108 protein-coding genes, 5 riboswitches and 1 other annotated feature (1 of these 114 running past the window's edge) are annotated in these 115343 nt (G+C 29.6%); of the genes, 87 read left to right on the top strand and 21 right to left on the bottom strand.

Going from position 1 to position 115343, the window contains the following annotated elements; genetic code table 11:
• From B3630_RS13775 to B3630_RS13785, 3 genes are all read right to left on the bottom strand, one after another.
• Positions 1 to 782: 3'-5' exonuclease (locus B3630_RS13775; RefSeq protein ID WP_346899108.1), on the bottom strand; the 782-nt coding region annotated here is incomplete at its 3' end.
• 211 nt (positions 783 to 993) lie between these two features.
• Positions 994 to 1203: a cold shock domain-containing protein gene (locus B3630_RS13780; protein ID WP_346899110.1), complete on the bottom strand. Its 210-nt coding sequence runs from the start codon at positions 1201 to 1203 to the stop codon at positions 994 to 996.
• A 127-nt stretch (positions 1204 to 1330) separates the two neighbouring features.
• Positions 1331 to 2845 (bottom strand): bifunctional UDP-sugar hydrolase/5'-nucleotidase, encoded by a 1515-nt coding sequence (locus B3630_RS13785; RefSeq protein WP_346899112.1) that lies wholly within the window; start codon positions 2843 to 2845, stop codon positions 1331 to 1333.
• Positions 2846 to 3056: 211 nt separating this feature from the next.
• Positions 3057 to 3256, top strand: a binding site (T-box leader).
• Positions 3257 to 3334: 78 nt separating this feature from the next.
• On the opposite strand from B3630_RS13785, the gene serS reads away from it, so the two are divergent.
• The 14 genes from serS (at position 3335) to B3630_RS13855 (ending at position 17540) form a co-directional block, all read left to right on the top strand.
• Entirely contained in the window at positions 3335 to 4609 is a 1275-nt protein-coding gene (gene serS / locus B3630_RS13790) for a serine--tRNA ligase (RefSeq protein WP_346899114.1), read from the top strand.
• Positions 4610 to 4812: 203 nt separating this feature from the next.
• Positions 4813 to 5043, top strand: a complete 231-nt coding sequence (locus tag B3630_RS13795; protein WP_346870876.1) for a hypothetical protein — start codon at positions 4813 to 4815, stop codon at positions 5041 to 5043.
• 191 nt (positions 5044 to 5234) lie between these two features.
• Positions 5235 to 5350: riboswitch (FMN riboswitch) on the top strand.
• A 331-nt stretch (positions 5351 to 5681) separates the two neighbouring features.
• On the top strand, positions 5682 to 6791 hold the full coding sequence (ribD, locus tag B3630_RS13800; RefSeq protein ID WP_346899116.1) for a bifunctional diaminohydroxyphosphoribosylaminopyrimidine deaminase/5-amino-6-(5-phosphoribosylamino)uracil reductase RibD: 1110 nt from the start codon (positions 5682 to 5684) through the stop codon (positions 6789 to 6791).
• Entirely contained in the window at positions 6776 to 7432 is a 657-nt protein-coding gene (locus B3630_RS13805; protein ID WP_346899449.1) for a riboflavin synthase, read from the top strand. Before ribD ends, B3630_RS13805 begins: the two co-directional genes overlap by 16 nt.
• Positions 7433 to 7459: 27 nt before the next feature.
• Positions 7460 to 8662 (top strand): bifunctional 3,4-dihydroxy-2-butanone-4-phosphate synthase/GTP cyclohydrolase II, encoded by a 1203-nt coding sequence (locus B3630_RS13810; RefSeq protein WP_346899118.1) that lies wholly within the window; start codon positions 7460 to 7462, stop codon positions 8660 to 8662.
• Between the two features lie 54 nt (positions 8663 to 8716).
• Positions 8717 to 9178, top strand: coding sequence for a 6,7-dimethyl-8-ribityllumazine synthase (gene ribE / locus B3630_RS13815; RefSeq protein ID WP_346870879.1), 462 nt, complete (start codon positions 8717 to 8719; stop codon positions 9176 to 9178).
• A gap of 246 nt (positions 9179 to 9424) precedes the next feature.
• Positions 9425 to 9533, top strand: a riboswitch (TPP riboswitch).
• A 72-nt stretch (positions 9534 to 9605) separates the two neighbouring features.
• Complete coding sequence (gene thiE / locus B3630_RS13820; protein ID WP_346899120.1) at positions 9606 to 10265, top strand: thiamine phosphate synthase; 660 nt, start codon at positions 9606 to 9608, stop codon at positions 10263 to 10265.
• A gap of 53 nt (positions 10266 to 10318) precedes the next feature.
• On the top strand, positions 10319 to 11098 hold the full coding sequence (thiD, locus tag B3630_RS13825; RefSeq protein WP_346899122.1) for a bifunctional hydroxymethylpyrimidine kinase/phosphomethylpyrimidine kinase: 780 nt from the start codon (positions 10319 to 10321) through the stop codon (positions 11096 to 11098).
• A 502-nt stretch (positions 11099 to 11600) separates the two neighbouring features.
• Positions 11601 to 13328 (top strand): ABC transporter substrate-binding protein, encoded by a 1728-nt coding sequence (locus tag B3630_RS13830; protein ID WP_346899124.1) that lies wholly within the window; start codon positions 11601 to 11603, stop codon positions 13326 to 13328.
• Positions 13329 to 13405: 77 nt separating this feature from the next.
• The gene (locus B3630_RS13835) at positions 13406 to 14389 is read left to right on the top strand and encodes an ABC transporter permease (RefSeq protein WP_346899126.1); all 984 of its coding nucleotides are present in this window, start codon (positions 13406 to 13408) and stop codon (positions 14387 to 14389) included.
• 14 nt (positions 14390 to 14403) lie between these two features.
• Complete coding sequence (gene opp4C, locus B3630_RS13840; RefSeq protein WP_346869805.1) at positions 14404 to 15321, top strand: oligopeptide ABC transporter permease; 918 nt, start codon at positions 14404 to 14406, stop codon at positions 15319 to 15321.
• Between the two features lie 9 nt (positions 15322 to 15330).
• On the top strand, positions 15331 to 16353 hold the full coding sequence (locus tag B3630_RS13845; RefSeq protein ID WP_346899128.1) for an ABC transporter ATP-binding protein: 1023 nt from the start codon (positions 15331 to 15333) through the stop codon (positions 16351 to 16353).
• Positions 16331 to 17320, top strand: coding sequence for a dipeptide ABC transporter ATP-binding protein (locus tag B3630_RS13850; protein WP_346899130.1), 990 nt, complete (start codon positions 16331 to 16333; stop codon positions 17318 to 17320). The genes B3630_RS13845 and B3630_RS13850 overlap by 23 nt, the downstream gene beginning before the upstream one ends.
• Before the next feature lie 28 nt (positions 17321 to 17348).
• Complete coding sequence (locus tag B3630_RS13855; RefSeq protein ID WP_346899132.1) at positions 17349 to 17540, top strand: hypothetical protein; 192 nt, start codon at positions 17349 to 17351, stop codon at positions 17538 to 17540.
• Between the two features lie 136 nt (positions 17541 to 17676).
• Here B3630_RS13855 and B3630_RS13860 read toward each other — a convergent pair whose 3' ends face one another.
• A complete protein-coding gene (locus tag B3630_RS13860) occupies positions 17677 to 18450 on the bottom strand; it encodes an ECF transporter S component (RefSeq protein ID WP_346899134.1) in 774 nt (257 codons plus the stop codon).
• A gap of 204 nt (positions 18451 to 18654) precedes the next feature.
• Between B3630_RS13860 and B3630_RS13865 the strand changes: the two genes are divergently transcribed.
• Both B3630_RS13865 and B3630_RS13870 read left to right on the top strand, forming a co-directional pair.
• A complete protein-coding gene (locus tag B3630_RS13865) occupies positions 18655 to 20043 on the top strand; it encodes a PLP-dependent aminotransferase family protein (protein ID WP_346899136.1) in 1389 nt (462 codons plus the stop codon).
• Positions 20044 to 20162: 119 nt separating this feature from the next.
• Entirely contained in the window at positions 20163 to 21017 is an 855-nt protein-coding gene (locus tag B3630_RS13870; RefSeq protein WP_346899138.1) for a DegV family protein, read from the top strand.
• Positions 21018 to 21201: 184 nt separating this feature from the next.
• Here B3630_RS13870 and B3630_RS13875 read toward each other — a convergent pair whose 3' ends face one another.
• Positions 21202 to 22128, bottom strand: coding sequence for a hypothetical protein (locus B3630_RS13875; protein ID WP_346899140.1), 927 nt, complete (start codon positions 22126 to 22128; stop codon positions 21202 to 21204).
• Between the two features lie 237 nt (positions 22129 to 22365).
• Here B3630_RS13875 and B3630_RS13880 point away from each other — a divergent pair, with 237 nt between their 5' ends.
• From B3630_RS13880 to B3630_RS13890, 3 genes are all read left to right on the top strand, one after another.
• Positions 22366 to 23682 (top strand): nucleobase:cation symporter-2 family protein, encoded by a 1317-nt coding sequence (locus B3630_RS13880; RefSeq protein ID WP_346899142.1) that lies wholly within the window; start codon positions 22366 to 22368, stop codon positions 23680 to 23682.
• A 96-nt stretch (positions 23683 to 23778) separates the two neighbouring features.
• Positions 23779 to 23922 (top strand): hypothetical protein, encoded by a 144-nt coding sequence (locus B3630_RS13885; RefSeq protein WP_346899144.1) that lies wholly within the window; start codon positions 23779 to 23781, stop codon positions 23920 to 23922.
• 132 nt (positions 23923 to 24054) lie between these two features.
• Positions 24055 to 24150, top strand: a riboswitch (THF riboswitch).
• A 56-nt stretch (positions 24151 to 24206) separates the two neighbouring features.
• On the top strand, positions 24207 to 24773 hold the full coding sequence (locus B3630_RS13890) for a folate family ECF transporter S component (protein WP_346899146.1): 567 nt from the start codon (positions 24207 to 24209) through the stop codon (positions 24771 to 24773).
• A gap of 150 nt (positions 24774 to 24923) precedes the next feature.
• On the opposite strand, the gene B3630_RS13895 is transcribed toward B3630_RS13890, so the two are convergent.
• On the bottom strand, positions 24924 to 26351 hold the full coding sequence (locus tag B3630_RS13895) for an alanine/glycine:cation symporter family protein (protein WP_346899451.1): 1428 nt from the start codon (positions 26349 to 26351) through the stop codon (positions 24924 to 24926).
• Between the two features lie 305 nt (positions 26352 to 26656).
• Positions 26657 to 27079, bottom strand: coding sequence for a hypothetical protein (locus B3630_RS13900; RefSeq protein ID WP_346869815.1), 423 nt, complete (start codon positions 27077 to 27079; stop codon positions 26657 to 26659).
• 452 nt (positions 27080 to 27531) lie between these two features.
• Here B3630_RS13900 and B3630_RS13905 point away from each other — a divergent pair, with 452 nt between their 5' ends.
• The 10 genes from B3630_RS13905 (at position 27532) to B3630_RS13950 (ending at position 39277) form a co-directional block, all read left to right on the top strand.
• Complete coding sequence (locus B3630_RS13905; protein WP_346899148.1) at positions 27532 to 28476, top strand: ABC transporter ATP-binding protein; 945 nt, start codon at positions 27532 to 27534, stop codon at positions 28474 to 28476.
• A 25-nt stretch (positions 28477 to 28501) separates the two neighbouring features.
• Positions 28502 to 30169, top strand: a complete 1668-nt coding sequence (locus tag B3630_RS13910) for an ABC transporter permease (RefSeq protein ID WP_346899150.1) — start codon at positions 28502 to 28504, stop codon at positions 30167 to 30169.
• A 168-nt stretch (positions 30170 to 30337) separates the two neighbouring features.
• Positions 30338 to 30514: riboswitch (cobalamin riboswitch) on the top strand.
• 676 nt (positions 30515 to 31190) lie between these two features.
• The gene (locus B3630_RS13915; protein WP_346899152.1) at positions 31191 to 32246 is read left to right on the top strand and encodes an HD-GYP domain-containing protein; all 1056 of its coding nucleotides are present in this window, start codon (positions 31191 to 31193) and stop codon (positions 32244 to 32246) included.
• Between the two features lie 38 nt (positions 32247 to 32284).
• A complete protein-coding gene (locus B3630_RS13920) occupies positions 32285 to 33559 on the top strand; it encodes a hypothetical protein (RefSeq protein WP_346899154.1) in 1275 nt (424 codons plus the stop codon).
• Between the two features lie 272 nt (positions 33560 to 33831).
• Positions 33832 to 34812: a cation transporter gene (locus tag B3630_RS13925; RefSeq protein WP_346899156.1), complete on the top strand. Its 981-nt coding sequence runs from the start codon at positions 33832 to 33834 to the stop codon at positions 34810 to 34812.
• Between the two features lie 240 nt (positions 34813 to 35052).
• Positions 35053 to 35760, top strand: coding sequence for an ABC transporter ATP-binding protein (locus B3630_RS13930; protein ID WP_346899158.1), 708 nt, complete (start codon positions 35053 to 35055; stop codon positions 35758 to 35760).
• On the top strand, positions 35760 to 37331 hold the full coding sequence (locus tag B3630_RS13935) for a putative ABC exporter domain-containing protein (protein WP_346899160.1): 1572 nt from the start codon (positions 35760 to 35762) through the stop codon (positions 37329 to 37331). The genes B3630_RS13930 and B3630_RS13935 overlap by 1 nt, the downstream gene beginning before the upstream one ends.
• A 258-nt stretch (positions 37332 to 37589) precedes the next feature.
• Positions 37590 to 37991, top strand: a complete 402-nt coding sequence (locus B3630_RS13940; RefSeq protein WP_346899162.1) for a DUF4430 domain-containing protein — start codon at positions 37590 to 37592, stop codon at positions 37989 to 37991.
• Between the two features lies 1 nt (position 37992).
• Positions 37993 to 38508: a hypothetical protein gene (locus B3630_RS13945; RefSeq protein ID WP_346899164.1), complete on the top strand. Its 516-nt coding sequence runs from the start codon at positions 37993 to 37995 to the stop codon at positions 38506 to 38508.
• A 217-nt stretch (positions 38509 to 38725) separates the two neighbouring features.
• Complete coding sequence (locus tag B3630_RS13950; protein ID WP_346899166.1) at positions 38726 to 39277, top strand: GNAT family protein; 552 nt, start codon at positions 38726 to 38728, stop codon at positions 39275 to 39277.
• A gap of 82 nt (positions 39278 to 39359) precedes the next feature.
• Here B3630_RS13950 and B3630_RS13955 read toward each other — a convergent pair whose 3' ends face one another.
• Positions 39360 to 40286 (bottom strand): DMT family transporter, encoded by a 927-nt coding sequence (locus B3630_RS13955; RefSeq protein WP_346899168.1) that lies wholly within the window; start codon positions 40284 to 40286, stop codon positions 39360 to 39362.
• Between the two features lie 473 nt (positions 40287 to 40759).
• Here B3630_RS13955 and B3630_RS13960 point away from each other — a divergent pair, with 473 nt between their 5' ends.
• The 5 genes from B3630_RS13960 to B3630_RS13980 all read left to right on the top strand — a co-directional run bounded on the left by B3630_RS13960 (position 40760) and on the right by B3630_RS13980 (position 45989).
• Positions 40760 to 41713 carry an ABC transporter permease gene (locus tag B3630_RS13960; protein ID WP_346899170.1) on the top strand — a complete coding sequence of 318 codons (954 nt, stop codon included), beginning with the start codon at positions 40760 to 40762 and terminating at the stop codon, positions 41711 to 41713.
• On the top strand, positions 41703 to 42662 hold the full coding sequence (locus B3630_RS13965) for an iron chelate uptake ABC transporter family permease subunit (RefSeq protein WP_346899172.1): 960 nt from the start codon (positions 41703 to 41705) through the stop codon (positions 42660 to 42662). Before B3630_RS13960 ends, B3630_RS13965 begins: the two co-directional genes overlap by 11 nt.
• A complete protein-coding gene (locus B3630_RS13970; RefSeq protein ID WP_346899174.1) occupies positions 42663 to 43418 on the top strand; it encodes an ABC transporter ATP-binding protein in 756 nt (251 codons plus the stop codon).
• Positions 43419 to 43707: 289 nt separating this feature from the next.
• Positions 43708 to 44664 (top strand): siderophore ABC transporter substrate-binding protein, encoded by a 957-nt coding sequence (locus B3630_RS13975; RefSeq protein WP_346899176.1) that lies wholly within the window; start codon positions 43708 to 43710, stop codon positions 44662 to 44664.
• Positions 44665 to 44843: 179 nt separating this feature from the next.
• The gene (locus B3630_RS13980) at positions 44844 to 45989 is read left to right on the top strand and encodes a GH25 family lysozyme (RefSeq protein ID WP_346899178.1); all 1146 of its coding nucleotides are present in this window, start codon (positions 44844 to 44846) and stop codon (positions 45987 to 45989) included.
• Between the two features lie 117 nt (positions 45990 to 46106).
• On the opposite strand, the gene B3630_RS13985 is transcribed toward B3630_RS13980, so the two are convergent.
• The 3 genes from B3630_RS13985 to B3630_RS13995 form a co-directional block, all read right to left on the bottom strand.
• On the bottom strand, positions 46107 to 47678 hold the full coding sequence (locus B3630_RS13985; protein WP_346899180.1) for a glycine betaine ABC transporter substrate-binding protein: 1572 nt from the start codon (positions 47676 to 47678) through the stop codon (positions 46107 to 46109).
• A 4-nt stretch (positions 47679 to 47682) separates the two neighbouring features.
• Entirely contained in the window at positions 47683 to 48807 is a 1125-nt protein-coding gene (locus B3630_RS13990) for an ABC transporter ATP-binding protein (protein ID WP_346899182.1), read from the bottom strand.
• A gap of 186 nt (positions 48808 to 48993) precedes the next feature.
• Entirely contained in the window at positions 48994 to 49620 is a 627-nt protein-coding gene (locus B3630_RS13995) for a TrkA C-terminal domain-containing protein (RefSeq protein WP_346899184.1), read from the bottom strand.
• Between the two features lie 654 nt (positions 49621 to 50274).
• Here B3630_RS13995 and B3630_RS14000 point away from each other — a divergent pair.
• The 4 genes from B3630_RS14000 (at position 50275) to B3630_RS14015 (ending at position 53913) form a co-directional block, all read left to right on the top strand.
• A complete protein-coding gene (locus tag B3630_RS14000) occupies positions 50275 to 50649 on the top strand; it encodes a YbaN family protein (protein WP_346899186.1) in 375 nt (124 codons plus the stop codon).
• Positions 50650 to 51124: 475 nt separating this feature from the next.
• Positions 51125 to 52771: a methionine--tRNA ligase gene (gene metG / locus B3630_RS14005; RefSeq protein WP_346899188.1), complete on the top strand. Its 1647-nt coding sequence runs from the start codon at positions 51125 to 51127 to the stop codon at positions 52769 to 52771.
• Positions 52772 to 52915: 144 nt separating this feature from the next.
• Positions 52916 to 53242, top strand: a complete 327-nt coding sequence (locus tag B3630_RS14010) for a hypothetical protein (protein WP_346899190.1) — start codon at positions 52916 to 52918, stop codon at positions 53240 to 53242.
• Positions 53243 to 53277: 35 nt separating this feature from the next.
• Positions 53278 to 53913 (top strand): HAD family hydrolase, encoded by a 636-nt coding sequence (locus B3630_RS14015; protein WP_346899192.1) that lies wholly within the window; start codon positions 53278 to 53280, stop codon positions 53911 to 53913.
• A 71-nt stretch (positions 53914 to 53984) separates the two neighbouring features.
• Here B3630_RS14015 and B3630_RS14020 read toward each other — a convergent pair whose 3' ends face one another.
• A complete protein-coding gene (locus B3630_RS14020) occupies positions 53985 to 54239 on the bottom strand; it encodes a hypothetical protein (RefSeq protein WP_346899194.1) in 255 nt (84 codons plus the stop codon).
• A gap of 141 nt (positions 54240 to 54380) precedes the next feature.
• Here B3630_RS14020 and B3630_RS14025 point away from each other — a divergent pair, with 141 nt between their 5' ends.
• The 5 genes from B3630_RS14025 to B3630_RS14045 all read left to right on the top strand — a co-directional run bounded on the left by B3630_RS14025 (position 54381) and on the right by B3630_RS14045 (position 58220).
• On the top strand, positions 54381 to 54971 hold the full coding sequence (locus tag B3630_RS14025) for an MgtC/SapB family protein (protein WP_346899196.1): 591 nt from the start codon (positions 54381 to 54383) through the stop codon (positions 54969 to 54971).
• A gap of 745 nt (positions 54972 to 55716) precedes the next feature.
• Positions 55717 to 56220 (top strand): MogA/MoaB family molybdenum cofactor biosynthesis protein, encoded by a 504-nt coding sequence (locus B3630_RS14030; protein WP_346899198.1) that lies wholly within the window; start codon positions 55717 to 55719, stop codon positions 56218 to 56220.
• Between the two features lie 23 nt (positions 56221 to 56243).
• Positions 56244 to 57254 carry a GTP 3',8-cyclase MoaA gene (gene moaA, locus B3630_RS14035; RefSeq protein WP_346899200.1) on the top strand — a complete coding sequence of 337 codons (1011 nt, stop codon included), beginning with the start codon at positions 56244 to 56246 and terminating at the stop codon, positions 57252 to 57254.
• A 21-nt stretch (positions 57255 to 57275) separates the two neighbouring features.
• Positions 57276 to 57755: a cyclic pyranopterin monophosphate synthase MoaC gene (gene moaC / locus B3630_RS14040; RefSeq protein ID WP_346899453.1), complete on the top strand. Its 480-nt coding sequence runs from the start codon at positions 57276 to 57278 to the stop codon at positions 57753 to 57755.
• A gap of 18 nt (positions 57756 to 57773) precedes the next feature.
• On the top strand, positions 57774 to 58220 hold the full coding sequence (locus B3630_RS14045) for an MOSC domain-containing protein (RefSeq protein WP_346899202.1): 447 nt from the start codon (positions 57774 to 57776) through the stop codon (positions 58218 to 58220).
• Positions 58221 to 58935: 715 nt separating this feature from the next.
• Here the strand turns inward: B3630_RS14045 and B3630_RS14050 are convergent.
• Positions 58936 to 59382 (bottom strand): Lrp/AsnC family transcriptional regulator, encoded by a 447-nt coding sequence (locus B3630_RS14050; protein WP_346899204.1) that lies wholly within the window; start codon positions 59380 to 59382, stop codon positions 58936 to 58938.
• Positions 59383 to 59519: 137 nt separating this feature from the next.
• Here B3630_RS14050 and B3630_RS14055 point away from each other — a divergent pair, with 137 nt between their 5' ends.
• The 3 genes from B3630_RS14055 to B3630_RS14065 all read left to right on the top strand — a co-directional run bounded on the left by B3630_RS14055 (position 59520) and on the right by B3630_RS14065 (position 63543).
• Positions 59520 to 59942 (top strand): carboxymuconolactone decarboxylase family protein, encoded by a 423-nt coding sequence (locus B3630_RS14055; protein ID WP_346899206.1) that lies wholly within the window; start codon positions 59520 to 59522, stop codon positions 59940 to 59942.
• A gap of 293 nt (positions 59943 to 60235) precedes the next feature.
• A complete protein-coding gene (locus B3630_RS14060; protein WP_346899208.1) occupies positions 60236 to 62437 on the top strand; it encodes a type IA DNA topoisomerase in 2202 nt (733 codons plus the stop codon).
• Between the two features lie 236 nt (positions 62438 to 62673).
• On the top strand, positions 62674 to 63543 hold the full coding sequence (locus tag B3630_RS14065; protein ID WP_346899210.1) for a cation diffusion facilitator family transporter: 870 nt from the start codon (positions 62674 to 62676) through the stop codon (positions 63541 to 63543).
• 134 nt (positions 63544 to 63677) lie between these two features.
• Here B3630_RS14065 and B3630_RS14070 read toward each other — a convergent pair whose 3' ends face one another.
• Both B3630_RS14070 and rbr read right to left on the bottom strand, forming a co-directional pair.
• A complete protein-coding gene (locus B3630_RS14070; RefSeq protein ID WP_346899212.1) occupies positions 63678 to 63836 on the bottom strand; it encodes a DUF1540 domain-containing protein in 159 nt (52 codons plus the stop codon).
• A 100-nt stretch (positions 63837 to 63936) separates the two neighbouring features.
• A complete protein-coding gene (rbr, locus tag B3630_RS14075) occupies positions 63937 to 64545 on the bottom strand; it encodes a rubrerythrin (RefSeq protein ID WP_346899214.1) in 609 nt (202 codons plus the stop codon).
• 372 nt (positions 64546 to 64917) lie between these two features.
• Between rbr and nrdD the strand changes: the two genes are divergently transcribed.
• From nrdD to B3630_RS14125, 10 genes are all read left to right on the top strand, one after another.
• Entirely contained in the window at positions 64918 to 67161 is a 2244-nt protein-coding gene (nrdD, locus tag B3630_RS14080; RefSeq protein ID WP_346899216.1) for an anaerobic ribonucleoside-triphosphate reductase, read from the top strand.
• Positions 67162 to 67176: 15 nt separating this feature from the next.
• Positions 67177 to 67671, top strand: coding sequence for an anaerobic ribonucleoside-triphosphate reductase activating protein (nrdG, locus tag B3630_RS14085; protein ID WP_346899218.1), 495 nt, complete (start codon positions 67177 to 67179; stop codon positions 67669 to 67671).
• Between the two features lie 37 nt (positions 67672 to 67708).
• Complete coding sequence (locus B3630_RS14090; protein ID WP_346899220.1) at positions 67709 to 68164, top strand: dUTP diphosphatase; 456 nt, start codon at positions 67709 to 67711, stop codon at positions 68162 to 68164.
• A gap of 89 nt (positions 68165 to 68253) precedes the next feature.
• Positions 68254 to 68778 (top strand): hypothetical protein, encoded by a 525-nt coding sequence (locus B3630_RS14095; RefSeq protein ID WP_346899222.1) that lies wholly within the window; start codon positions 68254 to 68256, stop codon positions 68776 to 68778.
• Positions 68779 to 69194: 416 nt separating this feature from the next.
• Positions 69195 to 70379, top strand: a complete 1185-nt coding sequence (locus B3630_RS14100; RefSeq protein ID WP_346899224.1) for an AI-2E family transporter — start codon at positions 69195 to 69197, stop codon at positions 70377 to 70379.
• Between the two features lie 222 nt (positions 70380 to 70601).
• The gene (locus tag B3630_RS14105) at positions 70602 to 71210 is read left to right on the top strand and encodes a hypothetical protein (protein WP_346899226.1); all 609 of its coding nucleotides are present in this window, start codon (positions 70602 to 70604) and stop codon (positions 71208 to 71210) included.
• 258 nt (positions 71211 to 71468) lie between these two features.
• A complete protein-coding gene (locus B3630_RS14110; RefSeq protein WP_346899228.1) occupies positions 71469 to 72749 on the top strand; it encodes an HD-GYP domain-containing protein in 1281 nt (426 codons plus the stop codon).
• Between the two features lie 53 nt (positions 72750 to 72802).
• Positions 72803 to 73336, top strand: coding sequence for a DUF5317 family protein (locus B3630_RS14115; RefSeq protein WP_346899230.1), 534 nt, complete (start codon positions 72803 to 72805; stop codon positions 73334 to 73336).
• 258 nt (positions 73337 to 73594) lie between these two features.
• Positions 73595 to 74485 (top strand): ABC transporter ATP-binding protein, encoded by an 891-nt coding sequence (locus B3630_RS14120; RefSeq protein ID WP_346899232.1) that lies wholly within the window; start codon positions 73595 to 73597, stop codon positions 74483 to 74485.
• 8 nt (positions 74486 to 74493) lie between these two features.
• Positions 74494 to 75804 carry an ABC transporter permease gene (locus tag B3630_RS14125; RefSeq protein ID WP_346899234.1) on the top strand — a complete coding sequence of 437 codons (1311 nt, stop codon included), beginning with the start codon at positions 74494 to 74496 and terminating at the stop codon, positions 75802 to 75804.
• Between the two features lie 70 nt (positions 75805 to 75874).
• Here B3630_RS14125 and B3630_RS14130 read toward each other — a convergent pair whose 3' ends face one another.
• Both B3630_RS14130 and B3630_RS14135 read right to left on the bottom strand, forming a co-directional pair.
• Positions 75875 to 76030: a hypothetical protein gene (locus tag B3630_RS14130; RefSeq protein ID WP_346869858.1), complete on the bottom strand. Its 156-nt coding sequence runs from the start codon at positions 76028 to 76030 to the stop codon at positions 75875 to 75877.
• Positions 76031 to 76144: 114 nt separating this feature from the next.
• Positions 76145 to 76879 carry a DUF3784 domain-containing protein gene (locus B3630_RS14135; protein ID WP_346899236.1) on the bottom strand — a complete coding sequence of 245 codons (735 nt, stop codon included), beginning with the start codon at positions 76877 to 76879 and terminating at the stop codon, positions 76145 to 76147.
• 243 nt (positions 76880 to 77122) lie between these two features.
• Positions 77123 to 77294: riboswitch (Lysine riboswitch) on the top strand.
• 140 nt (positions 77295 to 77434) lie between these two features.
• On the opposite strand from B3630_RS14135, the gene lysA reads away from it, so the two are divergent.
• Positions 77435 to 78742: a diaminopimelate decarboxylase gene (gene lysA, locus B3630_RS14140; RefSeq protein WP_346899238.1), complete on the top strand. Its 1308-nt coding sequence runs from the start codon at positions 77435 to 77437 to the stop codon at positions 78740 to 78742.
• A gap of 114 nt (positions 78743 to 78856) precedes the next feature.
• On the opposite strand, the gene B3630_RS14145 is transcribed toward lysA, so the two are convergent.
• Positions 78857 to 79078: a DUF2922 domain-containing protein gene (locus B3630_RS14145; RefSeq protein ID WP_346899240.1), complete on the bottom strand. Its 222-nt coding sequence runs from the start codon at positions 79076 to 79078 to the stop codon at positions 78857 to 78859.
• A gap of 58 nt (positions 79079 to 79136) precedes the next feature.
• Positions 79137 to 79361, bottom strand: a complete 225-nt coding sequence (locus B3630_RS14150; RefSeq protein WP_346899242.1) for a DUF1659 domain-containing protein — start codon at positions 79359 to 79361, stop codon at positions 79137 to 79139.
• A 188-nt stretch (positions 79362 to 79549) separates the two neighbouring features.
• Here B3630_RS14150 and B3630_RS14155 point away from each other — a divergent pair, with 188 nt between their 5' ends.
• Both B3630_RS14155 and hisS read left to right on the top strand, forming a co-directional pair.
• Complete coding sequence (locus B3630_RS14155; RefSeq protein WP_346899244.1) at positions 79550 to 80611, top strand: P1 family peptidase; 1062 nt, start codon at positions 79550 to 79552, stop codon at positions 80609 to 80611.
• Positions 80612 to 80960: 349 nt separating this feature from the next.
• A complete protein-coding gene (hisS, locus tag B3630_RS14160; RefSeq protein ID WP_346899246.1) occupies positions 80961 to 82277 on the top strand; it encodes a histidine--tRNA ligase in 1317 nt (438 codons plus the stop codon).
• A 95-nt stretch (positions 82278 to 82372) separates the two neighbouring features.
• Here hisS and B3630_RS14165 read toward each other — a convergent pair whose 3' ends face one another.
• Positions 82373 to 82573 (bottom strand): hypothetical protein, encoded by a 201-nt coding sequence (locus tag B3630_RS14165; protein WP_346899248.1) that lies wholly within the window; start codon positions 82571 to 82573, stop codon positions 82373 to 82375.
• A 54-nt stretch (positions 82574 to 82627) separates the two neighbouring features.
• A complete protein-coding gene (locus B3630_RS14170; RefSeq protein ID WP_346899250.1) occupies positions 82628 to 82765 on the bottom strand; it encodes a hypothetical protein in 138 nt (45 codons plus the stop codon).
• A 516-nt stretch (positions 82766 to 83281) separates the two neighbouring features.
• On the opposite strand from B3630_RS14170, the gene B3630_RS14175 reads away from it, so the two are divergent.
• From B3630_RS14175 to B3630_RS14310, 28 genes are all read left to right on the top strand, one after another.
• A complete protein-coding gene (locus tag B3630_RS14175) occupies positions 83282 to 87934 on the top strand; it encodes a cell wall-binding repeat-containing protein (protein ID WP_346899252.1) in 4653 nt (1550 codons plus the stop codon).
• 268 nt (positions 87935 to 88202) lie between these two features.
• The gene (locus B3630_RS14180) at positions 88203 to 94340 is read left to right on the top strand and encodes a S8 family serine peptidase (RefSeq protein ID WP_346899254.1); all 6138 of its coding nucleotides are present in this window, start codon (positions 88203 to 88205) and stop codon (positions 94338 to 94340) included.
• Between the two features lie 188 nt (positions 94341 to 94528).
• Positions 94529 to 94942, top strand: a complete 414-nt coding sequence (locus B3630_RS14185) for a hypothetical protein (RefSeq protein WP_346899256.1) — start codon at positions 94529 to 94531, stop codon at positions 94940 to 94942.
• 97 nt (positions 94943 to 95039) lie between these two features.
• On the top strand, positions 95040 to 95546 hold the full coding sequence (locus B3630_RS14190; RefSeq protein WP_346847472.1) for a GNAT family N-acetyltransferase: 507 nt from the start codon (positions 95040 to 95042) through the stop codon (positions 95544 to 95546).
• 260 nt (positions 95547 to 95806) lie between these two features.
• Positions 95807 to 95965, top strand: coding sequence for a hypothetical protein (locus B3630_RS14195; protein ID WP_346868595.1), 159 nt, complete (start codon positions 95807 to 95809; stop codon positions 95963 to 95965).
• A gap of 392 nt (positions 95966 to 96357) precedes the next feature.
• Positions 96358 to 98103 carry an ABC transporter ATP-binding protein gene (locus tag B3630_RS14200; protein WP_346899258.1) on the top strand — a complete coding sequence of 582 codons (1746 nt, stop codon included), beginning with the start codon at positions 96358 to 96360 and terminating at the stop codon, positions 98101 to 98103.
• Between the two features lie 20 nt (positions 98104 to 98123).
• Positions 98124 to 99911, top strand: coding sequence for an ABC transporter ATP-binding protein (locus B3630_RS14205; protein ID WP_346885619.1), 1788 nt, complete (start codon positions 98124 to 98126; stop codon positions 99909 to 99911).
• 377 nt (positions 99912 to 100288) lie between these two features.
• Entirely contained in the window at positions 100289 to 100720 is a 432-nt protein-coding gene (locus B3630_RS14210; protein ID WP_346899260.1) for a GNAT family N-acetyltransferase, read from the top strand.
• A gap of 11 nt (positions 100721 to 100731) precedes the next feature.
• Entirely contained in the window at positions 100732 to 101574 is an 843-nt protein-coding gene (locus B3630_RS14215; RefSeq protein WP_346899262.1) for an MBL fold metallo-hydrolase, read from the top strand.
• A gap of 98 nt (positions 101575 to 101672) precedes the next feature.
• Entirely contained in the window at positions 101673 to 101846 is a 174-nt protein-coding gene (locus B3630_RS14220) for a hypothetical protein (protein WP_346899264.1), read from the top strand.
• 44 nt (positions 101847 to 101890) lie between these two features.
• Complete coding sequence (locus B3630_RS14225; RefSeq protein WP_346899266.1) at positions 101891 to 102538, top strand: hypothetical protein; 648 nt, start codon at positions 101891 to 101893, stop codon at positions 102536 to 102538.
• 24 nt (positions 102539 to 102562) lie between these two features.
• Positions 102563 to 103114, top strand: coding sequence for a GNAT family N-acetyltransferase (locus tag B3630_RS14230; protein ID WP_414633016.1), 552 nt, complete (start codon positions 102563 to 102565; stop codon positions 103112 to 103114).
• Between the two features lie 48 nt (positions 103115 to 103162).
• Positions 103163 to 103990, top strand: a complete 828-nt coding sequence (locus B3630_RS14235; RefSeq protein WP_346899270.1) for a DUF2785 domain-containing protein — start codon at positions 103163 to 103165, stop codon at positions 103988 to 103990.
• 11 nt (positions 103991 to 104001) lie between these two features.
• Entirely contained in the window at positions 104002 to 104475 is a 474-nt protein-coding gene (locus B3630_RS14240) for a GNAT family N-acetyltransferase (protein ID WP_346899272.1), read from the top strand.
• 81 nt (positions 104476 to 104556) lie between these two features.
• A complete protein-coding gene (locus tag B3630_RS14245) occupies positions 104557 to 105180 on the top strand; it encodes a GNAT family N-acetyltransferase (RefSeq protein WP_346899274.1) in 624 nt (207 codons plus the stop codon).
• 11 nt (positions 105181 to 105191) lie between these two features.
• Positions 105192 to 105881: a 5'-methylthioadenosine/adenosylhomocysteine nucleosidase gene (locus B3630_RS14250; protein WP_346899276.1), complete on the top strand. Its 690-nt coding sequence runs from the start codon at positions 105192 to 105194 to the stop codon at positions 105879 to 105881.
• Between the two features lies 1 nt (position 105882).
• Positions 105883 to 106764: an aminoglycoside 6-adenylyltransferase gene (locus B3630_RS14255; RefSeq protein ID WP_346899278.1), complete on the top strand. Its 882-nt coding sequence runs from the start codon at positions 105883 to 105885 to the stop codon at positions 106762 to 106764.
• Between the two features lie 79 nt (positions 106765 to 106843).
• Positions 106844 to 107365: a GNAT family N-acetyltransferase gene (locus B3630_RS14260; RefSeq protein WP_346899280.1), complete on the top strand. Its 522-nt coding sequence runs from the start codon at positions 106844 to 106846 to the stop codon at positions 107363 to 107365.
• A 102-nt stretch (positions 107366 to 107467) separates the two neighbouring features.
• Entirely contained in the window at positions 107468 to 108211 is a 744-nt protein-coding gene (locus tag B3630_RS14265) for a S66 peptidase family protein (RefSeq protein WP_346899282.1), read from the top strand.
• 10 nt (positions 108212 to 108221) lie between these two features.
• Complete coding sequence (locus tag B3630_RS14270; RefSeq protein ID WP_346899284.1) at positions 108222 to 108770, top strand: GNAT family N-acetyltransferase; 549 nt, start codon at positions 108222 to 108224, stop codon at positions 108768 to 108770.
• 79 nt (positions 108771 to 108849) lie between these two features.
• Positions 108850 to 109410 carry a GNAT family N-acetyltransferase gene (locus B3630_RS14275; protein ID WP_346899286.1) on the top strand — a complete coding sequence of 187 codons (561 nt, stop codon included), beginning with the start codon at positions 108850 to 108852 and terminating at the stop codon, positions 109408 to 109410.
• A gap of 21 nt (positions 109411 to 109431) precedes the next feature.
• Positions 109432 to 110193, top strand: coding sequence for a GNAT family N-acetyltransferase (locus tag B3630_RS14280; RefSeq protein WP_346899288.1), 762 nt, complete (start codon positions 109432 to 109434; stop codon positions 110191 to 110193).
• Between the two features lie 141 nt (positions 110194 to 110334).
• Positions 110335 to 110898 carry a GNAT family protein gene (locus tag B3630_RS14285; protein WP_346899290.1) on the top strand — a complete coding sequence of 188 codons (564 nt, stop codon included), beginning with the start codon at positions 110335 to 110337 and terminating at the stop codon, positions 110896 to 110898.
• Positions 110899 to 110922: 24 nt separating this feature from the next.
• Positions 110923 to 111444, top strand: coding sequence for a GNAT family protein (locus B3630_RS14290; protein WP_346899292.1), 522 nt, complete (start codon positions 110923 to 110925; stop codon positions 111442 to 111444).
• A 56-nt stretch (positions 111445 to 111500) separates the two neighbouring features.
• Positions 111501 to 112010: a DNA topology modulation protein gene (locus tag B3630_RS14295; protein WP_346899294.1), complete on the top strand. Its 510-nt coding sequence runs from the start codon at positions 111501 to 111503 to the stop codon at positions 112008 to 112010.
• A gap of 40 nt (positions 112011 to 112050) precedes the next feature.
• Positions 112051 to 112806 (top strand): nucleoside phosphorylase, encoded by a 756-nt coding sequence (locus B3630_RS14300; protein WP_346899296.1) that lies wholly within the window; start codon positions 112051 to 112053, stop codon positions 112804 to 112806.
• Between the two features lie 76 nt (positions 112807 to 112882).
• Positions 112883 to 114265 (top strand): TldD/PmbA family protein, encoded by a 1383-nt coding sequence (locus B3630_RS14305; protein ID WP_346899298.1) that lies wholly within the window; start codon positions 112883 to 112885, stop codon positions 114263 to 114265.
• Between the two features lies 1 nt (position 114266).
• Positions 114267 to 115343, top strand: partial view of a metallopeptidase TldD-related protein gene (locus B3630_RS14310; RefSeq protein WP_346899300.1) — the 5' portion only. Its footprint extends 219 nt past the window's final position; 1077 of the gene's 1296 nt are visible here — the first part of the coding sequence; the start codon lies at positions 114267 to 114269; its stop codon lies beyond the right edge, outside the window.

The raw sequence follows: 115343 nt of genomic DNA on the forward strand, positions 1-115343 counted from the left end.
TATTCAGCTCCTACTCGATTAATTACAAATTGTTTTGTCCTACCCATATTATAAGCGAGGCTTATCATAGACTTTTCTTCTTTAGTTAGACTTCTCTTGTACATTTTTTTAAATTGATCAAATACTCTATTCATATCAACTTTTTCTTTAACAGAAGAGGTACTTCTAGAAGGGTTAGTATATAATAAAGGCTTTATATTTTTATTGAAAATCATCTTTAATACTTCTGCTGTATAATAAGCATCATTACTAGCATCATGAAAATCACCATGAAGGGGTATACCCAAAAGTTCAATTGTATTTTTAAGTCCAATTTTTATACCTTTTTTACTATTAAAATATTTTGATGCATGGCTTTGCACGTCGATATATTTAAGGGGAAGAGAGTTAGTAGATATATTATGAAATTTTATATTTCGTAAAAGTTCTTTTATATCTACTATTCCCCATACACAGAGAACAGCTTCTTCTTCACCAATAAATTTAGTAAATTTATCGTAAATATTAGGAAAGGTTTCTGAAGAATTTATATCATTATTACTTATTTTAGTAAGGTTTTCCACATAAGGATGTAGAGTTGTGTGAATAGTTGGCTTAATTAAAAAATTAAATGTGGATATATTTTCGAAATTTTCATTCAATTTTAAAGCTCCTATCTGAATAATTTCAAAGGGAAGACTTAAATTATTGTTCTTTTCTACACATTGATTTTTTTCTAAACAATGTTCTTTTTTATCTTCATATTTTTGATTAAATTCTAAGTCAAATATTATATAGTTCATTATATCACCACTTTTAACATATAAAATCAATTATCTTAGTATTGGTTATGTATTGATTAATTATTAAAAAACATAGAGTAACAAATACCGTACAACTATCTATAATAACAGAATTTGTAGCAATTATATAGCTTTTATTATCTAAAAAGCATAAAAATAGGCTACCTTAAAGTTAAATAATTTAACCCTAATATAACCTTTTAAATTCAAGTTATAGCTTTTGAACATTCACAGCCATGGGTCCTTTAGACCCATCAGTAATATCAAAAGTTACACTTTCACCTTCATGTAAATCTTTATTAGTTCCTTTTTCTTTTATTTGAGAATGATGTACAAATACATCATTGCCCTCATTACAAGAAATAAATCCATAACCCTTTCCTTCATCATACCATTTAACAATACCAGTTATACTAGACAATATTTATTCCTCCTTAAACAGTAAATTAACTTATAGTGTAGTATTTGAAAAAATTATGATTTTTAAACATAATAATAATTAATCTTAATAAAAAGAGATGAATAAATTTATTATTAACAATTGTATGCTATTTAATAACAGTTAGATATTGATTTTTATCTACTACAACTTTCTTATGAGCTCTAAAATAATCAATGATAATGTCGGGCATTTCATTTAAGACTTCACCTACTACTCTACAATTTCTATAGAAATCATAACCACCTGCACCTGTTGCTCTATAGTTGTTCATCGCAAGGGTAAGGGTATCATTATCAAAAATGTCTTTACCCTTAAATTTCATTGAAACAACACGATTTCCTACTTCTTTGTTTATATCAAAGATATAACTCAAATTTGAGAAATAGTCATAGTTATAATGTTCTACCTTAGGTTTTAAGAAGCGGGTAGATACTTGTAATTCACCATCAATATTATCAAAGTAACTAGCGCATTTTTCAAGGGCAAGCTTTAAAGTTTTCCCATCTATTTCAATGATAGTTAGGGTATTAGGAAACATATATGTAGAAGTTATATCTCTTACTGTTACATTTTTATTAAAACCTTTTATTGAATTAGCAAAGGATGTAACTGAAATATCAGCACCACTTGCATCCAACTGTACTTGATTTATGAAATTAGCTAAATAAGAGCCATTCGTAGCCATGTTTATGTGAGTACTAGGTTGAAGTTCTATATCTAAAAATCCTACAGGTGTATCCAACCACTTTTGAACTTGTTTTTCTAAATTTAAGAATTTATAATACATAGCATTATTAGGATTAAGCTCTACTTTTTTTAATGAAGAACTTATATTTTTACTTAAATCATCATGAAACTCTAAGTTTAGTTCTAAAAATTTTGTCCCGTTGGGAGGGGTTTGAGTTATGTAGGTATTATGTAGATATTGTCCTGGAATTTCCATGTGTTGATGTCCAGTTAAAAGAATATGAAAATCAAATTCTTGACACAGTTTATATGCTATGTTTTCATTAGTGTTACTTAGTTTTTCATGGGATTCTAAATCATTTTCAAATCCACCATGATAAATCCCTATTACTAAATCACATTGTTTTTTTAGTTCTGCATAATACTTTTTTACTGACTTAAAGGTATCTGTGATAGTGAAATTTTTTATATTTAAAGGCCTTTCCCATCTGTTTATAAAATCAGTGGTAAATCCCATTATGCCTACTTTTAACCCATTTTCCATGGTTTTAATATCATAAGGCAAAATACATATTTCTTTTGTTTTATTATCTATATTAGTGCATAGACATTTTCCATTTAAATTGTTAAGATATTTTTTCAAATAGTCATAGCCATAATTGAAATCATGATTTCCAAGAGTTACATAATCGTATTGACCTTCATTCATTATAGTTGCAAGTGGATGTATATCAAATTCATTATTACTTAGATAATTAGTTAAAGGAGAACCTTGAATTGTATCTCCACCATCTATGATTAGGGTATTCCCATCTTTTTCAAACTGATTAATTATATTTAATATACCCATATTCTTTTCAGTATCATCTCTATAATTTGTAGGATATATGTATCCGTGAATATCAGACGTAAAGTATATTTTTAATTTTTTCATTTTGTCACCTCATTATATTAAAAAACTGTATTTTATAAATTTTCATCAATATTACTATAACATATATATTATTTACATATAAAATCATCTTCGTAGATAAAATATCTAGTAAAAGTAAAATTTAAAGGTAATTTTATTAAGTTATATTATATAGAAATATTTACATTGAAAGAATAAGGTGCTAGAATAATGTTTAATATATATTAAATATCATATAGCAATGATGAAGCTACGACTATTTAAATATTTTAGAGAGCTGATGATAGGTGAAAATCAGTATATTATATAGTCTTTCCACTTCGGAGCTACTGATGAAGAATCAGAGGGGAGTGCTCCTTAAAGCACAGTAAAGAGGTCACTAATGTGACAACTGGAGTGGTACCACGGGATATAATAGCTCTCGTCTCTATATTTATAGAGGCGGGAGTTTTTAATTTACAGCAAAATAAAAAGATTTAATATTAAAAAATTCATTTAGGAGGAATAAAAATGATAGATATTTATTTAATTAGAAAAAATCCTGAGAAGGTTAAAGCTGCACTTTTAAAGAGAATGGATAGTGTAGATTTTTCAGAGCTTTTACAATGGGATGAAGAAAGAAGAAAAATATTAATCCACGTAGAAGAGCTTAAGAGTAAGAAAAATAAGGCATCTAAAGAGATTTCTATTCTTAAGAAAAATGGAGAAAATGTAGAAGAATTATATGAAAAAATGAAAGTAGTTAGTAAAGAAATAAAAGAATATGATGAGAAACTTCAAGAGCTAGAAGAAAAGATGAATACCTTTATGGAAAGTCTTCCTAATATACCTGATGAAGATGTAGTAGCAGGTGGAAAAGAAAATAATAAGGTAGTTAGAGAATTTGGAGAAAAGCCTAATTTTGATTTCCAAATTAAAGATCATGTAGAACTTGCTAGAGTTTATGATCTTATTGATTATGAAAGAGGAGTTAAGCTTGGAGGTAATGGATTTTGGATATATAAAGGTGTAGGAGCTATGTTAGAATGGGCTTTACTTAATTACTTTATAGAAGAGCATATAAAAGATGGATATGAATTTATCCTGCCTCCACATATATTAAACTATCAATGTGGTCTTTCAGCAGGTCAGTTTCCTAAATTTGTTGATGAAGTATTTACAGTTGGGGACAAAAAAGATAAAGAAAGTATGCAATTTATGCTTCCTACAGCAGAGACTGCTTTAATAAATCTTTATAGAGGAGAAATTTTAAAAGAAGGAGAGTTACCTAAGAAATTGTTTGCTTATACTCCTTGTTATCGTGTTGAAGCTGGAAGCTATAGAAAATCTGAAAGAGGTATGATAAGAGGACATCAGTTTAATAAAATTGAAATGTTTCAATATACAAAACCTGAGGATTCAGATGAAGCTCTAGAGGAATTAATTAAAAAAGCTGAAGCTCTGGTAAAAGGCTTAGGGCTACATTATAGACTAGTAAAGCTAGCAGCTAAAGATTGTAGTGCGTCTATGGCGAAGACCTATGATATAGAAGTTTGGATACCGAGCATGAATGAATATAAAGAGATAAGTTCAGCTTCTAATGCAAGAGATTATCAAGCAAGAAGAGGTATGATAAGATTTAGAAGAGAAGAGGGTAATAAGGTAGAATATCTAAATACCTTAAATGCATCAGGTTTAGCTACAAGCAGGTTATTACCTGCAATACTAGAACAATATCAACAAGAGGACGGAAGTGTTATAGTACCACAAGTATTGAGAAAGTGGATAGGAAAAGATAAATTATAGCTAGACTTTTTAAAATCTATGAAATTTAATATGTAAGATATAAATTATTAAGCTTTAAAGGATATAGAGCTTTATAAAGATAAGGTTGTAGTTATTATAAGTGTTGGAACTATATCTAAAAAAATATATGCTAAGAACTTTTAAGCAACTATTGAATATTATGTAATTATAATGAATTATTTCGATGGTGGGAGGAAAGTTTAATGAATCCTTATGAATTAATAACGAAGATTAAGGGAAAAATGAAGGACCCTAATTTTGCAGCTAGATTTAATAATGCAGCCAATGTAGTAAATAATATACCAGGACTGCAACAAGAGATAATTAGGATAGCCCAGATAAATGACCAAAAGGCTCAAGATGCAGCAATAGAAAAATTGCCTAGAGAAGCTAAGCAAGCTGTTCAAGAAATATTAAGTTTATTGAATATGTAATAGTTTAAATTAAATAAGAAAATATTTAATGAAATAAACCGGGGATATTACAATGTCTCTGGTTTATTTTCTGAGAAATGTTATTTTGTAAATAACAATAAATATGGTTTATAAAATGTTAATTAAGAATATTTGTATGAATATATTGAAATTATTTATGTAAAATGATATTATGGGTTTGACAAGTTAATATCAATTTTCGGGGCAGGGTGAAATTCCCTACCGGCGGTATAGCCCGCGAGCCAATTTGGCATGACTTGGTGAGATTCCAAGGCCGACAGTAAAGTCTGGATGTGAGAAAATTATTTATAAGTATAGTAATTACTATAGTTGTTTTATCCGATGACTACTAGCTCTAATACTCATATCTTCTTAAAGTGGGAGTTAAGAGCATTATGTCCATGGATAACGGTTTCTAAAGCTTCAGAGAAGCTAAGAACTCTGTGTATATAACTATAATTGTTAGTTTATGTGCTCTGAAATATATGTATATATTTCAGAGATTTTTTATTTTATGATTAATATTAAATTTTTAATATTAAAGAATAAACTAAATTTTACTAGAAATATGAATAAAAATTCAGCCCCAGGGTATTATACTTGGGGCTTTTATTTTATTTAAATAAGGATGTGATTTTATGGATGAAAATTATATGAGATTGGCTTTGACATTAGCAGAGAAGGGACGTGGAAGAGTTAATCCTAATCCAATGGTAGGTGCTGTAATTGTTAAGAATGAAACTGTTATTGGTGAAGGATATCATCAGGTCTATGGACAGAACCATGCAGAGGTTAATGCATTTAAAGATGCTAAAGAAAATACTTTTGGAGCGACTCTTTATGTGACCTTAGAGCCCTGTTCTCATCATGGAAAGACACCACCTTGTGTAGATAAAATCATAGAGAAAAAGATAAAGAGAGTGGTAATTGGCTCTTTAGATCCAAACCCTTTAGTTGCGGGTAGAGGAGTTAAAAAGCTTAGAGATTCTGGAATAATTGTAGATGTAGGAATTTTAGAAAAGGAATGTATTGCTTTAAATGAAATATTTATAAAGTATATTTCTACAAAGAAACCCTTTGTAATCATGAAAACTGCCATGTCACTTGATGGTAAAATAGCTACTCAATATGGGGAATCAAAGTGGATAACTGGAGAAGCTTCAAGAAAAAATGTCCATAATTTGAGAAATAATCTTATGGGAATAATGGTTGGAGTCAATACGGTTATTAAGGATAATCCTGAGTTAACCTGTAGGGTACTAAGAGGGAAAAACCCTATAAGAATAATTTTAGATAGTTCCCTTAAAATTCCTTTAAATTCTAAAGTTATAAAGGATAAGAAGGCAAGAACCATTATAGTAACTACGGAAAAAGCTACGAAGGAAAATATATCAATTTATACTGAGAGTGGTGTGGAAGTAGTGGTTATTCCTTCTAAAGAGGAGAAAGTTAATTTAGAGAAATTAATGGAGACTTTAGGTGAAATGAATATTGATAGTATTCTTCTTGAAGGAGGGGGAACCTTAAACTCCGAAGCTCTAAAAGCTGGAATAGTAGATAAAATTCAAATTTACATTGCGCCAAAATTTATTGGAGGAGGAAAGTCTAAAACTCCAGTAGAGGGAATAGGAATAAAAGTTCTAGAAGAAGCCTATGGAGTAGAGAGTATAAGGGTAAGCACTATAGGAGAAGATATTTTAATAGAAGGATACATGAAGGAGAGATGGAAGCCTTGTTTACAGGAATAGTTGAAGAGGTAGGAGAAATTATAGGAATAAAAAAGGGAGAAAAATCCTCCATTCTTTCAATTAAAGCTAATAAAGTTATTGAGGATGTAAAGTTAGGACATAGCATTTGTACCAATGGAGTATGCTTAACAGTAACAAATATATATGGAAATTTATTTGATGCTGATGTTATGGCTGAAACTCTAAGAAGAAGTAATTTAGGGGAATTAAAGGTTGGAAGCAAAGTAAATTTAGAAAGAGCTTTAAGTGCTAAAGGAAGATTTGGAGGACATATAGTAAGTGGACATATAGATGGTGTTGGGAAAATTATTTCCATGAAAAAGGAAGATAATGCAATATGGGTTACCGTAGAGGTTAAGAAAAATATTTTACAGTATGTAGTTGAAAAAGGTTCTATAGCCATTGATGGAATAAGTCTTACTGTTGCTTATGTAGATGATAGGGTATTTAAAGTTTCTATAATTCCACATACAGGAAAAGAAACTATATTATTATCTAAAACCAGTGAAGATACCGTAAATCTTGAATGTGATGTTATAGGGAAATATGTAGAAAAACTTTTAACATTTCAAAGTGATAAGAAAATAGAAAAAAAAGATTCTATTAATGAAGATTTTCTTAAAGAAAATGGATTCATATAAGATTAAATATAATAGGGAGGGTTAAATATGTCAGAGTTTTATACAATTGAAGAAGCAATTAAGGATATTAAAGAAGGGAAGATGGTTATAGTAATTGATGATCCAGACAGAGAAAATGAAGGTGATTTATTAATGGCTGCTGAAAAGGTTACTCCAGAATCTATAAACTTTATGGCTAAGTTCGGGAGAGGTCTTATATGTATGCCGTTGGAGGGAGAAAGACTTAGAGACTTAAAAATTGAGCCTATGGTTGAAAAAAATACAGATAATCATGAAACTGCATTTACAGTATCTGTAGATCATATAAGCACAACCACAGGAATATCTGCCTACGAGAGGGCTTTAACTATTCAGAAGATTTTAGATGAAGATAGCATAGGAAAAGACTTTAGAAGGCCAGGTCATATATTTCCGCTACAAGCTAGAGATGGAGGTGTATTAAAAAGAGTAGGACATACTGAGGCAGCAGTGGATTTAGCCAAAATAGCAGGGTTAAAGCCAGCAGGAGTAATTTGTGAAATTATGAGTGAAGATGGAACTATGGCTAGAACTGAGGAACTTTTAGAATTCGGTAAACTACATAATATTAAAGTAATAACCATAGCAGATTTAGTAAGATATAGAAGAAAGACAGAAGTACTAGTGGAAAGAGCAGCAGCGGTAGATATGCCTACAAAATACGGTAATTTTAAAATGTACGGCTTTATTAATAAATTGAATGGAGAACATCATGTGGCATTAGTTAAAGGAGAAATTGATGAGAATAAACCAATTTTAACAAGACTTCATTCTGAATGCTTAACTGGAGACGTCCTTGGATCTAATAGATGTGATTGTGGAGAGCAATTGGCAGAAGCTTTAAGGAGAATTGAAGAAGAAGGCTGCGGGATACTTTTATATATGCGACAAGAGGGAAGAGGCATAGGACTTATAAATAAATTAAAGGCTTACGATTTACAAGACCATGGATATGATACTGTAGAGGCAAATATTAAACTTGGATTTCCAGCAGACCTTAGAGATTATGGAATAGGAGCCCAAATTCTTAGAGAGTTAGGAGCTAAAAAGCTTAGACTTATGACTAATAATCCAAAGAAAATTAAAGGGCTAGATGGATATGATATTGAGGTAGTAGAGAGAGTACCAATCCAAATCAACTACAATAAGGATAATGAATTTTATTTAAAAACTAAACAAACTAAAATGGACCACATACTTAGTTACCAGTAATACTCTAAATCTATGATTTAGTATAAATTAAAATATAATCTAGGAGGAATAATGATGAAAATATTTGAAGGAAATTTAGTTGCGCAAGGATTAAGAATTGGGATAGTAGTAGGAAGATTTAATGAGTTTATTGTATCTAAACTTTTAGGTGGAGCCATTGATGGACTTAAAAGACATGGAGTAGAAGAAGATAACATTGAAGTGGCATGGGTGCCAGGAGCTTTTGAATTACCGCTGGTAGCAAAAAAAATGGCTCAAAATGAAAATTATGATGCAATTATATGCCTTGGAGCAGTTATTAAAGGCTCTACACCACATTTCGATTACGTTTGTGCTGAAGCTTCAAAAGGAATAGCATCAGTATCTCTTAGTACAGAGAAACCAGTTGTTTTTGGAGTTTTAACAACGGATACTATAGAGCAGGCTATAGAAAGAGCTGGAACTAAAGCAGGAAATAAGGGCTATGATGCAGCAGTAACAGCTATAGAGATGGCAAATTTATTAAAATGTTTCTAATTAAAAGTTTAATTATGAAAATATAATAAAATCATTTAATTTAGTAGTAAATATATAATAAAATCACCTATAAAAATATATAAATAGCTATATACTTTTACAGTTAAATAGCTAACTATTTAACTATTTAACTAGTTGTTTTATTCATGCGGGGTTCAGATGATTTCTCATCTATAGGGTGTAATTAAATTACATACAAAGTAGAGGAAATTGACAAAAGATGTAATCAATGCTATGCTTTAAGAAATTAAATATTTAGGGAGCTTGTATAACAGGCTGAGAGGAAGCAAAAGGTGGCTTCGACCTATAACCTGATTTGGATAATGCCAACGTAGGGAATTACATTAAAAATATTAATGGGACATACTATTTGGTATGTCCCATATTTTTTTAGATTCTACAAAATTCTGTTAAGGAAGTGTATGAAATGAGTATAAGTAAAAGTGAAATGAAGTTATATGTAGTAACAGATAGAAGTTGGGTAGATGGAAAATTATTTACTGAAGAAATCGAAAAAACTTTACAAGGAGGAGCTACATTAATTCAGCTAAGAGAAAAAAAATTATCCTATGATGAATTTCTAAAGGAAGGAAAAGAGATAAAGAAGATTACAGATAAATATAATATTCCTTTAATTATTAATGATAATGTGGAAATAGCTATAAATATTGATGCATCTGGGGTTCATATAGGTCAAAATGATATGGACGCAGCAGAAGTGAAAAAGATGATAGGTAAAGATAAAATTTTAGGAGTTACAGTAAAAACTGTGGAACAAGCTATTAAAGCAGAAAAAGATGGGGCAAGTTATATTGGAGTTGGAGCAGCTTTTTCAACTTCAACTAAATTAGATACTAGAATAATAACCTTTGAAACCATTAAAAATATATGCAAATCTGTAACTATACCAGTGGTGGCTATTGGAGGTATAAATGAGAATAATATCATGAAACTAAAAGGCTTAGGAATACATGGAGTTGCTTTAGTGTCTTCAATATTTTCTAGAGAAGATGTGTTGGTAGCAACAAAACAAATGTTAGAGTTAACTGAATGTATGCTAACTCAATATAATATACATGGAAAATAGGGGTGTATTTTAGATGGGAAATACTATACATTGATAGAGGGGATTGATTTATAATGAAAAAGATACTTACAATAGCAGGATCAGATTGCAGTGGAGGAGCTGGAATACAAGCAGATATAAAAACTATCGTAGCTCATAAAATGTATGCAATGAGTGCTATAACAGCTTTGACAGCACAAAATACCACTGGAGTTTATGATGTTTTAAATGTATCAAGAGAGTTCTTAAGTAAAGAAATCCATTGCATTATGAAAGATATTTTCCCTGATGCCATTAAGATAGGAATGGTATCCTCTAAGCAGATTATTCAAGAGATTGTTGAAAGATTATTAGAATATAAGGCTAAAAATATTGTAATTGATCCAGTTATGATATCTACCAGTGGAAGTAGACTTCTTTCAGAGGATGCCATGGAAGCTTTGATTACAAAACTTTTGCCTATAGCTGATGTGATTACTCCTAATATTCCAGAAGCAGAATGCATTTGTGGATTTAAAATTTTAAATAAAGAAAATATGGTAGAAGCAGCAAAAAAGATTTCAAGGGAATATAAAGGGGAAATTCTTATTAAAGGAGGTCACTTGGAAAATAGTGCTGACGATTTATTATACAAAGATGGAAAAATAACTTGGTATCATGAAGAAAAAATAGATAATTTCAATACCCATGGAACAGGTTGCACCCTATCATCTTCCATAGCTTGTAATTTAGCAGCAGGTTATAGTATAGATGAAAGTATTTTAAGGGGAAAAAAATATATAACAGGTGCTCTAAGGGATAATTTAAATATTGGGAAAGGTAATGGACCTTTAAATCACTGTTGGAATTTATAATGGTAACAACTATATACTTATTAAGTGATTCATATAATTTGCATTAAGTATATGTTTTCAATATATGAATAATATGTAAAGAGGGAGATTGTTTGAAAAAACAGCCTCCTATTTTTTATGAACATGAAATAATGTATATAAATTTCATATATATAATATAATAAAGCAATATAGTTAACGAAACATTAGAATACCGAATATTTTTAAATTCTAAACAATATAAAGAAAATTCTGAAAATTTCCAAAAAAGTATTTACAAAAGTAAAAAAAATATGTATTATTATGATAATGAATTTACAAAACTGTAATATATATATTTAAAAGCAATAAATATACAATATATGAAATTAATTACATCATATAAAAATAAAATAATCAGTTTAATTAAAAGCTAAATTTAAAATTGTATTAACCATGGGGATAGGAATTTATACAAGTATATATTTTTTAAATATATCTTTGTATTTATTTATAACTTAATTATTTTAAGGGGGAATAGATTTTGAAGAAAAGAAAATTAATGGCCTTAATGTTGTCAAGTATTTTAGCTTTTTCATTAGTTGGATGTGGTGACAAAGAGAAAAAAGAAGACACATCAAAGGATAAACCAAAAACTGAAGAAGCAGAGAAGAAAATTGGGGGTACTTTAGTTGCTGGAATAACAGAAGTGTCTGGTAACTTTAATCCAGGTTATTATTCATCTGCGTATGATGCTAATGTAGTTGAGATGGTATTTGACCAACTTATTGTAATGGATGTTAATGGAGAATATCAACCATCAGCAGCTGAAAGTTGGGAATTTTCAGACGATGCCAAGGAAATAACCTTCAAATTGAAGAAGGATATGACTTTCTCTGATGGTGAAAAGGTAACAGCAGATGATGTTGTTTTCAGTTATCAATTTTTATCAGATAAATCTTATACTGGTAGATATGGATCTGTTGTTAAGGATTTAGTTGGATATAAGGAATATTCAAAGGGTAAGACTGAAGAGTTCAAAGGTGTAGTTGCTGTAGATGAGTATACAGTTAAATTTAGTTTTACTGAGCCACTAAGAACAAATCTTGCCAACTGTACTATGTCAATCATGCCAGAACATTATTATGGTGCAAATTGGAAGGTTGGAGATACATCATCCATAGAATCTATAACAACAAAACCAATTGGTTCAGGACCGTATACTTTAGAGAAATTTCAGGAAAAGGAATTTGTATCTCTAAAGAGAAATCCAAACTATTATGGTGAAGGATATTATATTGAAAATATAGTATGTAAATTTGTTGATCAAACTACTGATATAGTTGAATTGACGTCTCAAGAGGTAGATTTACTTCCAGGAGTTATTGAGCCAGAGAAAATAAATGAAGCTAAGTCTAAGGATTTCATGACTTTCAATAGTTATGATAGAAGTGGATATGGTTACACTAAATTTAACTGTGAATCAGGTCCAACAGCAGATAAAAAAGTACGTCAAGCATTATATTATGGCTTTAACATTAAAGAATTTGTAGATAGTTATTATAAAGATGAGGCAACTGGAGATGTACTTGCATCAGTTCAATACCATCCATTCTCTCAAGTTTCTTGGGGTATTGATGATAAATTAGTTAGCGAAATGACTGAGTATAATTTTGATTTAGATAAAGCTAAGTCTTTATTAGATGAAGCAGGCTGGAAGGTTGGTTCAAGTGGATATCGTGAAAAGGATGGAAAGGTTATGGAGCTTAATGTAGCGGCTATGCCAGATCATGATATTTTAAATACTCTTATTCCAATGTGGCAAAGAGACTGGGGCGAAGGTTTAAAAATTAAACTTAATATAGCATATCTTGAGTTTAATACATTATTAGATTACGTTATCTATAACTCTGATGAAAACGTAGATAAATGGAGTATATACTTCATGGCAACATCTATAAATACCCCAGACCCAGATAGTTTATATTCTGAAGTTCACTCAGATTATATTGGTACTGGTAAAGATAATACAGCTAGATATAGTAATCCAGAAGTTGATAAATTGTTAGATGAAGCTAAGAGTATTATAGATAAGGAAGAAGCAAAACCTTATTATAATAAAATAGCTAAAATCCTTAATGAGGATGCACCTATAGTTCCTGTATATGCAAATACTTATTTTGACATGTATAATAAGAAAATAAAAGGCCTAGAAACAAGCCCATTCTGTGATTGGGTAAAAGCATTAAGACATGCTTATATAGAAGAATAATTTTAAATTTCATATAGGCTATTGGCGCCCTGTATAAAATTGCAGGGCGTTATTAAAATAAGTTTAGGAGTGATGAAATGTTAAAGTTTTTAGGCAAAAGATTACTTAATTTAATCCCAGTTATGCTAATAATAACAGTAATACTATTTATATTATTACAACTAATGCCTGGAGATCCAGTTAGCGCATACTTAGGACAAGGTTCTAAGACTACTCCGGAGCAGCAACAAATGATTAGAGAGCAATTAGGATTAGATAAAAGTCCAGTTGTTCAGTATTTTAATTGGTTGGGAAGAACTTTAAAAGGAGATTTTGGCTCTTCATTAAAATTTAGAAAACCTGTAAGTGATGTTATAGGAGATTATATTTGGAATACATTTATACTAAATATAGTATCTATGGTATTGGCCTTTGCAATTGCAATTCCAGTAGGAATAAAATCTGCAGTAAAGAAATATGGAGCATTTGATAATTTTTGGACTGTATTTTCTTTAGTTGGAGTAGGAATGCCTTCATTTTTCTTTGCATTACTTATGATTTTCTTTATAGCAGTACCGAGTAATGGAGCAATACCGCTTAATGGTATGAGAACTCCAGTAATGGCAGCTGTTGGCTATGATAGCTTCATGGCTGAAGTAATAGACATAGCTAAACATATGAGTTTACCAGTAATAATTTTAACTATTTTAAGTCTAGCTGGGCTTATAAGATATGTTAGAAATAGTGTTATTGAAGTAATTAATCAAGATTATATTAGAACAGCACGTTCTAAAGGTTTAAAGGAGAAGGTAGTTATTTATCGTCATGCCTTTAGAAATGCATTAATACCAATAGTAACTCTTGTAGGAATGTATATTCCATCTCTCTTTGGAGGAGCAATATTATTAGAAACAGTACTTCTTTGGCCAGGAATTGGAAATATATTATATACATCAGTTATGGGTAGAGATATTTGGGTTGTAATGGCAGCTAATACATTCTATGCAGTCCTAATGGTTATTGGAAATCTGGTATCAGATATGTCCTATGCATTGGTAGATCCTAGAGTAAAAGTAGAATAGGAGGTTAGTTTATTATGTTAGAAGTAAAAAAGGCTAAGGCTGAAAAAAAGAAACAAGACCTTCAAGCTATGGGACCATGGAGGGTTGCATGGGAGCGATTTAGAAAGAATAAAATAGCTCTTACAGGTGGTATAGTATTTGGGATTATAGTTTTGTTAGTAATATTAGTTCCTATAATATCACCTTATAATTTAAATGAGTTTGAACTTGTTAATAAAGTTAAACCACCATCAGCAAAGCATTGGCTTGGAACTGATGAACAGGGTAGAGATGTACTTATGAGAGTATTTTATGGTGGAAGGATATCTATGTTTATCGGAGTTGTCACTGCAGGTATAACCGTACTCATTGGTGCTACTATAGGTGGAATTGCAGGATATTATGGTGGATGGGTGGATAACATTCTTATGCGTTTTACAGAAGTAGTTAGCTCGCTTCCATTTATGCCATTAATGATATCGTTGTCCTTTGCATTGATGTGGAGGGTAAGTAGTACCCAGAAGATGTATGTAGTTATGTTTATTCTTGCCATAATATCTTGGCCAGGTCTTGCTAGAATGGTTAGGGGACAAATTTTATCCCTTAGAGAACAAGATTTTATAGTAGCTACAAAGGCATTGGGTATATCTAATAAATCTAAGATAGTAAGACATCTTTTACCTAATACCCTTGCATATATCATAGTTAATGCTACCCTTGGAATGGCAGGTGCAATTTTAACAGAGGCAGGACTTTCTTTCCTAGGATTAGGAGTAATTCCACCAACACCAACTTGGGGAAATATGATTGAAAGAGCTAGAGACTCATTTATATTTACGAATAATCCATGGCTTTGGATACCGCCTGGAATTTTAATCATATTAACCGTTGTTAGTATAAATCTTCTTGGTGAGGGCTTAAGAGATGCCTTTGATCCAAAAGAGATAAGGTAGGTGTGATATATGGAAAATTTATTAGAAGTAAGAGATTTAAAAACATATTTTTATACAGATAATGGTATTGTAAAGGCTGTAGATGGAGTTTCCTTTGATGTAGAACCAGGAAAAACTCTTGGTATAGTTGGAGAATCTGGTTGTGGTAAAAGTATAACATCAATGTCTATTTTAAAGCTTATAGATAAACCAGGTAAGATTGTAGATGGTACTATTAAATTTGATAGTAAAGATATAGTACCCATGGAGGATAAGGATATAAGAAAAGTTAGAGGAAATGATATATCTATGATATTCCAGGAGCCTATGACTTCTTTAAATCCTGTATTTAGAATAGAAGATCAGATAATGGAAGCAGTAATGCTTCACCAAGGGTTAGATAAAAAGGAAGCAAGGAAAATTGCTATTGATATGCTTGCTTTTGTTGGAATACCAAGGCCAGAGCAAGTGGCAAGAGATTATCCACATCAATTAAGTGGTGGAATGCGTCAAAGAGTTATGATAGCTATGGCTCTTGCATGTAGGCCCAAATTACTAATTGCTGATGAACCTACTACTGCTCTTGATGTAACAATACAAGCTCAGATACTAACATTAATGAATGATTTAAAGGAAAAAACCAATACAGCTATAATGTTAATTACCCATGATTTGGGAGTAATAGCTCAAATGGCAGATCATGTAATTGTTATGTATTCTGGAAAAGTGGTTGAATCAGCTCCGATTAAAGAACTTTTTGATAATCCAAAGCATCCTTATACTAAGGGACTTTTAGCATCAATACCAAGTTTAGATCAAGATAAGGAAAGATTATACTCTATAGATGGAGTAGTTCCAAATCCATTTCACCTTCCTGAGGGATGTTATTTTGAACCAAGATGTGAATTTGCCAAGGCAGAATGTAAATGCAAGATGCCTGCTATAATTAATACTTCAGATGAACATGAGGTAAGATGCTTCCTATATAATGAAGCAATAGATGAGAAACATCATAATGAGGAGGGAATCCATGATGGAAAAGGAAAGAAATAAGATTATTGAAATAAGAAATCTTAAAAAATATTTCCCGGTTAAGGGTAAATCTTCCACTGGAGAGAAACTCTGTGTAAAAGCTGTGGACAATGTTTCCTTCGAAATATATGAAGGGGAGACTTTAGGATTAGTTGGAGAATCAGGATGTGGAAAATCTACATTAGGTAGAACTTTAATAAAGCTCTATGAACCAACTGGAGGAGAAATTCTATATAGAGATCAAAACATTGTAAAATATAATGAAAAAAAGATGAAACCTTTAAGACAGGATATGCAAATTATATTTCAGGATCCATATAGCTCTTTAAATCCAAGATTGAATGTACATTCAATTGTTAGTGAAGCTTTAGTAGAACATAAGCTATATAAGAAAGGTGAAGAACTTAATAAAAGAGTATTAGAAATAGTTGAACAGTGTGGACTTTCTCCATACCATATATATAGATACCCTCATCAGTTTTCTGGTGGACAAAGACAACGTATAGGAATAGCAAGAGCATTAGCACTTAAACCAAAGTTTGTGGTATGTGATGAACCAGTATCAGCTCTTGACGTTTCTATTCAATCACAAATACTTAATCTTATGATGGATTTACAAGAAAGGATGGGATTGGCATATTTATTTATATCCCACGACCTAAGTGTAGTAAAGCATATTAGCGATAGAGTTGGAGTAATGTATCTAGGTTCTATAGTAGAGCTAGCAGATAAGGAGGATTTATATAATAATCCAATACATCCATATACAAGGGCATTACTAGCAGCTATACCTGTAGCAAATCCAGATTATAAAAGTGATATGAGTATAATAAAAGGTGAAATTCCAAGTAATGTTAATCTACCCAATGGTTGTAAATTTAATACTAGATGTCCTTTTGCTAAGGAGATATGTAAGGAACAGGCACCAGAAACTAGAGAATTAGAAAAGGGACACTTCTGTGCTTGTCATTTTGCAGGAGAGATATAGTAAAGGACATAAAAGGAGATGATATGCTATGAAGATGAAAGAGGCATATAAAGCAGTATTTAAGAAAAGGGAAGTAAATCCAGAGATGATTGGTAAAGTAGAGTTAGAGAAAAATGATTTACTAGCCCTAATTTTAGCCACAGCATCGGTGATTGTCCCAGTTTTATTGATTGTATTTGCAGTAATTGCGCTTATAATATTTATCATGTTTTATAGGTAGTATGAATAATCCCCATCTACTCTATGATATAGTCAAGGCTTAGTATAGGCCTTGACTTTTTTGTTATTTATATAACAAAAAAAGAACCCTGATAATCAAATACCAGAGTCCATATGTGAAATTATTGGTTAACAAATTATAAATTAACTTTTTTATTTGATAGTGATTTAGATAATGGAACATATAGGGCAACAGCTACAAAAATTGAGAAGGAGCCATTTATAAGTGTTGCAGGTAAACTCACAGCAGAACTTAATATTGCCGGTAGGAATCCACTTCCAACAAGAAGTAATTTGAATACTCCAAATAAAAATTCACCAACTAAATTAAAGGCTATTCCAGCTACAGCACCTAATACTGCATATTGAATTTCAATAGATAATTTTTTTGCAAAAATACATACCAAAGCTAAGCCTAACCCAAGAATAAGAGAAAAAACATATAATACTGGATTAATTACTAGTTTTTTCTCGATACCTGCTACCACAATTTCATTGCCTAAAGAATTAGCAGTAAAGAAAAGTACTATACCAATTAGGATTAAAATTCCAGAAGCAATGCTTATCCACTTTATGGGTGACTTTGCATTTTTATTTTTCCCTCTTGCAGAAACACATCCTACAATTGCTCCAATACCAAATTTCAAAATCACAGTTTTAGGAACGCTTGATGCATAACCATTCATTAAGTCAAATAAGCCCATACCTATAGAGCCAGAAAGACCACCAATGGTACCAGTGAACAATAATGCTGATAATATAACAAACATATTTCCCATATGTAAGAATGGATTTCCTACAGGAGAGGGAATAGGGATCTTAAAAAATAATGCCACGTAGCATAAAGCAGCAAAAAGTCCAATTAGAACCATGGTACGAGTAGAAAATTTAGAGTGTGTTTTAGTTTCCATTAATATACCTCCATACTATTCATTTAAATTATTATAAATAATTTGTATAATAACAAATTTAGAAAATAAGTAATGTGAAGTTATTATCTTCTTTTAGAATTAATTGAATATTTTGGTGTCTTTATATATAATATACATTGACTTTGTCATTGTTGAAATGCACAAAATGCATAATTTTAATAGGGACAGTTGAAGGAGAATTTTATGAGTGAAGTTAAAAGAGATATAATTAATCCAAAGGATTCACCAAATACACCATTATATATTCAGCTATATAATCATTATAGAAACCTGATTTCCTCAGGAACCCTAAAGGCTGAAAGTAAGCTTCCATCTATACGTAGATGTGCAAAAGAGCGAATGATAAGTAGGACAACAGTTGAAGCGGCTTATTTGCAGTTAGTAGCTGAAGGTTATGTTACATCTCGGCCTGGCAGTGGCTTTTATGTAAGTGAATTAAATTATAAAGATATCCAAAAGGTGAAAAAATTACAACATAATAAATCCATAATACAGAACCATCTATTATATGACTTTGCAACCTATGCAGTAGATTATAAGAGTTTTGATTTCGATTTGTGGAGTAGATACATAAAGAGTGCACTTCGTAATGAAGAAAGGCTTTTATCCTATGGAGATCCCCAAGGAGAATATGATTTAAGAGTAGCATTATCAAAATATGTAGCTGATAGAAGGGCAGTGATTTGTACTCCAGAGCAGATAGTGGTTGGAGCAGGTGTACAAAGTTTATTACAAATATTGTGTTCATTAACAGGAGTTAGATCGCCTATATCTTTTATAGGAGCTGGTTTTGAACAGGGACAGGCTGTATTTGAAGATAGAGGATTTAAAACTTTGACCTATAAGAATATTAATAGAGATTTATCTAAATTTAAGGAGGATAAAATTAAAATGATTTATACATCACCTTCTCATATAACGCCCTGGGGTGATGTAATGCCAATACAAGTTAGATTATCACTATTAGCCTTTGCACAAGGGGAAGATTGTTTAATAATTGAAGATGATTATGATAGTGAGTTCAGATATTATACTCGTCCAGTACCGTCGCTACAAGGATTAGATGGAGGAGATAAGGTAGTATATATGGGAACATTTTCACGATTATTAATGCCGTCATTAAGAATTAGTTTTATGGTACTATCTAAAGAATTAACAGAAGTATATGAAAAAAGAGGGCGAGTCTACAATCAAACGGCATCAAAAACTGAACAAATTGCTTTAGGTAAATTTATTAGTGATGGTCATCTTGGAAGACAAATTAGAAAAGCTAGAAAGTTGTATATGGCGAAAAGTCAGCGACTCTGTATAGCAATAAATAATATATTTGAAGATAAAGCAACAGCTATACCAGGTTTAGGGGGATTTTTAGTACAACTAGAAGTAAAAAGCAGTTTGTCTTCAGAAGAATTAGCAAAACGAGGTGCAGATGTAGGTGTTTTACTACGTACCTTTGAAGCAGAAGAAGAGAATAATTATCCTAGATTATTGCTATCTTGCTCGGGAGTTACTGAAGAAAATTTCGAAGACGCTTTAAGGCTATTAAAAAAAGAATTCTTCAAGAAAAAATAGCCATAATTTACATGATAATTATACTCATAATTTTTTTGAGTTTTTGTTGTATTGATAAGTAATAGATGATATAATCCGAATACACTTTTATTATTAAAGTGCATTCAGGAGGGTATATCATGAAAAATAATATAACAATAGTATGTGATAGTTCTGTAGATTTAACTGCAGAATTTATGAGAGAGAAAAATATAGAATTTCTATCACTGTTAGTTGATTTAAATGGACATGTATATAAGGATAAGGTAGATTTATCAAATAAGAAATTTTATGAAGCTATAAAGCATAAAGAAACTACAGTTAAAACTTCACAAGTTACTCCTTATGAGTTTCAAGAATTTTTTAAGAAAGAATTAGAATGTGGAAATAAGGTTATTTGTCTTACTTGTTCTGGTAAATTATCTGGAACAAATAGCTCAGCCAATATAGCAAAGATGCATTTAGAAGATGGTAGTGAAAATATTTTTGTTGTAGATACACTTGTAGCATCTGGGGGCTTTGGATATTTAGTTACTGTAGCAGCAGACATGAGAGATAAAGGATATACGGTAGATAAAATTTTAGATGAAATAAATGACTTAGTAGGAAGATTAGAAACTTTAATTGTAATGGAAACTGTAGACATGTTAAAACGGGGAGGAAGAATATCTACAGGAAAAGCTATTATAAGTCATGTCCTTGGAATTAAGCCAATTATAACAGTAATAGATGGGGCTCTTGAACCTTGTGGAAAGGCAAGAGGTAGAAATAAAGCTTTAAAGTATGCAATAGATATAATGAAAACTAGAGAGATAGATCATAAATATGATATGATTGTTTCTCATGCAAATGATTTAGAAGCTGCCAATCAAACAGTTAATTTAATAGAAGCTGAACTAGGTATAAATAAAATACTTATCAATGAAATTGGTACAGCAGTTGGTACACATTCAGGGGAAGGTGCCATAGCTATATTTTATATAAAGAATAAGTAATAAAAAAATCTCATGGGTATAAACTCATGAGATTTTTTTAGTAAATTTATACAATTATTGCCTAAAATATGAAATACTATTATATTTATCATAAATAATAATAATTTGTAAGGATTAAAAGTCTAAGAAATTTAATAATGTCATCAAAATATTAAGAATTCTATTTATAAGTAATATGACGCTTTTATATGCAAATACTTAATGGAATGATTTGGAGGGCAGGACCATTTATACTAGTTATAAATTCTCCGGGAATTAAAAAACCATTATTGTTTAAGAAGTGAAAATATGGAATAAAAGAATTAAGAAGTTTTGTATAGTAGGAATCTAAGCCTGTTTTTCTAAGCATTTCGATACTTTCAGAAGGAGTATAAGCTACCTTGGATACTTTGCCAAGTATACAACAATCACAAGAGGCATCATCATATATATAAGAATGTTTCAATGTATATGTGGAATTTATAGGTAAAATACAATTAACTCCTAAGCAGTTAATTATTATATCAAAGGTAGCTCCTTTATTTAATGCTTTCTGTATGGTCTTTAGTAATTCACATATCATTGTATAGGTTAATGGGCCGATATGTTTAGTATCAAATAGATTATCCAAGTTTGAAGTTCCATAATTATTTAATATAAATATACAGTTATCTATGCAGTTAGAAATAGTATTAACTTCTAAGCATCCTGTTAAATCTACGTAATCTCCAGAATAAATATTATTAATTAAAGGGCTTGATTTATTAATATATTTTATAATCCCCAAGGCGTTCATTTTATTTCTTAAATTATTGTAATAGCTAAAAGAAGCATATACTCTTTTTAGAGTTACATCATTTCTATCAAAATTTCTACCTTCTAAATATCTAAAAATATCACCATAATTGTAGCAGCTATTGCCTATGACAGTATTATCATCCTTATCACCTTTTGTATTTTTATAGTCATTGGAGCATTGGCTTTTATTATTATGTTGATATCTTCCTGTAACAGTGTTATCACTAATTTGCTTGATGGTTATACTTTCAAAATATCCATCGATTAGTATTGAGGATAGATTTTGAATTTCATCTTGATTTAAATATATTGGTGTAAATAAGTCAGCTGGCATTTTATATCTATCCTATTATTGATATATAGTTAATATATTATAAATTCATATTAGTGTGAATATTAGAGAGGAAAATGTATGTTAAATAAATTGCATTAGAATTATCTATAGAGCTTAGTTTAATAACAAAATTTATAAAAACATAAGGAATTTTTTTTATAAACTTTTAATATATATTAAGTAAATAAATTCATGTATTAATTAACTAATTAGTTAGCTAATATATTAGGGGGAATTATGAAAAAGGAAGTTATTAACAATAAAGGTAGTGTTTACGAGTTAGATGGTAGGCCATCATTGACAGAAGCAATTCCACTTGGAATTCAACATGTACTAGCTATGTTTGCGGGGAATATAACTCCAATTATTATAATAGCTGGAGTGGTAAATTTACCTATAGAAGATAAAACATTTTTAATTCAGTGTGCTATGTTTGTGGCAGGAGTAGTAACTTTAGTTCAGCTTTATCCAATATGGAAGGTTGGAGGTAAATTACCAATAGTAATGGGAACAAGCTCTGGATTTATCTCAACTTGTGTGTCCATTGGAGGTAAATATGGATTAACTGGAATTTTAGGAGCGTCTTTAATAGGTGGGTTATTTGAAGCCATACTTGGATTATTTATTAAACCTTTAAAAAAAATATTTACTCCAGTAGTCACAGGAACAGTGGTTTTAGCAATAGGCCTTTCGTTGATACCTATCGGTGTTAAGTATTTTGCAGGTGGAGTGGGAGCAAAAGATTTTGGATCACCATCTAACTTACTATTAGGAACGATAGTTTTAGTCGTAATAATAATATTGAAAGAATTTACTAAAGGAATGACTAGCGCATCTTCAATAATAATAGGAATTATAGTAGGTTATTTAGTGGCGATTCCTATGAGAAAAGTAGATTTTTCGGTAGTTGGAAATGCACCGTGGATTACTTTACCAATGCCATTTAAATATGGTCTCTCATTTCATTGGGATGCTATTGTAGCCATGTTAATAATGTATATTGTAACAGCTGTAGAAACAGTAGGGGATATTTCAGGAATAACTATGGGGGGATTAAATAGACCAGCTACAGATAATGAGTTATCAGGTGGAGTTATGGCTGATGGATTAGGAAGTGCATTTGCGTCATTATTTGGTGTTCTTCCAAATACTTCCTTTAGTCAAAATGTTGGGCTTGTCGGAATAACAAAGGTAGTTAACAGATTTTCTATAGCCACTGGAGCTATATTCTTAATAATAGCAGGAATTTTTCCTAAGGTAGGAGCTGTAGTTGCTGTAATGCCTCAAAGTGTCCTTGGAGGAGCCGCACTTATGATGTTTGCTATGATAGTTATTAGTGGTATAAAGCTTATAACTAGTGAACCTTTAGATGGAAGAAATGGGATGATAGTTGCAATTGCCTTAGGGTTAGGTTTTGGGTTAGGATCAGTACCAGAGGCATTACAACATATGCCACAATGGGTTATTCTTGTATTTGGAGGTTCTGGAATTGTCGTTTCAGGAATTATTGCTGTTATTTTAAATTTAGTTTTGCCAAAGGATAAATCAGCTTAATGTAGAATTAAAAGTNNACTTTTAATTCTACATTAAGCACTTCTTATACATATTTCTTATATGAATGCTAATACTATTTGTACAGGAGGTGATATTATGCAATCATTCAATGAATATAAATTTGCAAATGTAACAGATGAAGAAAGAAGAATGCTAACTGATCTTGAACAAAGTATGTCAAAAGATGAAAATAGTAAAATAGTTTTAATAGCTTATGAGAATAAAAGTGCCGAGAGTTAATCTCGGCTTTATTTAGTTTAAGTAGTTAAACCTAGGTTTATATATTTAGATGGATAATATTTGTATATATGTATATATAATTTAAAAAATATATGTGAAAAAATTTTTAAATATGATATACTATGACTATGAGGCAGATTAGAAGTTTGTGCGTTAAGTGCTGGGTGAACAGGGAATTGTCACCAGACGAAAAGGAAACTTGCGGTACTTACTTCGATTCCCACTGCTACATATTAATAGGAATTCTCCTTTTTTATGTAGCTGTTATAAAAAGGAGGTTTTTTATGATTTTTTTAGAAAAAAAAGATAATATGCTGAGTTTATTAAAGGAGTCTTCAGCACATTTAAAAAAGACTTCATCACTAACTGGACTAGCATTAATTGCGGCCATTAACATTATTCTTGGATCATTGTCTATTCAATTAAGCCCTATTCTTAAGATTGGATTTTCATTTATTGCCGTAGGTATAAGTGCTTTGTTTTATGGACCTATTGCCACTGGATTTGTAGGAATAGTTACAGATGTAATTAAGTATATGATACGTCCTAATGGTCCGTTTTTCATTGGATTTACTTTCAATGAATTCCTAGGTGGTTTTATAACGGGTTTAATATTATATAAAAAGCCTGTAAGTATAAAGCGAATTTTTATTACTAGATTAGTAATAATGATTGTAATAAACCTAGTACTTACACCAATATGGTTATACATTATGTATGGAAAAGGAATATTTGTAGCTTACTCAGTACGTATAGTTAAAAGTCTTATTCTGTTACCTATAGAAACTATAGTTTTATATAGTGTATTAAAAACAGCTGAAAAGACAAGAAGAGTTCCAAGTTTTAAATAACATATAGAAATGTACCTTGATATTCTTTTAAATTCCCTTAAAAGAATATCAAGGTTTTAATTTTTTATAATTAAAGTACATATTGATTGTTAGATTTAAACAAAGAGACCCAATTAACTATTAAACAGTTAATTGAGTCTTAAATTTATATTAACCTATTTCTTCGTAAGTTTTATCATCGTTATCCTTCCAAGCATCAGTATTTTCAAGCCCTGGAATTGTTGATGACTTAAAAATAGGGTCTTTGCCAGCCTTTTTCTGACGAGAATAGTCATCAAGAGCAGCAAATGCATATTTTCCAAGGAATAGTATAGCTATTAGATTTATAACTGCCATGAAAGCCATGAATAAATCTGCTAGATTCCATACCAAGTCTATAGAAGCTTGGGAACCAATAAATACAGTAAGAACGACAAAGGATCTGAATATATTAAGTATCACTTTATTATTACTTATGAACTCAATGTTAGTTTGTCCGTAGTAATAGTTACCTACTATAGAGCTAAAAGCAAACAAGAAAGTACATATAGCTAAGAAATAAGTCCCAATAACTACTCCAATTTGCGAACTAAGTGCACTTTGAGTAAGTTCAATACCCGTTAAAGTAGTTCCTGCATAATTATCGGAAATTAACACAATGAAGGCTGTACATGTACAGATTACTATTGTATCAGTAAAAACACCTAGGGTTTGAGTAAGTCCTTGCTTTACAGGATGAGAAACTGTAGCCGTAGCTGCTGCATTAGGAGCACTACCCATACCGGCTTCATTAGAGAACAGTCCTCTTTTAATACCTTGCATTATTGTGAATCCAAGGCCACCAGCTGCAAATTGTTTTATACCAAAAGCATTTTCAAATATTAATGCAAATATACTAGGAATAGTTTTGAAGTTAATTACTATAACTATAATTGCAACTAAAATATAAGCAGTTGCAAAGATTGGAACGATAACCTCTGAAACCTTTGCAATTCTCTTAACTCCACCAAAGATTACTAAGGCAGTTAAAACTGATAAAAGTACACCTATTATCACAGGGTTAATATCAAAGGCATTTGTAAATGCTAAAGTTGTTGTATTAGATTGAGCTGCATTAAATACTAGTCCAAAACATAAAGTAGTTAAGATAGCAAAAATTGCACCAAGCCAACGCTTACCTAGCCCTCTTTCAATGTAGTAGGCAGGTCCCCCTAAAAAGTTTCCATCCTTGTCTTTTGTTTTATAAATTTGAGCAAGAGTACTTTCTACAAAGCTTGAAGCTCCTCCAATTAAGGCAATAAGCCACATCCAAAATACTGCACCAGGACCACCAGCTGCTACAGCCATGGCAACACCAGCAATATTACCAGTACCAACTCTAGAAGCTGTGCTTATACAAAAGGCTTGAAAGGATGAAACTCCATCTTTATTTTCTTGATCATTAGGCATTAAAAGTCTAAACATTTCTTTGAAAAATCTAAATTGAACAAACTTTGTTCTAAAAGAGAAGTAGATTCCTACTCCAATAAGTAAAACAATAAGTACGTAAGACCACATAAAGGTGTTAATAGTGTTAACCTTGTCAGTTAAAAAATTCATAAAATTAATTAATACATCTTTTGTAGAAATTAAAAAATCCATAACTCATCTCCTTATCTAATTTTTTTATTTAATTATAAAGGTTTATAAAAAATTACAATAATTCTTAGAATACAAGAATTATTGGAAATAAAATTTCCGAATAATTTATCGTATTATTTATATATTATATGGAATCACAAAGAAAATCAATAATATTTGTTGAATATTAAATTTAATTAAAGATAAGTGTAAAAAAGTTAAATATTAAGAAAAAACTACCAGTACATAATTTATACTGATAGTCCGTGGAATTGTATTAGGTTTTAGCTTTTCATTTTAAACTCATAGAAACATCGCTTACAAGTAACAGTAATTTTCCCTTTGCCTCTAGGTAATCTAAGCCGTTGTCCACACTTTGGACATTTAACTATTTTATAATTTTTCTTTTCGTTAAACCATCTTTTGAAGTTACTAAAAATAGGAGCACAATCACCAAAATGGAACACAGGTAGGTTGCTAGGAATTGCTTTATTAAATTTACTTAAAAATCTATTGGCATACATACAAAATTTTCTATGTTCTTGCTCACGCTTTTCAACATTTCTTGAGAAAACTCTATATAATGCATAAAATAAAATAACTCCCGCTAAAAGACGAGTAATAGAAAATAAATTTAATATAGATGATACTAGAATAAGAAATAATGAAAATAAGTCAATTCCATAGGATTCGCTGAAAAAATTCATTTGATCACCTCTTAATATATTATAACTAATTGTTATTGAAACATTAGAATATCAAAATATGTTTTTAATATATAATTTCTACATACCTCTTGTACTATATTATAGTACAAGAGGACAACTTATTTAAAGTGATTTATGAGGAAAGAATTTTAATATTTTATGAAATAGAATTTTAAAAATGTTAAATATTTATTATATAGATCTAAAAATTAGTCAATTAAAGTATGAACCTTGTTTAAAATATCATGACTACAAGAGTAAAGCTTTTAAAATAATTATTTAGAAGTTATTTATAAATGTTACTTATATCAGAATTTAATTCTTAAGAAATTATTACTTTTCATATAAAAATTAAAGTGATTATTACATCTTTCTTACAATTAGAGGAAACTTATTTTCAAAGTATTAAAGGTATTGTATGCTAACATCATCAAAGATTATGAGGTGAGGAAATGTCTAAAGTTCTAGAATTAAAAAATGTTACTAAGATTATAGGTAATCGTAAAATAGTTGACAATGTCAGTTTTGAAATAAACTCAGGAGAAATATTTGGATTTTTAGGACCAAATGGTGCAGGTAAAACTACTACTATTAAGATGATTACAGGACTTTTAAAAATTGATGAAGGAGATATTTTAATTAGTAATAATGATGTAAAGAAAAATTTTGAAAAAGCTCTTTCTCAAGTAGGAGGGATTATTGAAAATCCAGAAATGTATGGATATCTTACAGGACGTACAAATTTAGAGATATATGGCAGAATGCATGGTAATATTTCTAAAGAACGTATTAATGAAGTTATAAAATTAGTGAAACTTGAAAATCGTATTAATGATAAAGTAAAAAAATATTCTCTTGGAATGCGTCAAAGACTTGGGGTTGCTCAAGCATTATTACACAATCCTAAGCTTTTAATTTTAGATGAACCTACTAATGGATTAGACCCAATGGGAATTAAAGAGTTACGTGATACCTTAAGACATTTGGCAGAAAAAGAGGGACTAGCAGTTTTAGTGTCAAGTCACTTACTTAGTGAAATGGAGCTTATGTGTGATCGAGTTGGAATAATAGATAATGGAAAAATTATAGATATTAAAACATTAAAAGATATTAAAAAGCAAAATATCGAAAGCTTGATAACCTATGAATTAGAAGTAAGTAATTATATTTTAGCGAGAAAAATTATAGAGAATGATTATAACAAAATATCTGAAGAGATTACTGTAGACTTCAAAGAAAATAAAATAATAATTTCTTGTTCTCGTGATGAAATTGCCAATGTTAATAAAGCTTTAATTATGGAGAATATATTAGTTTACACTATTAAGCCTATTAATAACACTCTTGAAGATGAATTTATGAAGGTAACAACAGGATCTAAAATGCAAATAGTGTAATATAGTAGAAAAGGAGCAGAGTTTAATGAGTAAAGTATGTGGACTAATAAAAAATGAATTGATAAAGCAATATAAAAAAACTAGTGTTAAAGTAATAGTGATTTTAATACTATTAGCTAGTATAATGTTACCAGCAGCTTTAAAATTTTTAGATAATAGAGAAGGAGCAAAATGGTATATAGATAGTTATAATCAAGACATTCAATGGCAACAAACAGAAATAACTAATATTGATTCAAGTAAGAAAAATAAAGACATTCAGAAGAAAATTTATGAAGAAAACATTAAAAAGTCACAAATTTTAATAGAGAGTAATGTTTCTTGGGATGATTGGAGAAATGAAGTAGCTGGAGAGGCTTCTAATAAATCAAAAGAGGCAATTATTCTATCAGGAATTTCAGAAGGGTTAGTAGGTGAAGAATTATTTTTTAATATAGATGAATTTGATATAAATATGTTTAATGAATATTTAGGAATGAGTAAGGATGAACTTCAAAAGATAATAGATTCTAAAGATAAAGAAAGTAAGGAATTATATGATTCTGTCATTAAAAATGATTACTTAGTTTACTTAGGGAAGAATATTAATTCTTCTAAGGAAGAAATTAAAAATTTAAAGTCAACTATTAAAATATCAGAAGATGAAGTGAAGAAAAATCCTAATAATAAAAACTATGTTACATCTCTAGAGAATTCTAAAATTCAGCTTGATGCTTTGGAGAAAAGACTTAAGGCAACCGAATATAGATATAATAATAAAATTCCTTATGACAATAAGAATTGGAAAAACAACACTATAAGGGATATTGCCAATAAGATTGATGAAAATGGTGAGAAACTACTTAGTGAAACTGAATTTACACAATACAATAGTGCGGAAATAGCAAAAGGATATACTTATGAGGAGTACAAAAAAGACTATGAGAAGAAAACAAAATCTATAGAACAGGCTATAGCTCTTGATTGGTATAGTCTTGAAAATAATATTCCACAAGTTAAATTTGATAATGATATTAGAAATTCTCTAGATAGAACTTATTTAATGTATGTTAGTGTTGCCATTATATTATGCATAATCATTGGAGGGGGTATAGTTTCTTCAGAGTATTCTACAGGTACAGTTAGATTACTTATGATTAGACCAGTATCTAGATGGAAAATTTTATTTTCTAAATTAATATCAGTATTTATTATAGGATATGGGGTACTGTTAACTACAGTCATATTAAACAGTATATCAAGTGGAATTGTAAATGGATTTGGAGGACTTGCTACAAAAGTAATATCCTTCAGCGGAGAAACTATAGTCAAACAAAATTTTGTAATTTCCATTATACCTAAGCTTTTATTCTCAAGCATTAGTTTAATATTTATAATAGCATTAGTATTTGCTATATCAACTATTATAAAAAATACAGCTTTAGCAGTTGGTCTTACTACTGTAGCATACTTAGGTAGCTCAGTTGCTACAATGATTATGGCAAGCTTAGGTATGAGATGGGTAGGGAAAACTATATTACCATATATGAATTTATCAACTTTCATTACAAATTCTCAATATACTGAAATGTTTAAAAGCCAATATAATATAGTTTTAAATTCAACTATGGGGGCAATTCAATTGAGTGTATTTGCTACAATATTAATTATAGCTTCATTTTTAGTATTCCAAAAGAGAGATGTAATGAATTAATTTATATAATGAAATTCTAAGTAAAAATATTTCTATATTTATTTAAAAAAGTGGGGTTGACAATATTAATCTAGTTCAGTAGAATAATAATTGTAAGGGGAATGGAAAGTTAATTTTATAAAATAACTACAACTTACATTTTAAACTTATTAGATTAAAAATAAAATTTAATATATAGAGTCCGATAGGTGTACTAAGTGCTTAATAGGGAATTTGGTGAAAATCCAAAGCTATCCCAGTAACTGTAAGTGAGGACGACTTAGCAAAAGCCACTAATTTATTTTGGGAAGGCGCTAAGAAGTATGATTCACAAGCCAGGAGACCTGCCATAGGATTATGAAATTTGATACTTTCTGAGGAAGAGTTAAAAAATTTATCCAGTGATGGTTTAGGTAAAATATAGTATTTATATTTATAGGTTTAAACTATAAATTAAATTGCAAAAGCTTTCACTTATTTAAATTTAGTATATTCCAAGATAGATATCAATAATATCTATCTTTTTTTATATTGCTAGGAGAATTTACAAGGGTGTGGATTGTAGAATATATAAGCTATTTTACAGTTTTAATAAACTATGAAGCTACAAAGGAGTAGCTTTCTCCTATATAAAATATACAAATAAAGTAACTATATTTTAATTGTTACTTTAGTTATTAACTTAAAGTTTTCAACCCAAAACTTTAGTCAATATAAATGTAAATTTTCTACTTATGTCCCTCTTAGTGGTTTTGATGAAACCAACTAATTTCACACAGGGATGTAACCACTATAATTTGTAGTGGTTACATCCTATAACCCTATAATTGAATAAATATATGATTAAATATAAAAGCAATTAAGACTATATCAAAAATTTATGATATAGCCTTAATTTTTTTCTACAAAGATTGGTTTATCAAGTTATTTTTATAATATACAGTATGTGTATAAACAATCAAGTTAAAGTATCATATAATTTATAGATATGATATTATAAAATAAGAAAATACTGATGATTATGTTTATGGAGAGGGATTATATGAAATTAACATTGCTTAAGGATTTGCAGGGAAATGAAATACTTGCTAAGGACATTATTACAGGTTCGGGTAAGACTTTGTTAAAAAAGGGTATTATAATTACTGATCAAGTAAAAAATAGTATTGAACAGCAAGGGATATTTTTTCTGTATGTACAAGACGATGACTTAAAAGATATAAAAGATGATAGTGAACTTATAAATTTAAAAAAAAATATACTTCAAACCATACCTAATATGTTTAGTGATTTAATAAATTATAATAATAAATCTTTAAGTAAATCTCTAACTATGGTTGATGATTTAGTTGAATATATACAGAGTGAAAACTACATAAATCTAAATTTATATGAAGTAAAATTATATGATGATTATACATACATACACTCTGTGGATACTAGTATTATGGCAATTTTTCTAGGAGTAAATATGAATCTTTCAAAATCAAGATTGCGTGATTTAGCTATAGCATCTCTATTTCATGATATAGGAAAAACGAAAATATCTAGTAGAATCATAAATAAACCAGATAAATTAACTGAAGATGAGTTCAAGAAAATTAAGATGCATCCATTATACGGTAGAGATATACTACTTGGTAATCCTATAATAAATGAAGAGATAATAGATGGAGTAATAGAACATCATGAAAAGTACAATGGTACAGGTTATCCTTATGGATTAAAAGATAATGAAATATCACAATTTGCAAAAATCATTTCTATATGTGATGTGTTTACGGCCATAACATCAGATAGATGCTATAGAAAAAAATTTGACCCTAGAGAAGCTTATGAATTAATTTTAGCAGAGACATATACAAGTTTTGATCCTGAAATAATTAAGTTGTTTAAAGATACATTTGCAGTTTATCCATTAGGATGTCCTGTATATCTATCAAATAATTTATTTGGGTATGTGGTAAGTCAAAATAATGGGTTGCCAGATAGACCAGTAGTAAGAATTGTGAAGGATGAATATAATAATAAAATTAGTACTTATGAGATTGATTTAAAAAATATTATAAATTTAACAATCATAAGTACTATAGTGTAGTATTCGTAAAGTAAATGGTATCTAAGGAGATGATTAGCATGAATAACAATGTAGGTGAAAGCTATATGAAAAATATTAAGGTTTTAAAAAATTTATATAGAGAAATATGGTGGAGTATGCCTACATGTGTAGATATTCCATTAGAAGCTAATGGATATATCAGAAAGAAAAAGTATGAGAAAAAGTTTGAGAAATTTATTGATGAATTTATAAAAATTATTGAGATGTTTCCATTGGAAGAAGAGAATAGAGAATTATGGAAGAAAAATAGTAACTTTTATCTTGAAAATATGATAATGGGAGAAGAATTATTCAAGCTAGGAACCATAGATAAAAAAATGAAGGATCAGTTTTTTGCAACCACTAAAATATTTATAAATCAGTGCAAGGTCTTTGATAAAGAAATGAATTATGAAGATATTGGGCAAGCTATGAGAAATGTGTGGATTGTTAGTCTTCTTCAAAAGATGATGGATATAGATATTTCATTTACCATGGCTATTTTTGGATATAGTATGTTGTATCCCTATACTGATAATTATTTAGATAATTTAGATATATCAATAGAAGAAAAGAAAGAATTTAATAACAGGTTGTATAAAAGACTATGTGGTGAAGAGATAGGTGGGAGAAATTCTCATGAAAAGCAAGTGTTTAAGTTAGTTGAATATATAGAATCTGTTTTTAATAGAAATGATTATCCCAAAGTTTTTCAAGGCTTATTATTAATTCATGAAGGACAAGTAAAAAGCCTTATTCAGCAAGAAGGAATAAGTAACCCCTATGAAAGAGATATGCTAGATATATCTATTGAAAAGGGAGGAACATCTGTTATTGTGGATGGTTATCTTATAAATGGAAACTTAAACAAAGACGAGGAGATTTTTACCTATGGGTATGGATTTCTGCTTCAATTATGCGATGATTTGCAAGATGTAAAGATAGATTATGCGAATAAACACATGACTATAATGTCTCAACTAGCAGGAAAATACCATCTGGATAATATTGTTAATAAGCTTATTAATCTAACTATCCATATATTAGATGATGCAACTTGTTTTAGGGGGGAAAACATTGAAAATTTGAAAAAATTAATAAAAGATAATTGTATTTTAATGATAATTTTTGCTGTTGTTATGAATAAAAATTATTTTTCAAAGGAATATGTAAAAGAAATTTCTAAATACTTACCTTTTACCATATCATATATTGAAAATATTAAGGGGCATTTAAGAAAAAAGTTTGAAAATATTAAAAAATCTTATCATGGTATTTCATTAGAAGAAATAGTTTACTTCTTAATGCAATAAAAGATTATATTTAATTTAATTCACAAAAGCTATATAATTTTTTAGTTGATATAACTTTTAAAAAATGGTATGATTAGTACAATGTACAGGCTATAATATAATAATTTATATATTAAGGGAGTAGTTAGCAGGAAGTATTAAATGACTTCGTGGGATTAGGTCAACATCTTGGATATTTAATATTCTGGTTTAATCTTAAAATACGAGACTTATATTCTTATATCAGAATATGAGTCTCTTTTATTTTGTTAAAATACATAGGAGGAATAAAAATGATATACGCTTTATATGGAATTTTTGCTGCATTTGTAATTGGTTTTTCGATTAAGTTGTCTTATTATGTAGATGAGCTTGATAAAAAAACAAATTTATCAGGAGCTTTTATTGGAGGTGTTATGTTAGCAGCAGTAACTTCACTTCCAGAGTTATTTACAAGTATTTCGTCTACTATATTTTTGAATGAGGTACAATTAGTTTCCGGTAATATTCTTGGTAGTAATGTGTTTAACTTAACTATTTTAGGAGTGTTAGTTTTAGTAGGAGTTAAGAGATTCCAAAGCTCTGTAGTAACATCAAGCCATAGGAATACATTGAAGCTTTTAATAGTGATATATGGAATAGTATTCATAGCTAATTATATTGGAAGAGATTTTTTGTTTTTTAGTGTAAGCATATTTTCAATAGTAATTATGATATTATATATTTTTGGTGTTAAGACTATGTCAGGGGATGAATCTTCTGAAGATAGTGGAGAAAGTACTTGTAATCTTACAGTAAAGCAGATATATGTGAGATTTACACTTTTAAGTATAGGATTAATTGTGTTTAGTATAGGTATTACTATAGTAACAGATATGATTGCAAAGGAGTTAAATTTAGGGGTTACCTTGGCAGGAGCGTTGTTCCTTGGAGTTGCAACTTCTCTTCCAGAATTAACATCTTCTATATCTTTAGCTAAAAAGGGTAATTTTAATGCTATGATTGGAAACATTGTAGGAAGTAATTTATTTAATTTTTGCATACTGTTTTTAGCTGATATACTATATATAAAAGGATCTATTTATCAACCATCAAACCAAGTATACTTATTAATAATGTTTGGATTTATATGTACTGTGGTTGCTTATGGTATGTTAAAGATAAAAAAAGAACAAGCCAAAGAGATACATAAGATATCAAGTTCTTTACCGTATGTATTAGCTAGCATGGCAATAGTGGCTAGTTATGTAACATATTTAACAATGTCAATATAAATAATAGGTTTTAAAAGCAGAGCTTTTAAAACCTATTATTTTTATTACTGAAATTTTCAACAAAGCCACTTTATTAGTTGAATTAGAATGAATTGATAACATTTTATCATCCATACTTGTAATTACAATGATTATTATATAAAATGTTAATATTGGTAATTAAACTCAAGTATGAATGTGAATAACTATATTTAGTAAGAAATCTAGTATCAAGTTAAACTTTAAGGGATGGTGATTTTTATGTTAGTTGTAAATAATGTAACAAAAAAATATGGAAAATTTGTTGCTAATGATAATATAAGTTTTCAAGTGGAGGATGGGGAGATAGCAGTACTTTTAGGGCCTAATGGTGCTGGAAAATCTACTATTATTAAATGTATATGCGGACTATTAAGATTTCAAGGAAATATATCCATAGAAAGTTTTGATAATAAATCTATAGAAGCTAAAAGAATAATTGGATATATACCAGAAGTACCTGTACTATATGATATGTTAACAGTGGTAGAGCATTTAGAATTTATTGCAAGAGGTTATAATCTTACTGACTGGAGAGAATATGCTGAAAAACTGTTAAGGATATTTGAACTAGATGATAAAAAACAAAAGTTTGGGAAAGAGCTTTCTAAAGGAATGCAGCAGAAGGTAAGTATTTGTTGTGCATTACTTCCAAAACCTAAGGTTATAATTTTTGATGAACCTTTAGTAGGTCTTGATCCTCATGGAATTAAAGCATTAAAAGAATTAATAATAGAATTAAAAAATCAAGGTGTAGCAATGATAATAAGTACTCATATGATTGATAGTGTGAAGGAATTCTGGGATGTAGCACATATCATGATGAATGGAAAAATTGCTGCTACAAGGGTAAAAGAAGATGCTGAAAAATCTAATGAAGGATTAGAAGAATTATTCTTTCACATCACTGAAGGAAAGGGTGATCAGTAGTGAAGGGAATTATTTATCTATGGAGAACAACCTTAAAAAATCGAATAAAGGATTTAAAGAATCATCCTGGTAAATTAATAGCATATATAATTTTGATAGCTTTAATGGCTTTTGTTTTTATAACCTCAGCTAAAACTTCTAATAATATTGATGTAAATAGCTTAAGTCCAATAGCGGAGCTAGGAGCAATAATATATGCACTATTTATGTTTTTATTTACAACTCAAATCATCCAAGGATTATCATCAGGAGCTACATTTTTTAAAATGTCTGATGTAAACTTGCTCTTTGCTTCTCCTATATCATCTAAAAAAGTACTTATATATGGACTTATAAGACAGTTAGGTACATCTTTACTTATATCCATCTTTATACTCTTTCAAGCTGGTGTACTTAAACAGAGGTATGGAGTAAATCCTCTAGGTGTAATAGTAATATTCCTAGGATATTTTATGTTAGTTTTCATAAGTAGTATCATATCTATGGCTATTTATTCAATTACTAGCGGAGATGAAGGTAAAAAGAAAGCAGTAAAGATTTTAATTTATCTCCTAGTATTACCTTTAATAATTTCTATTCTATTTAATATAAAAGAAGGTGGAAGAGGTATAGGAGCTATAGTTAATGCAATAAATGTAAGTTATCTAGAATTTATTCCTTTTGTAGGGTGGATAAAAGGAGTAATTTATGGTATTTTGATAGGCGAAACCTCTAATGCGTTAATGTACATTATAGCAACACTTATAGGCATAGTATTAACTATAGTTATTCTTATGAAAAGTAAAAATGAATATTATGAAGACGTACTTCAAGCTACAGAAACTATGCATAAACGCGTGGAAGATGCAAAAGAAGGCAGAATAGTAGAAGTTAAAGATACTAAGAAGATAAAATTAAAAAATGTTGGAATAAATAAAGGAAGAGGAGCTTCTGTATTCTTTTTTAAGCATATGTTAGAAAATAGGAGAGCAGGAAAATTCTTTTTAGACAATACTACTTTAGTTCAAATAGTAGTTGTGGTCATATTTACATTAACAATGAAGGACATAGGAAGTATAATAGCTACCTTTGCTATGGCCACATATATTCAATTATTTATGACTTTTGCAGGGCGATGGGTTAGAGAACTAAAAATGCATTATGTATATTTAATTCCTGAAAGTCCACTTAAAAAATTGATGTATATAGTTTCTGAAAACTTAATAAAGTGTTTTATAGATGGAATTATACTATTTGTTATTGCGGGAATCATATTAGGTTCTTCACCTATAGAAATATTAGTATGCATAATAGCAAGATTGGGATTTGGAATGTTATTTATAGCAGGAGATGTATTGTCTCAAAAAATATTCAAACAGGTTACAGGGAAAGGATTATTAATGTTTTTAACAATACTTGCATTGATAATAATTGCACTACCAGGAATTATAGGTTCTGTAATTGTAGCAATTATCTTTGATATAGGAACAATTTCAATAATAATTACATTTGTATGGAATGTGTTCATATCTTTTATAATTATATGGCTATGTAAGAATATATTAAATAACATAGAGCAGAATTTAGTATAACTAAATTAAGAATAACTAGGATTATAAATTACTATTTATATATAGATTGTATAAATAAAAGAGACTAACTAAATTATAACCAAAATATAAAATCTTAATGTATGCATAAATTTATTTCATCTATAATACGTTGATTTTATAAAATATATATGATAGCATGTAAATGGAGTTGCTACATAAAATATATTATTAGTAGTAAATAAATTCTCTCTTTCTATACTGAAGGAGAGTTTATTTTGTTTCTTAGGAGGTAAAGATATGAAAAAAAATATGAAGTCAATAATAATTTCTTTAATAGTTATAATTATTGCAATTGGTGGATTTTTTATCTACAAAAATTTCAATGCAAAGCAAAGAGTTGAAGGAGATAAAACTATAGAAGTTACAGTTATAAGTAAAAAGGATAATTATGAAAAAACTTATACACATCCAACTAATGCAGAAACTCTAGGAAAAGCATTAGATGAAATGAAGATAATAGTAACTGATACATCTCAAGCTACTAGATTTATAACTGGAGTAGATGGACTAGATGCAGATGCTAGCAAGCAAGAGTGGTGGAATCTAAAAATAAATGGAGAAAATTCTCAAACTGGTATAGATGATACTACTGTAAAAGATGGTGATAAGATAGAACTTATACTTACAATAGGTTGGTAATATGTATAAAACTAAAGATTTGATAATATTGGCATTACTTGGAGCTCTAATGCTTGTGTTACAAGTTATGATGAGTGGAATACCTAATATAGAACCAGTATCCTTTTTACTAGTAATATATACTTTAGTATTAGGTAGAAGAGCATTGGTAGTTGTAGTGGTATTTAACTTTTTACTAGGTCTTGTCAGTGGAATGGGAACTTGGTGGTTTGGATACTGGATTGTTTGGCCTATGTTAGTACTAGTAGTGCTGTTATTTAAAAAAATAATTAAAGAAAATTTTTTAGGTTGGAGTATAATATCCGGTGTATTTGGAATGTTATTTGGAGCACTGTATTCAATACCATATATATTTACAGTATCTAAAACATTTGCTTTAACTTATTGGATAAATGGAATACCATATGATTTAATTCATATGGTAGGCAATTATTTTATTATGTTAATGCTTGGAAAAAGGGTATATAATTTATTGAAGAATTTAGTAGCAAAATATAATTTAGATACTAAATTTTGAAGATAGATAGGTTTTAAAATATAAAAAGAACTTTGAAATTTCAAAGTTCTTTTTATATTTTTTTAGGATTAGATTGGGGAATTAAGCTAATAAATAAAGTAATTAAAATGTATTTATGTTATATTTATCATATAATATCATTGCCTAAACATATAATTTATATAAAATATAAACTAAAAGGTTAAGGAATAAATTGTAAAAGTTAAGAGGTGGGAATATGAAGTCACTAGAAACAAAAAGATTGATTTTGAGAAGTTGGAAAATAACGGATTTGGATGATTTTTATGAGTATTCTAAAAATCCTAATGTTGGTCCTATGGCAGGATGGAAACCCCATAAGAATAAAGAAATATCTAAAGGGATACTTCAGTCATTTATAAAGAATGATGAGGTATGGGCAATTGTATATAAGAAAAATAATAGAGTAATTGGTTCCATTGGTAATCATAGAGATGTGAAAAGAAATTTATTAAAGGCAAGAATGATAGGATATGTACTTTCAGAAGAATATTGGGGAAAAGGAATTATGACTGAAGCAGTAAATAGGGTAATAAAATATTTGTTCGAAGAAATAAAATGTGAAGTAGTATCTTGTTATCATTATCACGGAAATCATAAATCTAAAAGGGTTATAGAAAAGTGTGGATTTAAGTATGATGGAACATTAAGAATGGCTAGCGAAACTTATGATGGAAGAATATATGATGATCTATGCTACTCCATAACTAAAATGGAGTATTGTGATGAATATAAAATTAAATATTTATAGGTAAAGTATAATAATTATAGATTGAATAGATTTAAAATATAGACTCTATGAATAATTAGTTCGTAGAGTCTATTAATTTTAGTTAACTATTTTTAACTTTAGGTTTATTTACTATATATATTCCAATACATACAAATACAAGTGCCAACAGATTTTTCCAATGCCAAATAGATTCTTTTAAAAATATAGCAGAAAGAAAAACACCAAACACAGGTGTTAAAAAATTGTATATAGAAATTTTACCAACATTATTATGTTTTAATAAGATAGTCCATATTGTAAAAGCCACTGAAGAAAGAAGGGAGAGATATAAAAGTAATAGCATAGCTTCAGTAGAAGGTATAGAGGTTCGTGCACCTCCAAGTGCGCCTACAGTTATAAGTAAAGCCCCCCCAAAGAGTAGTTGCCATCCTGTGACTATCATGCTATCTTCTCTTTTAGCAACTTCTTTACTTATAAGAGATCCAATTGCAAAGGAAGCAGCAGCAAGAATAATAAATCCTTCACCAGTAAAGGTAAAACCACTTCCAACTTTACCACCTAAGTTAATTATAACTATTCCCATAAATCCAACAATACATCCTAAAATCTTTTGGAAATTTAATTTATCATCTGAATATATAAAATGAGCAAGAATTACAGCCATAAAGGTTGCAGTACTGTTTAATATGGACCCCTTAACACCGGTAGTGTGAGAAAGTCCTATGTAGAAAAATAAATATTCTAAAGTAGTTTGAATAAACCCAAGTAGTACAATATGACTTAAGGCCTTCTTTTTAGGAATAGAAAATTTCTTTTGGATTATCCAAGTTAATAAAATTACTAGAAAACCTGCTAAAGCAAATCGATAGCCTGCAAATATAAGCTTACTAAAAATATCATTTTCACCTATAGAAAATAAATAGTAGCCAATCTTTATAGATGGATAGGCACTTCCCCAAAGTAAGGTACATAGTAAAGATAGTAATAAAATTACACTACTTTTTTGAAAAACATCTTTTTTACTCATAATTTTAATAATCCCCTCTGTACATTTAAAACTTAAATAATTACAAATTAACTTATGTTTATTGTGAATATAGTTTTAAATATCTAATTATCTCAATTAGAATTTTACTATTATATGCAACCAATGTAAATGAGCATTATTATTTGTTATTTTTAACAATAAAATTCATCTTATCTAAAATTTAAAAACGAAATTTCAATATAAAAGTTTAATACAAATATATAAGAGAAATACAGAAAAATGGAGAATGGAGAATTTTGAGTAATTTAATCAAGTGTATTTAAGTTTTAATAAGTTGAAAATGATTATCAATTAAGCTATTATGAAGTGGCAATAAGTATTATCAATTAAAATTATGTTTCAATTAATAATGTAGTTTTATTGTTACATCAAGTATATATAAGTGTTTAAGAATATCACATAATTTAATACATAAAGATATTTAGGATACATAATAAAGTTTTGGAGGAAATATGAAAAAGAAATATTTAATTCCTTTATTTATAATACTGTGTATGTCTTCAATATTTATAGGGGCTCAGAATATAAGTATTACAGATATAATGCAATGGAACCACGGTAAGATGAATATAATAATTTTAACTAGATTGCCGCGGCTTATTAGTATAGTGGTAGCTGGAGTAGGAATGAGCGTTGGTGGAGTTATAATGCAGCAAATTAGTAATAATAAATTTGTTTCTCCAAGTACAGCAGCTACCGTAGACTCAGCAAAACTTGGCGTACTAGTTTCTATGTTACTATTTTCATCAGCAACTTTGATGCAAAAGATGATAACAGCATTTATATTTGCCCTTTTGGGAACCTTTGTATTTATGAAAATACTTAAAACCATAAAAATGAAAAATGTTGTATTCATACCTCTAGTGGGAATAATGGTAGGAAATGTTATAGGGTCTATGACAGATTTCTTTGCTTATAAAAACAATTTAGTTCAAAGTATGGGAACTTTTCTCCAAGGAGATTTTTCTATGATTATAAAGGGAAATTATGAGCTTCTCTATTTGACTATACCATTATTAATATTAGCACTTCTGTATGCTAATAAATTTACTATTATAGGAATGGGGGAAGATATCTCATCAAATTTAGGGATTAACTATAATAAGGTTGCCAATATTGGAGTTATAATTGTTGCATTGATTTCAGCTTTAGTAGTAATAACTGTTGGTAATATACCTTTTATAGGATTAATAGTTCCCAATATAGTATCTATATTTAAAGGGGACAATCTTGGTAAGAATATTTGGGATACAGCTTTGTTTGGGGCAATATTTGTACTAGCATGTGACATTATAGGTAGACTTGTAATTCATCCCTATGAAGTACCTATAAGTCTTACTGTAGGAGTTACAGGAAGTATTATATTCCTTTACCTGATATTTAGGAGGAATAGAAATGAAGGATAATATAGATAAAAAGAAGTTATATATACTTGGAATAGTTGCATTATTTGTTATTGGCTTATTTTTGTTTGAAGGATTAAATAGTAGAAACTGGGATTACAACCTATCAAAGAGAATACCTAAGGTTATAGCTATAGTAATTACTGGAGGGTCAATAGCCTTTTCTTCTATGATATTTCAGACAGTAACAAATAATAGAATCCTAACGCCAAGCATACTTGGACTTGATTCCTTATATATGTTTGTACAAACCATATCCGTGTTTTTATTCGGAGCATCAAGTATATTTATGATAAACAGAAATGTGAATTTTATGACTTCAGTTACCATAATGTTAGTTGGAACTTTAGTTCTTTATAAAATATTATTTAAGAAAGACGGAAATAGAAATATATTCTTTTTGCTATTGGTGGGAACAGTATTGGGAACCTTGTTTAAAAGTATGACGTCTTTTATGCAAGTAATAATTGATCCAAATGAATTTGAAACATTGCAAAGTAAAATATTTGCTAGCTTTGCTAATGTTAATACAGATATATTATTAATATCAGTAATAGCCTTACTAATCATTTTTGTATTATTTTATGACGATGTAAAAAAATTAGATGTTATGCTTTTGGGAAGAGATCAAGCTATAAACTTAGGAATAGATTTTGATAGATTTTCTAAAAAAATATTGATAGTTGTAGCAGTATTAGTATCCATATCTACAGCTTTAGTTGGACAAATAACTTTTCTTGGATTATTGGTGGTTAATCTATCTTATCAGTTTCTTAATACATATAAACATAGTTATCAAATAACGGGAAGTATATTGATAAGTATAATTGCTTTAATAGCTGGACAGTTCATAGTGGAAAGAATATTAAATTTTGGAAGTACAGTAAGTATAATAATTAATTTTATTGGTGGAATTTACTTTATATATCTTTTAATGAAGGAGGGAAAATAAATGATAGAGGTTAGAGATATAGTTAAAAAGTATGGAGATAATCTGGTAGTAGACAATGTATCTTTAAACATTGAAAAAGGTAATATTACTTCTTTTATAGGACCAAATGGAGCAGGGAAGAGTACTTTGTTATCAATGATATCTCGTATTATGAAGAAAGATGAAGGCGAAGTTATTATAGATGGTAGAGAGTTAGAAAAATGGGACACTAAAGAACTAGCTAAAAAGATAGCTATACTTAAGCAGTCTAACAATATAAATGTAAGATTAACTATAAAGGAAATAGTTAACTTTGGACGTTACCCTCACTGCGAAGGTAGACTGACAAAAGAAGACACAAAGTATGTAGATGAAGCCATAGAATATATGCAACTTAAGGATATTGAAGATAGATATTTAGATGAGCTTAGCGGTGGACAAAGACAAAGAGCATATATTGCTATGATAATAGCTCAAAATACAGAGTATGTACTATTAGATGAACCGTTAAATAACTTAGATATGAAGCATTCAGTACAGATGATGAAAGTATTAAGAGGACTAGTAGATGATCTTGGAAAAACTGTAGTAATAGTTATGCACGACATAAACTTTGCATCAGTTTACTCAGATAAAATAGTTATTCTTAAAGATGGAAAGATAGTCAAAGATGATATAACTGATGCCATAATATCAAAGGATGTTTTAGAAGACGTATATGAAATAGATTTTCACATAAAAAATATAAACGGAAACAACATCTGCGTATATTTCTAAGTGAGACCCAAAATCTATGATTTGGTTGGTCGAACTTAAGTGACTATTTAAATCTATGATTTAATTATGGGAACTTACTCATTTGAGTGTAACGAAAATGAATAAGTTAAAATAGTAAGGTGACAAAGAGTATCCTTACGAGTAAAGCTAGAAAAAGAAATCTATGATTTCCATAACAATAAAGTATAATTTTTTTTAAAATTTAAAATTAAAGAAATTTATTATAAATAAATATTAAGATATAAGGGAAATATTAATTGGATATAAATGAAAGGAATAGGTGAAACAAATGAATAAGAAAAAAATTAATATAATAGTAGGAGTTGCAATAGTTGCTTTAATTGGTGTATTTGTAGCTACAAAACTTGGTAGCAAAGATAATGAAGGGGAAAAAGGTGAAACTGTAAAAATAATTCATACTGCTGGAGAAACTGAGGTACCTAAGAATCCAGAAAAAGTAGTAGTATTAGACTATGCTTCTTTAGATATTATGGATTCATTAGATATAAAAGGATTAGTAGGATTACCAAAGAAAAATCTGCCAACTTATCTTTCAGAATATAAGGAAGAAAAATATGCAGATTTAGGTGGATTAAAAGAATTTAGTCTAGAAGTAATCAATGAAATCAAACCGAATTTAATAATAATTGAAGGTAGACAAGCTGATTATTATGATGAACTTTCTGCTATAGCTCCAACAATACAATTAGGAACAGATACTACAAAGTATTTGGAGTCATTAGAGTCAAATGTAAACATAATAGGACAAATATTTGGTAAAGAAGATGCAGCAACATCTAAATTAAAAGAACTTAATAAAAGGGTTGAAAATGTAGGCCAAAAAGTAAAAGAGCAAGGGTTTAATGCTTTAGCTACTATAATAACAGATAGTTCTATGAGTGTATACGGAGCCGGTTCAAGATTTTCAATTATATTTGAAAAATTCGGCTTTGTTCCAACAGATGATAACATAGAAGTATCAAAGCATGGACAAAATATAACTTATGAGTACTTGTTAGCTAAAAATCCAAACTATCTTTTTATAGTTGATAAGTCAGCAGGAACAAGTGGATCAGAAGATTATTCAGCAGCTAAAGAAGTAATAGAGAATGAGTTAGTTAAAACTACAGACACATATAAAAATGGAAATATAGTTTATCTAAATGCTCAAGCTTGGTATGTGGGTGGAGCTGGGCTTCAAGCAGCAGATTTAATGATAACTGATATGGAAGTTATAACAAAATAGTAGTTAGTAAAATAAAAATAGCTATTTGACATTTTAAAAGTCAAATAGCTATTTTTATAGTATGTTTAGTTGTTGTAATACTTTTATCATATTAAAGTTAGTTATACAATATAAAAACTGTAATTTAAGAGTAGAATAAATTCATAAACTACATATTTATATAGAGAGGAGGTGTTTCTATGGAAAGTAGAAATAGTAGTAATTATAAGGGGATTGATATAAGTAGTTGGCAAGGAAATGTAAATTTTAAAAAAGTAAAAGACAGTGGGATAGAAATAGTTTATATTAAAGCAACGGAAGGTATAAGCTATGTTAATAATTATTTTTCTTCATCCTATAAAAATGCTAAAGAGCAGGGTTTGAAGGTTGGATTTTATCACTTCTTTCTAGGAGGAATAGATCCTAAAGCTCAAGCTAGACATTTTGTAAATACCATTGGGAATAGAGAATTTGATTGTAGACTAGCTATAGATATAGAACAGACTAATGGTTTAAATAAGGCATCTTTAACAAGTGCAGCAATAACATTTTTAGAAGAGGTTAAGAAACTAACTAGTAAAGGTATAGTAGTTTACACCTATACTAATTTTGCAAGAACTAGTTTAGATAGTAGGTTAGGAATATATCCTTTATGGATTGCTGAATATGGGGTAAGCAGACCTGCTAGTAATCCAATATGGAATCAATGGGTTGGGTTTCAATTTTCAAGTACTGGACAAGTTTCTGGTGTAAGTGGAAATTGTGACCTAAATGAGTTCAATGAGGGAATATTATTAAATGGACAAAGTGTACCAGAAAGTCCAAGTACAGATGGAAATAGTAAAAATGATAAATACTATATAGTACAATCAGGGGATACTTTAAGTGGAATAGCAGAAAAATATAATACAACCTATCAAATATTGGCATCTATTAATGGTATATCAAATCCAAATTTAATATATCCAGGACAAAAAATAATATTGCCAGCAGGTAGTTCTTCAACAGGAGGTAATACTGGCAATTCATCCTATTATATTGTAAAATCAGGAGATACTTTGAGCGGTATAGCACAAGAATATGGAACTACAACTAAAGTTCTAGTTAGTATTAATAATATATCAAATCCAAATTTAATATATCCAGGACAAAGAATAGTATTACCATCAGGTAGTTCTTCATCTAAAGGTAATACTAGTAGTTCATCCTATTATACTGTAAAGTCGGGGGATACTTTAAGTGAAATAGCACAACGATTTGGTACTACTACGTTAACTCTTGTTAAGCTTAATAATATATCAAATCCAAATTTAATATATCCAGGACAAGTGATAAAAATAAAGTAAAACAACCTCAATGAAAAAAAGAGACTGTTGCAGAGTGATTTTTAATCTATTCTGCACAGTCTCTTGTATTTGAAATCTAATCTATAACTTATTAGGTGTAATAAAAAGTTATTATATTTATATTAAACCTTGTTTTTCTAAAAATTCTCGAGATACATCATTAGGTTCCATCTGTAGTTCATCAACTTTATAATTAAGTTCCATCATGATATCATCATTAAGGATAGTTGATAATTGTTCCAATAGAGGAATTATTTCTGGATACTCTTTAAGAGTTTCTCCTCTAACTATAGGCATGGCATAATAGGGTGGGAAAAAGTTTTTATCATCTTTTAATGTCTTTAGTTTAAATTTCTTCAGCAATCCGTCTGTTGCAAAGGCATCTACCACATCTACCTCTTTGCTGATTAAAGCAGTATATCTAGGAGAACCATCAAGGCCTATGGAATCTTTGAATGAAAAATTGTATTTTTTATTTAGTCCAGGAAGACCATCTTCCCTATTTAAGAATTCTAAGGTAGTTCCAGACTTTAGATTACTAGCAATGGGTGAGAGATCACTGATGCTTTCTAAATTATACTTTTCAGCTGTTTCTTGTTCAACAGCTAGAGTATAAGTATTATTAAAGTTCATTTGTTTTAAAACTTCAATATCAAATTTTTCTTTGAAATCTTTTTTTACAGTATCATATACTTTTTTCATATCACTTATAGGAGGGTTACCTAAGGTATCTCCATAAGCTGTCCCACTATATTCAATATATAAATCTATGTCATCAGATTTTAAAGCAGAAAAACATACTTGAGTACCACCAAGATTTATTTTACGATTTACTGAAATATCCGTATTTTCTTCAATTAAATCTGAAACCATGTGGCCTAATATCATTTGTTCACTGAAATCTTTACTCCCTATAGTAATTACTTTTGAGTTAGTATTAACATTAGTAATTGCAGAAAATATAAATATTAGAATAATAAAAATACTTGAGATTGCTAATATTCCTTTTTGTATTTTACGAGTTTTCATGAAATCTTTTTTTGTATTAGATTTAACTTTTTGTAAACTGATTGGAGTTGTTAGTTTTTCAACAATACTAGCTAGAAAATCTACAGCTAAAGCTAGTATACATGCTGGGATTGCACCAGCTAGTATTTGATTATTATTTACAGTTCTTATTCCGGAGAATACAAGGTAACCTAATCCACCGGCACCTATAAAGGCAGCAATGGTCATTAAGCCAACAGCAGTAACAGAAGAAATTCGAACTCCAGCCATTATAACAGGGAGAGCTAATGGAATTTGAATTTTTGTTAGAATTTGAAATTTTGTCAATCCTATTCCTTTTGCGGCTTCAATTGTCTGTGGGTTAATATTAGAAATCCCAGTATAAGTATTTTTGATTATAGGCAACAAGGAATATAGAATTACTGTTGTAACTGCAGGGAGAGTTCCTATACCTAGAAATGGTATGGAAAATCCTAATAAAGCCATGCTAGGGATAGCTTGAATAATATTTGCTGCTCCAAGAATTGGTTTATTTAACTTCTTGACATAGGAAATTAGAATTCCTAGGGGAACACCTATTAAAATTGCTAGGCCAACTGAAATTGCAGTAAGTCTGATATGCTCAATCAATAATGATATGATTTGTGTTTTATTTTGTAAAATGTATTCTAAAATATTCATATTACTACGCCTCCTCTTCTATATATTGTTGACTTAGCGTTGTAACAAGACTACTTTCAGTAATCAATCCAATAAGACTGCTACTATCATTTAAAACAGGAACTGTGGAAATATTATTCTCATTTACAATTTTTAAAATATCAATTATAGTATCGTTTGGAGAAACATAAATATAATTATTGTTAAGAATAGAACTGACTTGAATTGATTTATCATCAATTGATCGCATTTGTTTTGCCTTTACTATTCCTTGCAGTTTTTTTGATTTGTTATCAACAACCATTAAGCTATCAACTTTGTATGAACGCATCTTTTCTATACATTTAAATATTGATAGATCCTTAGAACAAGTTATAGGATTTTCTATCATAATATCTTCAGCTTTAATAAATTCAGGAGAGGTCCATATTCTTTTTTTACCAACAAATTGTGATACAAAATCATTAACAGGATTTTTCAATATATTTTCAGGTGTATCGTATTGAATAATTTTACCTTTATCCATGATGCACATCTTATCTGATATTTTTATAGCTTCATCCATATCGTGAGTTACAAATATAATAGTTTTCTTTAGTTTTGATTGTAAATTCACAAGTTCATCTTGCAAACTTGAACGAGTAATTGGATCAAGAGCTGAAAATGGCTCGTCCATTAATATTATATCTGGATTAGTGGCAAAGGCTCTTGCCACACCTACTCTTTGTTGTTGTCCTCCACTAAGTTCTACAGGATATCTATTAAGAAATTTATCACAATCAAGACCAACCATGTCCATTAAATCATATGTTTGTTGTGTGATATCTTCAGGATTTTTATTTTGAACTTTTGGTATTAGTTCAATATTTTCTCTTATGGTCATATGAGGAAATAAACCTGTTTGCTGAATAACATAACCCATATTTCTTCTAAGATCTATTACATTTTTAGTGGCAATATCTTCATTGTTAATATAGATTTTACCAGAAGTTGGTGTTATGAGACCATTAATCATTTTCAGTGTAGTTGTCTTTCCACAACCACTTTCACCTATAATAGCTACTAGTTTACCTTTTTCAATCTCAAAAGAGACATCAGAAAGAACAGTAGTATTTTTAAATTTTTTTGAAATATTCTCGAATTTTATCAATGTAAATCCTCCTTTGTAAAGTAACAACCTAATTATAAATGCAAGTTGTTACTTTGTCAAATTCAAAAAATAAAAATAAGCTATTCCAAAATAATATTAATCTTAGTTCATATACTAGCAAAGATTAATAAATTATTTTGAGATAGCCTTATTAATTTATATCAAGTTTATTACAAATAATTTAAATTACGGATATAAAAATTTTTTTACACGCTCAATAGAATTTTCATCTCCAACAAAATAAAATATATCATTTTCTTGAAAAACTGCGTATGGTCCTGGCGATATAAGTAAAGAGTCATTTCTTCTAATTGCAATTATTGTTGCTGAAGTATTATGCCAAAAGTTTATATCAGATACAGATTTATTAATATATGGTGTAGCAGATGTTATTTCTACTTGAAATGGTGTAAATGGATTTACAGAGCGTAATCTATCAGTTTTATCTATTAGATCAGAAAGACATCCATACAAGAATTTTATTTCTTTTTTTTGTCTTTCAACACTATCAATAATATCCTGCTTTAGATTACTTATAGTATTAATATTATCATATTGTTTAATAAATTTTATAGCATTTTCGTAGGACTTTATAGTAACTCCACTACCTTTGGAAGTATCCACAATATTTAAGTCTGATAATACACAAATAGCACGCCTTGCGGTTTCAGATGAGACACCATATTGACTTGCAAGAGAAGATCTTGCATAAATCTTATCACCAACTTTATAATGACCATCAACGATTTTGGCTGCAACATCGGCAGCTATTTGTTGATATCTAGGGCTTGTTATTTTAAATTTATTTTCCATAATAATTCTCCTATAACTATATTAATAACAAAATTAAATATATCATATTTAATTTTAAATTAGTATATATTAGTACAAATAAAATCAGCATTCCACTTTATTATAATGAATTGACATAGAATATAATAGTGATATACTTTAATTAACATCTTCCATAAACGTTTACACTTTGTAGGAAGTAAGTTTACTTTTTGAACGTAACAACATTTTAAAGAAGATATTAAAATTAATTTTAGTATTTCTATAGACGATATTAATAGTATATATTCTATTATATTGTAATAAAAGACTAAATAAAAAAAATTAAAGTTTTGTAGAAAAATATATTTTGAAATTTTAGTATTTTGTATTATAATAACATTATAGAACAAATTTTTTATGCTATATATTAACAATTTAATATATATAATTAGTTTCATTTAAAATTTCCCTATAATTTTAAAAGAACTAGACATTAAACAAGACACAGACAGAAAAAGTCTACCATATAGATGGTAGGCTTTTTCTGATTTTATATTGCTTATTAAAGATAAGGATTTAAATGATTAAAATAGAAAAAATAATTGATAAAATATATTGAAATTAATTGTTGGTTATTATAATGTATACATATTAAAATGATTATCTCTATAAGGATTTAGGAAGGGAGTTACTATGAATAAGTGTAAAAAGTTTATATGCGTATCTATAGGGTTGATATGTTTTACACTTGGAGCTATAGGAATTGTATTGCCTATACTCCCTACAACACCATTTTTGCTGTTAGCCTCTTTTTTCTTTGTAAAAGGGTCTGAGAGATTTGATCTTTGGTTCAAGAATACAAAGATATATAAAAAACACCTAGATAGTTTTGTAAAGGAAAAAGCAATGACTTTAAAACAAAAGATGACTATATTGTTATTTGCTGATTTTATGATGGCATTTCCACTGATAATTTTAGATAGTTTAGTTATAAAATCCATGATTGTTTTGATGATAATAATTAAATATTACTATTTTTTATTTGTAATAAAAACTATTAATAATTAATAGTTTTAAACTTCAATTGACAAGTTGCTAAATATATATATATAATTATAAGTATAATAGCTAAATGCAAAGAAAAGGAAAGTAACTTTAGGAATACTTATACAGAGAGCTTTTATTGGTGAGAAGAAGCAAAGGATATTAAAGTGAAAATGGCCTTGGAGCAGTGCACCGAGATTTAATATTAAGGCTGCAACGGGTTCACCCGTAATAGTGATAGAGTATAACTATAAACAGGATTTTTATGAGAAATTTTATCTATGTACTAGTCATGGAGTAAGTTTCAAGTAAGCAATTTTAATTATAGCGTACTTGAAGAGATTTATATTGTGAAATGTAAATGAAGTAGGATGGTAACACGAAGTTTTAACTCTCGTTCCTAAGATTAATTTCTTAGGAGCGGGAGTTTTTTAGTTTTACTCCAAATTTATGATTTGGAGAAGTAAAAAATTAAATAGTATAAGAGGAGGAGAGTATAATGAATATTTTAATTGGAGGAGCATGGCCATATGCCAATGGTTCATTGCACATAGGTCATATTGCAGCATTATTGCCTGGAGATGTTATAGCTAGGTATTATAGAGCAAAAGGGGATGATGTATTATATATTTCAGGAAGTGATTGTCACGGAACACCTATTTCTATTAGAGCAAAAAAAGAGGGTGTACTATCTGAAATTATAGCTAATAGATATCATGACGAATTTAAGTATTGTTTTGATAAGTTGAATTTTAGCTATGATTGTTATTCAAGAACTGATGATAATCAGCATAAAGAAGAAGTAAGAAGGATAATTACAAGTCTATATCAAAAAGGATTAATATATGAAAAAAAAGTTAGTCAAGTTTATTGTGAGGATTGCAAGCAATTTCTACCAGATAGATATGTAGAGGGAGTATGTCCGCATTGCAATAGTATTGCAAGAGGTGATCAATGTGAAAATTGTTCAACCCTTCTAGATCCTTTAGAGTTAAAGGATAGGCAGTGTAAATTATGTGGTAGTAAGCCAGTAGTAAAATCTACTAAACAATTATACTTTGCATTATCTACTTTTGAAAAAGGACTTAGAAAGCATTTAGAAAGGTCTAGAAAAAACTGGAGAATAAACGCAGTAAATAGTACACAAAGATATTTAAATGAAGGCTTGAAAGATAGAGCTATTTCTAGGGATTTAGATATAGGAATAGATATACCAATTAAAGGGTTCGAAGATAAGAAAGTATATGTATGGATTGATGCCGTATTAGGGTATTTAACTGTAAGTGAGAAGTGGGAAAAAGAGAATAATAAAAATTGTAGTGCTTATTGGAATAGTAGCAGTATTTCATATTATATTCATGGGAAAGATAATATACCATTTCATACAATCATACTTCCAGCATTATTAAGAGGAACAGGACCAGAGAGAAATCCAGATAAGGTTATTTCTAGTGAATATGTGACTTTAGAAGGAAAGAAAATATCAACAAGTAATAACTGGGCAATTTGGGTACCAGATATAGTAGATAGATATAATAGTGACTTAATAAGATATTTCTTTATTGCAAATGGACCAGAAAGAAGAGATATTGATTTTACTTGGAGGGAGTTCATAAATAAAAATAATGGTGAATTATTGGGAGTTTACGGAAACCTAGTTAATAGAACTTTGGTATTTACTAAGAAGAATTTTAATAGCAAGGTACCAAAAGGAAAAGTTGAAGAGTCAATTAAAAGTACTATAGAAGAATTATATAAAAATATTGGGGAAAATATAGAAGAAGGAAATTTAAAATCTGCCATAGGAAGAATATTTACATTTATACGAAGTATAAATAAATATTTTGATGAAGAAATGCCGTGGATTACAATAAAACAGGATAATAAACAGTGTGAAAATACTATTTATAATTGTTTATATGCTATTGTAAACCTAGCAAATCTTCTAAATCCATTTTTGCCAGAGTCCTCAGAAAAGATTAAAAGTTGGTTTTATTGCGAAGAAAATAGGTGGAAAGAGATTCAATTAAATTCAGGAGTAAATATAAGTGATTTTCATGTTTTATTTGAAAGACTAGAAAAGAGTATTGTTGATGAAGAATTAAGTAAATTAGAACAATATAGCAAAGATGTTAAATCTACTTAATATCCATTAACAAAATATTTTAGAATATTATGATATAATTTATATGTTAGTTTATTATTAAAATTTTTGATAACTTCTTTTGTAAGAATGGTAACTTATAATTTACTATAGTTTTACATTTAAGAGTTGGGAAGTGAGTATAAAATGGTGGATAAATATAAAGTAGTAACTTTATGTGGAAGTACGAAGTTTAAAGAGGATTTTATAAAAATTCAAAAGGAGTTAACTCTTCAGGAAATAATTGTAATATCAGTAGGATTGTTTGGTCATGCAGATGGTGAATTTGACACTATAATTACAGATGAAGTTAAAATCATGCTAGATGATATTCATAAAAGAAAAATTGATATGGCTGATGAAATCTTTGTTATAAATAAGAATGGGTATATAGGCTACAGCACTAGAAGTGAAATTGAATATGCAAAGGAACATGGCAAAAAAATAGTTTACTTGGAGCGAAATTATGAATAATTACTAATGAAAATAAGATATTTAGGAGTGAGTTTATGTTATTAGAGAAAGTAGATAGCATTATATTTGATTTAGATGGAACTATGTGGGATTCATTAGATGCTATTGTAGAAATATGGAATGAAGCTATAAAGGATTTTAATGATATAGATGAAATAATTACAAAGGAAAAATTAAAGTCAGTAGTAGGTGTACCAGTTATAGATATAGTAAAGGCTCTTCTTCCAAATTTACAAGAGGAGCGAGCAATTGAATTCATGAATTGTTGTTGTAAGAAAGAAAATGAATATTTACCGCTTCATGGAGGAATCCTTTTTCAAGGACTAGAAGAAACCTTAAAGAAACTTTCACGAAAATATAAGCTATTTATAGTTAGTAACTGTCATCATGGATATATAGAAGCTTTTTTTCATGCCCATAACATGAAAAAATATTTTATAGATTTTGAACACCCGGGGAGAACAGGACTTACAAAAGGTGAAAATATAAATATTATAATTAATAGAAATAATTTAAGGAATCCTATATATGTTGGGGATACACAAGGGGATAGAAATGCAGCTAGGTTAGCAGGAATACCTTTTGTGTATGCATCTTATGGATTTGGGGATGTGGAAGATTATGATTATAAAATAGATAGGTTTCCAGAACTAGTAGATATATATCTTTAGACAATAAAAATATATAATCCCAATGAAAATATATAATTTTTTCATTGGGATTAGTTTTTAATATTACTATTCTAATTAGTTGAATTTTTATTTATATTTAAGCAAACAATAACTCCAATGGACATACAAATAAGTATGAGTAAAGATGATATTTCAGTAGATATAATATCAGATGTGCTTATTAAAGTTAATAATTTTGATTGAATATTAACGTCAAGTCCTAAAAGCATAGAAATAGATGAGACAATAGTAACTATTAAAGATAATACAGATAATCCACAGATTATTCCAGTAATTATACGAATTAATTTTTCTTTTTTTTTCATATAACTGTTATTTAGATAAGTTTAAAGTGTTATCTAAAATCCTCCTTGCCTTTAAGTTGTAAAGTAATTATAACATTTTTTTAAACAATATTAAACCTATGAATATAATATAAGTAATTATACTATGATGGGGAGGGAATTATGGATTATATAGTAGTGTTAGAAAGGCTTATAGTAGGCGTTATAGTGGGGGGGCTTGTTGGATATGAAAGGGAATTTAAAAATAGTCCAGCAGGGTTTAGAACTCATATGTTAGTATGCTTAGGTGCTACAATTATTTCTTTAATAGCAGAGTATGATCTACAAAAAATCATGATTATGGCTGAAAATCCTATGTATGCTGAAGTTTTAAAAGTTGATACGGCTAGATTAGGAGCTCAGGTAATAAGCGGTGTTGGTTTTTTAGGAGCGGGTACAATTTTAAGAGAGAAGGGGTCTGTAAGGGGATTAACTACTGCTGCAACTCTTTGGACTGTAGCATGCTTAGGTTTAGCAGTAGGAAGAGGACTTTATGCACTATCATTAACAGCAGCCTTAATCATATTTATAATACTAAGCTTATTTAAAAAGGCTGATAGAGTTATACAAAAAGATACAAGGTGGAAAATATGGTTTATGAAAAAAGAAAAGGAAGGTGAGGTTGATGAAGATTATAATATTGCTGAAGGAAAAAATAGTGAGGATGTTATAACTTTATACGAGAAAGTAAATGAGCCAATAAGTAGAGAGTAGTCTCTACTTATTGGCTTTATAATATTAGTATTAACCACCATAAATAGTATTCTATCAGCTTTCATCTGGTTTACCACCAGACATAAGTCCCTCTGCAACCCAACTATTACTTTTTTACTATAAAAAATATATAGCCACCTGACGGTTATATCTTTATCGAAGGCAGAATTTCCTGGTTCTTTAACGTTTATTTTTAGTTCGTAATAACCTTTATTATTTCTTACTTTAGCATTACGGATTTTTACATAGTCAATATCTATTTCATCCCATATTTTTTGACCTTCTTCTAAAGTAGTACTATTAGAAGAATTAACAGGAGATACCACTAAGTTTTTTGCTTATCAAAAATATTTTTAAATTTTTTTTCATGTTATCTACACCTCCATTAAAATTGATTGAAAAAGCATTAATCATTATTGTTACCTTTTACAAGTGTAATATATAATTATATTTTACATTTGTAGAAGGTTTATATCAGGAAATTAATTTAAATAAATATAAAATTTATAATTAAATTTATGTATTAAAAGTTATGTTGTAGAAAATAAAAGTTGGGAATCTAATTATTTTTACAATATACAATTTGAAAAAAATAATTGAATATATTTACATAAAATATAATAAATGTGATATAATTGATATTAATAAAAACTGAGGAGATAGTCAGCATATAATTTTGCGTTTAATATAAAAATTATATTTATCTAAATATTTGAATTAACAATAACTTTATGGAGGTTATAGTATGAAAAAAACTGCAATTTTAACTATAAGTGATAAAGGTTCTGAAGGACAGCGTATAGATGAAACAGGGCAAGTGTTAAGGGAGTATTTAGAAAAAAATAAATATATAGTCTATTATTATAAAATTATACCTGATGAAGTTGAAGATATAAAAAAAGAACTTATATATATATGTGATAAATTAAATATACCCTTGGTAATTACTAATGGAGGCACTGGATTTTCGAAGAGGGATGTAACTCCAGAGGCAACTTTACAAATTATAGAAAAGTATGTACCTGGTATTGGAGAATTTATGAGAATGAAGTCTATGGAAATAACACCAAGAGCTATGCTGTCTAGGGGAATTGCAGGTATTAGAAAGAAATCTTTAATTATAAATCTACCAGGAAGTCCTAGAGGTGCTAAAGAAAATATAGAATTTATTTTACCATCTTTAGATCATGGACTAAAGATTTTATCTGGAGAAGCTTCAGAATGTGCTAGGAATAAAGTTGATTTATAGCGAGTATAAAGGGAGGAGTATTTATGAAAGATTCCCATGGACGTAACATAAATTATTTAAGAGTGTCTCTTACGGATATGTGCAATTTAAGGTGTATGTATTGCATGCCAGAAGGAAAGTGTAATAAAAATTATGTTAGTTCAAAAATGTCTATAGAAGAAATAGATTTAATTATTAGAATATTTGCTGAATATGGCATTGAGAAAGTTAGATTTACTGGTGGAGAACCGTTGATTGTAAAGGATATTTCTAAGATTATATATAATGCATCCAAAGTTAAAGGAATTAAAGATATATCTTTAACTACTAATGGCATATTTTTGAAGGATAAAATAGAGGAATTAAAGAAGGCCGGGTTAAATAGAGTTAATGTTAGTATGGATACATTAAAGGAAGATAAGTATGAAAAAATAACAGGACGATCATATCTTAAAAAAGTTAAAGAAGGTATAGAAGTATGTTTAGATAAGGGCATTAACCCGGTGAAAATTAATGTGGTGCTTATGAAAGGTATAAACTTAGACGAGGTTGATGAGTTTATTAAAATTGCAGAGAAAATGCCTATAGATGTGAGGTTTATAGAATTAATGCCTATAGGAGCAGGTACAGAGTTATTTAAAAATCATTTTATACCCTATAAGAATATAGTAGAGTCACATCCTAATCTTATACCTGAAGATCATAGAGTATCTTCAACGGCAGAACTTTATAAAAGTAGTAAGGGAAAAGGGAGAATAGGGTTTATTAGTCCTATAAGTTGTAATTTTTGTAGTGAGTGTAATAGAGTTAGATTAACTGCTGAAGGTGGAATTAAGTCTTGTTTGCATGGTGAAGAGGAAGTTAATATTATATCAGATGTACGAGATTTATTAAAAAAATATAATTTATCATACTGTGATTTACGAGAAAGTAGAGAATATAGTATTCTTAAGAAAAAGATTTTAGGAGTTATGTATAATAAGCCATTAGGACATAGACTATCTATGGAAGGAAAAAGTAGAAGCAATAAGCAAATGTTTCAAATAGGAGGATAACTTATGATTAAAGATGTTCAAATAGATGAAGGATTCACTCATATAAATAAGCAAGGAAGAGCTAGAATGGTAGATGTTAGTGAAAAGAAAAAGACAGATAGAGAGGCAATAGCTTGTGGTTCTATTTATCTCAAGAAATCTACTTTAGAAAAAATAGACAAAGGGGAAATTATAAAGGGAGATGTACTTTCCGTAGCTCAAGTGGGTGGGATAATGGGAGCAAAGAAAACTTCAGATATAATTCCCATGTGTCATTCTATCATGATGTCAGGGTGTAATATTACCTTTCAACTAGATTATGAGAAAAGTAAGGTAGATATAATAGCTACAACTAAAACAATAGGGGAAACCGGAATAGAAATGGAAGCCTTAACAGCGGTATCCATAGCAGCATTAACTATATATGATATGTGTAAGTCAGTAGATAAATCAATGGTTATAAGTGATATTAGGCTGCTTCGAAAGATTGGTGGAAAATCTGGAGAGATTAATTATTTTTAAAGTTAGGAGAAGATGACTATGGCAAAGGTTATTAGTATAAATATAAGTACTGAGAAAGGGGTTATAAAAAAACCTATAAAAAGAGGTTTCTTTAAGATAGACTTCGGATTAGAAGGAGATGCTCATGGTGGTAATTGGCATAGACAAGTTAGTTTATTAGGAGATGAAAGCATAGATAAGCTTAGAGGAAAAATAAGTAAAGAATTAGTCCCAGGAATATTTGCAGAAAATATAACAACACAAGGAATAACGTTATATGAACTGCCCATAGGAACAAAGCTTTCTATTGGAGAAGTTATTATGGAGGTGACACATATTGGGAAAGAATGTCATAAGGGCTGTGAAATAATGAAGACCACAGGGGAATGTGTTATGCCTAGAGAGGGAATTTTTGCTCAAGTATTAGAAGAAGGATGGATAGAACCTGGTGATGAGATTTCTGTAATTAAGTATTGGAAAGCTTGAGTTAAACTATAATTGAAATTTGTAATAACATTAATTATAAAATTGATGGTTTGGGAGCTATGAGTTTAAAATCCGAATTCTTTAGAAAGATATAAGCTATAATTAACTCTACAAAAGGAAACTTCCATGAATTATATGTAGTTCATGGAAGTTTCCTTTTCTTATTTTAATCTAAACACTACGGTAACAGGATTATTATCAGAGTATTTAAAATCTTGATCAGTACCTTTAGTAGAAATAATTTCAATATTATCAGATACTAGAAAACCATAAATTGTTGAAGTTAGATTTTCACCCTTAATATAAGGAGTAGCTACAGTTCTAGAAGTAGCAATGGTCTTGTCATAAGTCCAAGAGTAACCGCTGGGAACAAAATCCTCAGGAATATCTTGTAACCACTCAGGCCATTTTTCAGTAGTAGTAAAATCGAAGGCATTAGTACCTGGAATTTATTGATTCCAATCGCTACCTATAATTACATAGCTTCCTTTCGAATATTCTTCTTCTAAAATAGATTTAATATATCCAAGTTGTACTTTACGTATAGCACCACCTTTGTCATATGCAGAAGGATGAGCGTTTATAGCAACTCACTCTTTGCCATTATCTACAGTGAATCTGTTTATTACCTTAATATCTTTTTCCCTATATAATCCTCCTAAAAATAAATAATGTAATACTATTTTAACATTGAAACTATGGACAGAGTAAAAACTTATATTAAAAACTCATTTATAGAATTGTCTATGGCTACTTCTGAGAATATGATATTAGTGCTAGTTATTGCATAAGGAGATACTTCATTAATAAATTCCTCAATTTCACCTAAGTCTTTAACTGAAAGTTTAACAAGAAAACAACCATCTCCAGCAATTCTATAGCACCATTCACTATAATTGTAGTCTTTAATAAAATTTTTGAACCGTTCATACTCGCCATTTCTCATGGTAACTTTAATTATACAATTAATAGATAGTCCAAGATTTTTTTTATTTATGCTAATAGTATAGCCTTCTATGATTCTGTTATCTTCAAGTCTTTTTAATCTCTCTGTAACAGAAGATGGAGATAAATTAATTCGTTTTGACAATTCTCTTATGGATAATCTACTATTTTTCTCTAGTTCAGATAGAATCATTGCATCAATTTCATCAAATTTCATTTGAAATATTTTCTCCTTTTTATTGTTATATATAATACATATACTAATTTTATTATATGTCATATGAAGTACAAAATTCAATTTTAGTTGTATATAATATTTATAAAATAAGAGTTAACTAATAAAGGAGAAGATTTATGGCAAAAATAAATTTTTCAAATGAAGGGATAACACCTTTTGAACAATTACTTGGATATAATAATGATATAATGAAAGAGTGGACTAATCTAGAAATGAGCTTTTTAAAATCTACAACTTTTAGTTATGAATTAAAAGAAGAAGTAAGACGTACTCTTGCGTTTAATAATGGATGTAAATATTGTATGGCAAAGGGAAAGCCTTCTAAAGATATAGAAGATGTTAGAATATTAATGGCAACAAAGATTGCAGATATGATTTCGAGCAATATACCTTTGCCAGGGGAGGTTTTTAAAGATTTAAGGGAATTGTTTAATGAGAAGGAGATCTCAGAACTTTTTGCTTTAATTTGCTTTTTTACAGCATCGCAAAGGTTCGGAGCTTTACTTGATTTGGAGCCTAGCTGTCCAATATATTTTTAGAAGATTTATTTCAAGATAAGTTAGTGCTTAAGTATTGACAAAGGAGCTGTTTAATATTTAAAGCAGTTCCATATTTATATACTTTTATAGATAAAATACTGATATTATAGCTTCACATAAATCATAATCTACTACCCTAGGGTCTAGTCAAAAAAAGTTTATATTGTAAAATAAATGTCTAGTTTTAATAAAGTTTTATTGTATAATTAAGTGGAAAGTTATAAGAATTAAAAATAACTATAAATATAAGTAAATTTATTTAAGCAAGAGAAAATAAGTAAGGTGTGAGAGAAGTGGCTAAGGTTATTATTGCGGAAAAACCATCCGTGGCAAAGAATATTGCAGAAGCTTTAAATATAAAAACTAGAAAAGATGGATACTTTGAGGGTGAGAATTATTTAGTTACATGGGCATTTGGTCACTTATTACAACTATATGATGCTAAAGATTATGATGAAAGCATGAAAGGATGGGAGTTTTCTAAATTTCCATTTATACCTAAGGAGTTTAAATATAAGATAAAAAGTGATTCACTTAATAGAAATATTACTGATAAGGGAGCTGAGAAACAGCTTAGCATTATCAAATCACTTATAGATAGAGAGAATGTAGATGGAATAATATCTGCCACCGACTTTGATAGGGAAGGTCAGGTTATAGCAGATGAATTATTTATATATTTCGATGAAGAAAAGCCTGTATATAGACTTCTTTTAAATGAATGGACTCCAGATGAAGTAAAAAAGGGTATGGAAGCCTTAAAGCCTAATGGAGAAATGAAGTTTTTACAAGATGCTGGAATAGGAAGACAATGGGCAGATTGGGTTATTGGTATAAATCTTACATCTGTGGCAACTTTGAGGTATAAATTTGAAGATGTTAAGATCCTAAACATAGGAAGAGTGTTATTACCAACTCTAAAGATAATCTATGATAGGGACATGGAAATTGAAAACTTTGTGGCTACTACTTATTATAAGTTATCAGCTACCTTTAAGACTAAGTCTAATGAAGAGTACGAAGGTCTATATTATGAGAATAATTCAGAAAAATTCGAAGAGAAATCTTACTTAAGTAATATAGGTAAATTATTACAAGGACAAAGAGCAGAGATAGTTGATAAGCAAACAGAAAAGAAAAGAGAATATCCACCTTATCTATTTAACTTATCAAATCTTCAAGGTCATGTTACTAGTAAATTTAAAGGATGGACTTCAGATAAGGTTTTAAAGGTTGCCCAGTCTCTTTATGAAAAAAAGTTTATTACTTATCCTAGAACTGCCAGTGTTGTTCTTGAAGAAAGCTTAGAGGATAGAACAAGGAAGGTTTTGGAGAGTCTTAAAAAGGGTCTACCATACGAGAATCAAATAAAATTTGTAAAAACTAAAAGAGTTTTTGATAATTCTAAGGTGGAGAGTCATAGTGCTATAGTTCCAACTTATATAAAACCAAGCAACCTTAGTGCTGATGAAGCTATTGTTTATAATGCAGTGAAAAATAGATTTATAATGCAATTTATGCCTATTGCTGAATTTGAGGAAACAAAAATTACTACTAAGGTTTATGATGAAAATATTAAAGGTGTATTTGTTTCCAAGGGTAAAGTTCAAATTGTTGAAGGTTGGCGAATAGTAGAAAAGATAGAAACTAAGGACACTATACTTCCTTTAGTTATGCAAAAGGAAGTAGTGGATATTGTAGGAAATAAAGTTAACACCGTAACAAAGAAGCCACCTAAAAATCATACAGAAAAGACTTTGTTAAGGGTTATGGAAACTTGTGGTAAGAGTTTAGGAAAAGAAGAAAATAATGATGAGGATGAAAATTCAACAGAAGAAAATTCAGAGGAAACTTCAGAAGAATTAATGAAGTCTATATTGAGTGGTTTTAGTATTGGAACACCAGCTACTAGAGCTGAAACTATTAAAAAACTTAAAGATATAGGATATATTACTACGAAGGGAAAAAACTTAACTTGTACAGAGTTAGGTAGGACAATGGTAGAGATGTTTCCTGTCAGGGATTTATTTGACTTAGAATACACCGGTAAGCTAGAAAAAACTCTCTCGGATATAGAAAAAGGAACTGTAGAAAAGGGCACTTTTATAAAACATATTTGTGATTTTACTAGTACATCTGTAGAGATTATAAAAAAAGATACATCAATGTTATCTAAAATAAAGATAGAGCTTTCTCCTGGGACGGTTAGTGTAGGTAATTGTCCTATATGCGGAAATCCAGTAGTGGAAGGAGAAAAAAGCTTTGGATGTAGCAACTGGAAAAATGGTTGTAAATTCACTATTTGGAAGAATGATAAATACATTGAATCCTATGGTAAGAAGGTTACAAAAGAGATGGTAGAAATACTTCTTAAAAATGGTAAAGTAGGATTTAGAAATTTGAGAAGCAAAAAAGGAAATACCTTTGCTGCATATTTTAGGTATGAAAAGAATGAAGAAACAGGTTATCTAAGTTGGAAGATGGAATTCATTTAAAAAAATAAACAAGAATTTATATTTAAACTACAGATAATTAAAGTAGATTCATTATCAATTGATAATACATTGTATAAGAAAATTGTTGAGAAAGCTCACAAAGTAAGCATAACTGAGTATTATAATAATATATTTTATCTTATGTATAGCCATTATATTGTTGATTTTCGGTATTAAGAAAAAATATAATAGTGGTTCAACATTAGACTAAAGTCAATTGATAATGGAGGGAGTTTATGGATGAAAGAACAAGTATAGGTGTAGGAGTTAGTAAAAATACAATCTTAGTTAATGCTATTTTAGGAGCAATCAAATTATTGGCAGGTATTATATCTAGTAGTAATGCTATGATTGCAGATGGTATCCATTCTTTTTCTGATGTAATTAGTACAATGGGAGTAATAATAGGACTAAAGCTTTCTAATAAACCTGATGATAAATGCCATCCTTATGGACATGAAAGAATTGAAAGTATTTCTTCTTTATTTTTATCTATAATGCTCTTTGTGGTTGCTATATCTATAGGATATTCGGGGATTAAGAGTATTGTTTTAGGAGAAATAAAGAATCCAGGAATCCTTGCTGTGTGGGCTGCTATATTGTCTATTATGGTTAAAGAGTGGATGTATTTTTATACTATAAAATATGCTAATAAAATAAATAGTTCAGCCCTTAGAGCAGATGCTTGGCATCATAGATCTGATTCATTTTCTTCAATGGGAGCTTTAATTGGAATAATTGGAGCTAGATTGGGATGGCCCATTTTAGATTCAGTAGTTGCCATAGTTATTTGTGTTGTAATTATAAAAGTAGCCTGTGATGTATTAAAGCAAAGTATAAATCAATTAATAGATACTTCTGCAGATGAAGAAATTATAAGTGATATCAATGAAAAATTACAGACTATTGAGGGTGTAAGACATATTGATAGTATAAAAACGAGACAACATGCTAATAGAGTATATGTAGATGTAGAAGTGTCTGTAGATTCAAAACTTACAGTAGAAGAAGGACATGACATAGCAATAAACATACACCATGGTGTCGAAAAGAATCTTAATATTAAGCATTGTATGGTTCATATTAATCCTTATAAGTATAATTAATATGAATAATAAACTAAAACCATGAATTATATAGCCTAAATAAATCTTTGCTTAAAAAAGAGTAAAAATACTATATTCAATATANNTATATTGAATATAGTATTTTTTAGTAAGGGGTTACGTTTAATTATATTCTATTTAAGCTCAAAAGATTGGCAGTCTGTACATTCAACTACTGTAGGATTTTGTTCATGAGTTCCTACTCTAATTTGATTTAGTGTACAGTAATTTTCGTTACAGTTATTATACTTGCAGTTGTCAATTGTACATTTAATAGATTCATTTTTTTCCATTTAAATTCACTCCTTAAAAAGTTTTTGTATTGACTACAAAATTAGTATGGCTTTTATATTTGTAATTATTCCTTGTAAAGTTTCTTAAAAATATAAAAATTTATTTTGTAGTGTAATTAGAGCCAAATTGAGAACGACAGAATTCTATGAAATAGCCTTGAGGGTGCAGACAAACAGGACAGGATTTTGGAGCTTCCTTCCCTTCATATATATATCCACAATTAGTACAAAACCATTGAATTGATTCATCACGTTTAAACAAAGTCTCTTCTTCTAATTGCTTAGCAAAATAATTAAATCTATCTCCATGAATCTTTTCTACAGAAGCTATGTTACTAAACAATGTAGAAATAGCATTAAAACCTTCTTCTTTAGCAATTTTAGAAAAATTACTATAAACATCATCGTATTCTTCATATTCATTGTGATGAGCAGCTTTTAGCAGTTTAAGAGTTGAATCATATAAGTCTACAGGATATGCCCCATTTCCTATTTCAATATTATTTCCAGCCTCTTCTTTTAGTCTTTGATAGAATTGATTAGCGTGAGCCATCTCTTGGTTTGCAGTGTAATTAAATACTTGCTCAACTATGTAAAGTCCCTCTTTTCTTGCAAAGCTTGCAGCAATAGTATATCTATTTCTTGCTTGACTTTCACCAGCAAATGATCTCATTAAGTTAATACGAGTTTCACTATCTTTAAAATTCATTTTTATTACCTCCAAATTTTTAAATCTTATTACTAAGTTTCCAAAAATAGAGTAGTTTTATTCATAACTTTTAAAAGTAAGTTAAAGAAAGAGTTAAATTGATACGAGAAAATTATCAGAATTAGATTATATAAGTTGAAATAATATGTACTTAGAGTCTGATAAAGATAAAAAGAGCATGAGGCTGAATTAAATGTTAATACAGTAGGTATATGTACATTACTTCAATTTATAGACATTGATTTAAAATAGAGTGGAAGATATAATAAATCTATCTGTGGTTTTATATTTTCATTACCCATGAAAATATGAAAAATTTACTACTGAGGGACAAAAGTGGTAATTAAAAATTTCAGGGAAGGTAGGAATAATATGAAATTAAGTATTATTAAAAGGGATTCAAGAGTTAAAGACTTTGATATGGAGAGAATACATATAGCCATTAAAAAGGCTTATGAAGAAGTTCATGGAAATGATTTTGTGTTTAGAGATCATTGGAGTGACTTAGAAATTAATATAGAAAAAACTATTTTAAAGTTAGGAAAAGAAGAACTGTTTATTGAAGAAATTCAAGACATAGTAGTTACGGCTTTAAATAATAAAGACAAGACTGTATCAAAGGCTTATGAAGATTATCGTGAAAAACGTAGAATTGCAAGAGATACTAATGGAGATACATATAAAAAATTAGATAAGGTGCTTCAATGCTCTGATATAATGAACTCCAATGCAAATGTGGACGAGCATAGTTTTGGTGGTCGTAAATTTGAAAGTGCAAATGTAATATTAAAAAGGTATACCCTAGATAAGGTAATAAAGCCTGAAATAGCAAAGGCACATATTGAAAATAGATTATACATACATGACTTAGATAGCTATGCTACAGGAATGCATAATTGTAGTTTCCCAGATATAAAGAAACTAGTTAACAATGGATTTATCACTAGAAATGGGGATGTAAGAGGAGCTAATGGGTTATCTACAGCATTTCAATTAGTAGCAGTAATTTTCCAAATACAAAGTCAAGAACAATTTGGAGGTACAGGAAGTAGTCATATAGATTATGATTTAGAAGAGCAGGTGGATATATCTTTCAAAAAGCATTTTTCTGATGCACTTTTTTACTTTGAAGATAAAGAAGTAAGCTGGAAAGAGTTAGATTTTGAAATATGTGTAGAAAATAAAGAAGAGCTAAAAAAGAAATATCCTAAGCTAACAGCTTTTGCATTAAGAGAATTAGATAGAGAGGGTATGCAATCAGCTCAAGGGTTATACCATAATCTGAATACACTAGAATCAAGACCAGGTTCTCAAGTCCCATTTACATCTATAAATTTAGGAAGAAGAACTACAGTTGCTGGTAGAATGCTTACTAGATGGCTTATGCTTGCTAGTATAGATGGAATAGGGAAGCATCATAAAACAAGTATATTCCCAATATCAATCTTCCAATATAAAAAAGGGGTTAATGATACAGAAGAAACTCCAAACTATGATTTAAAGAAGTTAGCTATAGAATCTATGTCTAAAAGAATATATCCTAACTGGGTAAACTGTGATTGGAGTAAGAATGTAGAAGATTTAAGTAATCCGGATACAGCTATGGCAACTATGGGATGTAGAACTTTAGTTGGATTTGATAGACATGGTATGGGATATTCAAAGGTAGGAAGAGGAAATGTTACTCCAGTAACAATTAACTTGGTGAAAATAGGTATAAAACATGGGATATGTTTAGGTGAAAGACAAGAAGCTAATCTTGAAGGTTTTTGGAATGAATTAAATGAGCTTTTAGAACTTTCAGCTACAGCCTTAGTAGATAGATTTAAATATATATGTTCACAAAGTGCTAAATCAGCTCCTTTCATGTATAGAAATAAAAGTATGTTAGGTGGAGAATATGACTCAGACACTTGTATTTATGATGTAATGAAACATGGAAGCCAAGCTATAGGATATGCAGGTATTGCAGAAATGTGTCAAGCTCTCTTTGGAAAAGACCATAGTGATGATAAGGATGTTCATAAGTTTGCATTATCAGTTGTAGAAAGAATTTCAAAGTTTGCAGATGAAGCTTCAGAAAGGTATGATTTAAACTTTGGTTGTTATGCAGCGCCAATTGAGTCTACTTGTGGGACTATAATAACAGGAAATAGAGAAATTAAAGGTTTAAGAGATGAATTTGGAATTATAAAAAATGTAACGGACAGGGAGTGGATAACTAATTCACATCATATACCAGTTTGGAAAAATGTAGATGTGTTTACAAAGTTACAACTTGAGGCTCCATTTACTAAATATCCTACTTCAGGATGTATAACTTATGTAGAATTAGATAGTTCTGTAGTAGAAAATCCAAAAGCAATAGAACAAATAATAGATTATGCCTTTAGCTTAGATATTCCTTATTTAGCATTTAACTTCCCTATAGATACTTGCTTAAAGTGTGGCTATCAAGGAGAATTTAATGATAGATGTCCAATTTGTCATAGTGAAGAAATAGAACAACTTAGAAGAGTTACTGGATATTTAACTACAGATTATCGAAACTTTAATAAAGCTAAGCAAGCTGAAGTTAAAGAAAGATTTAAGCATAGCACTATAACTAAGCTATAGGAAGGATAGTAAAAAGTGATTGATACTATAAGGTTAATAGGATATAATCCCTGTTCTTTAAATGAAGGAATAGGTCTTAGGGAAGTGTGCTATATAGCAGAGTGTACACATAAATGCCATGGATGTCACAATGAAAAGTATTGGTATGAAAAAGGGGATTTATATAAAATAGATGAGGTTGTAGATAAGCTTACTAAAAATCCAATTACGGGTATAACTATAAGCGGTGGAGATGGACTAACTGTTCAATATAAAAGTACCTTAGAATTACTTAAGAGATTAAAAGAAAAATCTAATAAGAATATATGGTTATATACGGGGTATACTTGGGAGCAGTTATTTAAATTAAATAAAGAAGAAGTTTTAAATTATGTAGATGTAATTGTAGATGGAAGATTTGAAATAGGCGAAAGGGATGTAACCCTAAAATTTCGAGGAAGTAGCTCACAAAGAATTATAGATGTTAAAGAAAGCCTTAGGGGAAATAAGGTTAAAGAGTTTAAATTATAAAAATTATTATAAGAGCATTAGAAAGAGGAGAGACGCAATGAGAACAAGAGGATTTGAAATAGTTACAGATGGGAAAAGAATGCATCCACAGGAATACATACATTTACCAACAAGGGGAAGCAAGCATGCTATAGCGTATGATATATATTCACCTATAGATGTAGTTATAGAACCTATGGGGAAGCAATTAATATGGACAGATGTAAAGTCATATTTTCAACCAGGGGAAGCTTTGATTATTAATGTTAGAAGTTCTATGGGAAGTCACCCAGTTTTAATGGCTAATGCTCAAGGCTGGGTAGAGTGTGACTACTATAACAATCCTAAGAATGATGGGAACTTGGGAATAAATCTTTTAAATCTAGGAAAAGAGCCTTATATAATTAAAAAAGGTGATAGAATAGCTCAAGCTATGTTTATACCTTTCTTAGTAAGTGATAACTGTAATACAGAAGAGAAAAGAGTTGGAGGCTTTGGTAGTACAGGTAAATAATTAGTTTTAACAGGTGTATTTATTTCTTAGAACATGGGCACTATATTCTTAATCTTTGATTAATACTCATAAAGGTAGGGATATAGTAAATGAAAAGAACTATGATAACAGTAGTAAGTTGGAGTTTAATTATTTCAGCTATTTCTATGGTATATTTTTTTAATATTATTGAAAGAAAAGAAAATGAACCCTTTGTAGAAGCTATGGTAAGTGATAATTTATTAATTAATAATAAGATTATTGAGCATATAGGCTTAGCAGAAGAAGCTTTAAAGGAGTTCGGAGCTATGAGTAGTGAAGAAGCTGCAAAGCTTTGGGCAAAGGGAATGATGACTAGAAATGGAGTACTTCAATACGCTGTTATGAATAAGGAACTTCAGCAAGAATTTAAAAATCATCTTTCTAATAAAAATAATACATCGTGGGTAACAGGGACCTCAAGTCCGTGGATTACTAGCTATGAAATCATAGACCAAGTTGATGTGAGTGGCAAGGTTAAATTGCATAAGATAAAATTTAATTTAGCTACAGCTGAGGGCCAGGAGAAACCAATCTATAGTACATTAACTATAATGTACTATGATAATAAATGGGCTATTTCAAGTATAAGGTAGGTTAATTTGTAGATAAACAGAGTTCTTTGCTTCAGAGGGAGTTTTCAATCCCACTGAAGCTTACTAACAGAATTCTAAGTATCAGTATTTTCGATACTTAGAATTCGTTGTCCTTTAGGAGAAATCGTTATCCAGGGACATAACTGCTCTTTATTCCCACTTTGAAGAAGACGGGAGTATTTAGAGCTGGTAGTCATCGGATAAATATATTATAAAGAAGTTCTTATTTATGGTGATATATAAGAACTTTTTTTGTTTTCAGGTTTATTATAGTAAATATGTTAAAAAAATAGTATAATTGTGTAGCTTAAGTTAATAATGTGGAAATAAACAATAAACTTAAGCATTAAATAAGTGATGTTGATATATAATTTGGAACATAGAAAAATTTAAAATGTAAAATAAGGGAGACAATTATGAAAATAAAACTAAACTCCAATATTGCTAAAAGAACTATATCTAATATTATTGTAGTTTCAGTAGGGATTATACTGTTTTTTATAATAAAAAATCTAGGAGGTATTTTTAATAAAGTAGGAGAAATAATTAAACTATTAATGCCATTTATATATGGTTTTGCTATGGCATATTTATTAGCTATACCATTAAAGTTTTTAGAAGAAAAAGTTCTTAAATTTATGGACAAGAAAAATCAGTACAAAGCAAAAAGATTTATTTCAATAACTATTACATATATATCTGCAGCTATATTAATTAGTATTGTATTTTCTATATTAGTTCCAGAGTTGAGTCGTAGCATATATACACTTTTAGAAAATATACCTGAATATATTAGGGCTCTAGAGGAATACATAAATAATATAGTTATAACTTTAAATTTGAATGGGGATATGGTAGAGGATATAGTAAAAGATTTTAATAGTATATCTAAATATATAACCAGTATTGCAGGCACAGCTGTGTTAGATTTATTCCAATTCTCTGCTAATATTACTCAATATATACTAAACATATTTATAGCAACAATTATATCTATTTACTTATTAGCGGGAAAAGAAAAATTTTTTGCGCAGATTAAAAAATTCTTATATGCTTTTTTACCGGAGAAACCTGTAAAGTATGTAGTAGAGCTCACTAGATCTAGCCATAAAACTTTTATAGGTTTTCTTGGTGGTAAATTATTAGATTCATTAATTATAGGAATCATATGCTTTGTGGGTATGAAGATATTTAAAATGCCATATCCACTTCTTGTAAGCTTTATAATAGGAATAACTAACATTGTTCCGGTATTTGGACCATTTATAGGGGCAGTTCCTAGTGTTATAATAATATTTATTACTAGTCCAATTAAGGCATTATGGTTTATATTATTTATTTTAGTGCTTCAACAGTTTGATGGAAATATATTAGGACCTAAGATTTTAGGAAATTCCACAGGATTGACTGCGTTTTGGGTAATGTTTGCCATACTTTTAGGAAATGGATTATTTGGAGTGATAGGAATGATATTAGGAGTTCCCACATTTGCTGTAATTTATTCCATTATAGTAAGTGTAATAAATAATGTACTAAAGGAAAAGGGATTGCCAGTAGAAACTAAGGAGTATGCAGCTCCAGAAAATAAAATTAAATTTTAGAAAATGTACATTAATATGATGAGATATTGGATAAATCTATATCTCATCATATTTTTATTTTATGGCCTTAAGTTTGTTATAAATTCTAGTAAAAAATAATCCATATTTCAATAATAATATAATGTAAATAGCACATTTCAAAATAATTACAGATATTAATATTGTTAATAAAGGAAATATGATGTATAATTTAACTGAAAATATAAAAATGAGGTGTTAATTATGGATTTTATGTCCTTTGAAGATGTTATAGCGAAAATTCAAGGTGTAACTCATAGTAAAGTAGTATATAGTGAGGAAGCAGTAGAAGAGGTTCATATAATTGCCAATACTACAAGATCACCTAAACAGATTGTAAGAGACATCGAATCAGCACTTTTTGCGATATTTAATTATAGAATAGATAGAAAATTAATTAGTATAGCTCAAATAGATACTGGAGAAACGAAGTCTATAAAGAGAATTAGATATGAAGGTATTTCTTTAGAAGTTAAAGATAATAACGTAAGATGTGAAATTAGATTAAATATGGATGATGATGAGTATACGTCTACGCAAACTGCAATTGGAACAAGTATTAATAGACTTAAAGTAGTAGCTAAAGCTACTGTGTCAGCTGTAGAAGAAATAATTGGACAAGTCTCAGTTTTTGATGTAGAGGATATAGTAATAAACTCAATTAGAGACGTATCCTATGTAACCGTTATTGTAAATATGATAAATGACATTGCAGAAGAGGTTCTAATAGGAACTGCCATTGTAAGAAATGATGTAAATGAGGCAATAGCAAAGGCTACTCTTGATGCAATAAACAGAAGAATAGAAAAATAGTTAAACTGGTTTAATGGCCGATTATATTATATTATATTATATTTTATTTATCTTTCCTTAGCGGAGTGGAAATTATGACAGATTTTTAGCGGATCTTTGTTAATTTGCATATAAGGGGGATTTTATAATGAAAAACATGATNNCAGCTTTAATAGCCTTAATAGCTTTAGCAATGGCTGGTGGATCAACTATCACTTGGGTGTTTTAATAGTTAAAGATAATAAATAATCGGCCTTAAATATATAGCGGAGGAATAAGATGAGTAGTATATCTTCAGAACAAAAAAGATTCTTTCTTTCAATTTATATAATTACTATAATATCTTTTATAATACCTATAATTGAAGGGAAAATAAAAATAGAAGTTTATAATTATTCAAATATTATAGTATTTATAATTCTAACAGCAATTACAGAATCGTTTACTGTATATTTTAGGAATATGTCTTTTAGTACAAGCTTTGCTGTAACTATAGCATCTTATATTTTGTTTGGTCCTTTTCAATGCATTATAATTCTAGTATTGGGATTCTTATTTAGAGTTATGAAAATAAATAATGGTAAATATAAACATGTATTTAATACTCCACTATATGGAACAATATTTAATTGTTGTGCGTTAATATTACCAGTTGTAGTTGGTAGTTTTTTTTATAAAACCTTAGGTGGACAATTTAGTTTAAACTTTATAGTTAGCAATATAGGACCATTGATAGTATTTTGTTTTGCTTTCATAATAGTTAATAGTTTAATAATGTCTATATTAATGTCTATAGTTACAAATAAGAATGTAGTATTCTGTTTTACGGGTAATATAAGAATGGGAATATTAAATTCTGTAGTTATGATTCCAATAGGAATTTTATTAGCGCTAGTATTTATTAAATATGGTTATTTAGGCATAGTATTTATAACATTTCCATTATTATTAATTAGATATACTCTATTATTATATACAAGTTCAAAATCACAATTTATAGATACTGTAGAAGCTTTAATGAATGCAATTGATGCTAGGGATCAATATACAGAAGGACATTCTAGAAGGGTTGCAGAGATATCTGTAGCTATTGCAAAGGAATTGAAATATAATCCTTGGAATATTGAACAACTAAATATAGCTGCTATGCTTCATGATGTGGGTAAAATTGGAGTTAGTGATGCTATTTTAAATAAACCAGGGAAGTTAACGGATGAGGAATTCGATGCAATAAAGGAGCATCCGGAGATAGGAATTAAAATAATTAAGGATATTAAAAATATTGATTATGTTTATTCTATAGTTAGAAACCATCATGAAAGGTATGATGGAAAAGGATATCCAGATGGTAAAAAAGGTGATGAATTACCTTTGAATGTTTACATAGTTCAGCTAGCCGATACTGTGGATGCTATGGCATCAGATAGGCCTTATAGGAAAGGGCTTTCGGCAAGTATTATTTTAGGGGAAATTAAAAAATATTCAGGTACTCAATTTCATCCTAAGGTGGCAGAAGCTTATTTAAGAATTGTAGAAAAGAATGGTGGAAAGTTGCCTTAATATAATAATTAAAAAAATTAATTTAAAGCATTTTACATATATGGGGGATAGCCATGTTCTTATTTTCAATAATTCTTGGAGTAGTATTAGGATATTTGCTAAAAGGAAATATAGAAAACTTAAATAATCTTGAAATTAAAGGGTGGTGGCTTATAGTCCTAGGGTTTTTAGTGGAATTTATAATGAAGATTTTTCTTAAATCAGGACACCTTGAAATTGGAAGTTTAACTTATGTTTTAAATATAGTAATGTATAGTTGTATAATGGCATTTATATATATAAATAGAAAATATAAGATGATTTTAGTCATTGGGATAGGCTTTTTATTGAATATAGTGGTTATATTAGGAAATGGATGTACTATGCCTATTAGTACAAAGGCTATGGATATATTAAATGTAAGTGGACAAGTAGAAACTAAAGGTCTATATTCTATTATTAGTGTAGAAACAAAGTTTAAATTTCTAGCAGATGTAATACCATATAAGTTATGGAAGTATGGAGGAATAGCTAGTATTGGAGATATCATACTATCTATAGGTATCATTGGTATTGTAATAAAGGGAATGAAGCTTAGAACAGATTAAAATAAATATAAAATTATATATTTAATGCTTATAGAACACCTTTTAGGTGTTTTTGCATATTGAATAGAATAATAAAATATAATTGTTGAAGGAGAAGATAAGTATAAGTTTAAGTAGTTTCAAGTAAAATTCAAGTTATATTAAAAAAAGTGTATTGACTACAAATTAACAATAATATATATTTATAGCATGAGTAAAAATGGATTTACATAAAGTTATATATAATTCGATTGAAGAAATTGATAAGGGGGAGGACATATGTCGTTAAAGGTAAATAATCTTGCTAAGAGCTATGGTGATAAATTGGTAGTAGATAATTTAAGTTTTTCCATAGATGAACCGGGAGTTTTTGGATTATTAGGAACTAATGGCGCAGGAAAAACTACTACCATAAGAATGATGTTAGGAATGTTGAAAAAAGATAATGGGACGATTACTTGGAATGGGAAACCTTATAATTCTAAAGAAGTTTCAACAGGATATTTAGCAGAAGAGCGTGGTATATATTCAAAATTTACTGTGTTAGATCAATTAATATATTTTGGTGAGTTAAAAGGAATGACTCGTAAGGAAGCGTTAAAAAGCATTGAATATTGGCTTGAAAGATTAGAAGCTACTGAATATAGAAATAAAAGAGCAGAGCAATTATCTAAGGGTAATCAGCAGAAAATACAATTTATTGCAGCCTTAATATCTAATCCAGAAGTACTAATTTTAGATGAACCTTTAAGTGGACTTGATCCAGTAAATACAGATTTGTTTAAAGATATAATTAAGGAAGAAATAGCACGAGGTAAATATATAATAATGTCAAGCCACCAAATGAGTACTATAGAAGAGTTTTGTGAGAATCTTATTATACTTAATAAAGGCAAAACTGTGTTAAGTGGTAACTTAAAAGAGATTAAAAAATCTTATGGAAGAAATCACTTAATTTTAAATTGTGATGGAGATATAAAAGAACTATTGGAAAAAGCTAATATGAAAATTTTAAATAAAAATCAAGATTATATAGAGTTAAGTATTAATAGTGAAGATGAAGCTACAAATTTACTTAAAGAAATATTAAGTAGAAATATTCAAGTTATTAGATTTGAGCTTAGGGAACCAACTCTTCATGAAATATTTATTGAAAAGGTAGGTGAGTAGAATTGAATATGGATAATTTTTGGAAGGTTACAAAATTTACTGTAGCGCAACAAGTTAAGGGTAAGGCATTTAAGATTTCTACCACCATAATATTGATAGCAGTGCTTATATTAACATCATTAGTAAACTTTATTCCTGCAATTTTTGGTAAGGATGCTGACACTAAAGAGGCAACTAATGGTAACAAAGAAATTGGAATAGAGACTGCTTATTATATGGATGACTCTGACCTGAAGATAGATTTAGAGTCTGGATTAAAAGTAGCTTTTCCAAGTTTAAATTTAAAAAAGGCTACAGAAAGTAGAGAGTCTATATTAGAAAAACTTAAAACTATGCAAGATAAGATGGTTTTAGTTTCTATTAGTAATGAGAATATAGGATATTACGTGGAGGTAATAACACCAACTAGTGATACTGTATCTTCAGAGGATGGACAAATACTAGCAGAAACTATATCTAGTATTTTAAATAATGGTAGATTAATTAAGGCTGGAGTATCACAAGAAGAGCTAGGAAAATTATCTACACCTATAAACACTCAAGTATTTACTGCAGGTGATGAGGATGATACATTGGAAGATATGATAATAAAAATGGTATTTCCTATGGTAGCGTGTATGCTACTATTCTATATAATTTATTTTTATGGATATTGGGTTGCCAGTTCTATAGTTGCAGAGAAAACCTCAAGAGTAATGGAATTATTGCTTACATCAACTAAACCAATGGAACTTGTTGTAGGTAAGTGTGTTGGTATGGGATTCTTAGCAATAACTCAATTCGCATCTATATTACTAACGTCCTATATATCTTTTATAGGAAGTGGAGCTATAGTTAAGAAATTTATAGATTCTTCTGCCAATGTATTTGATATATCAGCAGTACTTGGAAAAATTCCAGTTATACAAGTGATACTAATAATACTATTCTTTATATTAGGATATGTACTATATGCTATTATAAATGCTTTAGTTGGTGCAACTATAAGTAAGTTAGAGGACTTAAATACAGCTATAATGCCAGTATCATTTATTTCAATAATAGGTTTTTACCTAGCATATGCGGCTATAATGTCTCCAGAATCAGTGATAGGAACCATTGCAACCTATGTACCATTTTCAGCACCATTTTATATACCATCTATGATTTTGTCAGAAACAATAGGTATAGTTCAAATGGGAGTTTCATTATTAATATTAATAGTAACAATTATAGTATTGACTCTATTTACAGCTAGAGTATATTCTGTAGTAATACTTCATACAGGAAACAGACTTAAAATAAAAGACCTGTTTACCATATTTAATAATGAAAAATAGTATAACTAAATTATAAGTTTAAAGCTAACTAAGAATAAAATTGTAAAAGATTATTCCTAGTTAGCTTATCTTATCTAAAGGTAGTATGAGTAGAAGGTTCATTTTCTCCATATGGAGAATGCTCATTAGCTTTATTTTTAACACCCTCTTGGTATTTAGGGGACATTGGATCAGATTTTAGTGAAGTAGTTTTTTTATTTTTAGTTTTACAAGAATTTTTAGACATAATACTTCCTCCTTAATATAAGTAATATTATCATTTGTATAATTATATAGAATAATACTAGTAATATATTGTATATATGGTAGTAGTATTATAATAAAAATTCATGTTATTGTATTATTTATCTAAATCTAATTTATTTATAATATCCTCATAGGTTGTCTTAGTGTTTTTTGAATCTTTGTAGTTAATGTAATAATGGGAAGGGCTTGAGTCCAATATGATTTCAATGAAGGGACCCTCTTTACTAGCTAAGAATAGCTTAGCTTTAATATCATTATATAGACTATAATTTCCTTTTTGAATTCCACCCATGCCTATGCCGCCTGTCCTAATAAGAGTTTTAGGCATTTCATTTACTAGAGAAATACTTTTTATTTTATCCTTTGGAATTAAAGCATTAACTCCACTAGATATTTTTATAGAAGTATCAGTGATTGTTACTTTAGTTGAGGAATAACCAATAGCCATTATAGGTATACAAGTTATCAGCATAATAAATATAACTATTACTAATACAATTTTTGTTTCTTTACTAGAGTTTGGATTATGGTCAAAGCGTTGACAATAATAAATAGAATACAGTATTACAATTACATTTAGAACTATAAAGATAGCTAAAGAAATATTAAAAAAATAGTTTAATAGAAATCCCACAATGTTTAAACTAGAGATAAAAAAGAATATTTTACTTATATGATTTCCTAAGGCTTTAATTTCCACATTTGCTTTTTCTTCTTTACTAATAATGTTGTATCCTGAGATTAGCCAATACCACTTTAATTCACTTATGCATATTCCAATACTAAAGAATAAGGCTGCAACAATTAAAAGTACAATATTTATTCCCATAGAGATACCTCCTAAATATAGTATATAATACTATATAAAAATTATATGATTAGTTATGAATTATATCAAGAAAATAAAGTAATAATTACAAAATAAAAGAAGTGAAATTTGAAATGTATACGCTGTATTAAAAAATATATCAAATAAATATTGACTATGTTTGTTGAGTATTATATTATTAAGAAAATTAAAATATTTATCCCAATAAGTATTAAAATTAAATTTAGATAATTAAGAGATGTTATTTAGGGTAGAGGAGCTTTTACCAAAAGTATTCTTGAGAAGTGGGCACACGATGATACAAGAAGAAAGGGGAGAAAAGCCGAAGAGAATAACCTGGCAAGGATATACTCTGGGATAGTACAAAATATGTGCTATACTGCCACTATGAAAATAGTGGAGAGCTACAAAGTAACACCTGTTGTGTTCATATTGAATTAAATTGAGCGTGACAAAGGTGTTCCTTTGTCCGCCTTTTTTTATTTTGGTACATAAGTACCCAAATAAATATTACTCTCATAAACTTATAGTGGGGAGCTGAAAGGAGAATTTACTATGAACTTATTTGGAACAATGAATGTTAGAGAAAACAATCTTTTTGTGGGTGAAATTAATACTTTAGAGCTGGTTAAGAAATTTGGAACTCCTCTTTACGTCATGGATGAAGAGCAAATTAGAGATAACTGTAGAAGATATATGAAAGCCATGGGTGCAAAAATGAATGATAACAAAGTAGCCTATGCTGGAAAAGCGTTTTTAACTAAGGCTATTGTTCAAGTCATGAAGAATGAAGGACTATGCCTGGATGTTGTATCAGGAGGAGAAATTTACACTGCTATAGTCAGTGAATTTCCTATGGATAAAGTATATTTTCATGGAAATAATAAAACTATTGAAGAAATAAAACTAGGAATAAAAGCGGGTGTTGGAACCTTTATTGTGGACAATATGATGGAATTAGAGAATATTAATAATATATGTGAGGTTTATGGAAAAACTCAAGATATATTACTTAGAATAATTCCGGGAATTGAGGCACATACTCATGAATATATCAAGACTGGACAGATTGATTCTAAGTTTGGATTTACTCTTTTGGAGGATAATATATTTAGAGTAGTAAAGAGTATAAGTGAGCTTGAGAATATAAATTTAAAAGGACTTCACTGTCATATAGGATCGCAGATATTTGATATAGAACCATATAGAGAAGCTGTAAGGATTATGATTAATTTAATGAATAATATTAATAATCATTTTGAAATTAGTATGACAGAACTTAACTTAGGTGGAGGTTTTGGTATATATTATGGTGAAGGTGATGATCCCAAAACTATAGAAGAATATTGTGCTGGAATTTTAAATGAAGTAGAGAGTTATAGTAGAAAATTGCAGATGAAAAATCCTAATATAATAATAGAACCAGGTAGAAGTATAGTTGGAAATAGTGGAATCACTTTATATACTATTGGAGGAGTTAAAGAAATTCCTAATATTAAAAAATATGTATCTGTAGATGGGGGAATGACAGATAATATAAGGCCATCATTATATAGTGCACAGTATCAAGGATTAATAGCCAATAATGTAGAAAATAATGAAGAAGCTATGGTTACCATTTCTGGTAAATGTTGTGAATCTGGAGATGTATTAATTAATGATATAAGTCTTCCAAAGGTAAAAAAAGGTGATATATTAGCAGTGCTTTCTACAGGAGCCTATTGCTATTCCATGAGTAGTAATTATAATAAGATTCCTAAGGCACCAGTGGTTTTAGTTGGAAAATTAGGACCAAGGCTCATATGTAAAAGAGAAACCTACGAAGATATGTTAAGAAATGAATTAGATTTAGACATTATATAGTAATTAATTTTAGCTTATAGCAAGAGATACAGGTGAAAGGAAATGAAAATATAAAAAGGGAGTGATATAAACACGAGGATGCTGAAAAAGTACCCTCGTGCTTAGCACTCCTTTTTAGTTACCTACTGGGTGTTCAGTGGTGCTAGTATCTACGGTTATAGCAGAAGTTTTAGAAACTAATTTTCCATTTTTGCTTTTAAATATTCCAGTTGATATAATATAGTCCATTATATTGTTAATTTCTGTAGGCAATATACTATCTTTAACAGAGTTAACTGTAAGATTAAACTTATTTTCCGTTTCATCCTTAAAGGTCATAACTAACTTTTTTTCCATTATTAATCCTCCTTATTTTTTAGAATTATAATTATGAGAGAGTAGAAATTTTTTATCATTAGCCTTCATTCAAAGTATAATCATCTAGTTTTCTAATTTCTGTAGGCTCACTTATTAGTACAGATCCAATTACTATGCCCAAATTGTAAGCTTCTTCATCGGTAGCAGATCCACTTACCTTTGAAAATTTTTGACTTTGGAATTTCGGACTACCATCCTGGTTTTGCCCCTTTGTGTATTTAATAACTAAGGTTGTATTATTTTTAGTATTTGTTATTGCCATAGTATCAACTCCTTTCAATGAACATATATGCCATTGAAAATAAAAGTGGAAAAAATTATAAAACTTTGGAATTCAGAAACATATTATAGTAAAATTAAGAAGATGAATATTTAATAAGTCATTATTTAAGAATATATAGATAAGTGTATAGAGTGTTATAATAAGTGATTTAAATTTAGGAGGAAATAATGAAGAGAATTAGAGATTATGAAGTTACTGTAGGAAAATTACCAAAGGGAGAAAAAAATAAGATTACTGATGTAAAAGGAGTAAGGGTAGGTAATGTTACATTAAAAGATGGAGATGTAAACACAGGAGTAACAGCTATATTACCCCATGATGGAAATCTATTCAAGGATAAAGTATATGGAGCTGTTCACGTAATAAATGGTTTTGGAAAGACTGTAGGAACTATACAATTAGAGGAGCTTGGAACAATTGAAACACCAATTATGCTTACAAATACTTTAAATGTAGGGACAGTAAGTCAAGGATTAGTTAGATATATGCTTTCAATAAACAATGATATAGGTGTTAAAACGGGAACTATTAACCCTATAGTTGGAGAATGTAATGATGGATATCTAAATGACATTAGAGGACTTCATGTTAAAGAAGAGCACGTATTTGAAAGTATAAATAATGCATCTACAGATTTTTTAGAGGGAGCAGTAGGGGCAGGAACTGGAATGAGTTGCTTTGGGTATAAGGGTGGCATAGGATCTTCTTCTAGAAAAATAAATATAAAAGATGAAGAATATACGCTAGGTGCATTGGTATTATCCAATTTTGGAATCAAGGAAGATTTTATACTTAATAACAATGATATAAAATCTATCTTATATGGTAATAACATAGATATAAATGTAACTAACTCAAACTGTAATATAGATAATTTGGAAAAGGGATCTATTATGATAATTTTAGCTACAGATGCTCCACTATCACCAAGACAATTGAAAAGAGTAGCAAAGAGAAGTATTGTGGGTATAACAAGATTAGGTTCTTATCTTGGAAATGGAAGTGGTGATATAGCAATTGCTTTTAGTACAGCTAATAAAATTAAACATTATGAGGAATGTGTAACTAGTAAAGTTAATGTAATTAATGAAAATTATATCGACTTCTTTTTTAGAGCAGCTGCAGAAGCTGTAGAGGAGTCAGTTCTAAATTCTCTAATTACAGCCCACACAGTCATTGGTCGAAACGGAAATAGAAGAGAGGGATTATCTAAATCCTTAGATTTATAAAAAGGGCTTAGATAGTAATTAGAGTATAAGTCACTTAAAATTATTGACATGAAATATATTAAATGATAAATTATTTATAATAGGATTTATTTACACAGGAGATGGTTGTAGTGAAATACTTATCAAATAGAAAATATGAACATCATCATAGATGCAAGGTCTTATAATTATGGTTTTAAAATTAAGCCATAGATAGGGCCTATTTGTGCGAAGGCAAATGTATCTATGGAGTTATTGAGTTTTATATCTCTAAGGATACTAGTTGTCTTTAGAGATTTTTTTATAGTATGAAAGCTTCAGATTTTCAGATGAATATTATATAATTTTTACAAGTTAAGGAGAGATTGATATGAGTATAAAAATAACAAAGCCTAGTATATTGCCAGGATTTATGGAGCTTACTCCAAGGGAGCAAGTGGCCTTTAATAATGTTTATGATGTCATTAGAAGAAATTATGAGTCTTTTGGATTTCTACCTATTGACACTCCTATAATTGAAAAAAGTGAAGTATTACTTGCTAAAACTGGTGGCGATACAGAAAAGCAAATATATACTTTAACTAAGGGTAGTACAGAGATGGCATTAAGATTTGACTTAACAGTACCACTTGCACGTTATGTAGCTCAGCACATGGAAGAAATAGCATTTCCATTTAAGAGATATCAAATTGGAAAAGTTTATAGAGGTGAGAGGAATCAGAGGGGGAGATTTAGAGAATTTTATCAATGCGATGTAGATGTAATTGGCAATGGAGCATTAAGTATAGTAAATGATGCTCAGATTCCTAGTACTATATATAAAATATTTAAAGAGTTAGGTTTTGATAACTTTAAAATAAGAATTAATAATAGAAAAATCCTAGATGGATTTTTGAGGAGTTTAGATATAGATAATTATATAGAGGTATTAAGAGTTGTAGATAAAATTGAAAAGATTGGAGAAGCTAAGGTCAGAGAAGAATTACAGGAATATATAAAAACCAGTGAAGGAATAGATGAGGTTATTAAATTTATAACTATAGAAGGTAGCAATGAGGAGAAGATTCAGTTCTTAAAAAATAGTTCAGTGGCCAACGAAAGATTTTTAGAAGGTGTTGAAGAATTAGAAACTGTAAATAAGTATATAAAAGCTTTTGGAATTCCGGATAAAAATTATGTGATTGACTTTAAGATAACTAGAGGATTAGATTATTATACTGGAACAGTATATGAAACATTCTTAGATGATTATCCGGAATTTGGTTCAGTGTGTTCGGGTGGGAGATATGATGATTTAGCCCAGTTCTATACTGATAAAAAACTTCCAGGAGTTGGTATATCTATTGGATTAACAAGATTATTCTGGAGTTTTATGGAAAGTAATATTATAGATTTAGATAGTAATTCGCTTATAGATGTTTTAGTGATACCAATGGATGAAGATTTTGATTATGGTATTGAAGTTTGTAATAAATTAAGACAATCTGAGATTAAGGTTGATATTTACCTTGAAGGTGGAAAGTTTGCTAAGAAAATGAGATATGCAAATAAATTAGCTATACCATATGTCATTATTATTGGAGAAGATGAGAAAATATCTAATAAAATCCTGTTGAAAAATATGGAAAATGGTGAGCAACAATTAGTATCTACAAAAGAATGTATTTCAATTTTAAATAGTAGATAATTATAATGGTAGTATTAAAATCTAATAAATGATATAACATCTTTAGTGTAAAAATGATTAGAGTAAATTATCTCTAATCATTTTTTATTTAAGTATTATTTAAATGCTTTTATATATGAAGACATTATGTATTCTCCAACTTTAAGATTATGTCCCCACTTTTCCTCATATTCCTTAGGACCAACTTTTTTTAAAGCTAGAAAACAATCAAATCCACCGCCGCTTCCCAAATCCAGAAGAATTTCATTAGGACTCAACTTAGATATAGAAAGAGGATTACCACATCCAAGTCCCATATTTACTCCTAAAGATACAGAGTTTATTTCTTCTTCAGAGTACCCTATTTTATTTCAAATTTCCACTACGGATTTATTAAGAGATATTTTACTAGTGCTACAGCAACTATTTTTATCTGTATTTCCAAAAGCTATGCTTTTATAGCCTTCATGAACAGCATTTTTTATTAGTAAGTTTTTATTTGGATTCATATAAAACTCTCCTTAATTATTTATTAAATAGTAGGGTAAGCAATAATTAGTATATTATGCATTTTACTATACTATATAAAAAGGATTATTTATACTTAATAATAGATAAAATGGATCAATACAAAATAAATCAATGTTATTTTAAATCATAATTTGATTATAAAATCAATGAATATATAGTTAATAAAGTATAAATTTAAAATAAAATTAAAAATGATTAGGTATACAAAATTAAAATTTATACTATACTTTATTTTTGAAATAATGTATATATTTGAATTATTATGTATTTATATGTTGAAAAAATACCAAATATATGGATTAAAAAACAATAAAAAGTATTTTTTTGTAATATATTAGTATTTATGTAAGAAAAATAAGATAATTTTTTTATTGAAATAAATTCTTATACTGTTAATATATTCTTAAAAGTATATAAAATAATTAGCATAAGTTAATAAGTTTATATACATATCATATAAGGTTAAGAAAATTATATATCAAGGGGGTAATTTAATGAACTTTAAAAAGGGCATTTCTGTTGGACTAGCTCTATCTTTAGTGTTAGGTTCAACAATGACAGCTTTTGCTTCTCCTAGTGAACTAGTTAAGTCTTTGGGACAAAGCAAAGAAAAACTAATGGTGTTACAGGCTCAGATAAAACAAGAGCCAGCACTTCAAACAATTAAAGACTCTGATGAAGTTAGAATTGTAGTAGAGTTAGACAGCGAGGCAGTACTTGAAAAGGCTACTAAGAAGGGGATAAAACTTGATGAAATGAGTAAATTTGAAGTTGGTAAACTTCAAAACCAAGTTTTAAAAGAACAACGCTCATTACAAAGTAAGATAAGTTCTAAAGGAATTAAATTTGAAATTATAAATAGTTTTACTAATGTAGCTAATGGATTTAGTATGAAAACTACATTAGGACAAGCTAAAAATCTTGAAAGCATGGCTGGAGTTAAGTCAGTTACTATTGCTAATGAATATGAAAGACCAGAGCCTATGATGAATAATAGTGGTGAAATCATAAAAACAGAGCAAACCTGGACTAGTGGATACAATGGGGAAGGTACAGTAGTAGCAGTTATTGATACTGGTGTGGATTCATCACATAAAGATATGGTTCTTACAGATCAAAATAAAGCTGAACTTCAAGAAACAGAAGTACAAGCTATATCTAAGGAAAAAAAATTACCAGGTACCTATAGAACCACAAAAGTTCCTTATGGATACAACTATATGGACAATAACCAAGAAATCTTAGATTTAGGTCCAGATGCTTCAATGCATGGAATGCACGTTGCAGGAACAGTAGGAGCTAATGGAGATACTAGCAAGGATGGAATTAAGGGAGTTGCTCCGGAAGCACAAATTCTTGCAATGAAGGTATTTGGTAATGACCCAGCTATGGCTTCTACCTTTGGTGATGTTATAGTTAAGGCTATAGATGATTCCGTACTTCTTGGTGCAGATGTTATTAATATGAGTTTAGGCTCAACGGCATCCTTTGTAGATGATACAGATTTAGAGCAAGTTGCTGTTAATAGAGCTGTTGATAATGGTGTAGTTATGGCAATATCAGCAGGAAATTCTAATGTGTTTGGAAATGGGCATGATAATCCATATGCTGAGAATCCTGACTACGGTGTTGTTGGTTCTCCAGGGTTAGCAACAGATTCTCTTCAAGTAGCATCTATAGAAAACAATATTGTTACTGGATATGGACTAGAATTTTCAATTGGTGGAGAAAAGAATATAGCTCCATATACTTCATCAGGAACAGATATTTTATCTGTATTTAAAGGAAAAGAACTTAAAGCTGTAGATTGTGGATTAGGTGGATTACCAGAACACTTCCCAGCAGAAGTAAAAGGTAATTTAGCTTTGATCGAGCGTGGTGGTTATAATTTTACAGATAAAATAGCTAATGCTGAAACAGCAGGTGCTACTGCAGTTATAGTTTATAATAATGCTAGTGGTGGAGAAGGACTTATAAGCATGATGTATCCAGAGGGTGGTACAATTCCAGCGTTGTTTATAGGAAATTCATTTGGTGCTAAAATTGCTACACAACTTAAAACTTCAGAAGTTAAGGTTGTAGCAAATGGAAATACTACATCAGTTCCTAATACAGTTAAAGGAAGTATGTCAGATTTTACATCTTGGGGAACTACTCCAGATTTAGAGTTTAAACCTGAAATTACTGCGCCAGGTGGTAATATATGGTCAACATTAAATAATAATAAATATGGAAACATGAGTGGTACGTCTATGGCATCACCACATGTGGCAGGTGGATCAGCATTAGTACTTCAAAGAGTAGATAAAGACTTTAAATTAACTGGTGAAGCAAGAGCTAAAATGGCTAAAAAGTTAATGATGAGTACAGCTATAGCTCATGTAGATAATGGAGCAAATCAGGCAGCTGGAGTAGTTGCAGGACCTAACTATACATCACCTAGAAGACAGGGTGCTGGAGTTATGGACCTTCAAGCGGCGACTACTACACCAGCTATAGTTACAGATACAACTACTGGTGAATGTAAGGTTAATTTAAAAGAAATTAAAGATAATAAAGCTACATTTACTATAGAAGTTCAAAACTTTGGTGATAAAGAATTAACTTATAATGTGGCAGGTACTGTTCAAACAGATTTAGTAGATGACCAATACACTTATTTGGAAGCACAGAATATAATTAATAAAGATACTAAAAAATTCCCAATATCTTTTAGTAATAATACAATTAAAGTAGCTGCAAAGGGTAAAACTAAAATTACTGCTACTGTGGATTTAAACAATACTATAACTGGAATGAATAAAAAATCTATTGAAGAAGTTTTTGTAAATGGTGGATATGTGGAAGGATTTGTAACTTTAACTGATCCTACAGATACAAACCCAACTTTAAGTATTCCATATCTAGGATTTAAAGGTGAATGGGATAAAGCTCCAGCTATAGATGCATCAATCTATGAAACAAAAAGAGCTTCTTTCTATGGAGTTACATCTATAGCAAATAGTGATTTAGATTTTCTCGGTGTAGATTTATCAGGTAAAAATGCAGATGGAAATAAAATTGCATTCTCTCCGAATGGTGATGGTGCAAATGACACAATATTACCTGTTCTTTCTTACTTAAGAAATATGAAGGAATTAGATATAGAAGTATTAGATAAAGATGGAAAAGTTATAAGAAATTTAACTCAAGATTTCAATGTAGGAAAGCATTACCATGATGGGAAATATGCAAAATATAGTGTACGTGAAGATGCTACTTGGGATGGAACTGTTAACAGTAAGGTAGTTGCAGATGGTGCATATACTTATAGAGTTAAAGCAAAAGTAGATTATGAAAATTCTAAGTGGCAAAACTTTGACTTTAAGGTAAATGTTGATACAAAGGCACCTGCAGTTAATAAAGTTAATTATAATAAAGATACAAAACAGCTAGAAGTAATTGCAGAAGACAATAATAAGGGACATGTTTATAAATATGTACTTATTAGTGATGGTAAAGCAGTAGAAGAAAATGCAACAGGAAAATTTGATTTAAGCAAGTTAGATTATAAAAAGTGTTCTGTAGAAGTTTATGACTATGCGCAAAATAAAACTTCGCTTAAAGTAACAGAGGCAACTACAGGAGAATATAAGGAGCCTACAGGAGCAGCACAAGGAGATACTACAATTCCGACAGTGATGGTTGAAGGACCAGAATTCTTTGGAGTATCAAAGAGTGGTAAAGTAGTTGTTGAAGGTACTGTAAAGGATGCTTCAGCTATAGCAGAGTTTACTGTAAATGGAAAGAATGTACCATTAACCTTTGATACTCATAGTGGTCTTTGGAATTTCTCAACTGAAGTAGAATTAAAAGATGGATATCATAGCATTATGGTTGCTGCTAGAGATGCTGCAAATAATAAAATAGAGTTTGCTCATAAATTGTTTGTAGATACTACAGCACCAGTAGTTAACCTTGAAGCTATACCATCTGAAACTACTAAAGATTCAGTAATTATTTCTGGTAAAATAAATGATAACCTACCAAGCTTAAAAGTTAAGGTAAATGGTAATGTTGTTAAAACAATAGCACCAGATTGGTCATACTTTAATGATTTAGAAAGTGCTAAATATGATTTAGCTTATGAAGTAAAATTAGCTGAAGGTGAAAACAAGATTTCTGTTGAAGCTATAGATGATGCAGGAAATACAACTGTTAAGGAAATAACTATTAAAAAGGTTAAAAAGATTGTTGAGTCTACTGACAGATTATATGGAAAAGATAGATATGCAACAGCAGTAGAAGTTAGTAAGGTTGGTTGGAAGAATTCAGATATGGCTGTAATAGCTAATGGAGCAGCTTATGCTGATGCTTTAGTAGCAGCACCTCTTGCAGCAAACTACGATGCACCAATATTATTAACTGAAGCTGATAAATTAACTGAAGGTACGAAGACTGAATTAAAGAGATTAGGTGTTAAAACAGTTTATGTAGTAGGTGGAACAAGTGTTATATCTGAAGCTACAGTTAAAGAGATGGCTAAGATGGGAATTGATGTAGTAAGATTAGGTGGAGCAAATAGATATGAAACATCACTAGCAGTAGCTACACAGATAGATAGACAAAAGAATGTTGAGAATATCTATGTAGCAGGTGGATATGCTCCAGCAGATGCATTAACTATTTCATCTAAAGCAGCTACAGATAAGACTCCAATAATATTAGTTGAAGCTAAAAAGGTTCCTAAGAAAGTATTATCATGGCTTAAGAATCAAAAACTTAAATCAGCTTATGTTATAGGTGGAGAAACTGTAGTTAAGAACTCAGTTATGAAAGATTTAAATAAAATAACATCTGAGGATATAGCTAAAAATAGAATAGGAGGAGCAAATAGATACGAAACTAATGCATTAGTTATAGAAAAATTATTTGCAAAAGAGCAAAAAAATATGTATGTAACTGAAAGCATGAAATTAGTAGATTCTCTAGTAGTTGCACCTCTAGCAGCTAAAACAGGTTCCCCAGTTATAATAACTAATTCTAATTTATCTGATAAACAAAAGTCTTTAGCAGATAAGATGTTAGTTAAGAAAGTAGTAGAAGTTGGCGGACAGGTTAATAAAGCAGCTGTACAAGACTTAGTAAATAGAATAAATAATAAATAAAATAAGAGAATAGTAAAATATCCTAGGTAGTAATGCCTAGGATATTTTTTATGTAAAATATAATTTAAATATATTGTAATTATTTATATTTTAGTACACGTATATGTTTAAAAATCCCAAAATATAAATCACATAAGATATAAATATTTTTTTATGTAGTAAAAGTGAGAAATACAAAGAAATAATTCGCTTGAAATAAATCCATATAATGTTAAAATATTGTTATAAATGTAAAAAAATACATTAAAAATGTATAGGGGGGATATGTATGAAAAGTGATAGGTTAAGGCGTATCATGGCAGGAATTTTTACTATTAGTATTATGACCACTTCTGTATTTACTACAAATGGATTTGTAGCATATTCAGATACTAATGACCAGAAAATAGATGTAAGTAGAGCACACCCAATTATAAAAGGAGAAAAGTCCATATTAAGTACTATAGCAGATGCCAGGTCAAATAGTGAATTGGATTCACTGTATAAACCTGATGATGAGGTAACTATTATTGTTGAATTAGAGGACAAGCCTTTAATTGAATATTATTCAGCAGGGAAGACATCTGATAATGTATCATCTTTTATCACATCAGCAAAATTACAAGGAATTAACAACAAATTATTAAAGGAACAAGAAGTTGTATCGAAAAGAATTTTGCAAGAAGTACCTATAGTTGTGGAACAACGATACACTGTGGTAATGAATGGATTTTCCTTTACTGCTAAATATGGTCATTTAGATACCATTAAGACAGTTAATGGAGTTAAGAATGCATTTGTTTCAACAGTTCACCATTTGCCAGAACCAGAAGTTGGACATGAGCCAACCATGGAATATAGTAGTGAAATTATTAGTTCTACAGAGGCTAATAAAGCAGGATATACAGGTAAAAATATGGTTGTTGCAGTGTTAGATACTGGACTAGATGTTAATCACGAAGCTTTTAAAAATAGTCCAGAAGACGTAAAGTACACAGAAACTGAAATTACTGACCTTATGAATTCTAAATATACAAATGCAAAGGGTAAAATATATAACAGTAAAAAGATTCCTTTTGCTTATGATTATGCAGATAAAGATAATGATGTAAATGATTTAAAAAGTCATGGTACTCATGTAGCTGGAACAGTAGGGGCTAATGGTGAAAATTTAACTGGAGTTGCCCCAGATGCACAACTTATGATTATGAAAGTATTTAGTGATAAGTCTAGTGGGGCAAGAGATAGTGATATTTTAGCAGCATTAAACGATGCAGTAGCATTAGGTGCAGATGCAATTAATATGAGTCTTGGTTCAGGGGCTGGATTTACAGCAGAAGCTGAAGAGGTAATTAATAAAACCTATGATAGAGTAGCAGAAGCAGGAATAAATTTAATGTGTGCAGCAGGAAATGACTATAGTTCAACTTATAATTCTAATTTAGGAATAGATCTTCCATTAGTATCTAATCCAGATAATTCTATGGTGGGATCTCCATCAACCTATAATGCTGCCACATCAGTTGCAAGTATTAATAACAGCAAAATAATTGGAGCATATATATTAGTAGGTGAAACAAAAATAAGATATACAGATGCAAATGAGGGAACTAGTAAAGAATTTAATTCTCTTGAAGGCGACTCAGTAGAATATGTAGTTATTCCAGGTATTGGCACAGTAGATGATTTTAAAAATATTGATGTAAAGGGTAAAATAGCTTTAGTAAAACGTGGAATCATAAATTTTACAGAGAAAGAGACTAATGCTGTTACTGCAGGAGCATCAGGAATTATTGTTTATGATAATGCTCCAGGAAAGCTATTAAATATGAAGACTGAAGGTAAAATACCAGCTATTTTTATTTCAAAGGAACATGGTGAAATCCTCGTTAATCAGTCAGGAAAAAACATTTCTATATCAAAATCATATAAGGAGGCCTTTGATTCAATTTCCAAAGGTCAAATGTCTGACTTTTCATCTTGGGGTGTAAGCCCAGATTTGAAATTAAAGCCAGAAATAACAGCTCCGGGAGGAGACATATACTCTACATTACCAGGAGGAGTTTATGGTTCAATGAGTGGTACATCAATGGCTACCCCTCATATGGCTGGTGCTTGTAGCTTAGTGAGACAATATATAAATGAAAAGTTTCCTTCTTTAACAATGAAGGAGAAAGAATTATTAGCAACACAATTGTTGATGAGTACAGCAATTCCTGCAATTGATCCAGATGGCGTTGCATATTCACCACGTAAACAAGGTTCTGGAGTTGCTAATATTTATAGTGCTGTAAAAACATCAGCATACTTAATTGGAAGTGATGGAAAACCAAAGGCTGAACTGGGTGATAGTGCATCTGGTGAATATTCTTTTAAATTTAGTGTAAAGAACACATCAGATTTGCCAGTTAAGTATACTGTAGATACTACAGTTTTAACAGAAAAAATATTGGCTACAGATGAAGGGAAATTCTTTGCACAAGCTTCTGAAGAATCAGATGGATCTAAGGTAAGTGTTACATTAGAAGGAGTAGAGGGTAATAGTATAACAGTAGATGGAGGAAAAACAGAATCTATAAGTATTTCTTTAAAACTTACTGATAGTGCAAAGAAAGATTTAAAAGTCTGTAATAATGGAACTTTTATTGATGGTTTTGTTACACTTATATCTGAAAATGCGGATATGATTAATTTGAATTTACCATTTGTAGGTTTCTATGGAGATTGGCAAGCTATACCAATATTTGATAACGATTTATACGATGATGAAACAGCAGCTATGTATGAAACTACTCTTGGATATTTCAATAGAACTACTTGGAAAGGAAGTTACCTAGGGGTAAATCTTTTCAATGGGAAGGATAAAACTGTATTAGCTGATGAAAATAAGATTGCTATAGGACCAAATATTAACGGCTCTTACTCTGTAAATGCAGTAGTTGGATTATTGAGAAATTCAGAAGAAGTAAGTTACACAGTAACTGATAGCAAAGGCAATGAAGTTTATAAAAATAAAGCTGGAAAAGAAACTAAATCCTTCTATGATGGAAATAGTGGTATCATTACCTATGCAGTAGATGGTGCTGGTTGGGATAGTATGAATAGTAAGGAAAATAAGCCTCTTGAGGATGGAGTTTATACTTATAAAATAAGTGGAATACCAGTAGATGGGGATGAAAAGGATTTACAAGAGATTAAATTCCCAGTTACAATTGATACACAAGAACCAGAATTGATAAATACAAAAATTCAAACAATTGATGGAGTAAAATATCTAACTATAACTTTAAAAGATAATCATTACTTACAAGGTATGCAATTAGTAGATGAAAAAGGAGAGCCTTTAACAGAAATTATTGTGTTAGATAAGGATAAAATAGGAAGTGAATACGAACAAATATTTAAGATAGATGACTTAAATATGGAATCTGTAAAAGTCGTAGCCGTGGATTATGCTATGAATTTTCTAGAAACTGGTTCTATTGCATTATCTGAAGGTGATATTGCGCCTGAAAGTGTAACCTTGAATGATAAGAATCTTGAATTGGCAGAAAATTCAGAATACCAAATGACTGCTAAAGTAAATCCTTATAACGCAAAGGAGAAGACTTTAACATGGTCATCTTCTAATAAAGATGTTGCAACAATAAGTGAAACAGGTTATGTTAAGGCTTTGACTAAAGGTGAAACCACAATTACAGTTTCTACAGCTAATGGAAAAACAGATTCTACTACATTAAAAGTTGTAGATAAAGATGAGCTCACTACTGAATTAAAAGCGCCATATATAATTTATAGTGATGGTAATTATAAACTTCCAGCAGATTTATTAGACAAAACAGTTGTAATAAAAGATACAGCAAAATCAGTATCTATTGTTGGAAATAATACAAATACAAATATGAATCCATATTCTGGCGTAGACATAAGCTGTGAGGGAAATGTAGACCTTGTAATAAATAATTTCAATACAAAAGTAACTTCATTCTTTAAAAACGCAATTGAATTTAAAGGAGTTAAGAATACTCTAGCATTAAAAGGTGATAATACCCTTACAAGTGTATCTGAGTACTCAGATAGAGCTATTATAAGTGCAGCTTATGGTACAGAGCTTGAAATATTAGGTAAGGGTATATTAAATGTAATAGCATCAAAAAATAATTATGGAGCATGTATTGGTGGCGGAAGTTCAGAGGAAATTATGGATTCTGGTACAATAAATATAAGTGATGGTGTTATTAATGCTACTACCTATGGATCAGGAGCAGCAATAGGAGGTGGATATGGAGGTATTGCTACTAATATAAATATAAGTGGTGGTAAGGTAACCGCTATTGCAGATGTTAAGAGCTATAATGGATCAGCAACTATAGGTAGTGGATCAGGAGCTGAAAATATTGATAAATTACCTGGAACAATTAAAGTTGCTGGTGGTGAAATTAAAGCAATTAACTGTAGTAATGGCGCAACTATAGGTGATTGTAATATGGGTAAGACAGATTACAATATATTAATTTCAGGTGGTAGTTTAAGCGCTGAATCAAATAGCAAGAGTACCTTAACTGCTGGAGCAGCCATAGGTTCAGGTGTTTCAGCTAAAGGTGAAATATCAATAAATATTTCAGGTGGTGTAGTAAATGCTACAACTACAAGTAGAGGTGCTGCCATAGGTGGAGGCTCTAAAAGTGAAGCTGGAACTATAAATATTGAAGGTGGTACCATTACTGCAACTTCAAGTAGTTATGGTGCAGCTATAGGTAGTGGTTATAGTGGTAAGAAACAAGATATAACCATATTAAAAGGTACAATAAAAGCAACATCAACAGGTAAAGGACAAGCAATAGGTAAAGGTGAAGGTGGAGAAGAGTGCACATTAAAAGGAATAAATGACTTAACTCCTTATATATCAACTATTTCAGCACCTAATGTAACAAGTGTTAAAGTTGATAGTGTGGATTGGAATATAACACAAGGACATGAAGAAGATGATAATATTTATTTATATCTAGTAGATAAAACAGAGCCATATAAAGTAGAAGTTTTAGCAGATAGCGTAAATAAGATGTTCCTTGTAACAGTAAAGGATGGTAAGACTAGTGTTGAAGAAATAGACATTACTCCTCCAAAAACTCCAACTATAGCTGAAGATAATGGGTTAGTAACATTAACAGCAGCAGATGAAGATACAACAAAAATGGAATATAGCTTAGATAATAAAACTTGGACTGTTTATACAGAACCAGTAAAAGTTGATGAAAAAGCAACAATATATGTAAGAGCTATAGACAAAGCAGGGAATATAAGTGAACTAGGACAGTATACAGTACCAGATAGGACAGCACCAGGGGTTCCAAAAATAAAAGAAGAAAAAGGCTTGGTAACATTAACACCAGCAGATGAAGACACTAAAGTTATACAATATAGCTTAGATGGTAAGGAATGGAAGGAATATAGTGAACCAGTACAGGTACCGGAAAAGTCAACTATTTATGTAAGAGCTATAGATGAAGCTGGTAATATTAGTGGTGTAATAACTTACACAATACCTGATATAACAGCACCGAAAGCTCCTGTTATTACTGATAAGGATGGCTTAGTAACATTAACAGCAGCAGATGAGGATACAGTGAAGATGGAATATAGCTTAGACAATAAAACCTGGGATGCCTATACAGAACCAGTAGCATTAAAAGAACAAGAGACTATATATGTTAGAGCTGTTGATGAAAGTGGTAATATAAGTGCGATAGTATCCTATACATCTCCAGATGTAACAGCACCTAAGTCTCCGATTATAACTGAAAAATCTGGTGTAGTAACAATAAAAGCAGCAGACAAAGATACAGCAAAAATGGAATATAGCTTAGACGACAAAAACTGGACTATTTACACTGAACCAGTAAAAGTTGATGAAAAAGCAACAATATATGTAAGAGCTATAGACAAAGCAGGGAATATAAGTGAACTAGGACAGTATACAGTTCCGGATAGAACAGCACCTAAGTCTCCAGTTATAACTGAGAAGGATGGTTTAATAACATTAACTGTAGCAGATAAAGATACAATAAAAATGGAATATAGCTTAGACAATAAAATGTGGACTATCTATAAAGAATCAGTAAAAGTTGATGTGAAAGCAACAATATATGCAAGAGCAATAGATGAAGCTGGAAATATAAGTGAGATAGTAGAATATAAAATGACAGATAAACCAGAAAAGCCAGAAAATCCAGAAAAACCAAGTAATCCAGATAAACCAGAAAAACCAAGTAATCTAGGTACAGGAAAATCAAGTAATCCTGATACTCCAAGCAAACCAACAGGTAAGATACCACAAACAGGTGGTATAGTTGGAAGTGGTGTAATGGCCTTAGGAGGTATAATTACCCTTGCAATTGGATCATTAGTTTTAAAAAGAAAAAAATAATTAAAATTAACAAATAAACAAAAGAAGATATTATTATAAAATAAAAAAGACTGAAATAGATAAATTAACTATTTCAGTCTTTTAATATGATTTAATATATAAAAATCTATTAAAAAAGCTATATAGGATTTAATATTTACATTATTATATATATGGTATAATTGTATTAAAATGTTAAGGGGGATATCATGTATATAATAGTAGGACTAAATATATTATTAGTTTTCATAACAGTGATTTATATGGTAAAAAATATACTTATTAATTACAGATTATCTGAAAGTGGATTTAAAAATGGATGTATTGCCATACTTATATGTATAATAGTATGGTTTGCTGGAAATGGAGCACTTGCTGGTATAAAAATAATAGAGGCAGAGGATACTTTAGAGTACATGGCTAATAATGAAAAAGAGGAATATGAAGAGTTAGATGTAAATTTTGTTAAATCAACTATTGAAGAAGATAAAAAATATGTTAAGAAATATTTTTCAATTTCAGGAATATCCTTTGTATTCTTTGTGCTATTAACAAAGAATATTTCAAAAGAAATAAGGGAAAGACCTACTACAAGCAAATGGGACTTATCTAAGTATAAATAAAAGCTTATTTACAAACTCCTATGTACAGGGTTAATATAATTATAGAAGGTTTATTAACTTTCAAAATACAAAGATGTATTATAGGGGGATTTTTAACATGGAAGGTACAATAAAAACTAAAGTAGAAAATTATACTTTAAGATTTGCTGAAGAGAAGGATATACCTTTAATTCTAAAATTTATAAAGGAATTAGCTGATTATGAAAAGCTTTTAAATGAAGTGGTTGCTACTGAAGAAATTTTAATGGAATCATTATTTGTTAGAAAGGCAGCTCAAGTAGTAATTGGTGAGTATGAAGGTATACCAGTAAGTTTTGCATTATTTTTCCACAACTTCTCAACCTTCACAGGTAAACCAGGTTTATATTTAGAAGATTTATATGTGAGACCTGAAATGAGAGGAAAAGGAATGGGAAAAGCACTTCTTTCATTTTTAGCTAAATTAGCTGTAGAGAGAGATTGTGGTAGATTTGAATGGTGGTGTATTGATTGGAATGAACCATCAATAAAATTCTATAAGCAGCTTGGTGCAATACCAATGGATGAATGGACCGTATATAGAGTATGTGATAAAGCATTAACTAATTTAGCAGCAGAATTTTAATTCATAGCTGTATTTAAAATAATAGGTAAAATTTTAATATATTATATGATTTATAGAGTAAATATTTTTATTTTTAGCGACTATTTTATAGTCGCTATTTTTTATGAAACTTATACAATAGAAAATATATTTAATAAATTCTAAAAATTTAGAAAAAGTTATTGACAATATTTATATGAATTGTATATAATAAAAAGGTAGTAAAAATTAGTAAAACTAAATAATAGTAGAAAATAAATTTTAAAAAAGGAGGTAGGAAAATGTTAAATAAATTATTAGTAATTAATGAAGTTAATAGAAATAATTATAATGCTAGAGTCAACCTTGGCGCTGGCAATATTAATGGTGCAAATAATAACATTTTACAATTTAATATTTGGAATATTACCCTGCCTCAGAATATAGGTTTAAAAGATTGATTTTTAACAAACTATTTTGTGAGAAAAGTCCTAGGGTAGCCTGGGACTTTTTATATATTTATAAGGCTTTTAATACAATTATTTATACTAAGATAAGTAAAATATACATAAGCCTAAAATGAATTTTAATATTTAAGGATTAAATCCTTAGTATTATTCACGCTATAGATGATTTAAGTCATAGTCCTATATACCAAGAGGTATAGGACTATGACTTTTTTATTTTTAATTATATCTATAGCAAATTTATAGACAGCAGAGTTTAACATTATTGGGGATTATATGACAAAAGGGAGGAAGTATTATGACTAAGAGGTGGCTTGCAGATACTAATTTTACACATTAAAACATAAGAGGTTAATAATAATAACCACATTGAAGGAGGGATTCAAGTGAAAAAAATCTTGAGCTATGTAAAAAATCATTTAGGGGTAGCTATATTTGGTATAGTTTCAATGATTCTGGTAATTTCAGCAGATTTAACAATTCCCTATGTAACTGAAATATTTATAGATGATGTACTTCGTGGCAAAAACTATGAAATTATAAATAAAATATTGTTTATTATAGGTTGTATATCATTAATAAAGTTTTTCTTTGGATATTTAAAGGAGTACTTATTTGATTATTTAGGAATAACTATTTCTAAGGAAGTAAAAGAAACTTTATTTAAGCATATTGAAGGACTGTCCTTCTCTTACTTTGACAAAGTAAACACCGGTGAATTAATGTCAAGGGTGGGGGAAGATGCAGATAATATAATGGACATTATGGGCTTTGGATTTAGGCTTTTAATAGAAAATATAGCCTACTTTGGTATAGCTTCAGTTCTATTATTAAGGATAAGTCCAACACTTACCTTAGTAGCGCTTTCTACTATGCCAATAATAGCATATATCACCATAAAATCTGAAAAGAAGATTGATGATGTATATGATAGAATAAGTGACCACATTGCAGAGTTAAATACTACGGCACAAGAAAATATTGCTGGAGTTAAGCTAGTTAAAGCTTTTGGAAGAGAAAAACATGAAATTCTTAAATTCTTAAAATACAATTCTAAAAACTTTGACTTACAAATGGAACATACAAAGATATGGATTAAATTCTTCCCATTAGAGGAGTTCTTAGGGAATCTTTCTGTAGTTCTTGTAACCTGTGTAGGTGGTATTTTAGTAATCTACAATAAGATTACTGTAGGTCAATTGGTGGCATTCACTAGTTATCTATGGATGCTTATATGGCCAATGAGAGAATTTGGATGGCTTATGAATCTATTCTCTAGAACTAAAGCTTCAGCAGGAAAGATAAACAACATTTTAGAGGTAAGCACTACTATTGAAAATTCTAAAGAGGGAATTGTTCCACAGAATATAGAAGGTAAATTATCACTTAAAAATGTATCTTTTACCTATGGAGAAAAGAATGTATTAGATAATATAAATCTTAATATTAAAGCTGGATCTACAGTAGCTATTATGGGTACTACAGGTTCAGGGAAATCAACATTAATGGCACTCTTAGGAAGAAACTATGATGCTACAGAAGGAGAAATAACTTTAGATGGTATAAATCTTAAGGATTTAAACCTAAAATCTTTAAGAGATAGTATTTCTATAGTTCCACAAGATTCTTTTTTATTCTCTGATACTATTGAGAATAACCTTAAATATGGTAAGAACAATGCTACTAAAGAAGAACTAGAAAAGGCTGTAGAGCTTGCTTGTGCAAAGGAATTTGTAGATGGACTTAAGGATGGATATGACACATTAATCGGTGAGAGAGGTCTTGGACTCTCAGGAGGTCAAAAGCAAAGATTATGTATAGCTAGAGCTTTGATAAGAGATAGCAAAATTTTAATTTTAGATGATTCAACTTCTGCTTTAGATATGGAAACAGAATATCAATTGCTTAAAAATCTATATCATGGAGACACGAAGAAGATTACCTTTATCATCGCCCATAGAATATCAGCTGTAAAAAATGCAGATATGATTTTATATATGGAGGATGGAAAGATAGTAGAGAGAGGAAATCATCAAGAACTCTTAAATAAAAAAGGTAAGTATTTTGAGATATATCAAACTCAATTTAAAGATTTCTTAGAGTTGTCAGATGAAGATGTGGCTAACTTTTAAGAGAGAAAGAAGGTGCTAGAATGGCTAAAAATTCAGTTAATCAAGACGAAAAAATTAATAGTTTAAAGGGTCGGGATATACTATTAAGATTAGTGAAATATGTAAAACCCTATAAGTTAAAAGTATCTTTAGTACTTTTTCTTATGCTTATAGTAATGGGTACAGGGCTTTTAAGCCCTATGCTTTTAAAGATTGCTATAGATAATTATATTGAAGTAAAAGATGTAGTAGGACTTATAGTTATAAGTCTAGGGTTAGTAGGAATAAATGTTATAGGTATGTATGCTAGTAAATTATCTACCTATCAAATGAATAAAACCACTCACAGTATACTGCATACTATAAGGCAAGAGCTTTATATTCATATACAAAAACTCTCATTTTCCTTTTTTGACGATAGACCAGTAGGAAAGATTTTAGCGAGAGTTGTTGGAGACGTAAACTCTCTTTCAGAGCTGTTTTCAAAATCTGTTACTACAGTTATACCACAGGCACTAAATCTTATAGCTATAGGAGTAATACTTTTTGTAATGAATGCAAAATTGGCTATAGTTTCTATAATAATTTTACCGGTACTTGCAGTTGTAGTATCTACAATGATGGTAAAAGCTAGAGCTAAATGGCAGGTATTTAGACAAAAACGTTCTAATTTAAATGGCTTTACCCATGAATCTTTTTCAGGGATAAAGATTATTCAAAACTTCACCTTTGAAGGAGAAACTACTAAGAAATTTGAAAAAGCTGTAGGTGAGGTTAGAGATGGATTTTTATCAGCAGTTAAATATAACGACTGGCTTTGGTCTTTTATAGATATGTCCTTTGGAATAAGTTCCATCATAGTGTTTTGGTATGGAGCAACCTTAACTAGACGTGGAGAAGTTTCCATTGGAACCATAATAGCATTTATATCATATACAAGTATGTTCTGGAGACCAATCATAAATATAGCTTCTTACTACAATACATTAGTTACTAACTTTGCAGCAGCAGAGAGAATATTTGAAATTATGGATGTAGTACCAACCATTGATGAGATGGAGGGAAGTGAAGATATGCCAACTATTAAGGGAGCGGTAGAGTTTAAAAATGTTTCCTTTGAATATGAGAAAGATGTTCAAGTACTTCACAATGTAAACTTTAAAATAAGACCAGGTGAAAATATCGCCTTAGTTGGACCAACAGGGGCAGGAAAGACTACTATAACTAGCTTAATCAGTAGATTTTACGATACTACTGAAGGGGAAGTTTTAATTGATGGTAAGGATGTTTCTAAGGTAAATCTTTATTCCTTAAGAAGCCAAATGGGAATAATGCTTCAAGATACTTTCTTATTCTCAACTTCTATTAAGGAAAATATTAGATATGGAAAATTAGATGCTACTGATGAAGAGATCATAGCAGCAGCAAAGGCAGTTAATGCCCATGATTTTATTATGAAATTAGAAAAAGGATATGACACAGAAGTTAACGAAAGAGGTTCAAGGCTTTCAGTAGGACAAAGACAACTTATATCCTTTGCAAGAGCATTACTTGCAAATCCAAGAATTCTTATCCTTGATGAAGCAACATCTAATATAGATACGGCAACAGAAATATTAGTTCAAAAAGGTATAAACAAATTACTTCATGGAAGAACTTCCTTTGTAATTGCCCATAGACTTTCAACTATAAGAGATTGTGACAAAATTATGGTAGTAGATGATGGTGAAATTGTAGAAAGTGGAACTCATGAAGAATTATTAAAACTTAAAGGATTCTACTATAACTTATACATGGCTCAGTACAGCTTCTTAAATGAAGGAGCATAAGTGACCATCTAAATCTACGATTTAGATCTGGGAACTTACTCATTTGAACAAAGTGAAAAGGAGTTTCCTTGTGAATAATATAAGAAAATAAAATTTATTGCTGATTCAATGCATGATTTAAAATTAAATTTTACCTATGAGCTATGTAAATAGTTATATAGATTCATAGGAAACTATTTGTATATTTAAATAGTTCCATATATAACTATTTTAATATATAACTAGTTAACTAGTTGTTCTGTTCATGCGGGTTTCAGCATTTTCCTATATGGTAAATGGCATTAAAATAGAAGGATTAAATTCTATAATTAGGAAATAAGATTGAGTAATTATTAATTAATCTTATTTCCAACTTTATATATTAAGGGGAAATAAATATGAATGAAGAAAGTATTAAAATAGAAATACCTAATGAAGAAGAAGTAGATTACATTGACGATATGCTTATGGAACACAACAAGCTGTCTAAGCCCTTTGAGCAAGATGAACCATACATTAAGATAAATCGTTGTATTAAAAATGATAAGGGTGAGGTCATAGGAGGAATATTAGCTTACTCTGTGTTTTGGCGTATTTTCTATATTGATACATTGTGGATTAAAGATGATTATCGCAATAGAGGATATGGTTCAATACTTTTGAAAGAAGTAGAGGATACAGCAAGGAGTCAAGGATGTCATATAGCGCATCTAGATACCTTCGATTTTCAAGGACCAGACTTTTATATGAAGAATGGATATAAGGTTTTTGGAATTTTAGAGGATAGCCCTAAAGGACATAAGGAGTATTTTTTAACTAAGAAGCTATAGGAGGGATTACTATGAATTTTAAAATAATAGGTAGTGGGGGATGTGTTGCTCTACCAAAGCCACTTTGTTGTTGTAGAGTATGTATGGAGGCAAGAAAGAAGGGAAATCCTTATGCAAGATTTGGATGTAGCTTATATCTAGAAGAAGCTAAGCTACTTATAGACACTCCAGAGGATATTTCTCAAAGCTTAAATTATGGAGAAATTAAGGAAATAGATAGAGTTTTATATAGTCATATGGATCCAGATCATACCCTTGGTATGAGGGTATTTGAACAGCTTCGACTAAATTGGCTAAATATTTCCCAAGGAATAGAATGTGAAAATCCCATAGAAGTTATAGCTATTGATCATGTAATGGAAGATTTAAATTCCATACGCTCAAAGCATGGCTCATATTTTGACTACTATGAAAAAATAAGAAATTTAATAAAAAGACATGTAATTAATGATTCAATACAAATAGGAGAAATAAAAATAACTCTAATTAAGGCTGAATCTGCTACAGTATTTGTTTTTGAAGAAGGGGAAAAGAAGCTTATATATGCTCCTTGTGATGTTAAGCCTTTCCCAGAGAACGAAATATTTAATGGTGCTGATGTGATAATTATAGGCAATACCGTTATCGGAGATGTTCTGAAAAATGACTTTAAACTAGAAGAGAGCAATCCCTTAAGAGAAGAATTATTTGTAATGGATGAGATAGTGGAATTAAAGAATAAATACAATATAAAAAAGGTTATAATGACACATCTTGAGGAAGATTGGGGAAAATCCTATGATGATTATTTAGAATTAGAAAATCATTATGAAGATATTAGCTTTGCCTATGATGGAATGGTAATAGAGTTATAAAATTTATTGAAGGTAATTGTCATTATAGAATTATTCAGTAGGGATTAAAGAGAGAGCGTAATTTTTAGGATTTTTAGAAAGCTAGGTGACTTATGGTGATGAAAATTATAGATACTTTTAAGGATTATAAAGGAGTTATGGAAGAAAACTTAAATAAAGAGCCTAAGGAAAAGATGGAGTTATGGGAGAAGTTTTACAATAGTAATTTTCCAGAGATGGGAGAAAGTGTAAAGAAGACTATGAATCAGAAGGGTATAACTGGAAGGAAATAGGACTAACTACGGTATTTAATAGGTCTGAGGAGGACTTTCCTAATATGATAGAAGGATATAAGAATCTTTTAAAGACTTTTAATGGTATAGAAGAAAAAGTTAAGGCTATATTTCATATTGAAATGGATATAAATATAGTGTTATATAGGGGATTATTAAATTCTGCTGGATGGGTAGATGAATATGAGGGGAAAAGAGCTATGCTCTTTGGTGTTGATAAGATTGCAAAGCTTGGATGGCAACAGGAGGAGAAAATAGATGCTTTAGTTTGTCATGAACTTTGTCATGTAGTTCACTTTCAAATAAGAGGTGAATCAAAATTACCAAAGCAGGTAGAGCAGAGTAAGTATAATGAGGGAATCTGGAATATATATGAGGAAGGCTTTGCCCAATATTTTCAACAAGTATTAGGAGAGAGTAGTTTTGATTCTAGGGGAGAGCAGTGGAGCATTGACTGTGAAGAGTTAGAAAAAGAACTTAAATTAAAATATGTAGAAGCTCTAAAGGACAAAGAAAAAGGAACTAGAGACTTTTATGGTGATTGGTTTAAAGTTTTAGGTATCAGCGATGTGGGGTATTTCTTAGGAGCTAAGCTAATAGGTGAATTAAGTAAGAGATATACCATAGAAGATATAGCAACTATGGATTTTAAGCTTATAGAAAAAGAAGTTTTAAGGTTTTTAGAAGCATAAAGGTAAATGAAGGAAGTGATGAGTATGAAGGATGACATATTAAAGCTAGTAAAATTAGAAAATGGCAAGGTGCTTATATTAAGAAAACCAACAGAAGAAGATACAGAATCTATGATTGAATATCTAAATATAGTTGGTGGAGAAAGTGATAACCTTCTATTTGGTAAGAATGAGTTTAGACTTACTGTAGAACAGGAGAGGGAATATATTAAAAATATAAATGAAAATAATAATGCTCTTATGCTCCTAGGTATTATAGATAACCAAATTATTAGTGTTTCTCAAGTTAGTGCTCCGAATAGAAAAAGAATAGCCCATAATAGTGAATTAGCTATTTCAGTAAAAAAGGAATACTGGAGCATGGGAATTGGTACTACAGTTATGAAAGTATTAATAGACTTTGCTAAGAATCATGAAACTATAAAAACTATAAGTTTAGGTGTTAAAGCTAGCAATAAAAAAGCTCAACATCTTTATGAGAAGCTTGGATTTGAAAAAGTGGGAGTTCATAGAAACTTCTTTAACATAGATGGAAATTATGATGATGAAATTCTTATGGATTTATATATAGAATAAAGGCGTATTACGGGGATTTAATAAAAGGTTAAAGGGGAGAAATATAAGTTGGAAAAGCAAGAATTAAAAGAATTGTTAAAGAGTATAAAGGAAAATGATTATAAAGTATCAGAAGGGGTAAATCCATATGAGTTATCTTTGAAAATGATGGACAATATAGGGGATGTTGATAGTGAATTACGTGATGATCTTATACTTTCCAATTTATTTACGTGGATAGATGGAAATCAGCTATCAGAAAAGCAGGTTAATGAGCTATTATGGATAGCTTTAGATGAAAATCATATTCTTAAGGGTTTAGGTAACATTGATGATTCGGTTTTCGGTAGAACCTTTTCAAGTGAAATAGTTGCAGCATGCATCTATAGACATAGAATGGATAAGTTCTTATCTAAAAGTGATATTGAAAAGGCTTTTGATATTCTTTTGAAATTTTATAATGAAGATAAGGATATTAGAGGATATGTAGAAGTTAAAGGCTGGGCTCATGGAGCTGCCCATGGTGCAGATGCTCTTGATGAATTTGCTAAGTGTGAAGAAATTGGATATGAAAGATTAAATAACATACTAGATGCATTTTATAAAAAGTTAAATATAAATTACTATGGATACATTCATTTTGAAGATGAGCGTATAATAACAGCTGTTAAATCTATATTGGAAAGAGAAATAATACCAACAGATGAAATTGAAGAATGGATAAAAAGTTTTAATAAAATAGAAAAGGTAGGAAAGTATCCAGAAGATTTAGTCATTGCATTTAATGTAAATATGTTCTTGAAAAGCCTGTACTTTAGACTAATTGATATACCTAAATATGAGAAAATTGCAAATACAGCTAGAGAAGTATTGAATGAAATAAGTAGATTTAAATAAGGGGAGTAGAAATGCTAAAGGTGATGCAGATTTCAAGCGATATTGCAGATATTGTCCATGATATACAGAAAAGGTCATTTAAACAATTGCTTGACAAATATCATGATTATGATGTAAATCCTGCAATGGAAAGTATTGATATGGTTAAAGAAAAGATGGATAGAGCCAATACTACTGCTTATATTTTTAAACTGAACGACGTTAATGTTGGCTGGGTTAGAGTAACAGAATTAGAGGAAATGACTTATAAGATATCAGCTTTATGTGTTCTTCCAGAATACCAAAATAGGGGAATTGCACAAGAAGCATTGAAACAAATAGAAAGTTATTATCCTAAAGCACAGAAGTGGATTTTGGATACAATATTTCAGGAAAAGGGCAACTGTCATCTATACGAAAAATTAGGATATAAAAAAGTTGGTAATCTAATACCGATAAATGAAAGAATGACACTTGTTAGTTATGCAAAGATATGTAAAATATAAGATTGATTATTTACTACAAGTAATTTTTAAATTATAAGATAGTTCAAACTTGCCTAATTTGAAAAAGAGGAGTGATACTAAGTGACAAGTCATAATATTATGCATGAAATGAAAATTGACAAGTCGTGCTTTGAGGTATTTTCAGAATTAGAATCTGATAGATTAATATTTAGAGAGGTAAATCCAGAAGATGTAGAAGAGATATTTAAGATTTATAGTGATCCAGAAGTTGCTAGATATGATTGGTTTACACCCATTAATACTAAAGATGATGCACTATCCATAATAAATCATTACAAAAATGAATTTAAAAATAAAGAAGAGATTACATGGGGTGTAGCAAGAAAGAATGATAATAAAATCATTGGATATTGTAATTTAGGGAGCTTTGATGATGCTTCAATAAGAAGCGAGATTGGATATGGCTTTAATCGCGAAGAATGGAATAAAGGATATGCAACTGAAACTATAAAGGCTTTGGTGAAATTCGGATTTGAAGTTATGAACTTTAATAGGATAGAAGCTACTGTAACCTTTGGTAATGAAGCTTCTGTAAAAGCTCTAAAAAAAGCTAACTTTGTTCAAGAGGGGATTTTAAGAGAAAGAACCATTATGAAAGGCAAGCTTGTGGATGATGTTGTATTATCCGTATTAAAGAAAGATTATAAAGTTCTTATGGATTTATTCTTTAAAATAAATAATTAGGGGGAGAGTTTTTGAAAATCGGGGTTATTGGACCAACAGAAAATGAAATTATGCCTTTTATTGAGCAGATTTCTAATAAAAAATTAGAAAGTGTAGCAATGCTAACATTTTACAGTGGTGTATATGAAAACAAAGATGTTGTTGCATTGTATTGTGGTGTTTGTAAAGTTAATGCGGCCATTGCAACTCAAATATTAATAGATAAATTCAATATTACTCATATTATTGTAACAGGGGTAGCAGGAGGAGTAGATAATATATTAAATATTGGAGATACTGTTATTTCAACAGAAATAGCATATCATGATGTAGATAAAGGTATATTGACTGAATATCATCCATGTATGGAAAGTATATATTTCAAAGCAGACAGTAAACTGATTGAATTATGTAGAGAAATGATAGATAAAAATACATTCACTCAAAAAATATTATTTGGAAGAATTGTTACTGGAGAAGCATTTATAAGTGATAAGGGTCGTACTGAAATAATTTCTAAATATCATCCACTTTGTGTAGATATGGAAACAGCAAGTATTGCTCATGTGTGCTACGTGAATAATATTCCATTTATAGCAATAAGGTCTATAACAGATACTGAAAATGAGTGTGGAGTAGAAGTATTTGAAAAGAACTGTGTATCAGTATCAAATAACTCTATTAATATTGTTAAAAAAATATTAGAGATGAGGCAAATATAACATGAGAACTGAAAAGGAGATGTTTGATTTAATATTGAGTGTTGCCAATAGAGATAGCCGAATTAGAGCTGTGTATATGAATGGTTCTCGGGCAAATCCTAATGTAAAAAAAGATATTTTTCAGGACTATGACATTGTTTATGTAGTTACTGAAACAGAATCTTTTCTGAGAGATGAAGGGTGGACAAGGGTTTTTGGTGAGCCAATTATTTTCCAAGAACCTGATAAGCTTGATAAAATGCAAGGAAGAGATGTTGATTTTAAAAATGGCTACACCTATTTAATGCAGTTTACAGATGGAAATAGAATTGACTTGCATATTCAGCCTATAGAGATATTAATAAAGGAATATGGAAGAGATAAGTTAACTGTTCCTTTACTTAATAAAGACAACTGTTTACCACAAATACCAGCAACAACTGATGAAGATTATTGGGTTAAAAGACCTACCTATGGACAATATTTTAGTCGATGTAATAATTTTTGGTGGGTAGCACCATACTGTGCAAAAGGACTTTGGAGAGAAGAAGTTCTTTTTACAATAGAGGTAATGAATAGTTATGTAAGAAAAGAATTATTAACAATGTTATCTTGGAAGGTAGGTATTCAAACGGAATTTAAAGTAAGTATAGGGAAAGCAAATAAATATTTAAAAGAATATTTGGATTTAGATGTATGGACAAGGATAATGAGTACTTTTAATATGAGTGATTATGATTCTTCTTGGAATGCGTTGATTACAACATGCCAGTTATTTGAAGAGATTGCACCTGAAGTAGGTAAAATATTTGGATATGAATATAATTATGAAGAAGCTAAGAGAAGCTTTGAGTTTATAAAGCATATCAAAGAATTACCGAGGGATGCTACAGAAATATATTAATTATAAGTTAGCATTATTTTTAAAAATCATAAAGGAGCTTAGGGGAATATGATATATTTCATTGTGAATTGAGGTGTAAATGATGATTGAATTAGTACAGCCAGAACTTTGGCTTGAAGAGAAATTTATTGAAATGTTTAATGACTATAATAAAAATGGAGAAGATGTGATTAAGAGAAGATATTCTAGGGCAAATTATGATTTTAAAAGTTATTTAGATTATCTCAAGAAGAGGGAAAAGGGAGTTAATCTAGAAGCAGGACACGTTGCGTCATCAGAGTGGTGGCTTTTAAATGAAAATAAGGATATTTTAGGAACAGTTAGATTAAGATATGAGCTTAATGATACAAACTATGAAGAAGGTGGACATATTGGTTATGATATATCACCAAGGCATAGAAGAAAGGGATATGGTAAGTTAATATTAAAATTAATATTGGAAAAGGCAAGGAAGTTAGCTCATAAAAAAGTTTTATTAACATGTGACTTTGATAATATTGGTTCTAAAAATATAATTGAGCACAATGGTGGAAGGTTAGAAAATACTGTAATTTCAAAGGAATCAGGTAAAGAAGTTTTAAGATATTGGATAGAATTTTAATTGTAGAAGTATATTATTTAAGACACTTATTTAATTGGTATATGAGATATGAACTATATAAGATAAATAACATGGATGATAAAGTCTACAAGAATTAAAAGAATGAACTCAAATTCACTACTCCCTTATATAGATTATGAAGCGTTCAAAAATAATCCTAAAATAATAATAGGTTATTCTGATGTTACAGCAATTCTACTTGCTATTTATGAACAAACAGGGATAAGCACTTATTATGGACCTGCATTAGTAGCTTCATTTGGAGAATTACCACCCTTTGTTGATGCCACTTATGAATATTTTAAAGAAATTATAATGGATGAAATAAAAATTCCTTATGTTTTTGAAATTCCACAATATTGGACAGATGAATATGTTAATTGGGAAACACAAGATAGAAGCAAAGAAGAAAGAAAAAATAAATGGATTACGATCTGTGAAGGGATTGCTAGAGGTAGAGTCATAGGTGGAAATCTGAATACAATGCAAGGTATATGGAGTAGCAAGTACATGCCTGAAATAAAGGAGGGAGACATACTCTTTATAGAAGATTCTTTAAAAGATGCTGCAGCAATAGAAAGAAGTTTTTCTTTTTTAAAAGTAAATGGTGTTTTTGATAGAATTTCAGGACTAATACTTGGAAAGCATGAGTTGTTTGATGACTTAAATACAGGTAGAAAACCATATGAAATATTGTTAGAAGTATTAGGCAATAAAAAATTACCATTCATTGCAGATTTTGATTGCTGTCATACACATCCTATGTTTACACTACCAATAGGATGTGAGATTGAACTTGATGCTACAAATAGGAAAGTAAGCATTATTGAGGAGTGGAGATTGTAAGAGGAATTTTATGATTAATTTTTTAAATAAAAATATTAGTATAGAAATAGATAATCTAATTATGAGACCTTTTTTACCGTCGGATGCAAAGGATGCAGTATATTATAGTCAACAACCAAATGTGTCTTACTGGATGTCTGATATGGTTTTGCATAGTAAGTCAGATGCACTTTCTTGGATAAATTGGCTAAATGAAAAGTTTAATATAAATGAGCCTTTTATAATATTGGCAATTGAATATAAGGTTGAGCATAAATGTATTGGTGTTGTAGGAGTTCATGCAAAAGCTGAAATAGATAATGAAGTTGAGATTTTATACGGTATTTCTGATAGCTACCAAGGTAAAGGATATGCAACTGAAGCAGCTAAAGTACTAATTAAGTGGATTTTTGAAAATACTGAATTAAAGTCTTTAACTGCAATAGTAAAGCCAGAGAACACTTCATCTAAAACTGTAATTAAAAAACTTGGATTTAATTATGTTGACAACAGAGTAGTACTATATGATGGTGGAATGTGTAAGTTTGATTATTATAAGTTATATGATAGTCATTCATAATAATTATATTTTATATATTATGGTAGTATAACAATACTAAAGGAAAGTAAAGGGATTTAAGTTAAAAGGAGAAATTTGTGTGTTGACACATAGAGGAACTCAAATTATAGATACAGAGAGGTTTTTACTAAGAAAGCTTGAAGTTGCAGATGCTGATGACATGTTTAAAAACTGGGCAACAGATAGTGAAGTAACAAAGTTTTTATCTTGGAAACCCCATGATAATGTAGAAGAAACTAAAGAAATTATAAGTCAGTGGGCTTTAGAATATGAAAAGGATGATAACTATGATTGGGCTATTATATTAAAGGATATTTGGGAAGTAATAGGTGAAATTTCTGTAGTAAGAATGGAGGAAAAACACTATTCCTGTGAAGTGGGATATTGTATGTCGAGAAAGTATTGGAATAAGGGCATAATGACTGAAGCGTTAAAGGATGTAATTAATTATTTATTTTCTGAAGTTGGATTTAATAGAATAGTAGCACTTCATGATACAAATAACAGTGCCTCAGGCAAGGTTATGCTGAAAAGTGGAATGAAGTATGAGGGAACATTGAGACAAGCTAATTACAACGAAAAAAGAGGATTTTATGATTTAGCTGTATATGGAATATTAAAAGATGAGTGGATTAAATAATTATAGAAGAGGTGATGTATTATGTATACAAAAAAGGAAGTTATAGAAATTGCTAAGACTCAACTAGCATTAGACTATAGCTGTGAGGTCTTAGATTTTGAAAAAGAAATAAATACAGTAGTTGAAAATAAACTTATTGATGGTAGAAGAATTTATGATAATGATGGATGCGCTCTTAAAGTTCTATGCTTTGGAAATAAAGCAATCATAAGTACTACATCTGAACTTATACCATGGTTTGAGGAAAAGCTTTCAAAGGCAAGTGCGGTATGGCTATTTGAATATCCTAAACTTAGAGCTATTGATAAAAAGCTACAGGAGTTTGGGCATGAGATAGAAGATGTTCACCATTATTATCTACCAAATCCAGAGGTCAAAGAAATAGATAAACCTAGCTATAATATAAAGTGGTATGAGCAAGATGAAATTTTGAAGTTTAAGGATGATGAGAGATTTGGAGAAGCTTTTGCCTTTGATAAAAATCATCCAGATGTGCTTGCAGTTTCTGCTTGGGAAGGTAATGAAATAATTGGAATGGCAGGTGCTAGTGCAGATAGTAAAATCATGTGGCAAATAGGTATTGATATTTTGCCAAATCATAGAGGCAAGGGAATAGGAACCACTCTAGTTACACTTCTAAAGAATGAGATTTTAAAAAGAGGAAAAGTGCCTTTTTATGGAACGGTAGAATCACATTTTCACTCACAGAATATTGCCATAAATTCAGGCTTTTTCCCAGCATGGGCAGAACTTTATTCAAGAAGTAATTCCAAGGAATGCTAGTGACATTAAATTATATAAGGAATATGGTTTTGATCACTTAAATATGATTCAGCTCAGAAAAAATTATGATAAATCCTTAGATAAGAATGAGCATATAGAAATTTTAGGTTTTGATTTTATTGAGTATTAAAGGAGATATCTATGATAGAAGGAAAAAATGTAGTTATAAGGCAACTTGAAATAGGAGATGAAGAATTTTTATATAAATGGTGGAATGATGGAAGTTTTATGTCTCATGCTGCCTTAGCCTATGGTACTCTAGAGAGTAAAGAGGATATAAGAAGTAGTATAGAAAAAGAAGTTTTAAATTCGCAGTTATATGCTACAAGTAAAAGATTTATGATCTGCAAGAAGGATGATATGACTCCTATAGGAGAGATGAATTATTGTGGCTGGGATAAAAGAGAACAAAAATGTGAATTTGGAATAAAGATTTGGAGAGAAGATCAAGGGAAGGGCTATGGAAAGGATGCTTTAAGTCATTTTATAGACTTCATGTTTAGATTCTTAAATCTAAATAAAATTGAACTTACTAGCATGATAGATAATAAACGTGCTCATAGCTTATACAGAGCCCTAGGTTTTAAAGAAATTGGTGTTATAAGAGAAGGATTCTTTGACAGTAGAATTGGAGAATTTTCAGATGTAATGTATATGGACTTATTAAAAAGAGAGTGGCTTGAAATTAGAAAAGAAGTATTGTAACAGATATATCAGAAGGAGATAATTATGATTTTGAATCAAGTTATAGGAATTGAAACTGAGAGATTAATAATTAGAACAATGTCACTTAGATTTATAACAGAAGTCTTAAAAAATGATATAAATGCATATGATCATATTGGTGTAAATTCTAATGCAGAATGGCCAAGCTCTGATATAATGCCTGTATTACCAATATTTAAGGCTCAGCTAGAAAAAAAACTTCATGATGGATATGGACCTTGGATTTTTATTGACAAGGCGGACAATACCATAATTGGCGATGGTGGTTTTAAAGGCTGCCCAAATGAGATTGGAGAAATTGAAATTGGTTATAACATAGTTGAAAGCAAAAGAATGTTGGGATATGGCTATGAAGCAGTTAGTGCTTTAATAGAATGGGCATTTTCTCAGGAATCTGTGAAGGGAATTATGGCAGAGTGCTTACGAAATAATATACCATCTATTAATTTATTAGATAAGGTTGGAATGACTAAGGCTAGAGCAGATGAAGAACTTGTTTATTTATCCTTAGATAAGAACATTTAATAGTATAATGTTTATTATATAAAAAGTTATTAAAGATAAGGAGAATATTGATAAATATGAAGAAGGTTGCGGTAATAGGAAGTGGCGGTTCAGGTAAATCTACATTTTCACGTAAGTTAGGAAGTATGTTGAAGCTTCCTGTATATCATTTAGATACTTTGTATTGGAGTCCAGGTTGGATAGAGACACCAAAGGATAAATGGGAGAGTGTAGTAATAGAATTAGCGGATAAGGATCAATGGATTATAGATGGAAACTATAGATCAACTATGGATATTAGGCTAAATTTAGCAGATACAATAATATTTCTTAATATGCCAACCTTACTGTGCACTTATAGAATTATAAAGAGAAGATTTATGTTCAAAGGGAAGAAGAGACCTGATATGACAGAGGGATGCGAAGAAAAGCTAGATTTAGAGTTTGTAAAATGGGTATGGAAGTTTAATAAAAATGAAAGACCTAAGATTATAGAAAAACTAAAAATTTATGAAGGTAAAAAGAATATAATAATACTTAGTAATCCAAAAGATGTGGAAAATTTTTTGAAGAATTTAAAAGAATAAAAGTAAACATAATTAATAAAGGTGTAAAGGAGATGAAATAATGAGTATAATTCATAGTTTTGATGAGTGCATGGAGGCTATAATAAATCCAAAGGAAGTGATGGAGAGAGTTGAAGGTTTTCCTGAAGTAGTAATAGCTACTTTTTCTCATAAAGTAATGGAGGTTTTTTCAAAGTTAGAAGGTGTAGTTCAAGTAGGAGTTACAAGGTCAGTAAATGGTGACGTAATTATTTATAAAATGAATTACAAGGGTAAGGATATAGGATTTTATATGACTCCAGTAGGAGGCTCCTTTGCAACTGGTACCCTCGAAGAAATTATAGCTATGGGAGCAGAAAAGATTGTAGTATATGGCTCTTGTGGTTCATTAGATAAAAATATTACAGCTGGACATTTAATTGTTCCAACTGAAGCATATAGAGATGAAGGGGTAAGTTATCACTATATGAAATCAAGTGACTATGTCACTATTGAAAAGGCTGATAAACTAGCAAGTATATTAGATGATTTACAAATTCCCTATGTTAAAGGAAAGATTTGGACAACTGATGCAATTTATAGAGAAACCATAGGAAATATGCAAAAAAGAAGGGCGGAAGGATGTATAGCTGTGGATATGGAATGTGCATCTTTAGCTGCTATGTGCAAGCTTAGAGGAGTAGAGTTTTTTCAATTTCTATACTCAGCAGATAACTTAGATAGTGAAAAGTGGGAAAAAAGAATTCTTGGTAATTTAGATTTAAGTGAAAGAAAAAGATATATGATGATAGCTTTTGAAATTGCAAATAACATATAAAAACGCTTTAAAATAAATGTAAGTAATATATAATAATAACAAGAGTATAAAAATGCTCATTTTAGGGGGGAAGTTTATGATTATATCAAATTTTAGTAAATATTCTAATTTGCTAAAGGGGTATACGGAACTGCGATGCCAAGAAAATTCATCCATAAGTATAGTGATGACAAATGGCAATTTGATTCAGAATATTAGATCATCTTCTAGTGGTATTTCTGCAAGAGTAAATGCAAATGGAGCATGGGGATTTGCTTCTAATTCTAATATTAATGATGAAAGTATTAGACAAGTACTAAATATTGCAAAGCAAAATGGGGAATTTTTAAATTCTAAGTCAGTAGGTAAGCATAGAGAGTTAGTAACTTCAAACTATTCTATAGAAAAATCATTTGCTACAAACAAGGTAAGATTAACTCAAAAACAATTAATAGAATTTACTAAAGAGATAGATAATTATATTATAAAAAAATATAGTAATTTAGTTAGCAGAAGTATAAGAATTAATGAATTAAATATGGAAAAAAGTCTTATTACATCTTCAGGAGCCGAATTATATTCATTTTTACCAAGAGCAAATATAATGATAGAATTAGTGGCTAATGATAATAATGGGATACCAGTAGAATTATATGAAATCATAAGTGGATTGGGTCAGTTTGAAGATAAATTTGCTAAACCAGAGGATTTATATGAAAAAATAGATAAGACTTATGAAAGGTTAAGAGCAAAGGCTGAGGGAGTATATGCTAATGGCGGATTAAAAGAGTGTATATTAGCTCCGGATTTAGCTGGAATACTAGCCCATGAAGCAGTTGGACATACCACAGAGGCTGACTTTGTATTATCTGGCTCTATAGCAGGTGAATATATGAATAAGCAGGTAGCTAGTCCATTAGTAACTTTAGTTGACTATGCAAATACGTCTTTGGGTAAAACGTGTCCAGTACCTATATATATTGATGATGAGGGAACTAAAGCAGAAGATGCAATTATAATAGAAAATGGTATTTTAAAGGGATATATGCATAATAAAGAAAGCGCAAATATATTTAATGTAGCACCAACAGGAAATGCGAGGGCTTTTGAGTTTTCAGATGAACCTATAATAAGAATGAGAAATACGTGTATACTTCCTGGAGTGGATAAACTTGAAGATATGATTGCATCTGTAGAAGATGGTTATTATTTAATGAATCCTGATAATGGTCAAGCTGATGCCACTAGTGAGTTTATGTTTGGAGTAACCATGGGCTATGAAATAAAGAATGGAAAGTTGGGTAAAGCTATAAGGGATACCACTATATCAGGAGTTGCCTTCGATATGCTAAAGACTGTTACCATGGTATCTGATGACCTTACATGGTTAAATGGGGGAATGTGTGGAAAGAAACAACCTATAACTGTAGGTATGGGTGGACCAGCAATTAAATGTAAGATAAATATAGGGGGAAAATAGTATGGGAAATAGAGAAATAGCCTTATATTGTATTGATAATATAGTTAAGCAAGGGGCAGATAAGTCTCAATGCATTCTTAAAAGTAATAAAAAATATGAGTTAAATTTTGGGAATGAAGGGATAGCTCTTTTAAGAACAACTATTAATGCTGATATAGATTTAGTAGCTATAAAAGATGATAAAAAATCTACAATATCCTTAAATAAACTAGAAGAAGAAGCAATAAATTCAAAAATTAAAGAGTTAATGGAGATGTGTGAATCAGCAGAGAGTGATCCGTGTAATGATATTGGAGAAGAGCAACCGAAAGAAGAGTTTAATAATGGAGATACTGAGCCAGACTTAGATAAAATGTATGAATTTACAAGTACTTTTTTAAAGAAATTAAAGAAAGAGTTTCCACAGGTTAAATTTATGGATGGAACTACCTTAGAGTTTAATAGTAGCGAAAGTAATTTTGTAAATTCCAATGGTGTAGATTTTAAAATAGTGGAAGGTATCTATAGAGCTAATATAGTTTTTTTAGCAAAGGAAGGTGAAAAGTCTACATCTTTTACAGGTTTTAGTTATGTATTTAATGAATTACCTTTAGATTTTATGGAGTATGCTGATGTTAGACAAAGGTTTAAAGATATAGTTAGTCAACTTGTCTGCAATGGGATAAAGGATAAATTTATTGGATATATAATTTTAACTCCGGAGTTAGTTAGAGAAATGTTATATTTATATAATATAAGTTTCCTTGGTGATAATTCCCTAATAAGTGGTACAAGTATTTTAAAGGATAAATTAAATGAGAAGATTGCTAGTGATATACTTACAGTAAAATGTATGCCTTTATGTGGTGAGATAGCTAATAAAAACTTCATAACTGCAGATGGATATAAAACAGAGAATATAAGTATCATAGAAAATGGGATATTAAAATCTTTTATTATAGATTTATACGCTGCAAAGAAAACTGGAAAGTCTGTTACTAAAACTTCCTTTAACATAGTTGTAGAAAATGGAGATAAATCTATTGAAGATATAATCAAATCGACTAAAAGAGGAATAATTCTAGGCAGATTTTCAGGG

It is taken from the genome of Clostridium sp. UBA7503 (assembly GCF_002477055.1).
Taxonomy (GTDB): domain Bacteria; phylum Bacillota; class Clostridia; order Clostridiales; family Clostridiaceae; genus Clostridium_J; species Clostridium_J sulfidigenes.

What these genes read in the sequence shown, in the direction of transcription:
- B3630_RS14195 (WP_346868595.1), top strand. Translation starts at nt 95,807, where the DNA reads ATGTTAAATAAATTATTAGTAATTAATGAAGTTAATAGAAATAATTAT.
- B3630_RS14175 (WP_346899252.1), top strand. Translation starts at nt 83,282, where the DNA reads ATGAACTTTAAAAAGGGCATTTCTGTTGGACTAGCTCTATCTTTAGTG.
- B3630_RS14210 (WP_346899260.1), top strand. Translation starts at nt 100,289, where the DNA reads ATGAATGAAGAAAGTATTAAAATAGAAATACCTAATGAAGAAGAAGTA.
- B3630_RS13890 (WP_346899146.1), top strand. Translation starts at nt 24,207, where the DNA reads ATGATTTTTTTAGAAAAAAAAGATAATATGCTGAGTTTATTAAAGGAG.
- B3630_RS14295 (WP_346899294.1), top strand. Translation starts at nt 111,501, where the DNA reads ATGAAGAAGGTTGCGGTAATAGGAAGTGGCGGTTCAGGTAAATCTACA.
- B3630_RS13900 (WP_346869815.1), bottom strand. Translation starts at nt 27,079, where the DNA reads ATGAATTTTTTCAGCGAATCCTATGGAATTGACTTATTTTCATTATTT.
- B3630_RS13975 (WP_346899176.1), top strand. Translation starts at nt 43,708, where the DNA reads ATGAATAAGAAAAAAATTAATATAATAGTAGGAGTTGCAATAGTTGCT.
- B3630_RS13965 (WP_346899172.1), top strand. Translation starts at nt 41,703, where the DNA reads ATGAAGGATAATATAGATAAAAAGAAGTTATATATACTTGGAATAGTT.
- B3630_RS14290 (WP_346899292.1), top strand. Translation starts at nt 110,923, where the DNA reads ATGATTTTGAATCAAGTTATAGGAATTGAAACTGAGAGATTAATAATT.
- B3630_RS13910 (WP_346899150.1), top strand. Translation starts at nt 28,502, where the DNA reads ATGAGTAAAGTATGTGGACTAATAAAAAATGAATTGATAAAGCAATAT.
- B3630_RS14115 (WP_346899230.1), top strand. Translation starts at nt 72,803, where the DNA reads ATGTTCTTATTTTCAATAATTCTTGGAGTAGTATTAGGATATTTGCTA.
- B3630_RS14270 (WP_346899284.1), top strand. Translation starts at nt 108,222, where the DNA reads ATGATTAATTTTTTAAATAAAAATATTAGTATAGAAATAGATAATCTA.
- B3630_RS13875 (WP_346899140.1), bottom strand. Translation starts at nt 22,128, where the DNA reads ATGCCAGCTGACTTATTTACACCAATATATTTAAATCAAGATGAAATT.
- B3630_RS13795 (WP_346870876.1), top strand. Translation starts at nt 4,813, where the DNA reads ATGAATCCTTATGAATTAATAACGAAGATTAAGGGAAAAATGAAGGAC.
- B3630_RS14130 (WP_346869858.1), bottom strand. Translation starts at nt 76,030, where the DNA reads ATGTCTAAAAATTCTTGTAAAACTAAAAATAAAAAAACTACTTCACTA.
- B3630_RS14305 (WP_346899298.1), top strand. Translation starts at nt 112,883, where the DNA reads ATGATTATATCAAATTTTAGTAAATATTCTAATTTGCTAAAGGGGTAT.
- B3630_RS14255 (WP_346899278.1), top strand. Translation starts at nt 105,883, where the DNA reads ATGAGAACTGAAAAGGAGATGTTTGATTTAATATTGAGTGTTGCCAAT.
- B3630_RS13985 (WP_346899180.1), bottom strand. Translation starts at nt 47,678, where the DNA reads ATGAATATTTTAGAATACATTTTACAAAATAAAACACAAATCATATCA.
- B3630_RS14260 (WP_346899280.1), top strand. Translation starts at nt 106,844, where the DNA reads ATGATGATTGAATTAGTACAGCCAGAACTTTGGCTTGAAGAGAAATTT.
- B3630_RS13970 (WP_346899174.1), top strand. Translation starts at nt 42,663, where the DNA reads ATGATAGAGGTTAGAGATATAGTTAAAAAGTATGGAGATAATCTGGTA.
- B3630_RS14000 (WP_346899186.1), top strand. Translation starts at nt 50,275, where the DNA reads ATGAATAAGTGTAAAAAGTTTATATGCGTATCTATAGGGTTGATATGT.
- moaA (WP_346899200.1), top strand. Translation starts at nt 56,244, where the DNA reads ATGAAAGATTCCCATGGACGTAACATAAATTATTTAAGAGTGTCTCTT.
- B3630_RS14215 (WP_346899262.1), top strand. Translation starts at nt 100,732, where the DNA reads ATGAATTTTAAAATAATAGGTAGTGGGGGATGTGTTGCTCTACCAAAG.
- opp4C (WP_346869805.1), top strand. Translation starts at nt 14,404, where the DNA reads ATGTTAGAAGTAAAAAAGGCTAAGGCTGAAAAAAAGAAACAAGACCTT.
- B3630_RS14135 (WP_346899236.1), bottom strand. Translation starts at nt 76,879, where the DNA reads ATGGGAATAAATATTGTACTTTTAATTGTTGCAGCCTTATTCTTTAGT.
- ribE (WP_346870879.1), top strand. Translation starts at nt 8,717, where the DNA reads ATGAAAATATTTGAAGGAAATTTAGTTGCGCAAGGATTAAGAATTGGG.
- B3630_RS14190 (WP_346847472.1), top strand. Translation starts at nt 95,040, where the DNA reads ATGGAAGGTACAATAAAAACTAAAGTAGAAAATTATACTTTAAGATTT.
- B3630_RS14150 (WP_346899242.1), bottom strand. Translation starts at nt 79,361, where the DNA reads ATGGCAATAACAAATACTAAAAATAATACAACCTTAGTTATTAAATAC.
- B3630_RS13865 (WP_346899136.1), top strand. Translation starts at nt 18,655, where the DNA reads ATGAGTGAAGTTAAAAGAGATATAATTAATCCAAAGGATTCACCAAAT.
- B3630_RS14155 (WP_346899244.1), top strand. Translation starts at nt 79,550, where the DNA reads ATGAAGAGAATTAGAGATTATGAAGTTACTGTAGGAAAATTACCAAAG.
- B3630_RS14240 (WP_346899272.1), top strand. Translation starts at nt 104,002, where the DNA reads ATGCTAAAGGTGATGCAGATTTCAAGCGATATTGCAGATATTGTCCAT.
- B3630_RS13855 (WP_346899132.1), top strand. Translation starts at nt 17,349, where the DNA reads ATGAAGATGAAAGAGGCATATAAAGCAGTATTTAAGAAAAGGGAAGTA.
- B3630_RS14010 (WP_346899190.1), top strand. Translation starts at nt 52,916, where the DNA reads ATGGTGGATAAATATAAAGTAGTAACTTTATGTGGAAGTACGAAGTTT.
- lysA (WP_346899238.1), top strand. Translation starts at nt 77,435, where the DNA reads ATGAACTTATTTGGAACAATGAATGTTAGAGAAAACAATCTTTTTGTG.
- B3630_RS13995 (WP_346899184.1), bottom strand. Translation starts at nt 49,620, where the DNA reads ATGGAAAATAAATTTAAAATAACAAGCCCTAGATATCAACAAATAGCT.
- thiD (WP_346899122.1), top strand. Translation starts at nt 10,319, where the DNA reads ATGAAAAAGATACTTACAATAGCAGGATCAGATTGCAGTGGAGGAGCT.
- B3630_RS13925 (WP_346899156.1), top strand. Translation starts at nt 33,832, where the DNA reads ATGATATACGCTTTATATGGAATTTTTGCTGCATTTGTAATTGGTTTT.
- B3630_RS14015 (WP_346899192.1), top strand. Translation starts at nt 53,278, where the DNA reads ATGTTATTAGAGAAAGTAGATAGCATTATATTTGATTTAGATGGAACT.
- B3630_RS14170 (WP_346899250.1), bottom strand. Translation starts at nt 82,765, where the DNA reads ATGAATCCAAATAAAAACTTACTAATAAAAAATGCTGTTCATGAAGGC.
- B3630_RS13810 (WP_346899118.1), top strand. Translation starts at nt 7,460, where the DNA reads ATGTCAGAGTTTTATACAATTGAAGAAGCAATTAAGGATATTAAAGAA.
- B3630_RS14125 (WP_346899234.1), top strand. Translation starts at nt 74,494, where the DNA reads ATGGATAATTTTTGGAAGGTTACAAAATTTACTGTAGCGCAACAAGTT.
- B3630_RS14100 (WP_346899224.1), top strand. Translation starts at nt 69,195, where the DNA reads ATGAAAATAAAACTAAACTCCAATATTGCTAAAAGAACTATATCTAAT.
- B3630_RS14220 (WP_346899264.1), top strand. Translation starts at nt 101,673, where the DNA reads ATGAAAATTATAGATACTTTTAAGGATTATAAAGGAGTTATGGAAGAA.
- B3630_RS13950 (WP_346899166.1), top strand. Translation starts at nt 38,726, where the DNA reads ATGAAGTCACTAGAAACAAAAAGATTGATTTTGAGAAGTTGGAAAATA.
- B3630_RS14045 (WP_346899202.1), top strand. Translation starts at nt 57,774, where the DNA reads ATGGCAAAGGTTATTAGTATAAATATAAGTACTGAGAAAGGGGTTATA.
- B3630_RS14020 (WP_346899194.1), bottom strand. Translation starts at nt 54,239, where the DNA reads ATGAAAAAAAAAGAAAAATTAATTCGTATAATTACTGGAATAATCTGT.
- B3630_RS14285 (WP_346899290.1), top strand. Translation starts at nt 110,335, where the DNA reads ATGATAGAAGGAAAAAATGTAGTTATAAGGCAACTTGAAATAGGAGAT.
- B3630_RS14065 (WP_346899210.1), top strand. Translation starts at nt 62,674, where the DNA reads ATGGATGAAAGAACAAGTATAGGTGTAGGAGTTAGTAAAAATACAATC.
- B3630_RS13845 (WP_346899128.1), top strand. Translation starts at nt 15,331, where the DNA reads ATGGAAAATTTATTAGAAGTAAGAGATTTAAAAACATATTTTTATACA.
- B3630_RS14095 (WP_346899222.1), top strand. Translation starts at nt 68,254, where the DNA reads ATGAAAAGAACTATGATAACAGTAGTAAGTTGGAGTTTAATTATTTCA.
- B3630_RS14300 (WP_346899296.1), top strand. Translation starts at nt 112,051, where the DNA reads ATGAGTATAATTCATAGTTTTGATGAGTGCATGGAGGCTATAATAAAT.
- B3630_RS13850 (WP_346899130.1), top strand. Translation starts at nt 16,331, where the DNA reads ATGATGGAAAAGGAAAGAAATAAGATTATTGAAATAAGAAATCTTAAA.
- B3630_RS13835 (WP_346899126.1), top strand. Translation starts at nt 13,406, where the DNA reads ATGTTAAAGTTTTTAGGCAAAAGATTACTTAATTTAATCCCAGTTATG.
- B3630_RS13945 (WP_346899164.1), top strand. Translation starts at nt 37,993, where the DNA reads ATGTATAAAACTAAAGATTTGATAATATTGGCATTACTTGGAGCTCTA.
- B3630_RS14110 (WP_346899228.1), top strand. Translation starts at nt 71,469, where the DNA reads ATGAGTAGTATATCTTCAGAACAAAAAAGATTCTTTCTTTCAATTTAT.
- nrdD (WP_346899216.1), top strand. Translation starts at nt 64,918, where the DNA reads ATGAAATTAAGTATTATTAAAAGGGATTCAAGAGTTAAAGACTTTGAT.
- B3630_RS14050 (WP_346899204.1), bottom strand. Translation starts at nt 59,382, where the DNA reads ATGAAATTTGATGAAATTGATGCAATGATTCTATCTGAACTAGAGAAA.
- B3630_RS13920 (WP_346899154.1), top strand. Translation starts at nt 32,285, where the DNA reads ATGAATAACAATGTAGGTGAAAGCTATATGAAAAATATTAAGGTTTTA.
- B3630_RS14030 (WP_346899198.1), top strand. Translation starts at nt 55,717, where the DNA reads ATGAAAAAAACTGCAATTTTAACTATAAGTGATAAAGGTTCTGAAGGA.
- hisS (WP_346899246.1), top strand. Translation starts at nt 80,961, where the DNA reads ATGAGTATAAAAATAACAAAGCCTAGTATATTGCCAGGATTTATGGAG.
- B3630_RS13870 (WP_346899138.1), top strand. Translation starts at nt 20,163, where the DNA reads ATGAAAAATAATATAACAATAGTATGTGATAGTTCTGTAGATTTAACT.
- B3630_RS14280 (WP_346899288.1), top strand. Translation starts at nt 109,432, where the DNA reads ATGTATACAAAAAAGGAAGTTATAGAAATTGCTAAGACTCAACTAGCA.
- B3630_RS13915 (WP_346899152.1), top strand. Translation starts at nt 31,191, where the DNA reads ATGAAATTAACATTGCTTAAGGATTTGCAGGGAAATGAAATACTTGCT.
- B3630_RS13960 (WP_346899170.1), top strand. Translation starts at nt 40,760, where the DNA reads ATGAAAAAGAAATATTTAATTCCTTTATTTATAATACTGTGTATGTCT.
- B3630_RS14070 (WP_346899212.1), bottom strand. Translation starts at nt 63,836, where the DNA reads ATGGAAAAAAATGAATCTATTAAATGTACAATTGACAACTGCAAGTAT.
- B3630_RS13940 (WP_346899162.1), top strand. Translation starts at nt 37,590, where the DNA reads ATGAAAAAAAATATGAAGTCAATAATAATTTCTTTAATAGTTATAATT.
- B3630_RS13895 (WP_346899451.1), bottom strand. Translation starts at nt 26,351, where the DNA reads ATGAATTTTTTAACTGACAAGGTTAACACTATTAACACCTTTATGTGG.
- B3630_RS13980 (WP_346899178.1), top strand. Translation starts at nt 44,844, where the DNA reads ATGGAAAGTAGAAATAGTAGTAATTATAAGGGGATTGATATAAGTAGT.
- B3630_RS14265 (WP_346899282.1), top strand. Translation starts at nt 107,468, where the DNA reads ATGAACTCAAATTCACTACTCCCTTATATAGATTATGAAGCGTTCAAA.
- serS (WP_346899114.1), top strand. Translation starts at nt 3,335, where the DNA reads ATGATAGATATTTATTTAATTAGAAAAAATCCTGAGAAGGTTAAAGCT.
- B3630_RS14185 (WP_346899256.1), top strand. Translation starts at nt 94,529, where the DNA reads ATGTATATAATAGTAGGACTAAATATATTATTAGTTTTCATAACAGTG.
- B3630_RS14205 (WP_346885619.1), top strand. Translation starts at nt 98,124, where the DNA reads ATGGCTAAAAATTCAGTTAATCAAGACGAAAAAATTAATAGTTTAAAG.
- B3630_RS14225 (WP_346899266.1), top strand. Translation starts at nt 101,891, where the DNA reads ATGATAGAAGGATATAAGAATCTTTTAAAGACTTTTAATGGTATAGAA.
- thiE (WP_346899120.1), top strand. Translation starts at nt 9,606, where the DNA reads ATGAGTATAAGTAAAAGTGAAATGAAGTTATATGTAGTAACAGATAGA.
- ribD (WP_346899116.1), top strand. Translation starts at nt 5,682, where the DNA reads ATGGATGAAAATTATATGAGATTGGCTTTGACATTAGCAGAGAAGGGA.
- B3630_RS13880 (WP_346899142.1), top strand. Translation starts at nt 22,366, where the DNA reads ATGAAAAAGGAAGTTATTAACAATAAAGGTAGTGTTTACGAGTTAGAT.
- B3630_RS13785 (WP_346899112.1), bottom strand. Translation starts at nt 2,845, where the DNA reads ATGAAAAAATTAAAAATATACTTTACGTCTGATATTCACGGATACATA.
- B3630_RS14025 (WP_346899196.1), top strand. Translation starts at nt 54,381, where the DNA reads ATGGATTATATAGTAGTGTTAGAAAGGCTTATAGTAGGCGTTATAGTG.
- B3630_RS13885 (WP_346899144.1), top strand. Translation starts at nt 23,779, where the DNA reads ATGCAATCATTCAATGAATATAAATTTGCAAATGTAACAGATGAAGAA.
- B3630_RS14055 (WP_346899206.1), top strand. Translation starts at nt 59,520, where the DNA reads ATGGCAAAAATAAATTTTTCAAATGAAGGGATAACACCTTTTGAACAA.
- B3630_RS14090 (WP_346899220.1), top strand. Translation starts at nt 67,709, where the DNA reads ATGAGAACAAGAGGATTTGAAATAGTTACAGATGGGAAAAGAATGCAT.
- B3630_RS13860 (WP_346899134.1), bottom strand. Translation starts at nt 18,450, where the DNA reads ATGGAAACTAAAACACACTCTAAATTTTCTACTCGTACCATGGTTCTA.
- B3630_RS13905 (WP_346899148.1), top strand. Translation starts at nt 27,532, where the DNA reads ATGTCTAAAGTTCTAGAATTAAAAAATGTTACTAAGATTATAGGTAAT.
- B3630_RS14165 (WP_346899248.1), bottom strand. Translation starts at nt 82,573, where the DNA reads ATGGGACTTGGATGTGGTAATCCTCTTTCTATATCTAAGTTGAGTCCT.
- metG (WP_346899188.1), top strand. Translation starts at nt 51,125, where the DNA reads ATGAATATTTTAATTGGAGGAGCATGGCCATATGCCAATGGTTCATTG.
- B3630_RS14120 (WP_346899232.1), top strand. Translation starts at nt 73,595, where the DNA reads ATGTCGTTAAAGGTAAATAATCTTGCTAAGAGCTATGGTGATAAATTG.
- B3630_RS14230 (WP_414633016.1), top strand. Translation starts at nt 102,563, where the DNA reads ATGAAGGATGACATATTAAAGCTAGTAAAATTAGAAAATGGCAAGGTG.
- B3630_RS14105 (WP_346899226.1), top strand. Translation starts at nt 70,602, where the DNA reads ATGGATTTTATGTCCTTTGAAGATGTTATAGCGAAAATTCAAGGTGTA.
- B3630_RS14145 (WP_346899240.1), bottom strand. Translation starts at nt 79,078, where the DNA reads ATGGAAAAAAAGTTAGTTATGACCTTTAAGGATGAAACGGAAAATAAG.
- B3630_RS13955 (WP_346899168.1), bottom strand. Translation starts at nt 40,286, where the DNA reads ATGAGTAAAAAAGATGTTTTTCAAAAAAGTAGTGTAATTTTATTACTA.
- rbr (WP_346899214.1), bottom strand. Translation starts at nt 64,545, where the DNA reads ATGAATTTTAAAGATAGTGAAACTCGTATTAACTTAATGAGATCATTT.
- B3630_RS14180 (WP_346899254.1), top strand. Translation starts at nt 88,203, where the DNA reads ATGAAAAGTGATAGGTTAAGGCGTATCATGGCAGGAATTTTTACTATT.
- B3630_RS13930 (WP_346899158.1), top strand. Translation starts at nt 35,053, where the DNA reads ATGTTAGTTGTAAATAATGTAACAAAAAAATATGGAAAATTTGTTGCT.